At 46.0% G+C, this 115,343-nt stretch carries 83 protein-coding genes (1 of these 83 running past the window's edge); 48 read left to right on the top strand and 35 right to left on the bottom strand.

Annotated features, from left to right (window positions below; genetic code table 11):
- From D9Y29_RS03280 to D9Y29_RS03255, 6 genes are all read right to left on the bottom strand, one after another.
- A protein-coding gene (locus tag D9Y29_RS03280) for a DUF6929 family protein (RefSeq protein ID WP_127125028.1) crosses the window boundary here: on the bottom strand, positions 1-51 show its 5' portion. Its footprint begins 828 nt before the window's first position; 51 of the gene's 879 nt are visible here — the first part of the coding sequence; its start codon is at positions 49-51; the stop codon falls past the left edge of the window.
- 10 nt (positions 52-61) lie between these two features.
- Entirely contained in the window at positions 62-574 is a 513-nt protein-coding gene (gene purE / locus D9Y29_RS03275) for a 5-(carboxyamino)imidazole ribonucleotide mutase (RefSeq protein WP_127125027.1), read from the bottom strand.
- Positions 575-637: 63 nt separating this feature from the next.
- Positions 638-1,951: a TolC family protein gene (locus D9Y29_RS03270; protein WP_127125026.1), complete on the bottom strand. Its 1,314-nt coding sequence runs from the start codon at positions 1,949-1,951 to the stop codon at positions 638-640.
- A gap of 11 nt (positions 1,952-1,962) precedes the next feature.
- Complete coding sequence (locus tag D9Y29_RS03265; protein ID WP_127125025.1) at positions 1,963-5,094, bottom strand: efflux RND transporter permease subunit; 3,132 nt, start codon at positions 5,092-5,094, stop codon at positions 1,963-1,965.
- A gap of 9 nt (positions 5,095-5,103) precedes the next feature.
- On the bottom strand, positions 5,104-6,153 hold the full coding sequence (locus D9Y29_RS03260) for an efflux RND transporter periplasmic adaptor subunit (RefSeq protein ID WP_127125024.1): 1,050 nt from the start codon (positions 6,151-6,153) through the stop codon (positions 5,104-5,106).
- Between the two features lie 100 nt (positions 6,154-6,253).
- On the bottom strand, positions 6,254-7,378 hold the full coding sequence (locus tag D9Y29_RS03255) for a 5-(carboxyamino)imidazole ribonucleotide synthase (RefSeq protein ID WP_241237841.1): 1,125 nt from the start codon (positions 7,376-7,378) through the stop codon (positions 6,254-6,256).
- 57 nt (positions 7,379-7,435) lie between these two features.
- On the opposite strand from D9Y29_RS03255, the gene D9Y29_RS03250 reads away from it, so the two are divergent.
- The 4 genes from D9Y29_RS03250 to D9Y29_RS03235 all read left to right on the top strand — a co-directional run bounded on the left by D9Y29_RS03250 (position 7,436) and on the right by D9Y29_RS03235 (position 12,680).
- A complete protein-coding gene (locus D9Y29_RS03250; protein ID WP_127125023.1) occupies positions 7,436-8,035 on the top strand; it encodes a nitroreductase family protein in 600 nt (199 codons plus the stop codon).
- 307 nt (positions 8,036-8,342) lie between these two features.
- Positions 8,343-9,317, top strand: coding sequence for a sensor histidine kinase (locus tag D9Y29_RS03245; RefSeq protein ID WP_164735237.1), 975 nt, complete (start codon positions 8,343-8,345; stop codon positions 9,315-9,317).
- The gene (locus tag D9Y29_RS03240) at positions 9,310-10,143 is read left to right on the top strand and encodes a LytR/AlgR family response regulator transcription factor (RefSeq protein WP_127125021.1); all 834 of its coding nucleotides are present in this window, start codon (positions 9,310-9,312) and stop codon (positions 10,141-10,143) included. Before D9Y29_RS03245 ends, D9Y29_RS03240 begins: the two co-directional genes overlap by 8 nt.
- A gap of 155 nt (positions 10,144-10,298) precedes the next feature.
- On the top strand, positions 10,299-12,680 hold the full coding sequence (locus D9Y29_RS03235; RefSeq protein ID WP_127125020.1) for a TonB-dependent receptor: 2,382 nt from the start codon (positions 10,299-10,301) through the stop codon (positions 12,678-12,680).
- 341 nt (positions 12,681-13,021) lie between these two features.
- Here the strand turns inward: D9Y29_RS03235 and D9Y29_RS03230 are convergent, their stop codons facing one another.
- The 7 genes from D9Y29_RS03230 to gyrA all read right to left on the bottom strand — a co-directional run bounded on the left by D9Y29_RS03230 (position 13,022) and on the right by gyrA (position 23,690).
- Positions 13,022-14,161 (bottom strand): hypothetical protein, encoded by a 1,140-nt coding sequence (locus D9Y29_RS03230; RefSeq protein ID WP_127125019.1) that lies wholly within the window; start codon positions 14,159-14,161, stop codon positions 13,022-13,024.
- Between the two features lie 157 nt (positions 14,162-14,318).
- A complete protein-coding gene (locus D9Y29_RS03225) occupies positions 14,319-15,605 on the bottom strand; it encodes an OmpA family protein (protein WP_127125018.1) in 1,287 nt (428 codons plus the stop codon).
- 39 nt (positions 15,606-15,644) lie between these two features.
- Positions 15,645-16,400 carry a hypothetical protein gene (locus tag D9Y29_RS03220; RefSeq protein WP_127125017.1) on the bottom strand — a complete coding sequence of 252 codons (756 nt, stop codon included), beginning with the start codon at positions 16,398-16,400 and terminating at the stop codon, positions 15,645-15,647.
- Positions 16,401-16,476: 76 nt separating this feature from the next.
- Positions 16,477-17,118 carry a response regulator gene (locus D9Y29_RS03215; RefSeq protein WP_241237840.1) on the bottom strand — a complete coding sequence of 214 codons (642 nt, stop codon included), beginning with the start codon at positions 17,116-17,118 and terminating at the stop codon, positions 16,477-16,479.
- A gap of 43 nt (positions 17,119-17,161) precedes the next feature.
- Positions 17,162-19,189, bottom strand: a complete 2,028-nt coding sequence (locus D9Y29_RS03210; protein WP_127125015.1) for an ATP-binding protein — start codon at positions 19,187-19,189, stop codon at positions 17,162-17,164.
- A gap of 433 nt (positions 19,190-19,622) precedes the next feature.
- Positions 19,623-21,005: a tetratricopeptide repeat protein gene (locus D9Y29_RS03205; RefSeq protein ID WP_127125014.1), complete on the bottom strand. Its 1,383-nt coding sequence runs from the start codon at positions 21,003-21,005 to the stop codon at positions 19,623-19,625.
- Between the two features lie 42 nt (positions 21,006-21,047).
- Complete coding sequence (gyrA, locus tag D9Y29_RS03200; RefSeq protein WP_127125013.1) at positions 21,048-23,690, bottom strand: DNA gyrase subunit A; 2,643 nt, start codon at positions 23,688-23,690, stop codon at positions 21,048-21,050.
- A 392-nt stretch (positions 23,691-24,082) separates the two neighbouring features.
- Between gyrA and D9Y29_RS03195 the strand changes: the two genes are divergently transcribed.
- From D9Y29_RS03195 to D9Y29_RS03185, 3 genes are all read left to right on the top strand, one after another.
- A complete protein-coding gene (locus D9Y29_RS03195) occupies positions 24,083-25,573 on the top strand; it encodes a DUF4339 domain-containing protein (RefSeq protein WP_127125012.1) in 1,491 nt (496 codons plus the stop codon).
- Positions 25,574-25,739: 166 nt separating this feature from the next.
- On the top strand, positions 25,740-26,051 hold the full coding sequence (locus D9Y29_RS03190; protein ID WP_127125011.1) for a hypothetical protein: 312 nt from the start codon (positions 25,740-25,742) through the stop codon (positions 26,049-26,051).
- Positions 26,052-26,150: 99 nt separating this feature from the next.
- The gene (locus D9Y29_RS03185; protein ID WP_127125010.1) at positions 26,151-27,461 is read left to right on the top strand and encodes a saccharopine dehydrogenase C-terminal domain-containing protein; all 1,311 of its coding nucleotides are present in this window, start codon (positions 26,151-26,153) and stop codon (positions 27,459-27,461) included.
- A 225-nt stretch (positions 27,462-27,686) separates the two neighbouring features.
- On the opposite strand, the gene D9Y29_RS03180 is transcribed toward D9Y29_RS03185, so the two are convergent.
- The 7 genes from D9Y29_RS03180 to rpmB form a co-directional block, all read right to left on the bottom strand.
- Positions 27,687-28,376: an SIR2 family NAD-dependent protein deacylase gene (locus tag D9Y29_RS03180; protein ID WP_127125009.1), complete on the bottom strand. Its 690-nt coding sequence runs from the start codon at positions 28,374-28,376 to the stop codon at positions 27,687-27,689.
- A 56-nt stretch (positions 28,377-28,432) separates the two neighbouring features.
- The gene (locus D9Y29_RS03175) at positions 28,433-29,404 is read right to left on the bottom strand and encodes a DUF4349 domain-containing protein (RefSeq protein WP_127125008.1); all 972 of its coding nucleotides are present in this window, start codon (positions 29,402-29,404) and stop codon (positions 28,433-28,435) included.
- A 107-nt stretch (positions 29,405-29,511) separates the two neighbouring features.
- Positions 29,512-29,925 (bottom strand): EVE domain-containing protein, encoded by a 414-nt coding sequence (locus D9Y29_RS03170; protein ID WP_127125007.1) that lies wholly within the window; start codon positions 29,923-29,925, stop codon positions 29,512-29,514.
- A gap of 472 nt (positions 29,926-30,397) precedes the next feature.
- Entirely contained in the window at positions 30,398-31,363 is a 966-nt protein-coding gene (gene ftsY, locus D9Y29_RS03165; RefSeq protein WP_127125006.1) for a signal recognition particle-docking protein FtsY, read from the bottom strand.
- Positions 31,364-31,443: 80 nt separating this feature from the next.
- Positions 31,444-31,617 carry a DUF4295 family protein gene (locus D9Y29_RS03160; protein ID WP_127125005.1) on the bottom strand — a complete coding sequence of 58 codons (174 nt, stop codon included), beginning with the start codon at positions 31,615-31,617 and terminating at the stop codon, positions 31,444-31,446.
- 19 nt (positions 31,618-31,636) lie between these two features.
- Complete coding sequence (gene rpmG, locus D9Y29_RS03155; RefSeq protein ID WP_127125004.1) at positions 31,637-31,819, bottom strand: 50S ribosomal protein L33; 183 nt, start codon at positions 31,817-31,819, stop codon at positions 31,637-31,639.
- Positions 31,820-31,848: 29 nt separating this feature from the next.
- Positions 31,849-32,085: a 50S ribosomal protein L28 gene (rpmB, locus tag D9Y29_RS03150; RefSeq protein WP_127125003.1), complete on the bottom strand. Its 237-nt coding sequence runs from the start codon at positions 32,083-32,085 to the stop codon at positions 31,849-31,851.
- Positions 32,086-32,422: 337 nt separating this feature from the next.
- On the opposite strand from rpmB, the gene ppk1 reads away from it, so the two are divergent.
- From ppk1 to panB, 3 genes are all read left to right on the top strand, one after another.
- Positions 32,423-34,540, top strand: coding sequence for a polyphosphate kinase 1 (gene ppk1, locus D9Y29_RS03145; protein WP_127125002.1), 2,118 nt, complete (start codon positions 32,423-32,425; stop codon positions 34,538-34,540).
- A 6-nt stretch (positions 34,541-34,546) separates the two neighbouring features.
- Positions 34,547-35,455 (top strand): Ppx/GppA phosphatase family protein, encoded by a 909-nt coding sequence (locus tag D9Y29_RS03140; RefSeq protein ID WP_127125001.1) that lies wholly within the window; start codon positions 34,547-34,549, stop codon positions 35,453-35,455.
- A 132-nt stretch (positions 35,456-35,587) separates the two neighbouring features.
- Positions 35,588-36,403 (top strand): 3-methyl-2-oxobutanoate hydroxymethyltransferase, encoded by an 816-nt coding sequence (panB, locus tag D9Y29_RS03135; RefSeq protein WP_127125000.1) that lies wholly within the window; start codon positions 35,588-35,590, stop codon positions 36,401-36,403.
- Positions 36,404-36,691: 288 nt separating this feature from the next.
- On the opposite strand, the gene D9Y29_RS03130 is transcribed toward panB, so the two are convergent.
- Positions 36,692-37,066: an ASCH domain-containing protein gene (locus D9Y29_RS03130; protein ID WP_127124999.1), complete on the bottom strand. Its 375-nt coding sequence runs from the start codon at positions 37,064-37,066 to the stop codon at positions 36,692-36,694.
- The gene (locus D9Y29_RS03125; RefSeq protein WP_127124998.1) at positions 37,044-38,084 is read right to left on the bottom strand and encodes an N-acetyltransferase; all 1,041 of its coding nucleotides are present in this window, start codon (positions 38,082-38,084) and stop codon (positions 37,044-37,046) included. The genes D9Y29_RS03130 and D9Y29_RS03125 overlap by 23 nt, the downstream gene beginning before the upstream one ends.
- A gap of 614 nt (positions 38,085-38,698) precedes the next feature.
- On the opposite strand from D9Y29_RS03125, the gene amaB reads away from it, so the two are divergent.
- The 5 genes from amaB (at position 38,699) to D9Y29_RS03100 (ending at position 48,234) form a co-directional block, all read left to right on the top strand.
- Positions 38,699-40,225, top strand: a complete 1,527-nt coding sequence (gene amaB / locus D9Y29_RS03120; protein ID WP_241237839.1) for an L-piperidine-6-carboxylate dehydrogenase — start codon at positions 38,699-38,701, stop codon at positions 40,223-40,225.
- Positions 40,226-40,543: 318 nt separating this feature from the next.
- Positions 40,544-42,112 carry an OmpA family protein gene (locus D9Y29_RS03115; protein ID WP_127124997.1) on the top strand — a complete coding sequence of 523 codons (1,569 nt, stop codon included), beginning with the start codon at positions 40,544-40,546 and terminating at the stop codon, positions 42,110-42,112.
- A gap of 558 nt (positions 42,113-42,670) precedes the next feature.
- Positions 42,671-44,371: a S8 family peptidase gene (locus D9Y29_RS03110; RefSeq protein ID WP_127124996.1), complete on the top strand. Its 1,701-nt coding sequence runs from the start codon at positions 42,671-42,673 to the stop codon at positions 44,369-44,371.
- Between the two features lie 140 nt (positions 44,372-44,511).
- Complete coding sequence (locus tag D9Y29_RS03105) at positions 44,512-47,460, top strand: FG-GAP repeat domain-containing protein (RefSeq protein ID WP_127124995.1); 2,949 nt, start codon at positions 44,512-44,514, stop codon at positions 47,458-47,460.
- A gap of 30 nt (positions 47,461-47,490) precedes the next feature.
- Positions 47,491-48,234 carry a DinB family protein gene (locus D9Y29_RS03100; protein WP_127124994.1) on the top strand — a complete coding sequence of 248 codons (744 nt, stop codon included), beginning with the start codon at positions 47,491-47,493 and terminating at the stop codon, positions 48,232-48,234.
- Positions 48,235-48,365: 131 nt separating this feature from the next.
- On the opposite strand, the gene D9Y29_RS03095 is transcribed toward D9Y29_RS03100, so the two are convergent.
- The 10 genes from D9Y29_RS03095 to D9Y29_RS03050 form a co-directional block, all read right to left on the bottom strand.
- Positions 48,366-49,136, bottom strand: coding sequence for a Rossmann-like and DUF2520 domain-containing protein (locus D9Y29_RS03095; RefSeq protein WP_127124993.1), 771 nt, complete (start codon positions 49,134-49,136; stop codon positions 48,366-48,368).
- A gap of 17 nt (positions 49,137-49,153) precedes the next feature.
- Entirely contained in the window at positions 49,154-49,810 is a 657-nt protein-coding gene (locus D9Y29_RS03090; protein ID WP_127124992.1) for a protein-L-isoaspartate(D-aspartate) O-methyltransferase, read from the bottom strand.
- Positions 49,811-49,871: 61 nt separating this feature from the next.
- Positions 49,872-52,442, bottom strand: a complete 2,571-nt coding sequence (locus D9Y29_RS03085; RefSeq protein ID WP_127124991.1) for a zinc-dependent metalloprotease — start codon at positions 52,440-52,442, stop codon at positions 49,872-49,874.
- 8 nt (positions 52,443-52,450) lie between these two features.
- The gene (locus tag D9Y29_RS03080; RefSeq protein WP_127124990.1) at positions 52,451-55,075 is read right to left on the bottom strand and encodes a zinc-dependent metalloprotease; all 2,625 of its coding nucleotides are present in this window, start codon (positions 55,073-55,075) and stop codon (positions 52,451-52,453) included.
- Between the two features lie 102 nt (positions 55,076-55,177).
- Positions 55,178-56,731 (bottom strand): PKD-like family lipoprotein, encoded by a 1,554-nt coding sequence (locus D9Y29_RS03075; RefSeq protein ID WP_127124989.1) that lies wholly within the window; start codon positions 56,729-56,731, stop codon positions 55,178-55,180.
- A gap of 2 nt (positions 56,732-56,733) precedes the next feature.
- On the bottom strand, positions 56,734-57,465 hold the full coding sequence (locus tag D9Y29_RS03070) for a DUF4843 domain-containing protein (RefSeq protein ID WP_127124988.1): 732 nt from the start codon (positions 57,463-57,465) through the stop codon (positions 56,734-56,736).
- 24 nt (positions 57,466-57,489) lie between these two features.
- A complete protein-coding gene (locus D9Y29_RS03065; RefSeq protein WP_127124987.1) occupies positions 57,490-58,962 on the bottom strand; it encodes a RagB/SusD family nutrient uptake outer membrane protein in 1,473 nt (490 codons plus the stop codon).
- An 11-nt stretch (positions 58,963-58,973) separates the two neighbouring features.
- Complete coding sequence (locus D9Y29_RS03060) at positions 58,974-62,357, bottom strand: SusC/RagA family TonB-linked outer membrane protein (RefSeq protein ID WP_206513703.1); 3,384 nt, start codon at positions 62,355-62,357, stop codon at positions 58,974-58,976.
- A gap of 271 nt (positions 62,358-62,628) precedes the next feature.
- Positions 62,629-63,834, bottom strand: a complete 1,206-nt coding sequence (locus D9Y29_RS03055) for a FecR family protein (RefSeq protein ID WP_127124985.1) — start codon at positions 63,832-63,834, stop codon at positions 62,629-62,631.
- A gap of 86 nt (positions 63,835-63,920) precedes the next feature.
- Positions 63,921-64,532 (bottom strand): RNA polymerase sigma factor, encoded by a 612-nt coding sequence (locus D9Y29_RS03050; RefSeq protein ID WP_164735236.1) that lies wholly within the window; start codon positions 64,530-64,532, stop codon positions 63,921-63,923.
- A gap of 144 nt (positions 64,533-64,676) precedes the next feature.
- Between D9Y29_RS03050 and D9Y29_RS03045 the strand changes: the two genes are divergently transcribed.
- Positions 64,677-65,135 carry a hypothetical protein gene (locus D9Y29_RS03045; protein ID WP_127124983.1) on the top strand — a complete coding sequence of 153 codons (459 nt, stop codon included), beginning with the start codon at positions 64,677-64,679 and terminating at the stop codon, positions 65,133-65,135.
- Positions 65,136-65,193: 58 nt separating this feature from the next.
- Here the strand turns inward: D9Y29_RS03045 and D9Y29_RS03040 are convergent, their stop codons facing one another.
- Entirely contained in the window at positions 65,194-66,357 is a 1,164-nt protein-coding gene (locus D9Y29_RS03040; RefSeq protein WP_164735235.1) for a TlpA family protein disulfide reductase, read from the bottom strand.
- A gap of 227 nt (positions 66,358-66,584) precedes the next feature.
- Between D9Y29_RS03040 and D9Y29_RS03035 the strand changes: the two genes are divergently transcribed.
- The 3 genes from D9Y29_RS03035 to D9Y29_RS03025 all read left to right on the top strand — a co-directional run bounded on the left by D9Y29_RS03035 (position 66,585) and on the right by D9Y29_RS03025 (position 69,152).
- The gene (locus tag D9Y29_RS03035; RefSeq protein ID WP_127124981.1) at positions 66,585-67,706 is read left to right on the top strand and encodes a sensor histidine kinase; all 1,122 of its coding nucleotides are present in this window, start codon (positions 66,585-66,587) and stop codon (positions 67,704-67,706) included.
- A complete protein-coding gene (locus D9Y29_RS03030) occupies positions 67,703-68,443 on the top strand; it encodes a LytR/AlgR family response regulator transcription factor (protein ID WP_241237838.1) in 741 nt (246 codons plus the stop codon). Before D9Y29_RS03035 ends, D9Y29_RS03030 begins: the two co-directional genes overlap by 4 nt.
- A gap of 109 nt (positions 68,444-68,552) precedes the next feature.
- Positions 68,553-69,152, top strand: coding sequence for an RNA polymerase sigma factor (locus D9Y29_RS03025; protein ID WP_127124980.1), 600 nt, complete (start codon positions 68,553-68,555; stop codon positions 69,150-69,152).
- Between the two features lie 85 nt (positions 69,153-69,237).
- Here the strand turns inward: D9Y29_RS03025 and D9Y29_RS03020 are convergent, their stop codons facing one another.
- Entirely contained in the window at positions 69,238-69,921 is a 684-nt protein-coding gene (locus D9Y29_RS03020; protein WP_127124979.1) for a DUF2461 domain-containing protein, read from the bottom strand.
- 172 nt (positions 69,922-70,093) lie between these two features.
- Here D9Y29_RS03020 and D9Y29_RS03015 point away from each other — a divergent pair, with 172 nt between their 5' ends.
- The 8 genes from D9Y29_RS03015 to D9Y29_RS02980 all read left to right on the top strand — a co-directional run bounded on the left by D9Y29_RS03015 (position 70,094) and on the right by D9Y29_RS02980 (position 80,838).
- Positions 70,094-70,651 (top strand): hypothetical protein, encoded by a 558-nt coding sequence (locus D9Y29_RS03015; protein WP_127124978.1) that lies wholly within the window; start codon positions 70,094-70,096, stop codon positions 70,649-70,651.
- The gene (locus tag D9Y29_RS03010; protein ID WP_127124977.1) at positions 70,641-71,033 is read left to right on the top strand and encodes a cupin domain-containing protein; all 393 of its coding nucleotides are present in this window, start codon (positions 70,641-70,643) and stop codon (positions 71,031-71,033) included. Before D9Y29_RS03015 ends, D9Y29_RS03010 begins: the two co-directional genes overlap by 11 nt.
- 12 nt (positions 71,034-71,045) lie before the next feature.
- Positions 71,046-72,416 (top strand): class-II aminoacyl-tRNA synthetase family protein, encoded by a 1,371-nt coding sequence (locus D9Y29_RS03005; RefSeq protein ID WP_127124976.1) that lies wholly within the window; start codon positions 71,046-71,048, stop codon positions 72,414-72,416.
- Positions 72,417-72,557: 141 nt separating this feature from the next.
- Positions 72,558-73,112, top strand: a complete 555-nt coding sequence (locus tag D9Y29_RS03000; RefSeq protein WP_127124975.1) for an RNA polymerase sigma factor — start codon at positions 72,558-72,560, stop codon at positions 73,110-73,112.
- A 58-nt stretch (positions 73,113-73,170) separates the two neighbouring features.
- Positions 73,171-74,217, top strand: coding sequence for a FecR family protein (locus tag D9Y29_RS02995; RefSeq protein WP_127124974.1), 1,047 nt, complete (start codon positions 73,171-73,173; stop codon positions 74,215-74,217).
- A gap of 85 nt (positions 74,218-74,302) precedes the next feature.
- Entirely contained in the window at positions 74,303-77,578 is a 3,276-nt protein-coding gene (locus D9Y29_RS02990) for a SusC/RagA family TonB-linked outer membrane protein (RefSeq protein ID WP_127124973.1), read from the top strand.
- Positions 77,579-77,618: 40 nt separating this feature from the next.
- Entirely contained in the window at positions 77,619-79,184 is a 1,566-nt protein-coding gene (locus D9Y29_RS02985) for a SusD/RagB family nutrient-binding outer membrane lipoprotein (protein WP_127124972.1), read from the top strand.
- A 22-nt stretch (positions 79,185-79,206) separates the two neighbouring features.
- A complete protein-coding gene (locus D9Y29_RS02980; RefSeq protein ID WP_241237837.1) occupies positions 79,207-80,838 on the top strand; it encodes a DUF5689 domain-containing protein in 1,632 nt (543 codons plus the stop codon).
- An 86-nt stretch (positions 80,839-80,924) separates the two neighbouring features.
- Here D9Y29_RS02980 and msrA read toward each other — a convergent pair whose 3' ends face one another.
- Positions 80,925-81,425: a peptide-methionine (S)-S-oxide reductase MsrA gene (msrA, locus tag D9Y29_RS02975; RefSeq protein ID WP_127124970.1), complete on the bottom strand. Its 501-nt coding sequence runs from the start codon at positions 81,423-81,425 to the stop codon at positions 80,925-80,927.
- Positions 81,426-81,653: 228 nt separating this feature from the next.
- On the opposite strand from msrA, the gene D9Y29_RS02970 reads away from it, so the two are divergent.
- The 21 genes from D9Y29_RS02970 to D9Y29_RS02870 all read left to right on the top strand — a co-directional run.
- Positions 81,654-82,184, top strand: a complete 531-nt coding sequence (locus D9Y29_RS02970; protein WP_164735234.1) for an RNA polymerase sigma factor — start codon at positions 81,654-81,656, stop codon at positions 82,182-82,184.
- Between the two features lie 68 nt (positions 82,185-82,252).
- Complete coding sequence (locus D9Y29_RS02965) at positions 82,253-83,395, top strand: FecR family protein (RefSeq protein ID WP_127124968.1); 1,143 nt, start codon at positions 82,253-82,255, stop codon at positions 83,393-83,395.
- A gap of 108 nt (positions 83,396-83,503) precedes the next feature.
- Positions 83,504-87,157 carry a SusC/RagA family TonB-linked outer membrane protein gene (locus D9Y29_RS02960; protein WP_127124967.1) on the top strand — a complete coding sequence of 1,218 codons (3,654 nt, stop codon included), beginning with the start codon at positions 83,504-83,506 and terminating at the stop codon, positions 87,155-87,157.
- 9 nt (positions 87,158-87,166) lie between these two features.
- On the top strand, positions 87,167-88,651 hold the full coding sequence (locus D9Y29_RS02955) for a RagB/SusD family nutrient uptake outer membrane protein (protein WP_127124966.1): 1,485 nt from the start codon (positions 87,167-87,169) through the stop codon (positions 88,649-88,651).
- Positions 88,652-88,787: 136 nt separating this feature from the next.
- Entirely contained in the window at positions 88,788-89,624 is an 837-nt protein-coding gene (locus D9Y29_RS02950; RefSeq protein ID WP_127124965.1) for a hypothetical protein, read from the top strand.
- A gap of 124 nt (positions 89,625-89,748) precedes the next feature.
- The gene (locus D9Y29_RS02945) at positions 89,749-90,669 is read left to right on the top strand and encodes an ABC transporter ATP-binding protein (protein WP_127124964.1); all 921 of its coding nucleotides are present in this window, start codon (positions 89,749-89,751) and stop codon (positions 90,667-90,669) included.
- 10 nt (positions 90,670-90,679) lie between these two features.
- Positions 90,680-93,022, top strand: a complete 2,343-nt coding sequence (locus D9Y29_RS02940) for an ABC transporter permease subunit (RefSeq protein WP_164735233.1) — start codon at positions 90,680-90,682, stop codon at positions 93,020-93,022.
- Positions 93,023-93,031: 9 nt separating this feature from the next.
- A complete protein-coding gene (locus D9Y29_RS02935; protein WP_127124962.1) occupies positions 93,032-95,554 on the top strand; it encodes a zinc-dependent metalloprotease in 2,523 nt (840 codons plus the stop codon).
- Between the two features lie 22 nt (positions 95,555-95,576).
- A complete protein-coding gene (locus D9Y29_RS02930; RefSeq protein ID WP_164735232.1) occupies positions 95,577-96,293 on the top strand; it encodes a GLPGLI family protein in 717 nt (238 codons plus the stop codon).
- 24 nt (positions 96,294-96,317) lie between these two features.
- Positions 96,318-97,625, top strand: coding sequence for a MutS-related protein (locus D9Y29_RS02925; RefSeq protein WP_241237836.1), 1,308 nt, complete (start codon positions 96,318-96,320; stop codon positions 97,623-97,625).
- 148 nt (positions 97,626-97,773) lie between these two features.
- Positions 97,774-99,090 carry a MutS-related protein gene (locus D9Y29_RS02920; RefSeq protein ID WP_127124960.1) on the top strand — a complete coding sequence of 439 codons (1,317 nt, stop codon included), beginning with the start codon at positions 97,774-97,776 and terminating at the stop codon, positions 99,088-99,090.
- Between the two features lie 206 nt (positions 99,091-99,296).
- On the top strand, positions 99,297-99,857 hold the full coding sequence (locus D9Y29_RS02915; protein WP_164735231.1) for an RNA polymerase sigma factor: 561 nt from the start codon (positions 99,297-99,299) through the stop codon (positions 99,855-99,857).
- A gap of 58 nt (positions 99,858-99,915) precedes the next feature.
- On the top strand, positions 99,916-101,067 hold the full coding sequence (locus tag D9Y29_RS02910; protein ID WP_127124958.1) for a FecR family protein: 1,152 nt from the start codon (positions 99,916-99,918) through the stop codon (positions 101,065-101,067).
- A gap of 314 nt (positions 101,068-101,381) precedes the next feature.
- Complete coding sequence (locus D9Y29_RS02905; RefSeq protein WP_164735230.1) at positions 101,382-105,095, top strand: SusC/RagA family TonB-linked outer membrane protein; 3,714 nt, start codon at positions 101,382-101,384, stop codon at positions 105,093-105,095.
- Between the two features lie 10 nt (positions 105,096-105,105).
- Positions 105,106-106,614, top strand: coding sequence for a RagB/SusD family nutrient uptake outer membrane protein (locus D9Y29_RS02900; RefSeq protein WP_164735229.1), 1,509 nt, complete (start codon positions 105,106-105,108; stop codon positions 106,612-106,614).
- 33 nt (positions 106,615-106,647) lie between these two features.
- Positions 106,648-107,613, top strand: a complete 966-nt coding sequence (locus D9Y29_RS02895) for a hypothetical protein (protein ID WP_127124955.1) — start codon at positions 106,648-106,650, stop codon at positions 107,611-107,613.
- Positions 107,614-107,650: 37 nt separating this feature from the next.
- On the top strand, positions 107,651-108,388 hold the full coding sequence (locus D9Y29_RS02890; protein WP_127124954.1) for an RNA polymerase sigma factor: 738 nt from the start codon (positions 107,651-107,653) through the stop codon (positions 108,386-108,388).
- Between the two features lie 110 nt (positions 108,389-108,498).
- Complete coding sequence (locus D9Y29_RS02885) at positions 108,499-109,416, top strand: ABC transporter ATP-binding protein (RefSeq protein WP_241237835.1); 918 nt, start codon at positions 108,499-108,501, stop codon at positions 109,414-109,416.
- Between the two features lie 22 nt (positions 109,417-109,438).
- Positions 109,439-111,781 carry an ABC transporter permease subunit gene (locus D9Y29_RS02880; protein WP_127124953.1) on the top strand — a complete coding sequence of 781 codons (2,343 nt, stop codon included), beginning with the start codon at positions 109,439-109,441 and terminating at the stop codon, positions 111,779-111,781.
- A gap of 13 nt (positions 111,782-111,794) precedes the next feature.
- Positions 111,795-114,137, top strand: a complete 2,343-nt coding sequence (locus D9Y29_RS02875; protein ID WP_127124952.1) for a Gldg family protein — start codon at positions 111,795-111,797, stop codon at positions 114,135-114,137.
- 7 nt (positions 114,138-114,144) lie between these two features.
- A partial coding sequence (locus D9Y29_RS02870; protein ID WP_127124951.1) for a MutS-related protein occupies positions 114,145-115,343 on the top strand: 1,199 nt, incomplete at its 3' end.

Genomic DNA, 115,343 nt, shown 5'->3' with positions numbered 1-115,343 from the left:
TCCTGAAGGAAATGAAGGAACTTCCTTGTATTCGATCAATTTAATTTTCATACTTCACCTGTTAATCAAAGCTGTTGGACCAGCCTTCCGATTTTAGCTTATCTACCTTATGTAAAACTTCGCTTTCCAGTTGTTGTTTGTATATGACTACTTTTTCGCCCAGGTCTGCATCGAAGGCGCCGATGATACTGGCCGCCAGGATGCCTGCATTTTTTGCAGCATTGAGGGCTACAGTAGCAACGGGGATGCCGTTAGGCATTTGAAGGATCGACAATACAGAGTCCCATCCGTCGATCGAGTTGGAAGATTTGATCGGAACGCCAATCACAGGGAGGGGAGTGATGGAGGCAACCATTCCGGGCAAATGCGCAGCGCCACCGGCGCCGGCGATGATCACTTTCAATCCTCTCTCTTTGGCCGCAGCAGCGTATTTCACCATGCGCATGGGGGTCCGGTGTGCTGATACCACAGTCAACTCAAAGGAGATGCCAAAGCCTTTCAGCACATCCGCAGCTGCCTGCATAATGTTCAGATCACTGTCGCTTCCCATTATTATTCCTACCTGGGGACTCATGTATAGCGTGGTTTGAACCGCAAAGAAAAGGAAAAAATCGGAGGGACCGCCTTAGAAATAATTTTAATGTACCAGATCACCTTTGAGGCGGAGTAATTCTGTCTCCGCCAGCTTGGTATTGTAGCGGGCGGCGATCAGGCGGTTGTAGCTAAGCTCCAGGCTCTGCTGGGCATCCCGGAGCTCCAGCCAGGTGCTGACACCCTGACGGAACCTCTCCAATGCAATGAAAACATTTTCTTTGGCAAGGGTGATATTGTCTTCCTCCAGCGCCAGCAACTGTTTTTGTAGTTCATAATCTTTGAAAGCGTTACTGAGATCCACATCCACTTTGGTGAGTTCGTTCTCGTATACCAGTTGCTGGTATTGTACGTCCAGCTTCGCCTGTTTGATCAGGCGGTTGGTATTGAAACCATTCAGGATGGGTACATTGATGCCGAAACCGTAGTTGAAGCCCTTGTTCTGGTTGAACAGGGGAGTGAAGGTGTTGATCACGGTTGTATTGCGGAGCTGGGAAAAGTTATAGGCCGAATTGAAATTGAGGGTGGGCAGGAGCTCCGCCTTTCTTTCCTTCACGGTGAGTTGGGCAATATCGATATTCTTTTTAGCGAAGAGCAGTCCCGGATTGCTTTGCTCCAGGTTATTCTTCAGATCGCCGTATTGCAATGCTGTATTGATGGGGATACTGTCGTTCACTTCGTACACCGAGCCGGAATTGAACCCGATCAGCTGGTTGAGGTTATCCCGAAGTTGTGCAATGAGTGTTTGCTGTGTCAGTCGTTGAGCGCGTTGCGCATTGAGGTCAACCCGCGCCTGCAGCAGCTCGGGCTTACTGCCAAGGCCAACCGATAATTTCTTATCCGCCAGTTTCACTCTTTCTTCATTGATGCTGATCTGTTCCTCGATGGCTTTCAGTTGTTGCTTCTGACGAACGATATCGAAATATCCATTCACCACGGAGGCAACAGTATTCACCACCTGCGTTTTTACGCCGAGGGAACCGAGCCGTTCGAACTCTTCCAGTTTATCGCGGGTCACAAACATTTTGAGACCGTCGAACAAAGTCCATTGCAGGTTCACGGATGCCTGCAGGTTATTGCTGCGGATACCGTTGGCGGAGGGTTTGTTGCCATTCTGAAGTTCCTGTTTCTGCGAGTTGTTGTTCCACACTTTGGTGGCGGTGGCGTTGAGGCGGGGCAGGAAAGCCGCGTAAGCATAATCGTTATCCAGCGCATAGGAGGCGGAATCATTCCGGCTCATGCGTATATCATAATTATTCTTCAGCGCCAGCGCGATGGCATCCTGCAGGCTCATGATATCCTGCGCCTGAACGGCCATAACGGCGAAGAAAGAAATTATCAAACAAAGGGATCTCATCATTTTAATTTCATTTATGCATGTGTTGCATCCTGATGTGGCGCATGCTCAGTTCCGTTTTCAGCATTGCTGGTTTCTTCGGCAAGTTCCATAGCGCTCTTATGTTTATGCGCCACCATATAAGTATACATGGCGGGGATCACATAAAGGGTTAAGATCAGGGAGAACATGATACCACCAACGATCACTATCCCCAATGGGATCCGGCTGGTAGCTGCTGCGCCAAGGCTCAGTGCAATGGGCAGGGCGCCGAGCGACATGGCCAGGCTGGTCATGAGGATAGGGCGCAGCCTCGCTTTGGCGGCTTCCGTAACTGCTTCCCGCTTCGATAATCCCTGCATTTGCTTCTGGTTCGCAAACTCTACAATGAGGATACCATTCTTGGTTACCAGGCCAATCAGCATGATCATACCGATCTGTGAAAAGATATTGATGGTTTGACCAAAGATCCACAAACTGAGTACAGCGCCTGCAATGGCCAGCAGTACGGTGAACATGATCACCAGCGGATCTATGAAGCTTTCGAATTGAGCGGACAATACCAGGAAGATCAGTACCAGCGCCAATATGAACGCGAAAGAAGTGTTACCGGAACTTTCCGCAAAGTCTCTCGAGGGACCGCTCAGGGATGTATCAAAAGTATCGTCCAGCAACCTGGAAGCGATCTCTTCCATCACTTTGATGCCGTCTCCCAGCGTGCTACCCTGGGCAGTACCTGCAGTGATGGTGGCAGACTTGTACCTGTTGAAATGGTAGAGGGTGGGAGGAGTGGTCTCTTCCCGGATCGTAACCAGGTTGTCCAGCGAAATGATCTCATTCCTGTTGTTCCGGACATAAATATTTTTCAGGTCCGTTGGGTCATCTCGATCACTTCTTGCTACCTGTCCGATCACCTCGTATTGTTTGCCCGAGCGGTAGAAATAACCAAGACGCAGGTTGCTCAGCGCCAGTTGTAAGGTTTGGGAAACGTCTGCAATGCTTACGCCCAGCTGGCTGGCCTTGATCCGGTCCACTTGTATCTGCAGTTCAGGTTTATTGAATTTCAGATCTGCATCAACGTTGATCAGGGCCTTGCTTTTATGTGCTTCTTCCAGGAATTTAGGGAGTACGGCTTTGATCTTTTCAAAATTATTGTTCTGGATCACGAATTGCACGGGCTGGCCGGAACGGCGGTTAACCGAGATCGTCTGTTCCTGGGAAACGAAGGCGCGGCCTTCCGTGTATTTGCCCAGATTGCGGTTCACCATGTTCACGATATCATCCTGTGAACGGCTGCGCTCCCCGGGGTCCACAAGGGTTACCCGCACCATACCGTTATTGACGGCGCCGGCGCCACTGAAACCGGGAGCGGTGATGGAGAGGATGATCTTTTTCTCCGGAACGGAGTCGAGCATCAGTTCACTGAGGCGGTCTACATACCGGTCCATATAATCGAAGGAAGTGCCTTCCGGGGCGGTCACCTGCAGGCGGAATTGGCTGCGGTCTTCAAGAGGCGCCAGTTCAGATTGCAGGTTCCTTCCTATAAAGAAAATGATGGCCACACAACCCAGCATGATCAGGAATGCCACCCAGCGAACTTTAAGGAATCTTCTCAGCGAATTGAAATAACCGCTTTCCATTTTTACGAAGAAGGGTTCTGTTACACGGTAGAACCAGCCGTGTTGCTGATTTTTTCTGGTCAGCTTCACGTTCAGCACAGGCGTAAGCGTAAGTGATACCAATGCGGAGATCAATACGGCGCCTGCAACAACGATCCCGAATTCACGGAACAATCGTCCAACGAAACCCTGTAAAAATACGATGGGCAGGAAGATCACCGCCAGGGTGATACTGGTGGATATAACGGCGAAGTATATTTCTTTGGAACCTTCTTTGGCAGCGCGGTATTTGTCCATTCCCTGTTCCATCTTCTTGAAGATGTTTTCCGTTACCACGATACCATCGTCCACCACCAGGCCCGTTGCCAGCACAATGCCCAGCAGGGAGAGCACATTGATGGTGAATCCGCTCACATACATAATGAAGAAGGCGCCGATCAGTGCCACGGGGATATCGATCAGTGGACGGATAGCGATCAGCCAGTTCCTGAAGAAGAGATAAATGATCAGCACCACCAGTATCAGGGCGATGATGAGCGTTTCTTCCACTTCAGAGATGGATTGTTTGATGAATCGTGTCTGGTCTAATGCGATATTCAGTTTAATATCACCCGGAACTTCTTTCTGTAATTGTTCATAGCGTTTATAGAACTCATCGGAGATAGCTACATAGTTGGAGCCGGGCTGCGGCACCAGTGCCAGGGCAATCATGGGAACGCCTGATTCTTTCAGCACGGTTTCTTCGTTCTCCGGGCCCAGTACAGCTTCGGCCACGTCTTTGAGGCGGATATCGTTCCCACCCACATTCTTTACGATCACATTATTGAAATCCTCTTCGGTGAAGAGGCGCCCGAAAGTGCGGATGGAAAGCTCTGTTGCATTACCTGCGATCTTACCTGAAGGCAGTTCCACGTTCTCGCGTGCGAGGGCCGTCTGCACATCGGTAGGCGTAAGGCCATAGGCGCTGAGATTGGCCGGGTTGAACCAGATACGCATGGCATATCTTTTTTCGCCCCAAATCTGTATACCACTCACACCGGGAATGGTTTGCAATCTTTCAACGAGTACATTACTGGCATATTCAGTTACCTGCAACTGGTTGCGGGTATTGCTCTGCACGGTCATGGAGATGATGGCGTCCGAGCTGGCGTCTGCCTTGTTCACCACGGGAGGAGCGGGAAGATCATCAGGGAGTGAACGTGATGCCTGCGACACTTTATCACGTACATCATTAGCCGCAGCTTCGAGATCGATGCTGAGATCGAATTCCACATTGATGCGGCTGGTGCCCTGGCTACTGGTGCTGGTGATATTCTTTACGCCTGCGATTCCGTTGATGGCTTTTTCCAGCGGTTCGGTGATCTGTGATTCCACGATCTCTGCATTGGCGCCGGGATAAGAAGTGCTTACGCTCACGTTCGGCGGATCGATGGCGGGATAATCGCGTATACCCAGGAACGTGAAACCGATGATACCGAACAACACGATCATGATGTTCAGTACAGTTGCCAGTACCGGCCTGCGTAAACTCAGTTCAGAGATATTCATAACCGGTGATTATTGAACTTTCGCTAATTTGATTTTGCTGTTTTCGCGGATGGAGAGCAGGGCGGTGGTAACAACAGTATCACCTTTCTGCAATCCTTCTGTGATCTGTACGAATGAGGAGTCGCGAATTCCTGTTTTCACTTCCTGGAATTGTGCAACGCCGCCTTTGTACAGGACTACGCGTTTGTTGCGGGCCTGGGGGATCACGGCCTGTGTTGGGATGATGAGGGCTTCATCGTTCTCACCCAGTTGCAGGGCCACTTTGGCGAAGGCGCCGGGCACCAGCAATGCATGATTGCCGCTCACCACGGTCCTCACTTTCAGCGTACGTGTATTGGCTTCGATCAATGATTCGGTTGCGAGAATGCCGGCATTGAATTGCTGTTTGGCGCCGGCAACGGTGAAAGTAACATTCCGGCCTTTGCGCATTTCATCGCTGTATTTTTCAGGTACGGAGAATTCCATTTTCAATTGTCCAACCTGGCTGATAGTTGAGATGAGGGTAGTAGGAGTGATATAAGCGCCGAGACTGATCTGCCGCAGTCCCATGCGGCCATTGAACGGAGCGCGTATCTCGGTTTTGGCGATATTGACTTTTACGAGATCGATATCTGCACGGAGATTATTGGCATCGAGTTCACTGAGATCGTATTCCTGCTGGCTCACGCCATTGATCTTGAGCAGGGCCTTGTAACGTTCTGCGGTTTTCTCTGCGATCTGTAATTGTACCTGTAATTTCTTCAGCTGCGCCTGGAGGTCTGCATCGAACAGTTTCACCAGTAAACTTCCTTTCTGAACAAAACTGCCTTCATTGATATTGAGCTGAACAACCCTGCCTGAAATTTCCGGCCTGATCTCTGTTTGTTCGTAGGGCAGGATGGTGCCCGGCACTTCCAGGTTCTCGCTGAGGGAAGTAGTCCTTACAACGAAACCATCTGCCTGCAGATTGGCATTGCCTCTAGCAGGACCGGCAGGTTTTTCATTTTTCTTTTCTTCTTTACACGCAATAATAGAAGTACTGAGTAGTAATCCTGTTGCTATCCAGCGTAAACCTTTCATTGGGATCTATGGAATAGTAGTTTAAAAATACGGGCTGCTAAAATTAATCTTTTCAATACAGCAGCCAGTAAAAAGGTTATGAACGGCAGCAGGAACTCAGCTAAGCAATCACTTTTAATATGTTTTTAATCCTGTGAGCCTTGAAACTCAGTTCCTGCCTGTCTTTTGAGACGATGGTGATATGTCCCATCTTGCGGCCTGGCCTGGTTTCTTTTTTCCCATAGATGTGAACGAAAACATTCTCCATTTTCAAAACTTCATCGAGGCCTTCATAAATGGCGGGGCCGCTGAATCCTTCGGCGCCTACCAGGTTTACGATACTGGCGGGCAGGATATGATCTGTATTTCCGAGCGGATATCCGAGCATTACTCTCCATAACATATCGAACTGGGAACTGAAGTTGGCTTCAATGGTATGATGGCCGCTATTGTGAACGCGCGGAGCAGTTTCATTCACCAGTACATCTCCGTTCTTATCGATGAACATTTCCACAGCAAAGATGCCGGGACTCTTCAAACCTTTTACTACGGCGAGTGCAATGGCTTCGATCTTCCAGAGGGTTTGTTGCGGGATCTCGGCAGGACTGATCTGGTAGTCGAGCAAATTGAGAACGGGGTCCATCACCATATCTACGGGAGGATAGATTGCGGTTTCTCCTTTTTCATTGATGGCAACTATCTGCGCGATCTCTTTATGGATGTTCACCATCTTTTCGAGTACGCCGGGAGCGTCGAATCCTTTGTTGATATCGGCAGTTGATTGGATCACCTGCACACCCTTGCCGTCGTATCCACCCTGTCCGATTTTGTGAACGGCGGGGAGGAGGCCGGTATGCTGGTTGAGCTCAGTTAAATTTTGCGTTACTGCAAACTCAGGACTTGGGATTTGATTTTCTTTATAATATTGTTTTTGTATGATCTTGTTCTTGATGATGCGAAGGGCAGCAGGACTGGGGTATACTTTTACACCTTTTTGTTCCAGGGCTTCGAGGGCATCTTCGTTAACGGATTCTATTTCGATGGTGATGGCGTCCAGGTCTTTTCCGAAATTGAACACATCGTCATAATTCCTGATATCTCCTTTTGTAAAATGATGACAGAGATGGGCTGAAGGGCATTCGGGGTCATTTTCCATCACAAAGGTTTCAACCGGATAATTAGCTGCTGCCTGGAGCAACATTCTTCCTAACTGTCCGCCGCCCAGGATACCTACTTTTTTCATCATTGATTGGTGGTTAAGGCGCCAAAGATAATCCTATATATTTGCGGTCAAATAGAAAATATGAACGGCTCCATAGAATTGACGCCCCAGGCGCAGATGATCAACGAGGTAATCAGGCAACGCAGAAGCGTATTCACATCACAGTTTGAACCTGGCAAGACGATCCCGGATGAAATAATCATGCAATTGCTGGAGAACGCCAACCAGGCGCCCACCCATAAACTTACCGAACCCTGGCGCTTCACTGTGTACAGTGGAAACGGATTGCAAACGCTGGCGGACCGCCAGGCTGCGATCTACAAAGCGCATGCAGGACAAAAATTCAAACAGGGTAAATACGATTCACTGCTGATCACGCCGATGTTGTGCAGTCATGTTATCGCAATTGGTATGAAGCGTCATGCCGATATTCCGGAGATCGAAGAAGTAGCGGCAGTGGCCTGTGCCGTGCAGAATATCTATCTCAGCGCTACTGCATATGGGATTGGCGGATATTGGAGTACCGGTGGCATTACTTTTTTTGAACAGGCAAAAGCTATGTTTGATCTGGGTCCGGATGATAAGCTGATGGGCTTCTTCTATCTCGGCTATGTACGTGTGCCTTCTGCTCCCAGAACACCCAAACCGGTAATGGAAAAGATCACCTGGGTGAGGGAATAGAAATGTCGGAGACCCCACTCGCTCGCCTCCGGCGAGTGAGGAATATTTTGTCGCCTCCCGCGACCAATCAGGTGCTGTACCCGGTTGGTTCGCCGGAGGCGAACTGCATATAAGCCACTCGCCGGGAGGCGAGCGGCTGGCCGCAGACTGCTCTTGCATGGCATACGCTGATTTGTCGGCACATTCCGCCCGTTCGTCGCAACATATTAAAGGAGTGGGAGGAAAGACTGTTAGGGATGAAAGGGAAGCAGTAATTTTATTCCATATACATTCTGCGATGCTGTCGAATAAACGGATCAATATATTGATGCATACGATACTGTGGGTGCCAAGCATCCTGGTCCCATTGGTGCTGATGCCATTGAAAGATGGATTGAAACCCGATACCTATTCTCTTGGTAAGATGCCTTTCACATTGATGCAGATAGGGGTGTTCTATATAATGATCTACTACCTGTACCCGAAGTTTTTCCTGAAACGAAAGATCAAGACTTACTTATTGACTGTCATAGCACTTTGTCTTTTTATCGCAATATTCAGTGCATATGTACATATCTGGATCGACGGGAAGTTCGAATACCCGAATTTCATTGCAGGCATAGCCATGAAATTTCTCATATCCATGGCCGTTATGGCAACAGGCACTGCCTTTCTCTTGATCACTTATGTGATCCAGGAGCAGCGTTTGCAATCGGAAAATCTCCGGACAGAATTGGGTTTTCTCCGTTCACAGGTGAGCCCTCATTTCATGTTCAATACCCTCAATAGCCTTGTTTCACTGGCGCGAAAAAAATCCGATAAGCTGGAACCCGCACTGCTGGAGCTTTCTAATCTGCTTCATTATATGTTGTATGAATCCGATGAAGAGAAAGTGAGCATCAGTAAGGAAATAGATTATATCCAGAGTTATATCGATCTGCAGACGCTGCGGTTCGGTCATCATGTAAGGATCAGTTTCGAAGCCCTGAAGCCGGAGGATGATTTTACTATTGAACCAATGTTGCTCATTCCATTAATTGAAAACGCTTTCAAACATGGGATCGGCATGATCGATGATCCCGAGATCATAGTACAACTCAAAGTGATCAAAGACGAAGTAATGCTGATGGTGCAGAACAAATTCAATCGCGGCTCCGGAGAAACCAAAGATAAGACCTCCGGTATCGGACTCACCAACCTTGACCGTAGGCTGAAACTCTTGTATCCCAACCGTCATGCCCTGCAACTGGCTTCCAACGGAACTTATTACAATGCAAGCTTAAAAATTCAAGTGCATGCTTAGGTGCCTGGCCGTGGACGATGAAATGTTATCGCTCGATCTGCTGGAAGACAATATCCGGCGGATCCCATTTTTACAGCTGGTGGGTAAATGCTCAAATGCTTTCGAAGCGCTGAGCCTGATGCAACGCGAGCCGGTGGACCTGATCTTTCTCGATATACAGATGCCTGGTCTTACTGGTGTGCAGTTCCTGGAAAGCCTGGCTTCCCATCGTCCCATGGTCATCTTCGTTACAGCCTATAAGAAATATGCACTCGACGGTTTTGATTTGGATGTGCTGGATTATCTGGTAAAACCTGTTCCATTCGAGCGGTTCGTGAAAGCTGTGAACAAGGCCGCGGCATATCATAATATGAAAATGGGAACGCCGGTAATTGCTGCTCTCCGCGAAGCGGCACAACAATCACCATTAAACGCAATCAGCTCCCTTTCTTCAACTAAAGATCAACAACAGCCAGGAATCACCGCTGATTCCCAGCCTGTTGCCGAAACAGCAGCGGAACATTTTTTCGTGAACGTAGAGTACAACCTGGTTCGTATTTCGTTCAGGGAGATCAGTTTTATCGAAGGATTGAAAGACTATGTGAAGATCCACCTGCACCAACAACCGAAACCCGTGATCACGAGAATGAGCATGAAATCCATAACTGATAAATTACCGGTGAAGCAGTTCATGCGGGTACATAAATCCTATATCATTTCGATGGAAAAGATCAGCTCAATTAGAAAGAACCGGATCTATATCGGACAGTTTGTGATCCCGGTGAGTGATTCCTATAAAGATGAGTTCTTCAAAAGGATCACTCCTGAGCAAAGGGGAGAGCTATGATCATTCCAACTTAAAATTTAATTGGAAGTGGCGGCCATCCATTTGTCTACAAATTCGCTGAACTGGTCGCGATGTTTTCTTTACTGATATACTTCAGTTTTTCCAGTTTTCATAGCAGGTCAATTTTGGAGAACAAACCATCAAACATCTTTGCTATGAAAAGATTCCCCTTACTGTTCTGGCTCATCTGCTTCAACCTGCTGCTGCTCGCCGGGGCTTCAGCGCAAACCAATACACAAACCGTAACGGGTACCGTGATCGATAAAGCCTCCGAGCGGCCATTGTCCAATGTATCTGTGCAACTGGTGGGTAGTTCCATTGGCAGGCGCACGGATTCAACCGGCAGATTTATATTGAACAATGTTCCTCTCGGCAGGCAGCAGATTTCGTTTACCTGTATCGGCTATAAGACAATCGTTATCCCTGAAATCCTGATCACGGCTGGTAAGCAGGTAGTACTGGATATTCCACTGGAACAACAGATCAGCTCATTGGCGGAAGTAACGGTCACCAGCAGGCGCACCCGCAAAGGGATGGCTTCTAATGAATTTGCCGGCAGCAGCGCCCGTTCCTTCTCTATGGACGAAGTAACCCGCTATGCCGGTGGACGCAATGATCCGTCGCGGCTCGTCAGCAATTTTGCAGGCGTAGCAACCACCAATGATTCCCGAAATGATATTGTGGTAAGAGGCAATGCGCCCACAGCTGTACTGTGGAGGATGGAGGGGATTCCCATTCCAAACCCGAATCACTTTTCAACGCTTGGCACCACCGGTGGTCCGGTAAGCGCTCTCAATACGAATGCACTGAAAACCTCCGACTTCTATACCGGCGCTTTTTCCGCAGAGTATGGGAATGCCACGGGGGCCGTGTTTGACCTCTCGCTGAGGAATGGAAATAAAGACAAACTGGAAAAGACGATCCAGCTCAATCTGTTCTCCGGTCTTGAAGCAATGATAGAAGGTCCGATGAGCAAGAAGAAAAATGGAAGTTCATTCCTGGTTGGCTACCGGTATTCTTTTGCGCAGATCGGGCAGTCGCTCGGGTTCAATATCGGCACGGAAGCAGTTCCCAAATACCAGGACCTGATCTTTAATCTCAATTTTGCTCCTTCAAAACTCGGCAGGTTCAACCTGTTTGGAATGGGTGGGACCAGTAGTATCGATATGATCGGGAAGGACCTGGATTCTACAGATATGTTCGCCAATATGGATGAAGACACTTATTTCAAGAGTCGCCTGGGTGTGATCGGACTCAGGCATACTATCGATATCGGATCGAAATCCTATCTCCGTTCTATTATTTCATATGCTTATACCAATAATGAAGGTGAGATGTATAAATATAATGAGGATATGACAGATAGGAAGCATGTTTCCCAGCAAAGCACTACCACCGGCGACTTCAGGATCTCTTCATTTTTCAACTCCAAGATCAACGCGCGGTTCTCCTTACGGGGAGGCGTAATGGCGGAAATGCAGTCACTTAACACCGTTAGGGATAGCCGCGAAGAATACCCTGATTGGCGTCGGCTCCGGGACTATGACGGCAGCGCTATCCTGTTACAACCTTTCGTGCAGGGCAGGTACCGGTTCAATGAAAAGCTCTCTCTCAATGCAGGCGTTCACGGGATATATTACGATCTCAATGAAAGTTCCAATATCGAGCCACGCGCCTCCCTCAGTTATGCCATCGACCCAACAAAGACCCTTACTTTCAGTTACGGGATTCACAGTCAGCAGCAACCGCTTCCGGTTTATCTCTTCCAGCAACTGAAGCCCGATGGCACCTATGATCAATCCAACAGGGATCTCGATCTGACCAGGGCGCAACACTATGTACTCGGCTATGATTGGAATTTCGCAAAGGACTGGCGCCTTAAAGCAGAGATTTATCATCAATATATCTCTGACGCACCGGTTGAATCGATACCCAGCGGATTCTCGATTTTGAATGCGGGAGCGGACTTTAGTTTCCCTGACAAGGCCGGTTTGGTAAGCAAAGGAACCGGAAGCAATACCGGAATTGAGCTTACCCTGGAGAAGTTTTTTAGTGGTGGTTTTTACCTGCTTACCACAGCGTCTATATTTGATGCAAAATATAAAGGAAGTGATGGAATAGAAAGAAATTCAACATTTAATAATAAGCTGGTTGGGAATATTTTGGCTGGTAAGGAGTGGAAAATGGGGCGCGGTGGCAAGAACGCATTTACCGTAGATTTCAAACTTGCCACTGCCGGAGGGCGCTATTATACACCGGTGGACCTTCAGGCGAGTATTACAGCCGGAGTAGAAAAACTGGATGAAGAGCATTACAATTCTTTGAGGTTCGACAATTATTTCCGGGCAGATGTCCGGTTTGGATTCCGGTTGAATAATTCCAATAAAAAGGTGGCTCAAACCATTTACCTGGACCTCCAGAATGTAACGGCCAGGGATAATGTATTCATTCAGCGTTACAATAGGGCATTAGGCAAAGTGGGGATCGTGAATCAGATCGGTTTCTTTCCGGATATACTGTATAGAATTCAATTTTAAAAGAGATAAGTACTGCAATTGAATTAAATACAATTACTTATGGTGTTCATTTGAAGAATGTGGCTGAAGGTTGCCACAGTTAAGTACGGGGTTCTTAACCGTCATTGGCCTTTTGCCGGTGGCGGTTTTTGTAAATCTTGGTTTCTGAATAGTGGATTAGGTTTAATGCGAAGGAGCAATGGGTTTTAAGGGATGTGTAAGTATCTGGTTATCAAATAGAAGAGAATCAAAAGAAGGTCCTCGTTTTCATTCCAATTCTATTTAACATAACATAAATTATAGTGTAATCAAGGTATTCGCCAGGTACGTATAAAGTCTTCCGCGTTAAGATTCTTTACTGGTCACTTACATGGCTTTTGTTTTGACGACTCCCTGATGAATAAGTTCATTTTCTCATTTCGCTGCTTGTGGTATTGATTCGGATACTGATTCTCTACATTCTTAATTCGCTCTTTCAGGTTTTGCTGTTGCCGGAGATAATCTCTCTGGCATTGAAGAAGATTTTCTAGTGTACCATTGTTTGCCGCCCGGTTTTGATTGGCGATCCTGGTTTCCAAATCACAGATCTTAATTTTTGTTTTCAATATTTCCTCATCAATGGCGTCCTCAAAATTCATTTGCAGGTTGCCTTCTGCCTGGTCTCGTTGGTATTGTGTGGATCGCGGGTTTTGCTTTACCTGGTCGTACTTTTCTTTGTTTTTTTGCAGCGCCTTTTTCTTGAAATCAATTCTTTGTTGTTTAAGCCCCAGGCAGGGATTTTGTGATCGGTTTTTTAATTCATCCAGCCGGGTTTGTTCTCTTTCTATATTTTCATTTTGATTCGTGTAAGATTGTTCTTCCATGGATCTGAAAATGGTATGGTTAAAACAAGTCGGAACATTTTCCATTTCCATGATATAGGATTCGTAGCCTTCTTTTTCTATGGCCATAATGATAAATAAGCCTTCATCAGTGTATTGATAGCCTACGCCGAATAATCCCAAATATTTCAAGGGCTGCATGACCAATTTATCGGGCAGAGTTTTTCCAAATACATAGTATTGTGTTTGCCCGTTTTCATATTGATACAACCAGGCTTTTATCTTGCCTCCCAAAAACTCCCGGCTATCGTCTTTTTTATATAAAATACCTTCTTCAGCAGCACTGTGCTCGTCAACTCTTCTTGCATTTTTGTAACGAATTTTAGAATGGACCAGTCTTCCCTTTTGCAAACGGTTCGAATAGTTAAACAGATCGCCTTTCAGTCCTAAAATATTGAATTTGAAATCGGGCAATCCGGTTAGTATATCACAAATACCGGCGCTGTTCAACTTTAATTCGGAGTAACCTACCAGCCCGATTTTCGTATTGATAAACATGCAGGTTTCTACAGGGCCTTTGTTGCTGGTTACTTTTATTTTTATTTTCTTATCGAAACAAATATCATTTTCAGATGGCGGTTCGGGCAAAGGTTCATCGAGGAACTCATCAGTGTTTAACAATTCGTCGAAAAATGGTCTGTGTACGGGATTGGTATAAGATGGGTTCGGTTCTATGACTACCTGGGTTTTCGATTGCACAAATGCGATCAATAGGCCGAAAAGAATGATGCCGTTCTTTATGATCGACAATTCAATTTTATTTTGGGTTTTCATGGAGTCAGCGTTTTATAAATTCCACTCTCCTGTTTTTTGCTTTTCCTTCCGAAGTAGCATTTGAGGCTACCGCAAGTGATTCGCCCTTTCCTTCGGTTTGAATCCTGGAAGCAGCAATGTTGTATTTATTGATAATTTGATTTTTTACAGCCATTGCCCTTTTTTCAGATAGTATTTTATTGGCTTCTGCGTCTCCGTCGCTATCAGTATGACCTATGATGAGGATCTTCAATTGGGTATTTTGTTGCATGGCCTCTCCAATTTCTCCTATTACTTGATATGATGCAGGCTTTATGATATCTTTATTTACATCAAATAAGATGGCATTGGTTGTAGCGTTGCCTTTTTCCAGTAGCTCGGTTACCAATGCACTCCGCTTATCGGTTTCTGCTGCTGCGATCTGCACATTGCTGATGAGCAGCCCCAGCTCTGAAGCAGGAACGGTATAAACATTGGTTACAAAAAAGTTAGCCCGCATTGCCGGAGTTAAAGCCCGTGGCAGATCTATCAGTTTATTCCCGTCCAGGTAGATTCTTATCCGGGTACCGTTAATGGCCATGCTTATGTGCAGCATTTTGTTTACATACTTAGTCAAAGGGAAATCGTTTTTGTTGCCTATGACCTCTCTCAAACCGTATTCTACTGTTTTTGCATCAGCCTCGTTATATCTTGCAATGGTCACAAAAAATTTCTCTTTATAGTATAAATCTTCCCGAAGGATGTCCTTAACTGGCGTTAAGCCAAAATCAATTCTCGGAATGGATAATGAACCGCGTTGCTGTAAAAACAAATCAAATTCAATTGTGTAATTCTCAGGTAGCTTTCCCTTCATTTCCGGGGTTATTACACTGCTGTGTTTTACCTCCAGCCACTTCCCTTCTACCCCGCTTATCTTTACTACTTCCCCGCTTCCGTTGGTATTCCATTTTGCAGGAAAGTCACCCTCAGGATCGTTTAAAAAATCATCCTGAAACAATATGTTGGTACCTGGTACAAAGTCTGAAGCCTTTCTATTTACATTGGCCGTTTGCGCGGTCTGAGAAGTGCCGTTATTGCCATTACCCCCCTGGACTGTACCTGCATCATTTTTTTTCTTCTTACCCTTCTTTTTAAACAGCTTTCCAATACCTTCTTCCACTTTATTCAGGCCTTTATCAATTCCCTGGTCCACCCTGCCGTTTGCCCGGTTTTCTGCAGCTTGTTTAGCTTTTTCTTTGGGGTCAATTACCTGTGCTTTTGCCTGAATTTGACAAAGCACGGGGATGATCAAGAAGAAGAATAGCTTTTTCATGTCTTACTTATTTTGAGATAACTAAAGCCTTTATTTAATTTATTTCTTTGTGTATTCGTATATGATAGTGGATCCGGTATTTGTTGTTCGTTTGGTTGGATAGCCGTCTGTATCATATTCGTAGGTGTATGTACCCACACTGGGGCTTCCGGCAGTGGGTGTTACCGTTACTGTTCCATAGTTATTTACATTTCGCACAAATCCTGTTTGGGGCAACGATGCGGAAGCCGTTCTTTTATTGTCGAAATCAGAATTTTCGGTGGTAATTATTAAGTCCCCGGAAGCATCGTAAACGAGTTGTCTTTCCACGTTTCCTTTGGCATCTAAAAAGAACTCTGTATTGAGATAGGGTGTGCCGGCGCCTGCCCTGGTAAATTTATAAACACTTACTTTGCCCTGTGTGCTGTAATCCGCTTCATACTTTGCGGAAAGCGTTGAATATACGCTGGTAACATAGTACGTTTCAATTTTTGAAATCTGACCATTACCGTTGTAAAAGAAAATGTCCCTGGTATCTTCAATTGAATTTGCAGGATTATAAAGTACTTCCGTCAATTGCCCCGAGCTGTTATATGTGTAGGCTGCCGTGTAGTTATTGGCCGGGGATATATCTTCTACTACGCTATAACCCGTCGCTCTGTTATTGTCGTCATAAGTATAGGTGGTAGTTTCCCAGCCTGATACACTTTTGGTAAGCAAAGTGGTTGCCGGTTGGGGGGCATTGTCTTTTTTACAGCCTGGTGATGAAACAAGTATCAGGGCGATAAAAATCAGAAATGCTGCATTTACTTTCACAAGAAATAAGTTTAGGACCCAAAGTTATTTCTCATTTTGTGGCCCTGCAATTCCCCATTTGGGTAATGCCGCTATCTCAATCCAGGGGGATGATTTTGTGCATTATGGCTTTGGCAACAGCTTCGGTGGCACAGCTTACGTGTAGTTTATGATATGTATTTTGCAGGTGTTTCTTAACGGTATCGTTGGAAATCTGGCACTGTTTGCCTATCATTTTGTAGGAATGTCCTTTTACTAACCAGGTAAGCACTTCCAATTCCCTTTTAGTGAGGTTGAACTGTTGATTTATTTTCTTGCTTTCCCTGAAAAAATGCAATACTCTTTGAGCAATAAAGGGACTCATAGAGGCGCCCCCTTCCATCAGTTCATGAAGTGATTGAACGAGTTTCAGGGGATTTGTACTTTTCAGTAAATATCCATCGGCGCCGGCACAAAGGCTGTCAAATATTTTTTCGTCGTCTTCAAAAACAGTGTGCATCACAATTTTGATTTCGGGGTACACTTCTTTTATGAGAGTTACACCGTTGATGCCGCCAATGCCGGGCATATCAACGTCCATAATGATTAGTTCCGGGTAGTTTTCCCTGATTTGTTCAATGGCATCATTGCAGTTACTATAAGAAGCTTTTACCACAAACCCCGAGGATTCGGTCAGCAGCGCTTCCAAAGTGTGGCGCAGACGATCATTGTCGTCGTATATGATGAGATTAAAAGCCATTCTGTGAAGATAAAGCATCGTATAGTGAAAAAAACTTACCTTTTCAGGTAACAGGAAACAGTAAATCGATGCGGGTCCCTTTGCCTGGCTGACTTAGTAATCTTATTTGTCCGTTTAGAGCTGCTGCCCTGTTTTGCAGTGTGGTCATGCCATTTCCGGTGTTGTGTTTTTGGGTATCAAAGCCAATGCCGTCATCCTGAATTTCGAGTTCTACATGATTGCTGTTTATTTGTAATTGTACGGTAACATTACGGGCATTGGCATGTTTTACCAAATTGTTGATGGCTTCTTTGTAGAAAAGGTAAAAGTTTCGCCGTCTGTCCATATTCAGGGAAACCTGGTTTGCTTCTTCAGGAAAGTTGATTTGGTAATCGATATTCTTACCATCCAGCATATCGGCAGCATATCTTCTCATACGCACCAACAGGTTTTGGATATTGTCGTAACGGGGATTGATGTTCCATACAATATCACTGATACTTTCGTTTACATATTGTATCTCTTCCCCTGCTTTTTCCAAATACTCACCCAGTTTTGCCTGGTTGGCTGCATTGTTTTGCGCCAGCTGATTGAGCAGGCTGATATTGCTTAGGGAAGAGCCTATATCGTCATGCAGGTTTTCACTTATGTTGTTGCGCATGGTGATAATGGAGGCCTGTTGTTCTATTTTCTTTTTTAGCTTATACCTGTTAAATCCCAAAAGGGCTAACAGGATTATCAATGCGGTAAGTCCAAGCAGTAAATTTCGTATCAGGCTTTGGTTCTTGATTTGTTTTTGCTGAATGATTTTTTCTTTTTCAGCGATTATCAATTTTTGCTGATTATTGGCAGTCAGCAGTTTTTGCTTTTCCAATTCATTCTGTTGCCGGAGCAGGTTTTCTTCCTGCAGTTCCTTTGTTTTGAACAGCAAATTAATTTCATCCTGTTTTCGTTCTGCCTCTATTTTGTTTCCTTTGATGACGGCTTTCTGCTTTTCAATTTCCAATTGTCTTATTCTTTCCTGAATTTGTAGCCGGTTTATTTCAAAATCTTTTTTCTCCAGATCAAATCCTGCCTGTAACATTGCAATCCTGGTATTCGTTTCACTGTTAACGATGCTGTCTCTCAGCAAAATGTATTTTTTATATTGCTCGAATGCTTCTTTGTAATTATGGTGTTCGAGGTAAAAGTTGGATAAGTAATTGTACCCGTTTCTCATTACCACTTTATTTTGTAGCGAAGATGCCAGCGCAATGGATTTATTAAAATATTGAAGTGCATTGGCGGAGTCGCCCAACATATTGCTGTAAAAAGCTGCAGCAATATACCGGTTAGCGGCTATACCATAATTTTTCATTTCTTCGTAAAGGGAAATGGCTTTCCGCTCTAAATCCAGTGCTTCCTGGATCTTTTTTTCCCTGTTCAGTAATAGTGATTTGGTGATATAGACCTGCGCCAATCTTTGTTTGTCCTTACTTTTTTCGGCAGCTGCCAGGCCCAGGTCAATATATTTTATTGCCAGCGGCATGGAGTCCGTTTGCGCATACATATTGGCCAGGTTGGTATAAGAAATGGCTAAATCTCTTTGAGCTCCCGACTTTTCCCGTATTTGTAAAGCCTTAAATGCGTAGGTGAATGCTTTTTCATCTTGTTCCAATTGAAAGTAAGCTGCTGACAGATTGCTCATTGTCTGCGCCAGTCCAACGGTATGATTGAGTTGTTCATAAATTTTTATGGCCTGCAAATAATATTCAACCTGTTTATCCAATGCGCCCGTTTCCCCGCATGAAAATCCCCAGTCGTTATAGATGAGTGCAGTAGTTTCATTGTTTTGCTTTATGTAATATGCCTGTAAAGCTTTTTGATAAAACTGGTTTGCGTCAGTGAATTTTTGTACAGCCGATAAATATTTTGCATGCAAAAAATAAGCTTTGCCCAGGTATTCGGGTTGATTTATCTGTTGTGCCATATTAAGCGAGAGCAAATCATAATGACGCATTTGCTCAAACTCTTCCGCATTGAACAGTGAATCGGCTTTTTGTATATAATCTTGAATGGTACGCAGTGAGTTTGGCGATGATTGGGCTGCCAAAGGTGTATTTTTCAAGAAGAAAAATGCAATGCCTAAATATATTGTTGAATTCAATAGCTTCAAATGACCAAATTTAGGGTAGTAAATCAAAGTTTATTAAAGCAAAAAAAGCTGAGCGTGATCCTATCACGTTCAGCCTTCAATTATTTTATCAGGACTGCACCCTATTCAGGGCTTACTTGTGCATCTTCTTTTTCTTGCAGGTTCTTGTAAACCTTTAACTCACCGGATTTCTCGCCACTTCTGTAGCCCATCCAATAACAAAAACAAGGTACAGTTACCAGTACAAAAAGAATCAGCAGCAGATCGTTTGAATTCACTGACATTGGGTATGGCAAGGTTGTTGGGTAAATAAACGGGGTTACAACTCTAATATAGAAAAAACCCCTGATACTTCAGGGGTTTCCTCATTAAAATTTACCACTATGTCTTATTAGTGTTTCCGGTCTACGTTATTGAATTTTTCGGTGTAGTCGGTAGTTTTGTCGGACAGTTTTTTGATTTCAGCTTCCAGGTTTTTCACCTCGGCTGTATTCTTCTTAGCTTCAGCGGCATTCTTCTTTTGCTCCAGTTGGCTAACTTTCTCTTCGTTGATAGTGATCAGCAGATCGAGAGAGTTCTTAAGAATGTCTTTATCGTCCATTTTCAGTTTGCCTTCGGCTTCCAGTTTGTTGGCAACCTTCTCAAAGTAAGGAGCAGCTTCATCAAATTTGGTAACCACGGCTGCACGGAGCTCTTCTTTCTTTTTCAGCTGATCAGCAGTGAGTTTTACTCCGCCCTGTGGACGGATAGCTTTGTTCTCGTTGTTGATATCAACGCCCTGGTTGTAGATGATTTGTCCGAGTACCATATTGGCATTGGGATAATCAGGCTGGATCTCCAGGCATTTTTTGATCAGGTCTGTAGCTTTCGCGATCAGCTCTTTGGAATTGGCCGGACGCAGTGCAGCATCCTGGTTGTAACCTGCCTGGTACACTTCCACTGCATAATTGAAGAGGAACAGGTGATTGTTGGGATTCTCCGCCAGTACCTGGTCATATTTTTTAAAGAGCTCTTCTTTGGTGCCTTTTTCACGCATCAGTTCCAGTTCAAAGCCAGTCCAGAAAGAATCCTGGGGATATACTTCCCTTCCGAGTTGTGAATAATGTTTGGCTTTTTCTACATCATTTTTTTGACGATAGTAGTCTGCCAGCCATTTGTACAATTCCGCAAAACCTTCACCTTGTGCTTTCTGATCTGCTATCATACCATAATAAACCGCAGCTTCATCGGGCTTGCTGGCTTTTTCTGCAGAGATGCCTGCATACAGTGTTGTAGTAGTATCCAGCTTCAGAGTGGTGAGGTTCTTGCTGCTCATGAATTCGAAGATGCCGAGACATTTCTTGAAGTTTGAGAGCGCTTCATTGAAGTTACCTGCATTGTAGTAGGTAGCACCTGCAGAGGAATAACCGGAATACAGGTCCAGCAATGGTTGGCTGTTATCCAGCGTCAAGAGAACGTTCCTTTTGGCTGCATCCTTCTCACGGGTTTCTTCCATCGCCATATATTTTTTCAGTGATTCGAACGCTACTTCGCGTGCATCGGGCACTGAGCTGCGGAGTACGGAATCACCTGCAACGGCAACATATATTTTTGCTTTTGTATACCAGGCTTCAGGATTGTTCTGGTTCTTCTCTACGGTGAGTACGTTATCGATCTCCGTTTTTGCTTCGGTGATCTTCTTCTTGCCCAGATAGTCTTTCGCTTTTTCCAGCTTCTGCGCATACAAACCCAACCCTGGTGCGGCGAGCAACGCTAACAGCAATACTTTTTTCATTGTTTGCTTATTTATTTAATAGTATAAGAGGTTTTATCTGCTTTAGTTATTGTCTGGTCCTTCTTCAGATGCTTCAGCGGCTTCTCCGGTTGCAGCACCATCATCATTACCTGCTTCACCTGTTGTTTCTCCGGAAACTTCGGTACTTTCAGTTCCTTCAGCAACAACACCTTCTGCGCCTTCTGTTACAGGTGTTTCATCTTCTTCAGATTCGTCCAGGCTGGTGATGGCAGCAATTTCATCGCCATCTTCCACGCGGATAAGTTTCACACCTTGCGTTGCGCGACCCAGCTCGCTGATGCCGCCAACCGGCATACGGATAATGATACCGCTCTTACAGGTGATCATGAGGTCTTCCTTCTCAGTCACATCCAGAATTCCTACCAGGGATCCGGTCTTATCTGTCACACTGATGGTCTTCACCCCTTTACCTCCGCGGTTGGTAACGCGATATTCTTCCACCTGCGTTCTTTTTCCGTATCCTTTTTCACTCACTACCAATACAGTACGACTGGTATCTCCACTGTTGACACATATCATGCCAATTACTTCATCGTTATTATCATCTACCTCGATACCCGTTACACCGATGGCGCCACGGCCGGTTGCCCTTACTTTTTCTTCAGGGAAACGGATGGCCCTTCCACTCTTCACAGCCATCATGATCTCGCTGTTGCCGTCTGTCAGTCTTGCTTCCAGCAATTCATCGCCTTCATTGATGGTAATGGCATTCACACCTGTTTGACGTGGACGGCTGAAATCTTCCAGCGCTGTCTTTTTGATAATACCCTTCTTTGTACAAAGAACGATATTATGACCGTTCACATAATCCTTATCGGCGAAGTCCTTTACGTCGATGATGGCGCGGACCTTATCGTCCGGAGCGATCTGGATCATGTTCTGTATCGCACGTCCCTTGCTGGTTTTCTCACCATCCGGGATCTGGTAAACGTTGAGCCAGTATACCCTACCCTTTTCCGTGAAGAAAAGCATGGTATGGTGGGTGCTGGCCACGAAGAGGTGTTCGATATAATCTTCCTCGCGGGTTTTACCTCCCTGTACACCACGACCGCCACGGCGTTGTGCTCGGAATTCGGATGCGGGTGTACGTTTGATATAACCGAGATGTGAGATGGTGATCACCACATCTTCTTCTTTGATCAGGTCTTTGATACTTACTTCATCATCCAGGAAAGTGATCTCGGTTTTGCGTTCGTCACCGAATTTATCTTTTACCTCGATGAGTTCATTCTTGATTACATCGTACCTCATTCCTTCGTTGCCAAGCAGTTCTGTGAGATAGTTGATCAACTTCATCAATTCATCATATTCTTCTTTGATCTTCTCACGTTCCATGCCTGTCAAACGCTGGAGACGTAATTCGAGGATGGCTTTGGCCTGGATCTCGTCCAGTCCCCAGCCAGCATTCACGAGGCCCTCTTTCGCAATCTCCGGTGTAGCGGATGCGCGGATCAGGGCGATCACTTCGTCCAGGTGGTCCAGGGCGATGAGATAACCCTGCAGGATATGCGCTTTCTTCTGCGCTTCCTTCAGATCGTATTGGGTACGGCGGACCACCACTTCATGGCGGAACTCGATGAACTCAGCGATGAGCTCAATAACGCTCAGGGTGCGTGGGCGGCCTTTTACAAGCGCTACGTTATTGATGCCGTAGGAAGTCTGCAGCTCGGTGAATTTGTAAAGCTGGTTGATCACCACGTTGGAGATGGCATCCCTTTTCAGGTCTACCACAATACGAGTGCCTTCCTTGTTGTTGGATTCGTTATTGATATGGGCGATGCCTTCCAGTACTTTCTCGTTCACCAGTTGGCCGATGCGGTCGCAGAGCGCGTCACGGTTCACCTGGTAAGGCACTTCAGTGATGATGATCTGTTCGCGGCCGCTGGCTTTGGTGTCTACATGAACACGTCCGCGGAGTACAACCCTGCCCCTTCCGGTATGGTAACCGGATTTGATGCCTTCCATACCGTAGATGATACCACCGGTAGGGAAGTCGGGAGCCTTGATGTACTGCATCATTTCATCCACTGTGATTTCACGGTTATCTATATACGCCACACAGCCGTCAATCACCTCGGAAAGGTTATGGGGCATCATGTTGGTGGCCATACCTACCGCGATACCGCTTGATCCGTTGAGGAGCAGGTTGGGTAAGCGTGTAGGCAATACAGTTGGTTCTTCAAGCGAGTCGTCGAAGTTGAGCTGGAAGTCCACAGTGTCTTTGTCTATATCCATCAGCATGCTTTCTGCTGCACGCTGCAGGCGCACTTCGGTATAACGCATGGCAGCCGGCTGATCACCATCCTGACTACCGAAGTTACCCTGACCGTCTACCAGTGTGTAACGCATGCTCCATTCCTGGGCCATTCTCACCATGGCATCGTAAACAGAACTATCGCCGTGCGGGTGGTACTTACCCAACACTTCACCCACTATACGCGCGGACTTCTTGTGGGGTTTGTTGTAATGCACACCCAGTTCATTCATGGCAAACAGGATGCGGCGGTGTACGGGTTTGAAACCGTCGCGCGCATCAGGTAATGCACGGCCTACGATCACGCTCATGGAGTAATCGATATAAGCCGTTTTCATCTGCTCCTCGATGTTCACAGGAACGATCCGGTTCTGGTCATTCGTTTCTTGTGGTATAAGATTCTCTTCCATACTTGCTTCCTGTATTTTTGGGTCCGTGTTTTTTACCGCCGTGAAGGCGGAACGTGAAGGCGCAAATTTACCTTATTTGCATCGTAAAACCGCGGAATAAAGCCTGTTTTTGCCCTCCTATTTTATCCACTGATTTAGGCAACTTATGCAGATTTTCAATGGGTTTTGAAGGCGGAATCCCGCCCCGCTTTTTAACGTCGTTTTCATAATTTAGGTGGCCTGGTTTTTGGTTTAACCCTACTCAACTGTTAACTTGCAATTACCTTACAAATCTCCAATACCCGCCAATATCCTTTATTGATCCTACCCTGCTGTGGAATAAGCCATCAGTCAGCGTTTTGCGCCATGATCCCCCTGTGGTAAAACTATTTTTGCACGCTTATCGGTGATCTATGAACAAGTATTTATTACTGCGCGATAATAAACAGACCGGTCCTTACACTGTAGAGGAACTGGTGAAGAAGGGACTCAAGCCTTACGACCTCGTTTGGCTCGACGGCAGGAGCGCAGCCTGGCGGTATCCCAGTGAAATTGATGAACTCAAAGCCTTCGCTCCGGTGGTGGAAGAACAGCCGTACGACAGGTTCTACAAACGCAGCAGTTCTGCCCAGCAGGATGCTGTCCATTCAGTACAGCAACAACCCATCAAGCAGGAGCAACCCCTACCCGTTTCCAAACCGGTGGTGAAAACCGGTAGCGGAAAAGTATATGTAACGCTGCCTGCCGGATTCAGGCAAAAGCAAACAGCTCAGCAGGCAACTGCTGAGGAAACTGTAAAGCCTGGACCTGTTCAGGCTAAAAAAGAAACTGCCTTTCCGGTAATGAAAGCCGAAGGAAAGTTGGAATCCGGCAAACAGGAAGAAGCAGGTGTTTCCCGGGAAGCCGCCAAAGCGCTGGAAGCGCGCGCCGCCGCACTGGCTGAATCCGTCCAGGCCGCTGCTGCTGCCTCCAAAAAGCAAACAGCACAGCAAGCCATTCAGCAATGGGACCAGCAATCTAATACATCAAATACTCAACCGGCTAATTCTACTGTTGAGCAACCCGCCAACTTCTCGTCCCTCATCAATAAACATGAGCAGGCAGAGACCATTCCGGTGATCCCTATGCGCAATCAGTCAGGAAGGAAGCAGTTGCTGCTGATGCGCAGTATCGTTGCTGCCTGCCTGTTATTGGGCGGTATCGTCATCGGAATGGCGCTCACAAATAGCAAGAGCAGTATTGAGAACCAGAAAGCGCTCGACCAGCTGGTGCAGCGCCTGCAGGAAAGAGAAGCCCAACGTCAGGCTGGGATAAATCCGGAGCAAGTAGCAGGTGAATCCACTACTCCCGCTAATTCTGAAGAATATGCAGAAGAAAGCACGCCTACCGTGGTTGAGGAAAGCCATACCCAGGAAAAAGATCCCGGCCAGCAACTGGCAGTAAAAGATAAGCAGGTCCCTCCTGTCGTAAACAGTCATGATGCACCAGTTACCTTCCAGGAAAAAGACCCGCATGAAATGAAGGTCACCCAGGCAGTAGTTACACGCAAGGACGAGCCCAGGCCCGTCCGTGAAGCAGATATAACCGCCGCCCGTGAAAAGATCTTCCAGATGGTGCAGGTGGCCGCCAGTCCTTTTCGCACCGGCGTGCTGGGAGGCATTTCCAATTTATACTTCACCGTTTCCAATACCAGTTCTTTTCCGCTGGACCAGATAGAACTGGAGATAAAATACCTCGGCCCTGAAAACAGGGTGGTAAAAGTGCAGCGTCTTATCTTCAACGATGTTGGCGCCGGTGCACAAAAAACACTTGAAGCTCCACGCACTTCGCGTGGTGTATCGATCGATTATGTTGTAACGAAGATCAATTCAAGAGCGCTGGGCATCGCCCATGCAGGTTTCTGATTGCGTATACTCCTTCACGCTATACCCTGCTTCATTACGATGAAGAATACCCGAACACCCTGGTTTGAATTAAAAAGGTATTAAAATCATCCCACTACATCCTGACCTTCAGTAACTTGCTGATAAATGAATAGTTTATTCTTCACTAAATAAAAACACGTACGCCATGAAGAATACTCTCGCCACGCTTATTGCCATCATCATAGCGGTAGCCAGTTTGCATGCTTTCAGGGCCATGCAACACGCATCCGTTACCGGTAGCATTCAGCCGAGCTATGGAGCCAAGACCATCTGGGCCATTCAGGGTAATGACACTACAAGGATTTATTCAGACAATGGCGCCTTCACCTGTAATCTCAGGCCGGGTACCTGGAAGCTCTGTATCGATGCAAGACCTCCGCTGCAGGACCGGGATGTGGAGGTACTGGTACAAGACCGTCAGTCTACCGATATCGGAGTGATTACACTTCACCAATAATTGTTTAGGGCAGCACTGCAATTTCCCGCTTCAACAATAGCTGCCATTCCTGCGATTGCCTCCATTTTCCCCTATTACCGTTTTTATTATCTTGTGCCAATGAAGCATATACTCGTCTTCGGTGCAGGAAAGTCAGCAACATGCCTGATCGATTACCTCATTAAGGAAACCGGTGTGCATGGTTGGACGCTTACTGTTGTGGATGGGAACCTGGAACTGGCCAGCTCAAAAACGGCTGGTGCGCCGCATGCGAAAGCGGTTGCCATCAATGTGGAGCAGAACGAAGCAAGGCATGCACTGGTTTACTCCGCCGATATCGTGATTTCACTGCTGCCGCCATTCCTGCATTACCTCGTGGCGAAGGATTGTGTTCAGTATGGTAAGAACCTGCTCACGGCCTCTTATGTGGATGAAAAGATAGAAGCGCTGAAAGATGAGATCAATGCAAAAGGATTGTTCTTTCTCTGTGAGATGGGCCTCGATCCCGGCATCGATCATATGAGCGCGATGCAGCTGATCAGCTCCATCCGCGCCAAAGGCGGCGCCATCACTTCGTTCAGATCACATTGCGGAGGATTGGTTGCTCCCGAAAGCGATAACAATCCCTGGCATTACAAGATCAGCTGGAATCCGCGCAACGTGGTAATGGCAGGTAAGGCAGGCGCAGTATACAGAGAGAATAATGAAAAAGTGGAAATCCCTTACACGGCTTTATTCAATGTCAGCAATTCGGTATATGCGCCAGGCCTGGGAGAACTTGCCTGGTATGCGAACCGCGATTCACTAAGTTATATTCCTGTTTACGGGCTCGAAGAATCACTCACCTTTCTACGCACCACGCTCCGTTATCCTGCTTTCAATGCAGGCTGGAAGCAGATCATCTGGTTACATCTCACTGATGAAACAATGATGTACAACACAGATGGGCTCTCGCTTTCCGCCTTCTTCAGGGAACATTTCAGGAAGCAGGATACCTCAGATGTGATTGCCGCTCTCTCCAAAGAAGATCCATTCTATCAGCAACTCGATTTTCTCGGACTGAACGATGAAGCAACCATTATCAACAAAGGTCTCTGCACAGCCGCCGATGTTCTGCAGTTTGCCCTGGAACAAAAATTGGTTTTGGCCCCGCACGACAAAGACATGATAGTAATGTTGCACGAAATAGACTATCTCCTCAACGGTCAACTCCGTCATATCAAAAGTTGTCTGTTGGTAAAAGGAGAAGACCAGCTTCGCACGGCCATGGCAAAAACGGTTGGACTGCCACTCGGCATTGCAGCCAAATTAATTCTGCTGGATGAAATAAAACTCACCGGTCTTCACATCCCTATCCTGCCGGAGATCTATGAACCCGTACTGAAAGAATTGAACCAAAATGGTATCACCTTCCAGGAGGAAGAAGCCTGAAAAAAGCATAGAAATTTGCAACTTGCTAATAAACTGCAGCACATCTCCGCAGCCCATTGTTTGAGCGGGGTATAAAATGTAGGCCTTGAAAACGTAAGCGAAAAAGTTCAACAGCATTCCCCTGTCCTATCCTCCCTACTACAGTTGATCAATGCCACCCAAGCGCTGGTTCGTTTTCCAGCCGGCATTTTATACCCCGCTCAAACAAACAAATCACAGGAAGTATTATCCCCCTCGCAGTATCCGCTTCAACTCCTCTACGCCCGTTGTTGCCGGCATTTCAATTGGATGAACGCCATAGAACCCTTCCATTGCCGGGATCTTCTTATCAACGATGTATTTCGGGACCCCTGGCTGAACAAAGTCCACCAGTCCTGCTGCAGGATAAACAACCAGCGAAGTGCCTACCACTACAAAAATATCGGCAGCCTTCACTAACGGTACAGCCTCAGCGATCATCGGTACAGGCTCTTCAAACCAAACGATATGCGGGCGAAGCTGTTCGCCGTCTTCAGCCAGGTCGCCGATCCTGATATCGCCGGTAATGGGATAGATCAGCGATTCATCACCTACGCTGCGCATTTTGAGGATCTCGCCATGAAGATGGAGTATTTTTTCAGAGCCGGCACGTTCATGCAGGTCGTCAATGTTTTGGGTGATGATCTGAACATCGAAATCATGCTGCAGATCGGCCAGGCCGAAATGCGCAGCATTGGGTTTTGCATCCATCACGTTTTTGCGACGCATATTGTAGAAGTCGAGCACCAGTGATGGATTCTTTCGCCAGGCCCGGGGCGTGGCCACTTCGGTTACATCATATCCCTCCCAGAGACCATCACTGTCCCTGAAAGTTTTCAATCCGCTCTCTGCGCTGATACCGGCGCCTGTCAGCACCACCAATTTTTTCTTTGCCATGAAGCTCGAGTTATCAGGCTTCAATGTACGAAAATTCAGTGGCGTTTATTTCCCCATCAGGCTTCCGCCTGCTCTACAACCTTACTGGTAGCGGGTTTGGCCCGATTTCGTTTCACAGTCTTCTTCACAGCATACACTACCAGTCCAACTCCCAGGAGCATCGGCCATAGCGTGATCAATGCCACCATCACATCTCCGAGCCATTTGAATCCGGCTCCGAATGCATCCAGCACACGGGTCCCAAAAGAGGGTTCATGGTTGTTGTTATTTACCAGGTCAGGGTCCAGTATCTGGAAATAAACAAGCTGGATGGTGCTGTAAGCTGATGAATGATTGAGGTAGCCCATTCTGCCTGCAGCAGCTTCGATCTCTTCCTGGATCTCGTCCACTTCCTTCTGCACCTGGAAAACCTCTTCCATATTCTTTGCCTGCTTCATCAGCTCAAGGTAGCGAAGACGGGCCTGGCGCTTGGCTTCCAGCCTGGAGCGCACATCCACCACTTCGCCGGTGACGTCTTTACTGGTAATATTTTTTGTAAGGATCTTTTCTGCATTACCGGTGAATTCATTCACAGCCTGCTCAAACAAATCTACCGGCACGCGGATGCTGACCTGGGATTGCAACTTATAATCGGAGCTTTCCTGGTTCTCTTCGGCGATATAACCGGCATACTTACCCGTAATGGCGCTTACCAGGCGTTCAAATTCCCTGAAGTTCTTTATTTCCAGTTCCAGGCTGGCGTTCTTGATGATCTTCTTGTTCCAGTCGGATCGCGAAGCCGCGGGAGCTGTAGCAGGCTTTTGTTTTTGTCCGGGTTGCTGATCGCTTTGATTGCCGGACTGTTTCTCCTCAAAGCGAGCAGGCTCTGCGATGCTGTCTGATGCTGCATCAAAAAGCTCAAGGTTTGCTACTTCAGCTTTTTGCGGCGCAATGGACATTACGGTGTCAGCAGGTGCTTTTTCGGATGCGTTTCGGCAAGAAGAGGCCAGTACCAGCGCGAACGCTGATACGGTAAGAAAGGTTTTCATACTGCAATTTTTAAGGTGGTATAACTGAGATGCTTGTGTAAGTGATTTTACACAAATTGATTCCAGCTACCTGCAGCAAGTAACCCGGTAAGCTTGTTAAAATGGGTTTAACCCTTATCGCCTGCCAGTTCAAGGACCACTTTCCATTCCGCCGGGGTGACTGGACTAACGGAAAGGCGACTGAGTTTGATGAGCGCCATGTTGGCCAGCCGGGGTTCGGCCTTGATCTGTTTCAGGCTAACGGGATTCATTAAACGCTTTACTGGTTCCAGGTCAACCACTACCCATGCATCTTCATCGGTGGTGGGATCCTGGTAGGATTCTTTGGATACACGGGCAATGCCCACTATTTCCAGTCCTTCATTACTGTGGTAGAAAAATACCAGGTCCCCTTTTTTCATGTCCCTGAGAAAATTGCGGGCGGCATAGTTGCGTACTCCATCCCAGAAGGTCTTTTTGTCTTTAACAAACTGATCCCATGAGTATTTGAACGGTTCCGATTTAACCAACCAGTAAGCCATAATAAAGCAATTGCGGTAATATGAATAGAATGAGCAGCAAATGTACCGGGAAAATATTTATCCATAAAAAATCCAACCAGGGGCCGGCACCCGTAAGTATTTTTGCCAACTCCCCCCAACCAATCATTTTCCCCCGTCAAAATAATTTCAAGGTAAGAAATTACCAAACCGATCATGTGGTGTTACCCAGGAGCTAAAAAGGCTCACTATCGAAGACCGGCATTTACCGGTCTTCCTTTATTATTGCGTGTAGGCTACACTGTTAGAGTGTGGCAGTCGCTCGCCTCTGGCGAGTGACTTCTATTTGTTCGCCTCCGGCGAACACTGCGGCGCCAGAGGCGCCTAAACATAAGTCACTCGCCAGAGGCGAGCGACTGCCAACTCTCCGCCCTTTTTGGTCAGCCCCTGGCGGCAGCGAAAACAAAAAGGGCCAACCTGATAAGGCTGACCCCGCAAAAAAATTATTGAAAGATTACTTTTTATCCAGGTTGAACAGGCTGTCAACAAACTCATGTTTATCGAATACCAGCAAGTCTTCCATCTTCTCTCCCACTCCGATGAATTTCACCGGGATCTTGAACTGGTTGGCGATGGCCAGTACTACGCCGCCTTTGGCAGTGCCGTCCAGCTTGGTGATAGCGAGTGCGGTCACATCTGTGGCAGCGGTGAAATGTTTGGCCTGTTCCAGCGCATTTTGACCTGTAGATCCGTCCAGCACCAGCAGCACTTCATGTGGCGCTTCTGGAATATGTTTCTGGATTACGCGTTTGATCTTGCTGAGCTCGTCCATCAGGTGGGCCTTGTTGTGGAGGCGGCCTGCAGTATCGATGATCACCACATCTGATCCTTTGGCCACACCGCTCTGAACAGTATCAAATGCAACAGAAGCGGGATCTGATCCCATGGCCTGTTTCACGATAGGAACGCCCACGCGTTCACTCCAGATAGTGAGTTGATCAACCGCAGCGGCACGGAAGGTATCGGCAGCGCCGAGTAATACAGACTTTCCGGCCTTCTTGAAATTATAGGCGAGTTTGCCGATGGTAGTGGTCTTGCCCACCCCATTCACGCCTACCACCAGGATCACATAGGGTTTGGCAGGCATTTCCGATTCAAAGGTGTAGGAAGAAGCCTGGTCGGCATCCACCAGTACAGCTTCGATCTCCTGCTGCAGCAGCCCGTTGAGCTCACTGGTATTAAGATATTTGTCTTTTGCTACGCGTTTTTCAATGCGGCTGATGATCTGAACGGTGGTGTCGATGCCAACATCCGCGCTTACGAGCGCTTCTTCAAGGTTATCGAGCACTTCATCATCAACAGTACTTTTGCCTGCTATCGCCTTGGTGATCTTGGAAAGAAAGCCTTCCTTGGTCTTTTGGAGCCCCTGGTCGAGCGATTCTTTTTCCTTCTTACCGAATAGTTTTCCGAAAAATCCCATACTCAGAATTTGTGCAAATATAAAATACAAAAAGCCGTCCTCGCCGGAGAACAGCTTTTAATATTGTACTTACTATCCACTTATTTTTTTGCCATGAAATCCTTGATCTTGTCCTTGTGAACGATCGCCTCTTTAAAAGTATAGGCGCCGGTCTTTGGACTGCGAACAGCACGGATCACTTTGGTATAGTTCTTCGCTTCAGCAGATGCTTTGGCATCTTTCACTTTCGCGTTCTTGGAAGCTGCTTTTGCCATGATTATTTAATTGAAGATATTATTTAATCTCTTTGTGAACCGTAACCTTCTTCAGGATCGGGTTGAACTTCTTGAGCTCCATACGCTCAGGATTGTTCTTTTTATTCTTGGTAGTGATATACCGGCTGGTTCCGGGCTGACCGCTGGTCTTGTGCTCGGTACATTCCAGAATCACCTGTACCCTGTTACCTTTCTTTGCCATATATGAACATTGAAAATTTGACTAATTAATTAGATCTTCTCTCCTCTTGCTCTCAGTTCTTTCACCACACTCATCAGACCATTCTTGTTGATAGTGCGGATAGCCTCAGTAGAGAGCTTCAAAGTAATCCATTTTTCTTCTTCGGCGAGGTAATAGCGTTTCACCTGCAGGTTTGGTAAAAACCGGCGCTTTGTCTTGATATTTGAGTGTGATACACGATTTCCGGTTACCGGAACTTTACCTGTCACCTGACATACTCTTGCCATGACTTAAAAATTTTGGGACGGCAAAGGTCGGTAAATGCAATTAATTATCAAAAAGAAAATGCTGATTTTTCAAATAATGATTATCAACATTGTGGATAAACCGCTCTTTTCAATCACCTAACTCCCAATGCCAAAGGCGCAAATATACACAAAATTGACGCAGCTGCAACGTACATTTGCCGAATACTCCTGAATTCTCGCCATTTTCACCCGGATTGCCTGTCCCCTTCAGAAACTTACTTGCATGATTCTGAAGCGAATAATTAATAATTACTTAATTTAAAGTTGATTTCAGGCGCACCAACTTTGACAAAAACCGCCTGACCCAATGCTCAGCATGAAACGTAAAACAATCGCAAGAGATATCAGCTGGCTCAGCTTTAATGGCCGTGTGCTCCAGGAAGCCGCCGATCCCTCTGTGCCTCTCCGGGAGAGGATCAAATTCCTCGGCATCTTCTCCAATAATATGGACGAGTTCTTCCGGGTTCGCGTAGCTACCCTCAAAAGAATGAACGAATTCGGCCGCAAGCTCAAGAACATGCACCTGGAACAGGCGCCCGGAAAGATCCTGGACGAGATCCAGCAGGTTGTGCTGGAACAGCAACAATCTTTCAACACCATCTGGGAAAGTGTTCGCCGCGAGCTGGAAAAAGAAAAGATCTTCCTCGTGAACGAAAAACAGCTCAACAAAGAGCAGCAGAAATTTGTACAGACCTATTTCGAGGAAGAGGTTCGCTCCAATATCATCCCCATCATGGTGGAAAACGTTCCGCAGCTCCCCTACCTGCGCGAGAAATCATTGTATCTCGGTGTAGTGCTCAGTCGCCGCGACCAAAGTCTTCGCCGCAAATACTCGCTTATCGAAGTTCCTTCCAAATCTGTGGGCCGCTTCTGCAAGCTGCCTTCGCCCGAAGGAGAACAACATATCATTTTACTGGAAGATGTGATCCGTTTCAATCTCAAAAGCATCTTCTCTTATTTCGGTTACGACCGTTTCGGTTCCTGGGTATTCAAGATCACGAAGGATGCAGAGATCGATCTCGACAATGACGTGAGCACCACCATGATCCAGAAGATCGAGAAAGGGCTCCGCAACCGTCGCAAAGGCAAGCCCGTTCGCTTCGTATACGATAAGGAAATGGACGATGGACTGCTGGACTTCCTCATCCGCAAACTCAATCTCAGTCGCAAGGAAAGCATGATCCCCGGAGGGCGTATCCATAATTTCCGTCACTTCATGGACTTCCCCGATGTGTTCCAGAAAAAGAGCGCGCGGAAGAAACCCTTCCAGCACCAGCTGTTGAAGCATACCATGCGCGTGACCGATGTGGTGCTGGAGAAAGATATCATGCTTAATTTCCCTTATCATTCTTTCAATCCCGTAATCGATCTGTTGCGTGAAGCCGCCATCGATCCGGAGGTAACGGCCATCAAGATCACCGCATACCGCCTCGCCTCCAATTCCAAAGTGATCAACGCCCTCATCAATGCCGTGCGCAATGGCAAACAGGTGACCGTTATGCTGGAACTCCGCGCCCGCTTTGATGAAGAAGCCAACCTGGAATGGAAAGAAAGACTGGAAGAAGAAGGCGTGAAAGTACTGATTGGTATACCTAACATGAAAGTACACGCGAAATTGCTCATGATCAAGAAGCGCGTGAACAACCATACCATCCACTACGGCTTTGTGAGCACCGGCAACCTCAACGAGAAAACATCACATGTGTACGGCGATCACTGCCTGCTCACTTCGGACCGCTTCATCATGGCCGATGTGAACCGCATCTTCAACTACCTGGAGAACCCCAAAGAAGGCGATAAATTCCTCAAAGCCTGCAAAACCCTGATCCCCTGCCCTACCAGCCTGAGAAAGGAATTATACAAGCTCATCAATAGAGAGATCCGCAATGCGCGCTCCAAAAAACATGCCTCCATCACGCTCAAGATGAACTCCCTTTCCGATGAGGAACTGATCAATAAATTGTATGATGCCGCAAGGGCCGGTGTGGAAATCCGCCTGATCATCCGCGGCATCTTCTGTATGTATTCCGAGAGCAAGAGATTCAAGGTCCCTGTGAAGGCAATCAGCATTGTTGACGAATATCTTGAACATGCAAGAGTATTTATTTTCCACAATGGAGGCGAAGAAAAAGTATATATTTCATCAGCCGACTGGATGGTGCGCAACCTGGATCACCGTGTGGAAGCCACTTGCCCGATATTGGACGAGAAGATCAGGCGTGTGTTGAAAAATATACTGGAAATTCAGTTGCGGGATAATGTAAAAGCCAGAATTTTGGACAATGAACTGAGCAACCGGTATGTGCGCGACAGAAAGCAGAAGAAAGTCCGGAGCCAGGTTGAGACCTATCAATATTTACATCAAAAAACCATCATCCATGCAGATTCTGCGCATACATCTCCGGTGGAGTCGCTTGCTGCATCGGATGCCTAATTACCCATGAGACTGGCGGCCATCGATATTGGAAGTAATGCAGCGCGTTTATTGATCTCCGATGTATTCCATTCGGACACTGGCAAGCCTGAGTTCCAGAAGATCAACCTCGTGCGGGTACCGCTCCGGCTCGGTTTCGATGTATTTGAAAAGAAGACCATCTCCCCCGAAAAAGAATCGATGATCCTTAGCACCATCAAGGCTTACAAGTTGTTGCTGGATGCTTATGGCGTGGGCCTGCATCATCTGAAGGCTGCCGCTACTTCCGCTATGCGCGATGCCGATAACGGCACAGAGATCCTCGCCCGCGTGAAGGAAGAAACAGGGATCGATATCGAGATCATTACCGGCGATACCGAAGCCACACTCATCTATGAGAACCATGTGGCCGAGAATATGGACAAAGACCATACCTATCTCTATATCGATGTGGGGGGCGGCAGCACTGAACTGTCTTTCTTCGCCGAAGGCAAACTCAAATTCCGCAGGAGTTTCAATATCGGCACCATCCGCCTGCTCAAGCGACAAGTGGAAGAAAAGCATTGGGACGATATGAAAGACGCGCTGCGCCGCGAAACACGCGGACATATGGAAGACATCATCGGTATCGGTTCCGGTGGTAATATCAACAAGATCTTCTCCCTCTCCAAACGCAAGGAAGGCAAGCCCCTCTCCTTCGATATGTTGAAGGACTATTACAAGGAATTCAGCAGTTTCTCCGTGCAGGAAAGGCAAAGGCTTTACAAACTGCGTGAAGACCGTGCAGACGTGATCGTTCCCGCCCTTCAGATCTACGTGAACATCATGCGCTGGGCCAATATCAAAGATATCTATGTGCCCAAGATCGGTCTGGCAGATGGTTTGATCCAGCACCTCTACGAAGAGCTGGTCAAAAGCCGGCAGGCGATTTTCTGAGCGGCAGTTACATTTTTATCGTTTTCCCCTACCTTCGCCATTCTTATTAACAAACTGCGAGGAGCATTATGAATGTGTTTTATTCTAATGCAGAGCCATATTCCCTCCCGCTCAGCGCTAAAAACTCCAGTTATGTCAATCAGTAAAGAAATCAAGCGTATCACTACCAACACGCTCCAGAAAATGAAATCACAGGGCGAGAAGATCTCCATGCTCACCGCCTACGATTTCTCTTTCGCCAAAACCTTTGATGCCGCAGGAATCGACGTGATCCTTGTGGGCGACTCTGCTTCCAACGTTATGGCTGGTCATGAAACTACGCTACCTATTACGCTGGACCAGATGATCTATCACGCTTCTTCCGTGATCCGCGGTGTATCACGCGCGCTGGTAGTGGTAGACCTGCCATTCGGTTGCTACCAGGGCAATTCCAAGGAAGCCCTCATCTCTGCCGTCCGCATCATGAAAGAGACCGGCGCCCATGCCGTGAAACTCGAAGGCGGCGAAGAGATCCTGGAATCCGTAAAACGGATCGTAGCTGCCGGTATCCCTGTAATGGGACATCTCGGCCTCACGCCACAATCCATTTACAAATTCGGCACCTATACCGTACGCGCACGCGAAGAAGCCGAAGCCAACAAACTCCGTAACGACGCCAAATTGCTGGAAGAGGCAGGCGCATTCGCAATGGTACTGGAAAAGATCCCTGCGCAGCTGGCCAAAGAAGTATCTGAAAGCCTCATCATTCCCACCATCGGCATCGGCGCCGGAAAATATTGCGATGGCCAGGTGCTGGTGATGCACGATATGCTCGGCATCAATACAGAATTCAAACCAAGATTTTTACGCCAGTACCTCAACCTCAACGAACAAATCACGGGGGCGGTGCAGCATTATATCCGCGATGTAAAATCAAATGATTTCCCGAACGATCAGGAGCAGTATTAATTCCTTTTCCGGCAAAGGGGTTGGGTCAGGACGGCTGTGAAACGAACCAACGCTTTTGTGGGTTGGATGGGCCGTGGTTGGTTTGATGGAGCTGTAGTGCAGAGCCAGGCTTTTTCGCTTACGTTGCGAAGGCCGGTCTGACCCAACCACCTTTGCCTCATTTCCCTGAGAGTGCAGCAGATCAGGTTGCGATTTTGCATTTGATTACAGTCTTGTAAAAATGCTGTTGAAAAAAACAAAGGAGCTAACCTTCACATCTGTGACTGCGCATAGTTTCGGCGAGTCAGGTCAGATTATATAACGAAATGATTGGGGAGGGACGAAGGATCTGTCGCGCTTTTTGGGATCAATTGGTTTTTTATAAAGACGAGTAGTGCCTATCTTGATCGCATAGGCTGTTTGTCTTCCGTAAAAATATTGCATAAAGAAATCTTTCTGAACACCAGCATTCTCTTTTGTTTCTTTCCAAATAACCTCCGGACTGTCAAGTAATATTTCTTCAATAGAGAATTCACCAACAATTCTTCCTACAGGCATGGTGCAATAAACCACAACGCTTTTTATTGCCTTATTTGTAAAGATTGATTTACGGTATTCGAACTTCTTTTCGCCGTTGAATATTTTTTGAACATATTCAGGCTTAATTGATAATAATACTTTCATTTACCTGGCCTTTTTCTAGTATTTGAGCAAGTTGTTGATCATTGATCCTGAAGAATCCCCAGTAATCACTGTTCAATTGAATGTCTTGAATTAATGTCTTCCTGTTTAACCTTTTAGTTAATGCAATGTTATAGGTCATTTTTATTATTAACAAAGGTTTTTTCTCATTATACCAACTAATCAGTTCATCCCGGCCAAATACGCTGTGTGTTTGACAGTAGGTAATATACTCTTCGATACCGGCGAAGCTATTCCGGGACTTTATTTCTTCAACTGTACATATAGAGGTAGCCACACTTCTATACCAGGCGCTTCCCTGTCCATCACTTGTTCTGTAAACGATCAGTAGATCGCCTGGCCGAAGAGCCTTTACCCCTTCCATATAACAGATATAGACCTTGTGAATACTATTAGTATGCGAGACATCCTTTATCAGGTCGTAGGTTTCATTGAACAATTTGGAGTCTGGAAATAACTGAGTATGAAACTTTGGATGAATGGAAAGAAGGTATTTCTTGTTTTCCTGAGTATTGATTAAGGGATAGTCGAACAGGAAATTATTCCTGAATATCCTCATGTTTTTTACTAATACATCTTCAATCCCATTGGGTGTCTCTTTTTCAGCCGCTTTATTAAAGCCATATTTTTTGAGTAAACGAACCAATGATTCATGTTTGGGGAATACCGTTACATATACATTGTCGACATTCTCAATGGTTGCATGATCCAGGATTTTTTTTACAAACCTTTCTCCTAATCTGGTACCATGTGGATTCACTTTGAATGTTCCTACTTTTAGCCATCTGCTGACAGGTAAATCCGGTTTAACATCAGTTATGCCGCCTTCTTCTACTTTCAGGTATAAGAAGCCCTGAATATTACCTTCTTCATCATAACCAACATAGGCAGTTGAGTCTGCTTTTTTATTGAACCATTTCATGAATTCCTTATAATCGTTCTTTAGTGAATCGAAGAAAGGATCATTGACATTAATATCGCTAAAAAGCCTGATTTCCATTAAATACTTTTTATATAATTTGTTAATAAGAAAAATCCACCTTTGGCATATTCATGAGATCAGTTCACGCTGTAAGTTTTGAGGAAGCAGTAAAGAGCGAGTACTGAAAAAGTCAAATCCTGGAAGGCAATTGGTAGCTTTCGCTTGATCATTCCATGAAACCTCGAGATTGGAATTTCTGAAGAACATCGGATCTTCAATAAAACGAAAAAACTTTCTTCAGGTACCTGGTTTCTTTGAAAAAAATTTCAATTGCACCTGCTTACTTCCGCTGTTGCACAGAGTACCCCTCCCCAAAATCCATTGTGAAGGATGCATTGCCGGGTGATCAAAAAATGATGAACTCTCCAAGTGCCAGGGCCCGTGCGGGATATGTGAAGGTGGGCCTACGAAACGTAAGCGAAAAAGCCCGGCTCTGTACTCCAGTCCCATCAAACCAACAGAAAGCCCATCAAAGCCACAAAAGCGCCGGTTCGTTTCGTCAGCCACCCTTCACATATCCCCACGGGCCGCCAGCAATAAACAATGATTACCCTCACTTAACATCCATCAATCAACCCAGAACAACCACCCCAAAGATTTATCGTAAATTCGCCCTCTTAAATGCATTCCTCATGATGGATTTCCTCTCCTCACTCAAGATAAAAGCTGAAAATTCCGGAGCAGCAACCGGACAAAACTGGCTCAAAGCCAACGGCTCAACAATCGATTCTTTTTCACCGGTTGACGGCAAACTGATCGGTTCTGTGCTGGCTGCCGACAAAAAGAATTATGAAGATGTGATCACGAAAGCGCAGTCTGCTTTCCTGGAATGGCGCAACTGGCCGGCTCCCAGGCGCGGTGAAGTGGTCCGTCAGATCGGCGAAGCGCTCCGCGCTTACAAGGAGCCGCTGGGCAAGCTCGTTTCCTATGAAATGGGTAAGAGCCTGCAGGAAGGTTATGGCGAAGTGCAGGAAATGATCGACATATGTGATTTTGCGGTTGGACTTAGCCGTCAGTTGCATGGATTCACCATGCACAGCGAACGCCCTGGTCACAGGATGTATGAACAATACCATCCACTTGGACTGGTAGGCATCATCTCCGCTTTCAATTTCCCTGTGGCTGTATGGAGCTGGAACACGATGCTGGCCTGGGTTTGCGGCGATGTTTGTATCTGGAAGCCTTCCGAGAAAACACCGCTCTGCGCTATTGCCTGTCAGCATATCATTGCAGAAGTATTTGCAAAGAACAATGTTCCTGAAGGCGTATGCGGACTGGTAGTAGGCGGTCGTGAAGTAGGCGAATGGATGAGTAACGATACCCGTATCCCTCTCGTTTCTGCAACGGGATCTACCCGAATGGGCAAGGCTGTGGGCGCTGCATTGGGCGCGAGGCTCGGCAGGGCGCTGCTGGAACTGGGTGGTAATAATGCGATCATCATTTCCAAAGATGCCGACCTGGATATCGCTATCCGTGGAGCTGTATTCGGCGCCGTGGGAACAGCAGGACAACGTTGCACTACCACCCGGAGGCTGATTGTTCACGAATCTGTGTATGATGCCGTGAAGTCTAAACTGGTGGCAGCTTACAAGCAACTGGTGATTGGCGATCCCCTGAATGAGAAGAACCATGTAGGACCGTTGATAGATAAGGATGCCGTGAAAATGTATCTTTCGGCTATTGAAGCCTGTAAGAAAGAAGGCGGCAGCTTCATCGTGGAAGGTGGTGTGCTGGAAGGGGCAGGATTTGAAAGCGGCTGTTATGTGAAACCGGCTATCGCCGAGGCGCAACCGCAATATGCCATCGTGCAGCATGAGACCTTCGCTCCCATCCTTTACTTATTAAAATATTCAACCATAGAAGAGGCCATCGCTATTCAGAATGGCGTGCCCCAGGGATTGAGCTCCAGTATCATGACCCTCAATCTTCGCGAAGCAGAACAATTCCTTTCTGCCGCAGGAAGTGATTGTGGAATCGCCAACGTGAATATAGGAACATCGGGAGCAGAGATCGGAGGCGCTTTCGGAGGCGAAAAAGAAACAGGCGGTGGACGTGAGAGCGGAAGCGATGCCTGGAAAGCCTATATGCGCAGACAAACCAATACCATCAATTATTCTACGCAATTGCCATTGGCACAGGGTATTAAATTTGACATCTAAATAAATATACCGGGATACAAACCCTAACGCACAATCGATATACGCTTTTTATCGTTATTATGCGCCACGGACTGTATCCCGGTTCTCTTTTTTGATATATCTCAGTTTCTTCTTTTTTCCTTTCCCCTCATAAAATAAGATTGGCCTCCAAAGCGTTAGACTGCATTGGAAATCCTATATCGGTTTGAAACGGCCAAACTATAATAACTAACCCCTGCCCTGTAAGGCAAAGCGCATGCCAAACATAAACATGCCAACAGTTTATTAGTCTGGAAGTTTTCTGTCGATCCTGACCTTATACAAGACAAAATTTTACAGATGAAAAAACTGTTTACACTGTTGTGTTTTACTGTGCTTGCTTCTGTATGTTTCGGCCAGCTCCGCCTGGCCTTAGCAGGAGGCCCCCACCAATCCAGGATCCTGGAGAGTAATAATCTCCCGGGCTGGACTGACTTCACCAAACCAGGCTATTCCGGACGAAGCGGATTCCACCTTGGTGTACTGGCTGAATTCCCCATCAGCGAAAACAAGCGCTGGCATATTCAGCCCGGTATCTTTTATATGACCAAGGGAAGAAAATTCTCCCGAACGTATGATACCGCGTCTGTGCAAACAGACAGCCTCTCATACAAGCAGCAGTTCTCTCCCAATTACATCGACATCCCGGTGAATCTCACTTATAAGTTACCGTTAGGTAAAAAGACCAGCTTCTTCCTTAGTGCGGGACCTTATATCGGTTTCTTCTATACAGGGAAACAAAGAACAGAGACCCGCATTGTTGAGCAGGATGATATCGTTAAACTGAAAACGAACGAACAGCCTATCGAATCCGGCAATGAGACCTGGAAAGTGAAAACAATCGATTATGGCGTAAATGCCAGGGCCGGCCTGGAATTTGGCAAGGTATTCGTGTCCGGCTTCTTCAGCCAGGGCCTCAACAATTTTTATACAGCCCCCTACGATGGTAAATTCAATAACCAGGTTATGGGCGCCACACTTGGCATTTGGCTCGGTAAAGCCCCGATCTTCGAAGGCAAACCAAAGGATAAAGACAATGATGGCATCATCGATAAAGACGATGCCTGTCCTACCGAACCTGGCACTCTTGCCGCAGGCGGTTGTCCTGACCGCGATGGCGATGGCGTAGCCGATAAAGTAGACCAGTGCCCGGATATTGCCGGTCTCAGGAAATACGGCGGCTGTCCCCCGCCCGATCGTGATGGTGATGGTATTCCTGATGAGGAAGACAGGTGTCCGGATGTTGCCGGCACCCAGAAATACAGAGGTTGCCCAATCCCGGATAGCGATCGTGATGGTGTGAACGATGAAGAAGATAAATGTCCAACCCTCGCCGGCAGTAAAGAGAACAATGGTTGTCCGCTGCTCGATACTGATGGCGATGGTATTCCTGATAAAGAAGATAAATGCCCAACAGTCAGAGGCCCCAGATCAAACAAGGGTTGTCCTGAATTACAGAAGGAACTGATCGATAAAGTGAACTATGTGGCCAAGCAGATCTACTTCGATAATGGCAGCGAAACCCTCAGCGCCTCCAGTAAAAAAGCACTCGACCAGCTCGTGGAACTCATGGATAAGAATCCGCACCTGGTAATGGCCATTGATGGTCATACAGATAATACCGGTAATGCACAAAGGAACCTTAACCTGAGCGCCAAACGCGCGAATGCAGTGAAGGTTTACCTGATACAAAAAGGGATCAACCAGTTCCGCCTCGATGCCAGCGGCTTCGGTCAGACCAAACCGATAGCCGATAATAAAACGGAAGCAGGAAGAGCAAAGAACCGTCGTGTGGAACTCAGGCTGGCGAGCGACTGGGGATATATCCGCCCCTCTGCCAGCTGGAAGGCCAGCGCCGCATCCCGATAGTTGTTTTCCCCTTTTTCACCAACATAACTAAACCCAGGGCTGACCCGTAACAAGGTCAGCCCTTTTAGCATTAATTCAGGGGCTGGCAGTCGCTCGCCTCTGGCGAGTGACTTTTGTTTAGTCGCCTCCGGCGACGCGGTGTTCGCCGGAGGCGCACAAATACAGGTCACTCGCCAGAGGCGAGCGACTGCCAGCCCCCGACTACATTCCCTCAGCCCCCCTACCACACTCCAACAGCCCCCCTACCACACTCCCGCAGCACCCCGACCACACTCCCTCCCCCATTCTTCCCCAATAAACAGGCAACCCTTGGTGCACTCCGCATACACCCTCCGCATGGAACAAATTGAAACAGTGGCATTTCTGTGCGATCATATTGCCATTCATGTAGTTTGAAGCCAGGGTGAAGCTGAATTGCATAATTTTAGACACATTCAGGCTCTCTGCCTGTTGAAAAATAACGTTAAACTAGAGCAAAAAATAGGGATATTTGTCCCTTCGTGCAAACGGATCCGTGCTAATTTCCATCTGTTTGCATAGCTAATAAAACAATTACAAATGATGAAATTGGGAAAGACTATGGGGCTAACTTCAGCCCTCGTGATCACTGGTATGCTTGCCATGGCACAACAACAGGAAGGAACTAAACAAGGTTCCGTACCCAAGGGCTGGCATCTGCTCGACAAAGCAAAAGACGGCTATAGTGGTATCAGCCTCGATAAAGCCTATGAATTCGTAAAATCAAAAAGCATCAAAGGCAAAACCGTAGTTGTAGCAGTGATCGACTCCGGTATCGATACCCTTCATGAAGACCTGAAATCTGTTCTCTGGGTAAACCCAAAAGAGATCCCCGGGAACGGCATCGATGATGACAAGAACGGTTATGTGGATGATGTGCATGGATGGAACTTCATCGGCGGAAAAGACGGTCGCAATCTGAAACAAGACAGCTATGAAGGCGCCCGCGTTTACCACAAATACAAAAGCAAATTCGAGAACGTAGATCCCTCCACCCTCACCGGTGATGATACCGCAACCTACGAAATGTGGGCCAGGGCAAAAGCCAAGATCGACAGCGATGGCGGTAGCGGCGCAGACCTGTTTATGCTCAAAACTGCTCTCAAAAATGCTGAGAAAAGCGATAGCGTGATCCGCACTGCCATGAAGAAAGATGTTTATACCGGCAATGACCTGGACACTTTCACTGCCGTTTCACAGGCTGAGAAAAATGCCAAAGCAGGTTTCCTCTATCTCTTCCGCGCCAACAAAATGATGGAAACCACCAACAAGGAATTCATTGAAGGATTCGGTGAATACGTAAACATGGAATCCAAGAAAGCCGAAGCAAAAGATAAAGCTCCGGAAAACTACCGCGCTGCCATTGTTGGCGACAATGAAGATGATATCAACGACAAATTCTACGGCAACCCCGATGTAATGGCCAACACACCTTTCCACGGGACGCATGTGGCCGGCATCATCGGTGCTGTTCGCAACAACAACATAGGAATGGATGGCGTTGCAGATAATGTACGCATCATGGCCGTTCGCGCAGTTCCTGATGGCGATGAGCATGATAAAGATATCGCCCTCGCGATCCGCTACGCGGTAGACAACGGCGCTCAGATCATCAACATGAGCTTCGGTAAGGACTATTCTCCCCAGAAGAAATGGGTTGATGAAGCCGTTCAATATGCCGCCAGCAAAGGTGTGCTGCTGGTACATGCAGCCGGTAACGATGCCAAGAATGTGGATGTGAAGGATAATTTCCCCAGCCCGGTTTACAAGAGCGGCCAGGGTAAAGCCGACAACTGGATCACTGTTGGCGCCAGCGGCGACGAAGCTGCCGGTGGTCTCACTGCTTCTTTCTCCAACTATGGTAAAAAAGAAGTGGACGTATTTGCACCCGGCGTGAAGATCTACTCCACTATCCCCGGCGGCAACACTTACGGTGATGCTCAGGGCACAAGTATGGCTTCTCCTGTAGTGGCCGGTACAGCTGCTTTCCTGAAATCTTATTTCCCTAAACTCAGCCCGCAGCAGATCAAATATTGCATCGAAAAATCAGCGCAGGTCCCAACAGAGCAGGTAAGAAAACCAGGTACAGACGAAATGGTCCCCATGAGCGAACTGGCCGTAACCGGTGGCGTGATCAATGTGTACGAAGCAGCTAAGATCGCTTCAACCCTGCAGGGTGGTAAAGTTCCTAAGAAGAAAAAATCCTCAGTGAAGCCTACCTTGAAGAATAAGAAAGGTTAATTCTTTCAAATAAATATTTCATACCGGAAGGGTGCTCCATCTACAGGTGGGGTGCCCTTTCTTATTGTTGGGTACAGACCCTGCTGACCGGAGGTTTTCCATTGAAAGCTCCCACTCTATTTTTGATGCAATTTTTACCCATGGAAAATAAACTTGCATCACTGACAGCGCAATTCACCAATTACAGCATCACAGGAAATGGTATTCCTGAGATTAACAAACTGGAACTTTCCTTTGAAGAAGATCTTATCCCCGTACGGCACAACAGGCCGCTCGTGCTACTGTTCCTAGAATGGAGATTGATGAATAATACTACAGGTTCAGCAAAGGATAACGCCTTCCGTGAATGCCTGCAACAATACCGGAAAGACCTTGCAGCAGCAGGATTCGATGCCAGGTTCATTACTGCCAGCTTGTATGAAGGCCCCGAACAAAAAGATGGTTTGATATTGCTGGCGCTCCGCAGATTTGTACAGGCCGTTTACCGGGAATACCCTCCATTGAAAGGACTGGTGCTGATCGGACAATTCCCTGATGCAGCCATTGTGCGAAGGATCACCTGGGCCCCGGGCTTTGTTCATCCCCGCGAACTGGCCCTGCAAGCAGGCATCATGTGCGAACGTGCAGACCTGGTGCTGGGAGACATGCAGGGTAACTGGGAGGCTATCTACCGGAACGAAACATTTACTACAGAAGATATTGCCGCCCGGCCCGATGAGCAAACCAGCGGCATAGAATGGTTCAGGGGCGAAGATGTACTCACCTGTGAATTTACTTCCACCTCGTTCGTATTAAAACAGGGCGGGCCTTTCAGAGATGTTTTCTTCCTGGATGATGCGCGGTATCAAATGGAAAAAACCGCGGATCATCTCCGGATATTTTTATTCCAGGCAGAAAACAATAAAGAAACCGGTGCGCCGGATTCATTCGGAAAAAACATCATGGCCAGACCAGAACTGGCCGTATCCCGCATTAATGCATGGCATGCCGCCGTGAATCCCAACCCCTCGATGAAAGGAACCGATGGCGGCGGCTTCCTCGATCCTGAAGGAAATCCTGCTACTGTTCTCAGTCATACGCCTCTCTTTCAAGGCTTGCAGGAAGACCGTCTCTTTACACATCATAGTCCTGATCTTGAAAAAGACCTGCTGATCTCCTATTTCCAAAGGAACCATAGTTTCCGGATGGGCGCATTTGCAGGCCATCCCTGGAGAACAGCCATCATTTCCGGATCGCCGGATTTCGACCCCGACTATTATCTTCCTGTCATTAGCAATGCAGCCACCGATTTTCAGGAACCAGTGAAAGTGTACAATGCCAGCCTCCTGCAATACACCGAATTCCTCAAAGCTCCGGCTGTATTGAAATATATTCTTTCACATTCATTCAACCGTTGCTCTTGGTTCAACGCGGGAGGCTATACCCATCAACAACTGGAAGCCGCGGTCGGTGGCAAACCATTCCGGTGGACATTCGAGAACGGAAAGTATACGCCCGATTTCAAAACCAAAGACAGTGCAGCCGATATGTTCCTGTACAGACCCATGTGGCAGTACAAACAATTCGAAAATGCAGGCGCCAGCCTCCTCATTCATGGTGGTTGTAATGTGAACAGCGTAGCTGAAGTGTTCACACACCGGTATACTGAACATGCCTATGGCCATTGGCACAATGCAGAAAGCATCCTTTTCTTTACCAACTGCGTGGCGATGTTAAGCCGCGCCAAATATTTCAACGACAAACCGGAGTATTTCGCAGATACATTCAGGCAAAGTGTTACCACCACCTTCGGTGATTGCTGGCGTAGCTTCTTTGAACGGGAAAGCAATAATATGGCCCTCTCCACCAAAAATGTAAGCCGGAAAAAAGCATACTGGTGGGGAATAACAGGAGACTGGACGCTGAGGCTCAGGAACAGGAACGGACTGGGCATTTGTTCATTGCAACCTGCCCTCACACCTGCCGCCATTCTTCCCGACCATTCCATGATCGAAAGTTTTACATTCAGCAACAGCCATCAGTCCATTGCAGGTACCGGAGATATGGATGGCGATGGGATCGATGAGATCCTCTTGCGCGGTTCTGAAGGATTGGCCATCGTTAAATGGATGAATGGCAGTTTCACCTTGCTGGCAAGTCTGGCGTACGGTAGTGGAACCGGCAGCTTTACTGTTGAAGCGGGAGACAAGATCATCGGCATAGCCAATTTTACGGGACAATTGAAAACAGAAATACTCGTCTCCAACAATGCCGGCTTTGCATTGCTGGCCCTTCAGGATGGCATTATCCTGTCGGTGGCACAATTTCCCAATGGCAGTTTGATCGGCAACTGGATGGTGGATACCACTACCCAGCATTTCGCAAGTACAGGCGTTTTTCAACAGCAATCCGGCACCGATGTGGTGATGATGGGGCCCAACGGACTGGCCATACTTTCCCTGAAGAACAGGCAGCACAGGTGTATAGTACCGAATGGCAGCACAATTGGCACCTGGATACTAGATACTGCACCAGGCAAAGATCATATCAAGCTGATTGCCGACCTCAACGGTGAGGGAACCATCGAGCTGTTGATGGCCAATGCAGAGAAGACAGGTGTTTTCAGATTTACCAATGGAAAGATTCATCATCTTTCCACCTATCCCAATGGCATCATTATCGGGGGATATGCTTTTCAAAGCAGTCATCATTTTATAGCAGATCATTTTTTCGATGCCAATACCAAAGCATTGCTGGTGAATGATGGAACAGCCCTTCGTTTTTTTAACCTGATCAATGGGGAATTGCGTATTCGAACGGCTATACTACGCGGACCGGTAGATGGCTGGATGGTGGAACCTGCTATCAATACCATTCAACCGCTCGGACAGTTGCATCCGGCTCACAACAAGGCCCTGTTCATGATCCGGAGTGGTTGGGGGATCGGTTTTATCGGGTTCAATGATATGACGAAGCCGGTTTGCTACAGCGCTCATGCGTTTGGCTCCGTGTTGAACAATTGGCACCTGCACCACAACAACCAGGTAGCTGCTATCGCCCGGTTATCCGCTCACCATCCCAAACCCTGCCTGCTGCTGACCAATGGATAATTTAATTCCGTAGCTTTAAAAAAAAAGCGCATGATCAAAAAGAAAAACCTGTCTGTTCCTCCATCGATGGCAGCCTATGTGACCCGTATCCGGGAAAAAGATCCTGTAGTAGCTGTTTCCAGCAATACCAAGGCCTTCCGCAAACTGATCAAAAGCATTCCGAATAAGAAAGCAGATTATGCTTACGCTCCCGGCAAATGGACACTCAAGGAAATGCTCCAGCATATCATAGATGCCGAAAGGGTTTTTGCTTTCCGCGCTTTGCATATCGCACGAAAGGACCCTAACGCGCTTCCGGGATTCGATGAGAATGCCTGGGCAGACAATTCAAAAGCCAATGCTAGAAAATGGAAAGACCTGGTAGAAGAATTTTTCCTGCTGCGTAATGCCAATGAAAGGTTTTTTTCCACCCTGGATGAAGAGCAACTCCTCCATGCAGGCATTGCCAATAACAGCCATGTAAGCGTAGCTACACTTGCCTTTGTTGCTGCCGGCCACCTGGATCATCATATGAATATCATCCTCACCAGGTACCTGCAACCCTACCCTGCCGGGCCTGTCAGCAGCGCTACCAAAATCAGGAAAAAAGCCGGAAAGAAAAAAGCTGAAATTCAGAAAAAAGCTACAAAGAATAAACCGGTCAAACCTTCCAAAATTCAAACCGGTGGACTAAAAAAGGATGTAGGCTTTACCAAACCCGGCAAAGCAGTGAAAGAAAAATCTACCCCTGCAAAAAAGAAAAACGTTCCCGTAAAATCAGCGAAGAAGAAATAACACTCAGCGTGTGCCCAGTCGCTCGCCTCTGGCGAGTGACTTCTATTTAGTCGCCTCCGGCGACGCGGTGTTCGCCGGAGGCGAACAAATACAGGTCACTCGCCAGAGGCGAGCGACTGGCGACTGCGAAATTATTTTTTGTACATTTTTTCTATGCTGGAACTGAATACTGCGTACAATTGCTGCAGTTCAGGAAAGCCCTGCAATAATTCCAGGTGTTTTCCAATAGTACTTTGATCATTTCGGACCGCAGGCCCCGTCTGCACTTCATGCGGAGACGCATGCTGAATGCGATTGGCCACCTCGATGATCAGTGGCAATAATATCCTGAAATCCACTTTCTCTTTTTTACAATAAGCTTCCGCCAGTGCATACAGGTGATTGGTAAAATTACTTACCACCACTGCTGCAACGTGCAGGTGTAAACGCTGTTCATCTGTTGCCGTTTGCACCTGCATGGAAACCGTCATGGCAATATCTTTCAGGAAAGCTGTTTGCTCCGGCGTATTGGCATCCACCAGGAAAGGAATGTCCGTTATATGATCAAGTTCAGCGCGCAGACTTTGCAGCGGATACAGCACACCATAATGCTTACTGCTGTGCTTCAGTACTTCCCGCGATACAGAACCTGCAGTATGCACCAGGAGCTTATCACCCAGCTGTAATGAACCGGCAATAGCAGGTACTGCATTATCAGAAACGGCAATAATGTACAGGTCTGCCTCTTTACTCAGTAAAGCCAGATCATTGACCGGTGCTGCATTGCAGCGACTGGCCAATGCGGCGGCTTTTGCTGCATCACGGCCATAAACCTGTAAAATGGTATATCCTTCCTCTGCAAACAAGAGGCTCAATGCTGTGGCAACATTGCCTGTGCCGATAATCACCAGTCTGTATTGCATGTATAATTGAATATCGGTTATCCGTTCTTTCCGTCCAGCATGGGAACAAAAGAAAAGTTCTCGAATAATTCCTCTGTTACGCTGCCATCAGATTTTTTGGTCAGTCGCTTCATTTGCTGGATATCGCCCGCACCTACCGGGATCACCATCTTTCCGCCGGGCTTTAGTTGTTCTATCAGTTTCGGGGGAATGTATGGCGCCGCTGCCGTAACGATCACTTTATCGAAAGGGCCATAAGTTGGCAGTCCTTCATAGCCATCGCCATAAAAATATTTGATACCGGGATATCTTTTCCGCAGTTCAAATTTCTTGTGCACTTCAAACAGTTTCTTTTGCCTTTCGATGGTGAATACCTGCACCTGCATCTCTGCCAGCACCATGCTCTGGTAACCGCTGCCGGTGCCGATCTCCAGTACTTTTTCAAATGAGCGAAGGTCCAGGAGCTGTGTCTGGTACGCTACCGTGTAGGGTTGTGAAATGGTTTGGTCCGCTTCTATAGGAAAAGCCCTGTCTTCATACGCTACCTTATCAAATGCCGAGTCCAGAAAATAGTGCCGGGGGATATTGTTGATCGCCGCCAGCACGCGTTCATCCGTAATTCCTTTTGTCCGCAATAATTCCACCAGTTGTTTGCGTAATCCCTTGTGCCTGTATGAATCTTCGAAGGTTCTCATTGGGCGCAAGTTATTAAAAAAAGAGCAGGCTGTGTAAAGCTTGCTCTTCCCGGGGATCTCATTAGGAGGTTTTCAATGCTTTGTTGATGATTAACAGTAAATATTCATATTGCAATTTATTATCGCCGGTTTGTGCATTTACAACCCTTTGCAGGATTTCTCTGCACTGTAGCAACCATTGATAATAAATATGGCTGATATCGGTAGCCATGAATTTTACCCGGGGCATGAATTCAAAGCCGCTTACATTTCCAGGCATTCCCATTGGAGAGGAGCCATGCAGCGGGCTGAAGGAAGCGGCCATCATTTCCAGCCTGGCCATTTCTTTGATTGCAGCATCGTCATCACCGAAAGCGGTGGTGTTTCCGCCCGGAGCGTCTTTTACTTTTGAATGGGAGATCAGCAATTGTACCAGGGCTGTTTGCAGATCCAGTTTTTCCGCGCTTGCTTTCTTTCCCGCCAGCACATCAGACCACACATAATCGAACACATCCTTCACGCATTCAGCCCTCGTATAGGCTTCACTCCCGCCCTTCGCTTCGCTCAGGCCGATATTGGCTACCCAACGCATCACGTAGGGGAAGAGCACGGTGCGCATATATTCTCCGGCGTTCCCATTCATGCCGCCGATATGTTGCTCAAGCTCCGGGTTGTTCATCCATTGAAGGTTCTCCAGGGTTTCCAGGATAAAGTGAATGGACTCACGTTGAACTTCACGGGGAACAGCCTTCCAGGCAGGGAATGGATCGCCCTCGTATTTCTCATACTGGTAGATGCCGCCGATATTATTGATCACATGCATCAGGTACCAATAGAAATGTATATTGATGATAGCGAAATTCGTTTTTTTACGGAAGGCAAAATCTTTGTCTTCTTTCTCCACCCAACCGTTAAGATTCTTCATGATGTACTGAAGGTTTTGCATGGCGTACCGGGTAGCTTTCACCTGGTCATCACCGAGGTCTTCCGTTTGTGCATTGGGGTCCAGGATGCCGTATACCTGTTGTTTGCTGTAGCGGTACATAGGATCGGTGATCTTTTCGCTGATCCATTTTTCCAGTGTGGGCACCTCTGCTTCGGCGGTAGCAGCATCAGGCAATGGCGTATAGAGCCATTTAATGGCATAATAATCATATACACCAAGATCGGGCGGGGACATTCTAACACCTCGCTCGAAGTCGCCCGGCTGCGCCACAAAATTGAAACGGGCATAGTCCATGATGGAAGGCGTAGTGCCGTATTTCTGCGTGAAAGAAGGTGATCTCAATGAGTCTACCGGAAATGCTGCCGATGCGCCCATGTTGTGCATAAGACCAAGAGTGTGACCAATTTCGTGAGCGATCACATAGCGCATTCCCTGCTGAACAATCTCCTGTGGCAGGTTCATACGGCGAACACGCTTGTCCACTGCAGCCATCTGGATGAACATCCAGTCTTGCAACACTTCCGCAATACCCTGGTACACGTAAACGGATGCATTCAGGATTTCGCCGCTGCGCGGATCAACCCAGCTTGGCCCCATGGCATTCTGGGTTGCGGTTGGCGCATATTTGATGCAATTGAACCTGATATTGTTGGGGTCGAAAGCGGAATCGTTTCGTGGATACATCTTCGTTACAACTGCATTTTTGAAGCCGATCTTCTCGAATGCTTTATTCCAGTCATCCACACCCTGACGAATTGCGGGAATCCAATGGGCAGGGAATTTATCATCCACATAAAAAAGAACGGGGGTTACCGGCTCGGTAAGTTCACCCCTGTTGAAAGCAGTTTCATCTTTTGGCTCCAATCTCCAGCGATTGGCTAAATAGATCTTTCTGGCGCCATTATCTGCGGATGTGTACTGCATATGCTCCGTATAGAATACGCCAATGCGAGGGTCATTGAGCCTGGGGCGCATAGGTGTTTCCGGTAGCAGCATCATGGAGCGCTTCACCAGTACTGTACCTGGCCTGTCTTCTGCTGTTACGAAGCCGAAAAAGGTACTGGTGATACCATAAGTCATATAGCAACTTACAGTTACATTGTCTTCATATGCCATCACATCCGCCAGCATGGAAAGGTCAGACTTGAAAGCAGCCTTTCTTGTATACAGTCCTCCCACCGGCATGAAAGGGTCCATTTCATTGCTGCCATTGACAAATAGAGAGGTAGCATCGAATACTACGGATTGCGTGTCTGGCGAAAGCGCCAGGATTTTGTACGAGCCCATTACGGGGTTGAGGTTGTTCTTGTTCAGCGCGGTCTGCATAGTCAGGTCCGATGCGGATGTAGAAACATTGAAAACGGATCTTCGTACAAGGATATTGGAGTCTGCCTGCACAAAATTGATGCACAATGGGTCATGCGCCTGCTCCCCTGCTGCCGCATCATCGGAATGGCTCACGGCATCAGCTACCGAACCGAGCAACATATGTCTTCCGAGCAGCTTCACCGGAAACTCCATAAGGAGTTTGCCATCTACCTTGTGCAGGGTAATCATTCCCCTGACAGTTTTTACAGTTTTATTTTTAAAAAGACTGGAATATTTATTCTCTTTTTTTGCAACTGCGGGCGCCTGTTGCGCCAGCACGATGGAACCCGGGCAAACAAGACCCAGTGCCAATAATATGCTCTTGCTGAAACTCATCATGGGTATTGTTATTTAAGGGCTTTTTCTATCTGGTGTAAAAGCAAGCGGTAATGCATCCGGGTTTCCTGATCAGCAGTTTTGACTGCGGCAATATTGAGCAACTTTTTACATTGTACCAACTGCATGTAATATTGGCTTTCCAAAGAAGGAGCCCTGTTGAAATTCACGGTAAAGCCGCCGAAGGCACCGGCGAATTCCTGAACATTGCGGGGATGTTGCAATGCCGGTGTATGATCACACCCCAAAGTATGCGCCCCAGGTAAACCGGGAAGTTGAATGGAGATGCGTTCTTTTGCTTCACCGGAGAATCCGGTAGTTGTCGCTTTAACAGGGGCCACCAGTTTGGATTCTTTCAGCATCGACTTTACAAATGCTTTCTGGATCTCTTTCTCGGCATTGCTCAGGGTTTTGTTTTGCTGTGTTTTGTTCCAGGTATACTGGTACAATTGCTTCATCACTTCTTTTGAAGTAAGCGGATTTTTTTCGGTGGAGCGGATGGCGGAAAGATTCACTGAAATGGGTGTAAACAATAATGCTTCCATGATCTGCGCACGCAATACGGTGGTGGGCGTTCCGGTAAGCGTGAAGTTTTCCAATACCTTCCGGTCTTCCAGCCAGTCGAGCTCTTTCAATTCATTCAGCAGGAAGTTGAGTGCCTGTTGTTGTTTGGCGCGTGGTACGGATTGGAACAAAGGCATGGGATCGCCAACATGTTTTTCATTCACGCAAATGCCACCGATATTTTTGAGCACATGATTTACATAGCGGATATATTGAGAGAGTACATTGTTCCAGATGGCTTTCCTGTACGTATAGTCCTTATCCTGCGCTCCCACCCAAATGTTGAGCTCTTTCATGATGAGCTTAAGGTTATTGATGCCGTACAAAGATGCTTTTACAGCATCGTCACCAAGATCTTCCGTTTGTGAACGGGGATCAATATCCATTCCCTGCGCACCATAACGGTAACGTGGGTCCGCTACTTTCTCAGACACCAGTTTTTCGAGGTCAGCCCGTTCTTTTTCCGGGGAAACACTATTACTGAAATACCGGTAGTTGAAATCCACCAAATAATAATCATAGATACCGAATTTCGGTGGGGTGAGCTGTACGCCACGTTCTTTATCACCGGGCTGTGCTACATAATTGAACCGGGCATAATCCATGATAGAATACGTAGTGCCGTATTGTTGCGTAAAGGAAGGGGAACGCAGTGAGTCTACCGGGATGCTTGCCGATGCGCCCATATTATGCATGAAGCCCAGGCAATGCCCGATCTCATGACGCAGTACATACTGCAGGCCATCATTTCTATAATTATCAGGAAGTGTGACCTGACGAACATTTTTGTCTGCTGCGGCAGTTTGTACAAATATCCAGTTATTGAGTAGTTTCACTACATCATGGAAAACATACACGGAAGCATTGATGATCTCACCGGAACGGGGATCCACCCAGGAAGGCCCCATGGCATTAGCGACGGGTGTAGGTGAATACCGGATGCAATTGAATTTGAGATTATCCGGATCGAAAGTACTGTCGTTAACAGGATAATCCCAGGCTAATATGGCATTTTTAAATCCTATTTTCTCGAAAGTGGCCTGCCAGTCAGTTACTGCTGCTTTGATTGCGGGTTTCCAGGAAGCAGGAAAATCCGGATCGATATAAAAGATGATAGGTTTCACTGGTTCGGTTAGTTGGCCGTTTGCGTACGCCGCTGGTTCTTTGGGCTCGAGCCTGAACCTGTTGGCAAAGTAGCAATCATCCACTTTGTTGCCGGCATCGCTAATGAACTTTTTCCTGGTGGTGAAGATCCCGATGCGTTCATCGGCTATCCTTGGCCTTGCAGGCATATCTGGCAACAGCAGGAAAGTGCGCGTCACCACAGCCGTGAAGGGCCTGTCTTTCGCCACTGTCCGTTTACCATCGCTGAGAGATGTTTCGTAAGACAGGGAGCTCTTGATCATCACATTATCGCTGAATGATTTGATATCGGCCAGGTATGAGCGGTCACGCTTGAATGTTTGTGTGCTCTTGTATCCGTATGCACCATAGATACTGAAAATATTGAAGGGTGAAAGGTCTTTGGTATCACCTATGAAATAATCTGTAACATCGATCACAGCAGTGCTTTTATCTGCGTTGAAAGCCTGTACCGGAAATATTTTGATGATAGCGGCAATGCTGTTGCGGTCAAGCGCCTGCCGGATATTGTGGTCTTGTGCCGGCGCTATGGTGTTCACTTCCGTTTTTCTCAATAAAAGGGACGAGTCCTGGAGAGAGAACTGCACCTGGATGGGCGTTGGTTTGGAACCAACGATGCCGTCAAAGTTGTCGCTGATCCCGGAAATGGTGCTGGCCAGGAGGAGTTGCTTTCCCATCAGGGCCATTGGTACTTCCAGGTAGAGTTTGGATTTAATGGAATAGAGATTCATGAGGCCCTTGGCAACCTTTTGAGGATTGGCTAGCAAACGCTGGTAGGGCGTAAGTTTTGCGATGCTGTCTTTTACAGCTTTTTCCCGGGTCTCTTTTTCTTTCTGAATGCGGGCTTTTTCTTTTCTGCTTTGAGCCTGCACAGAGATGGCGCTGGTCAGGAAGAGGCAGCAGGGTAATAGAAGGTGTCTGATATTCATGGTTCATCAATCAATTTAGAGGCCAATGGCTTCCGGATGGAAGTACCGGGAAGCACCCCGGTACTTATCATTAAACTTTTATGTTTCAATAAATGGAACTGACTAAAGCTGCGTAGCGAAGGCGGTGATTTTTTTGAATCCGCCATAGCTTTTGGCATTGGCTACATCGAGTGTGCCCAAACCGATATTCTTCATAGGGAAAAAATACAATTTTCCTTCTGATGCATGTGTACCCACCATCAATAATTTGTTATTGGCAGGAAGATAGCTGGCTGAATAAGGATAGTCAGCTTGTCTGAAAACATCCATGGCAGTGATCTGCTCAGTTCCAGGGGCTGTGTATCTTTCCTCAACAATGGGTGTGGCGCCACCATACATCACAGCATAGATCTTATTGCCGCTGGCGTAATAGAACAGGCGCTGATCATCCAGCATCGTGAAAAGCGTTGCCTGTTGTATACCTGGTGCATTGCTGATGTCGAAATAAGATGTTGCCAGCGGTGGTGTAAGCGTAGATGCTTCATTGACGCCTGCATTGAATAAGTAGACCCCTACTGCATTGGTTGATTTGTCTTTCAGTACATGGATAAATCCTTTGTCTACTGTTACACCTGCAGCAAGGTTCTTCTTTCCGGGAAGGTCATTCGGATTGAATGCCTGTCCGGCCTGTTCCGGATGACGGTATGGATTTCTATCGGCGAACGAGTTCAGTGAGCCAATATAATTGAACCAGCCTTCTTCTTCATTGTACAGGTTGATCACAAATGCTGGATAGTAAGGATTGGTGGTGGCAGATGAATTGAATGGATTCAGGGCCATTACATCCGGCATCTCTACATTGTTATCCAGCGGTATACCCCATTTTTTGCTGATCGCCATCCAGGTTGGGAATAATTGACCGTTCACTACTAATACATCATTCTGATAAACGGAATAAATTCCCTGAACATTGTTGATGGTGGTGGGAGCAAAAAACAGGTCACCATTGAAGCCCGATTGTTTATAATCCAATGTACTTATTTTGGTGAGACTGTTATCCGTGAGTGCAATGATTGCATTGCCGTCAGACACTTTTACATATTTCATCTTTTTTATTTCCCCTTCTATCCTGCTTCCATTGATGGAAGAAAAAACATTGTGTTTTACGCTTTCGTCGTTGTAGTCCAGTGTGAGGTCGGGGTTCATGATATGGGTCAGGTCAGCTTTTCCATTTGCGTCCAGTTCAGCCACTACAAGTCCCATCCCTATATTGTTCCTGACCGTGAGGCGCCAGTTCATGATATACTTCAGGTCATGTTTGGTATCAGTGACCACATAGAGCAGCCTGAGTTCGCTTCCGGGGTTAGTGGGTGGAAATCGGATCTCTGCATCGAGGTTACGCTGATTTCCGAGTTCGGTGGTAGTTGTGTCGTTGTAAACCTGGGTAATTCGCCAGGAATAAGTCAGGTCTTTCTCCTCTATTCCTTCAGTGTTGATTTTTGGTTCCACTACCAGTCTTTCAAATTGGTAAACACTGAGGGTGCTTTGTCCGGTAGTATCGAAAGATACTCCAGGTATCTTGTTATTGTCCAGTGAACTGGTATCCTTCCTGCAGGCTGCATAAACTACCGTGATGGCCAGTAGCAGCAGTATGGTGATGCTTGAATATCTTTTCATCCTTAATCGTATTTAGAGCGGGAATAATAAAGAGGAATGATTGGCTGGCCGGCAAGTGAGCCGTCGTCATGTTTCAGAATATCGTTGGGGTGGTCCAGGTTCCATTGTTTCACATAATCACCAAAGACGGTTGCGAGAGCCTGTGCGGCAGGCACAGTAAGCACCCTGTGTTCCTGTGTTGTGAGTGTTTTGAGGCCGGTGGTCTGCACAATGAGCTTGTATGCCTGTGTACTGGCGGCCGTGGTGAAGTAGTAACGGAAAATACTCCAGGATGGAACTACCACCTGACCCGTCCAACGAATGATATAAGTGCTGTTCTCGATTGTTCCTGTATTGAAATCAGTGGATCCGGTCAGTTTCACTCTCAACGAAACCTTTGAGTTGGCCAGTTGCGGCGCATAGCGGAGTTTTATTTGCAGGTTGCCGCGGAACTGGCCTGCCTTCACGTAGCCGCCAAGGATCTCATACAATTCATCAGGTGCGTCGGTTGCCGTATCTTTTACAGCCACCGCGCTGAAGCTGCGGTCGTGATCAACGGGGTTCCCCACGATCCTTACCGGCATTTCAAACAGGTATTCCTGATCTGGATTACCGAGAAAAGAATATTCATAAGCAACGCCGATCGTATCTACAAAATTCACAGCATCCTTTGATTGGAAGGCTGTTATGTCCTTTTTTGTACAGCTTGCTGCTGTTATGCCCAGCAACAATGTGATGATAAAATATCTGGTCATACAAAAAGATTGAAGTTGTGTTGGTTATTGTTCACGATTGCCTGATCCTTGTTCACTGTCAGGATAAGGAAGCATGTAAATCAAATCATTTGCAGTAGTATTTGCGGGTAGTCCGAAAAAGCTGGTAAAACCTCTCCTTTTGTAATAGAAAAACAGTTGTCCTTCCTGAACAAAATCTTTCTGGTACTCTTTCGTAAGTTCACCGGAAACTGTCTGTGCATCTGCATTTGAAGGGATATCCTGCACAATCCCCCTGCTTCTTCTAACAGTATTGAGCAGCTCGATGGACTCAGCCAGATCAGTGCTCATTCGTGCTTCCGCCATGATGTAATACATTTCGGAAATCCGCATTAATGGCAGCATATTCCTGGTTTCTGTATTGCCTGCATTCTGATACAGTTTCCTCAGTACCCAGGTCTTGTCTGCTGTGCCCATATCGGTAAACCAGTTCAATTGGCGGAAATCAGACAGTCCAACTGTATTGTTCAATTCATAAACAGTATGATAATTGGTTTCGAACATATATACCCCATCATCGGTAAGAATGGGCTGCAAGGAAAAATTGATGATATCATAGAACCTGTCTATGTTCAGCGCAAACACAAATTCAGATTTCATGATCACATCTTTCACGGGATTGTCGGCAGAGATAAGCCTGGCTGCAGAACCGGTTATCACTTCATTTGCTGCAGTAGCCGCTTCGGCCATTTTTGCCGCACTTCCCTGCCAGAGCAACACCCTGGCCTGCAGGGCCTTCACTGCATAATAATTCATCCGGAGGTGGCGGTTATCGAAGAAACCGGTACGATTCACTTCTGCATAATAGCTTTCGGGGTGATTATTATTCTTGTAAATGGGATCTTCTTTCAGCAATGCCGCCGCTTCGTTGATATCTTTTTCCATCAGCTCAAAAGTTTTGGCATAGCTGAGCTGTGGGGTAACTTCTTTGGAAAAACTGGTTACATAAGGGATTGCCGGTTTTCCCGCCAGTTCCGGCCTGCCTGCAAAATTACTTCTGCCATAGAGGCGCAGGAGATCGAAGTGCAAAAAGGCTCGAAGACCAAGCAGCTCCCCTTTGATGATAGAATAGCTGATAGGGTGAACCACTCCTTTCTTTTTTTCCAGGTTATCCAGCGCACTGTTGATATTGGAGATACTATTGTAATTGCCTTTCCACATAGCTTCCACTATTTCCATAGCCCCGGGTGTATTGTACTGGTACACCTGCATTTCAAAAAATCCGGAAGTACTTCCTGCCCTCCTGTAGGGTTGGGCAAGGAAGTCGAGCGCCCCCCAACTGATGTTCTTAGCATAGGCTCCTTTATCGGTCATTGAGATGTAAATCCCCATCAGGGCATCTCTGAAGCCTGCTTCGGAAGTGAACTGGTCTTCAGCTCTCACCTGGTTACCCGGCGTTACATCCAGCCATTTTTTGCAGGAGCTGGCCGTGGTCACCAGCAGAAGAGCAATTATCAGGTAATTGAAAATTTTCTGCATGATTCAGATATTTAAAATGTGGCAGATAAGGAGAACGAAAGGGTCCTGGCAAATGGATAGCTGGTACCTCTTTCGATCCTGATGGTGGAGAATGTAGCGATCTCATTCATGTTAACGCCGATGCGTAAACGTTGCATACCCAATCGCTTCGATACAATTTCCCTGAATTGATAATAAGCATTGATGGCGCCGATGGTCCATTCATTCCTGTCTTGCACAAACCTTGTGGTAGACCTTGTCAATTCCCGGGCAATAGTGGAGCTGCCATCGGGTAAGGTTTTAGTGAATGTGCCCAGTCTCTTGAACAAGGCCTGCTGGCCGGGATACAACCAACGTCCTGTAATTACACGCTTATCCACGTTGTAGGCCATATCAACATTCTCCACCCTGTCTACCAGTGTTTGATTGTACAACTGGCTGCCTCCGAGAAATCTGCCGGTGATATTCAAACCGAAGCCTTTATATTCTCCACTGATACCGAAAGTGCCGGTAAATTCCGGAAGCGAATTTCCTGCCGCCACCATATCGGAAGGGTCCCAGTTGAAAGTGGTTGACCCATCTCTTTTCACATATATTTCCCTCCCAGTGGAAGGATCGATACCAAGTGAAGGCACCGCCCAGATGGTGTTCATGCTCATGCCATCGATATATTTCTTAACGGGCGTACTTCTGTCGAGCTTGGCTGCTTCTGCATCCATGCGATTATTGAAATCCTTCATGGCATCAGATAATTCCACGATCCTATTGCGGTTGGTTTCAATACTTCCAAAGATGCTGAAGAAATTATTTCCCTTATTCCAGAGCATCCAGTTTGCATTGAGCTCAATTCCGTTGTTCCTGACCCTTCCCAGGTTCTCGGCAACCGAAGTGAAGCCTGTGGAAGATGGAAGTGTAAGCCTGGTTACAAGGTTTTCTGTGTAGGATTCATAATAATCGAAACGAAGGTTCAGGCGATGGTGAATGGAAATATCTGCGCCTATATTATAATCCATTTTTGTTTCCCACTGCAGATCCGGGTTGGGAAGATTGGTAAGATAAGAACCGGGAAGATCCTGGTATAAGCGGTCCCTGTAATATTCGTAAGTGGCCACTGATGCATTGGTGGCAAAATTGGGGTTACCGGTAGAGCCCATGGAACCACGTAATTTGAATTGGTTCACAAATGGCAATCCAGCAACAAAGAAATCTTCATTGTGCAGGTTCCAGCCTAAGCCCACACTCCAGAACTGTGCCCATCTTTTGTCTGATCCGAACTGTGAAGAAGCGCTGGAGCGCAATGTAAGGTCAGTGAAATATCGATTGTTATAAGTATACGAGAAGGATCCGAGTACACCCAGTTCACGGTTGATCATTTCTATTCCCTGGGGTCTGGAGTCAAGCAAATACCTGTTACCGAACATCACGTTTTCCATGCGGTCGCTGGTAAAACCTTCCACCACATGGTACAGTTCTGATAAGCGTTGTTCAACGGCATTCACACCCAGGTTTGCCCAGAAGTTGTGTACCCCAAGGTTCCTGGAGTACTGCAGGTTAAGGTCGCCAGATACCCTGGTCGACTTGCCGTTATTGATCTGGTAGGATCCTTTCCGCATCTGTGCAGAGTCTGTTTTCCAGTAAATATCGAAACGTGTATGTGATGCCGGGTAGAACTCGTCAGCTTCCGTGTTCTTGATATCAAAACCAAGCCTGGTAATGGCTTTCAGGCCCGGAATGATATTCCATTCAACATAGAAATTATCGGTGAAGTTGAAATACCCTGTTGTATTCTTTGTATTGATCGTGCCGTTATACATCGGGTTAGTGTACCTGGTATCTGCGTCTACATATTCCGAATAAAAAGGAATGGTGCCATCGGCTTCCTGCGATTTCCAGTAAGGATTCATTTTTACAAAATCACTGAATTGGCCATAAGGAGATTCTGTGTTATTGTTTTTGCTGATGCTCATGATATTCCTGAACAGGAAATTCTTCACCCGATAAGAAGCATTAAGGTTGGACGAGATATTCTTTCGCTGGGAACCGATCATTACACCATTCACTTCGCGGTAGGTGAAATCAGCGAGGAGGGATAAACTGGGGCCACTCAGGTCTATCGATAGATTGTGTTTATGCCCAACCCCTTCACGTAGCGGTTTCGCCAGCCAATTGGTGTAAAGACCTTCATCCGCGAGCTTTTTCCGGGAATTGTACAACTGCTGCAATCTTACCCAGGTATCGGGTTCATATTTTGGCGCGATGTACATTCCATCTATCAATTCGGCCTGGAGCTTCTCATGGGAGTTGGCCAGGTTATAGCTGGTGAGGTCCGGAATGTCCACGTCAACACTTGCATTATAAGTCACCAGTGCTCGCCCTGTTGCGCTCTTTTTGGTTTCGATAACGATCACACCATTGGCGCCCCTTGCTCCATAGATGGCTTTGGACGCTGCATCTTTGAGGATGTCCATACGCTCGATACGGTTCATATCCAGGTCGAGGATCCTTTCGATACTGGCTTCAAATCCATCGAGAATGAAGAGTGGCTCATTGGGCGACTTGAGGTAATTGCCTTTCAGGTTAGCCTGGATATCCGATTCATCTGCCGGAAATGTGCTGGTGCCGCGCAATTGTATAGTGGGCATTGCATTCGGATTGGAGCCGGCTGTGAAATTGTCGAGCACCATGGAGGGGACCAGGTTCTTCAGGCTCTGGAAAACGTTGGCATTGCCTACTTTCCTTAGTTCTTCCCCGGTGATGGTAACCGCTGCGCCCGTAAAGCTACTGGATTTACGGCTGAAGATCCCCGTTACCACCATTTGTTTCATTTCCGTTGGCTTTAGTTTGAGGCGGACCAGCATATTGGTATTGTCTGCCATCAACTTTTCTCTATGAGCTTCATAGCCGATCGCAGAAAACTCTATTACCGATCCTTGCTGAACTGTTATCCGGAATTCTCCATCAGGATCCGAAACTGTTCCAAATTTAGAGCCTACGGGAATTACAGTAACGCCCCCCATAGGCGCACCGGTGGAAGCATCATATATTTTCCCGATCACTTTGAGCATCTGAATCCTGGGGTTGCGTTTGGGAACAGTGGTGTCACTTGCCAGTTTAGCCTGCACAGTGGCCAGCCCCACTGCAATATTCTTGTCGGAGATCATGTACCTGAAGGGCTGCTCTTTGAACACGGCTTTCAAAGCCTGCTCCAGTTGTACATTCTTCAGGATAACAGATACTGGTTGGGCCTTTTGAATTATCTGATCATTGTAGAAGAAAACATAGCCAGTCTGTTTGGTGATCTTCTTAAGAACAGACTCCAGGGAGGCTTCCCTGACAGTCAGTGTCACCTTTTGTGCATATCCTGTTGCATGTACGCGCATCAACAGACAAAGCAGGAAAATAGCAGTCAGTTTCATTGCTTTTACAATTGTTGTCCGCAGAACAGAGGACAACAATTCAGATTGCACTATCCTCTGCCGGTTGGGCATTTTGGTTATTAATGGTATCCCCTCAATGGGTTGACCATTTGAAAGCAGAATCATACCTTTGTTAGGTTTGGTGAAAAATCTTGTTATCAACAGTATTAACAGCTTACAGCCAAACGCCGCCGGAAGTGCTCGCAACACTTCCGGTTTTGTTTTTATCATTATTGTTTACGGCTATACGGAATAAGGTTATGAAAAAGGATTATTTCTTCCTGGTCACAATCACAGTTCTTCCTTCGGCCCTGCAATTCACATTACTGGTGAATTCTATCAGCTTCAGCAGTTCATAAAAATCATCAGTCCTGTACATGCTTCCGCTGAATGCGTCATCGATATTTTCTTCGTTCACAAACTGCACATCGTACCACCTGCCCAGTTGACTGAACACTTCAGAAAGTTTTGCACTTTTGAATACGAATCTGCCGTCTTTCCATGCCATGGTCTGTTCCAGGTCTGCTTTTTGCACTACCAGGTCTTTCCCGCTTTGCATGATACTTTGGAAGGAAGGTGTTAATGTTACTATCTGTTCCTTCCCTTTCGAATCCCTGAACAGGGAGCTGGATTGTACTTTGCCATCCAGCAAAGTTGTTGTGAATCTATTATCATCCGGATAAGCGCTGATATTGAACTGGGTGCCCAATACTTTCACTTCCCCTCTTTGTTCCACTTCCACGATGAATGGCCGGGAAGGGTTCTTTGCTACTTCAAAATAAGCTTCACCCTGAAGTCTTACCCTTCTTTCATCGCCATTGAAGGCTACAGGAAAACGGAGTTGCGTGGATGCGTTCAACCAAACCCTGGTGCCATCCGGCAATACCATCCTGTACATTTTTCCACGCATGGTCAGCATGGTGTTGTAAATGACTTCTTCTGAACCGGATGCTTCCTGGAGCGGCTGATAAGTAAGGCTTCCATTGTCCACTACTGCCCTGGCGGCTGCATTGCTGGCTACGAGTCCTTTTTGTGAACTGTCAAGTAAGATCACACGGCCATCGTCGAGTTTCAATATTGCGCCAGCTTCTCCGGGAACAACGGGCATTTTCTGTTTTGCCAAAGATTGAGTCTTCTCTTCCTTATCTGTCTGCGTCCAGAAATATCCTGCTGCACTGACCAACAACAGCGCTATAGCGGCGGCCCACCATTTCCGGTAGAAGGGCTTCACTATGGCAGGTTGTGTTGGGCCGGCAACTGTTCTTTCGCGAATCGCTTCCCAGGCCATCCCGGAATTGCTCCCCGCCAGCATTTGCTGCATTTCCGGAACGTTCTCAAATCTGTCGTTGATGGCATTCCATTGTGCATCGTATGCGGGGTCTGCAAGCAACTCCATCAGCTCCTGCTTTTCGGCAGCCGTGTAATTTTTGCTGATGTAGCGCTCGAACAGATACAATAATTCTTCGTTGCTCTTCATTTTCAAAGGTTAAAATAGATAAGGTGGCTGGGCCAAAGGAAAAGACACCAGCCAATACATGGATGTATTAGATAATCAGAAGAAAATCAGGAAATAATTACAAAACCCACAGCCACTGCGGGGATCAGCAGTTTTTTTTCTATGAAGAATGAGCGGATGATGCGCATGGCCTGCAGTAAATGCACTTTCACGGTATTGGGCGAGATACCCATTTCCTTTGCTGTCTCTTCCCGGCTAAGTCCTTTCAACTTAAAGAGCTCAAATGCCAGTCTTTGTGCAGGGGTAAGCAATTCCATTGCTTTTGCCACCAGTCTTTCAGCTTCGGAAGACAGCAGCCTGGCATCGGCTCCTTCTCCAGCTACTTCAGGCTGGTCTTCTTGCAGAATTTTACTATTGGACCTGGCCCGGGCCAGGTCCCGGAGCACATTGAAGCAGCGGTTACGCGTGAGTATGAACAACCAGGAAGAGAAATCGGCGATGGTTGGCAGATCTGCTCTTTTTCGCCAGACCTGAACAAAAATATCCTGAAGGATTTCCTCTGCAAGCACCCTGGACTCTGTATACAGCAAGGCCACTTCAAATACCCGGTCTTTGTGAAGAACAAACAATCTTTCGAAAGCTTTTTCGTCACCTTCAGCAGTCAGTTGCAGGTACAATGAAGTCTCCTGCCCGGTTTGGGTATGGATTGGCCGGTTCAAGTCAGGGCTTTTGATTTGCGGCTAAGTTAATTTTATTTCATAATTAAATTCAGTAATTCCTTTGAAAGGTACTGCCCTCCCCTATTCAGGTATTGATATTTAGTTTGATATTTGCTAGAACCAATCCGCTAACTTATCTCAGGAATGGACAAAAGAATAACGCATAAGCAATTATTGAAGCAATTCGGTGAACAGGTTATTACGCAGCGTATAGCCATTACCTTGAAGGCTATGAACGAAGCACAGGCTGCCGCCAATCAGGAAGAGAAAAGCTCTGCAGGCGATAAATACGAAACCTCCAGGGCCATGAGCCACCTGGAGAAAGATATGCATGCACGGCAACTGCTGGCACATCAGCAGGACCTGAACGCATTACGCGCCATCAATGTTTCCACTATTCTCGATTCACCATTGCCTGGAGCATTCATCCGCACAGCTACCGGCGCCTTTTTCATTGCTGCCGGATTGGGGCAACAATCAGTGAACGGAGAATCAATTGTATTCCTCTCTCCCATCTCCCCGTTCGCAAAATCCCTGGTACAAAAAAAATCAGGCGATGAATTTGAATTCAAAGGAAAAAACTGCATTATGGAATTGTATTAGTCTAAAAAAAATGCCGCCTGCAATTGCAGACGGCAACACCAAACACAACAAGCAATTTCTATTTCGAGAAAACTTCTTTCAACTTCGCTTCCAGATCTGTTGAATACCCCGTATAGCTTTGCACGATCTTTCCCTCCCTGTCTATCAAATACAATGTAGGAATGCCGCTGAACAGGAATGTATCCATTGTTTTGTTCTTGTCAGGGCTCAGCGTTTGGGCCCATGGCATTTGTTCATCATCCATTGCTTTGATCCAGGCTTTGCGGTCTGTATCGATGCTGATGCTGAGTACATCAAAACCTTTCTCTTTGTATTGATCATATAGTGCGCGAACTTTTGGAATGGCCTGGCGGCAGGGGCCGCACCAGCTTGCCCAGAAATCGATGAGCAGGTATTTGCCTTTGTAATCGGTAGTTCCGATATTCTTCCCATTTACATCAGGATAGCTCACTTCAGGAACCGGCATGCCGGGTTTCAGCAATTTGGCCTGCGCAATATTGTCTTCCACTTTTTTCTTGTACTCAGCAATTTCCGTGAACCAGGGATATTTTGCTTTGAGGCTGGTAAGGATGGGCATGATGAAGTCCTGGTTCTTTTCCCAGTTCAGCATCTTGATGCCGGCCAGGGCCACGGGCCTGTGCTGGTACGCGCGGATCAATACTTTCAGCCTGTCGCGGAAGTCATCCCCGAGGGTCCTGTAGGGATCGAGCCCTTTGAGGTAGGCGCTCCAGGTTGTGTCTTTGGATTGGCCGGCGTAATACATTTCCTTGCTCACGGCGATCATCGTTTGGTAATCGCGGTAAACGATATGATTGATCAGGTTGAGGAACTGGTTATCGGGGGAGCCTTCGATGAAGATATAAGGATTGTTCTTGATCTTCATTTTAGCGGTATCATAACCACGGCAGTTGATGGTAGCATCTGCATCGCCCCAAACCGTGATGCGGTCCCATTTCAGGATCTCCAGGTCATAGAACCTGGGTCTGCTGGCATCTACGGTGAACTGCCATTTGCCATCCTCCTTCACTACAACGGAGTCGATGGCTTTGTACTCCCTTCCATCCCTGAAACCGATCCAGACCTTGTTATTTGCGGCATATTTCTCGGGATTGAGGAACTGTACCTGTCCCTTTATCACGATGTTCTTCTTCTTTGCTTTGGTCTGGGCCCCTGCTGTTGCCGCAGCAGTAAGGGCTAAAGCGAATACAAAAAATTTCTTCATTGGAGTAAATGCATTTAAATTGGATCGAAAGGTAATGGTGAATAAGTCTGCATTGCAGGCCATTACACCAATTACGGTTTCCGGTTGACCAACTACTGCCGCAGGCGCTCAAAAGATGTAAAGCGTTTTCCCGGTTTCATCCTTCGTTTGCCGCAACTGGTCATACAATCGGGTAACAGAAGCATATTTTTGCAAACTTCATACATAGAGAAAAGATGAATTGACTGATGACAGTGGAATTATTCAAAAGACCTTCAGTTTCTTTCCTGGTACACCTGCTGGCCTGGGAAGCCCTCTATTTCATTATGGGACTGCCCACCATGCTGGCGGCACAGTATAAGAACTGGGACAATTTCTTTTTCAATTACGGCTTGCTGGGGATCGTGAACTTCCTGCTTTTTTATGGATGCGCGTTTTATATCATCCCGGCTCTCTTCATCAAAAGGAAGAAAACTTTGATGCTGGTGATCATTTGCATTGCACTGGCATTCCTGTTCACATTCATAAAGTACAAACTGGAAATGTGGAATTTTGAAATAAGGCTGGCTGAAGCGAAAGCCATGATGGAGGCGCAGCCGGTCACCGAAGCGGTTCCACCCGTGAAGGTCAACCGGGTGTTCCCTGCCATTCCTGTAAGCCCGATGCCACTTCCAGGTTACCTGCGCGCTTATATCTGGTTCAGTTTTCTCATTATCATCATCGCCTTCACCTACAGACTGCTGCTGGTTTGGTATGGTCATGAAAAAGTGCGCAAGGACCTGGAGAACCAGAAACTGCAGGCGGAATTGTCCTTCCTCAAAATGCAGATCAATCCTCATTTTCTTTTCAATGCGCTCAACAATATTTATAGCATGGCCGTACTGGAAAGAGCGCAGAAGACTGGCAACGGCATCATGAAACTCTCCGAAATGATCCGGTACATGCTTTATGAAAAGGAGGACGAACTTTACCGCGTAACGCTCGACAAGGAGATAACCCATATCAACAATTATATCGATCTGCAAAAACTGCGTTATGAAGGCGACCTTTATCTTCACTTCACCATCGAAGGCTCAGTTGCAGGCCGCAAAATACCGCCATTATTGCTTTTCCCTTTGATAGAGAATGCCTGCAAACACGGCATCCTGCAGGACCCTCAAAGGCCCGTCACCATTCAAATGACTGTTACAGACAGGAAACTGTCTTTTTCGATCCATAATTTCAAACACGAGTTTCTTAAAGACCAAACCGGCGGTATCGGGCTGGTGAATGTGCAGAAGCGCCTGAGCCTGCTCTATCCGCAACAGGACCTGCTGCAGATACAGAACACCAGGAAGGAATTTCATGTACAATTAGATTTACCTTTATGAGCCCAACAAATGAGATAAGGATGCTGAACTGCCTGGTGATAGACGATGAGCCGCTGGCCATCAAACTGCTGGAAGACCATATCAGCCGTGTGCCCTTCCTGAAACTGGCAGGCGTGAACACCAATCCACTGGAAGCCCTGATCCAGTTCAATCAGCAGCCCGTTGACCTTATCTTTCTCGATATCCAGATGCCCCAGCTCAATGGTGTACAGTTCATGCAACTGCTGCAGAATCGCGCACAGGTGATCATCACATCCGCCTTCCAGGAATATGCTTTCGATGGCTTCGAATACAATGTGGTGGACTACCTGCTGAAGCCTATCTCCTTTGAAAGATTCTACCGCGCTGTGGAGAAAGCCTGGAAGATCGCCAATCCTTCAGACAGGCCGCCGGCCACGCCCGACCTGTATCCCGGCACAGGCGGTTACATTTTTGTAAAAGTGGAAACAAAAATGGTAAGAGTGGAACTGGATGATATATTGTATGTGGAAGGATTGAAGAATTATCTTTCCATCCATACCCGCGCCCAGCGCATCATTACCTTACAAAGCATGAAACAATTGGAAGAGGCTTTGCCTCCCAATCGTTTCCTTCGTGTACACAAATCCTACCTGGTAGCAATGGATAAGATCAATTCTGTGGAAAGGCAGGAGATTCATATCGGCAGTACTATTATTCCTGTAGGAAGCACTTATGCTGAGAATTTTTTCAAACAGCTGAACCGGCTGAAAGCCTGATGAACAAAAGTTTTGCGTTAAACGGGTATTGATTAAGTTTACAGCCCATCATGATCTTGTCCGCCCATTAAACCACCTGTTTTCATACTCAAGTAAAATCAGATACGCATTGCAGCATGAACGTTCACATACGGTCAATGAAGCCTCCATGCCCCTGGACGAAGAACTGGTACAACAGCTCGCAGCAAGCAGCATGGCTGCTTTCCAGTTGCTGTACAAAAGATACCAGCCCCTGCTGTATCGTTATCTCCTGCCCTTCCGGATGGTGGAAGATCCGGATGAAGTGATACAGGATATCTTTCTCAAACTCTGGACGAAACGTGAATCACTTACAGCCGTTCGTTCCCTCCCTCAATATCTTTTCCGCATGGCCCGCAACCGCCTGCTGGACCTCCACAGGAGCAACCGCGCCAGGCAGGAGCGCGAAACAGCCACCAGCGCGGGTCCTGAGCCTTCCGGTATGAGCCCGCTAGAATGCAAGGAATTCTATGAGTATGCGCTCCGCGCCATTGCTCGCCTTCCTGAAAGGCAACGCATTATTTATGAAATGAGTGTATTCCAGGACAGGTCGCTGGATGAGATCGCTTCAGTGCTTGGGCTCTCCAAACCAGTTGTGATCAAGCAACTCTATCTCGCCAATAAAATGGTAAGAGGCGAAGTGAAGAAATTCAGCCATCTTTTCTTTTCACTGCTCACTGTAATTCCCTGAATGAAGTTTGTAAGGGTTACAAAGATCCATACCAGGCTGGTGATCTTAAGGAATGCAGGCTTGCTCTGTTTCCCGGAAAGGATATTTATTCCCCATTGGCGTCAGTACTCAGTAACTCGCTCATATAATCGAAGAAAGGCCGCATATGCCTGAAGGTTAGATCGGCAGCTTTCAGGAATCCTGTACCTAATACTTCTTCATCTGTAAAATGGCGGATCAGCAGGAATTGCTTGTATCGGAGCAGGTCTATGGCTTCATGATTTGCGTCAAATCCTTTCGGGGCAGTCTTTACCTGCTCTCCTTTCAATGCACCGAAACTGGACTTGAATGTTTTGCTGTTGATGATCTTTCTCAATGGTTCGTTGTCAAAAGCAATGTCTTCCCTGATCCGCTTCAGGTCTGCCGGCACAGGTCCCCAGAATCCGCCTGCAATAAAACTGTTTCCCGGTTCGATATTGTAATAATAACCGCCCCTGCGATATTTGGTTGCCCGTTTGAAACGGCCGCTCCAGTTGGACTTGTAGGGTGTTTTGTTTTGTGAGAAACGGGTATCGCGGTAAATGCGGTGCAGGCTTTCTTTGCCGGACCTGGTCTCCAGCTGATCGTGGAGGCTTAGCGCCTGTAACAGAGCTTCTGCAAAAGCGGCCATTTTTTCCTGCTCCTGTTGAAACTCCGTTTTGTGTAACTGGAACCAGTCCCTGTTATTGTTTTTACTGAGCTGGTTCAGAAACCGGAGGCTGGAAGCTGGTATTTGTGGCTGTTTTTGCATAGTGAATGGCCGGTCTTTTATGGCGGCAGGCGTGCAAAGATACATTGTTGATCAGACAGGTTACATTCATGCTAAACTGATATCCCCGTGTTTTCACGTTTTTTTTATCCCTGGATTTACTTAATTTAGTTTGATCAGCTAATCTAATTCCCTTCATCTTCAAGTTTCTTCTATGTTCGCCGATGTCAATTGGGTAGAAATCATTATTGGTTTCCTGCTGGGATTACTCCCTGCAGGGATCGGATTCATACGCAATCTCTTTAAAACGATCTTTGATAAATCGAAACTCCTGGGGCAGTACTATCTGTATCATTTAAGTGGAACTGAAGCCGGCCTTGTCAGAAAAAAGAAACTGAAAATATACAAATCGATAAAAGGCTACCTGGCAGTATCCCTTGAAAAATCCGAACATACCGGTCTTTCTTTCAAAGGAAGAGTAATGGAAAGCTCCGGCGCTTTACGTTATCTCAATATAAAAGGGGATAATAATAAAGAAAGGATTTTCATCATCATTAACGTTCCCATCAATGATAATTTCGATCGGATGTCTGGTGTGATGGCGGCCCTGAATATTCATGGCAAACCTTTATGTGGCCGTATCCTCCTGAGTAAAAGAGATGATCTCCCTGACAGTGAAGTAAAAGCGGTTACTGGTGATAGTAATTTATACGCGGAACCGCTGAAAAGCGTGGTGCCTGCACCCAATAAATCTGCAATACATGGAACTTAAGATAGCTGCCTGGGCTAACGCAGATGATCAGGGTAACCTGATTGTTGAAAGCGGCGAGCGCCCCATAAAGATGATGCACAGCGATGGAACTGGATCTCCCTTATTCTCTTTTAAGGGCTTTGGCGCCGATATTATCAGGTTCCCGCCAAACGGGAAAGTAGGTAATCATACACATGAAGGTGATCATATCCTGTTTGTGATCAGGGGAACGGGCATTGTTGAGTATGATGGCGTACAGTATGAATTGTATCCGGGCCTTGCCTACCTGGTCCCTGGCCAGGTGCCGCACGCCATTTACGCAAAAGAAGAACTCGTTTTAATTGCAGTGGGCAATGATCACCGCCCCCTGAACAGCGAAGACCGATTGAATGTGATCTCCTGATTTACGAATATTATGAATAAAGCCGCATCCGGGAATTTTCGACAATTACTGAAAGACACAGACTTCATTATTGCAGGGGAAGAGGTGAAAGGTGCGCTCTCCTATCTTCCATTTGGCCTGGAAGTGCGTAACCGTTTGTATGATCTTGCTATTACAGACCTGAAACGAATGGGCTTTCAGCAGGTACTGCTAACCGATATAGTATCTAACCATGCCATTAATAAAATGGAAAAAGTATCGGCTAACGCAGAGAACTTCTATGCCGTAAAAAATACTGACTTCTCCATGGCTGCCGGGCACGAGATCCCTTTTTATCTTTTTATCCGGCAATTGCTGAAAAATGGTTCGAAGAAAATAACCTTTCCACTTCAGTATTTTCATTTCGGTCCAGGTTACCGCTTTCCCAAAAACGGGAACTTCCCGTTTACGATGGGTGAACGCAAATCCTTTCTCGAATGCTATTCCGTTCATACAACATCACAGAACGCAGAACAGGCGCTTGATGCAGGAATACAATGGAACCGCCGGCTCATCAACGATATCCTTAAACTGCCAGCTATCGAAGTCGACAGACCGATCATTACCAACAAGAAGTTCTCCAAACGAACTATCTGCATAGACACACTCACTCCAATTGGAAGAACAGTCATCACCGGCATGACCTATTTTCACGATGATATCTTTTCTCGTCCGCTCGATGTTCAGTATACGAATGCAGTCGGAGAAAGAAGCCCTGTTCATGTTGCACATTTTGGTATAAGCGAAAACATCCTTTTCTCCTTCCTGCTGAATGCTGCAACCCCTGACCGGCTCAGATTACTGAATGTGCTTGCACCTGTACAGGTACTTGTTTTGAATGCTGTTCCGGAAAACAAAGTGGTTGAACAAGTAACTGCATTTTTGATCAATGAGCATATCCGATTCGCATGCAGGCAGGTGATTCTTTCCTCCCTGGAATATGAAATAAGAGAAAATGAGAAAAGAGGAATTCCTCTGCTGATCAGTTTCTCAGCTTCACAGGCGGAAGGAATAAAGATCCGCTATCATTTCAATGGGGAACAGAGAAAAACCAATTTGCCTGGATTGATCCATCTTATACCTGTCCTGCTCAAACAAAACGATACAATCATCTGGGAGGAATTTGTAAAACGGAAAGAAGATGGGATCATCCATTGTGACTCCATCAGGGAAATAATAGATTGTGTTGGCAGGGGAAAAATCGCCAGCGTGTTTAGCGATGACTCCAACAAGCAAATCCTTGAACTGGAAAAACTGGTCCGGGGCGCTGAAATACTTGGGTTCCAAAAAAGCCATGAAGCAGGAAAAGATATACTCAGCAATTACATCACCTGTTCTAAGGCGTTCATCTCAAAAAGACTATGATCCGATCCATAATATGATGTCTTTTCCGGAACCGGCAGAATAGCCGGCAACCAGATTTCTTAACACATAAATAATCTTCTTTTTCTCCTCATTTTTTCCAATTTTGCACCGGAAATTTCTACCTTATAAACACAAAAGGATTTGGTCCAGATAACTGAAATAAAGAAAGGCGATCAGGTGGCTTACCAGGCGGTATACGACCTGTACCACGCTAAATTGTTTCATTATTTCATGAAGCGCACCCGCATAAAGGAGCAGGCAAAAGATCTTACCCAGCAATCGTTTATCAAACTCTGGAAATCAAGGCATACTCTTTCCGATGCATATTCCTTAGATACACAACTCTTCACCATCGCCAGTTCCATTTTTGTAGATCACCTGCGTAAGCAGGCTGCTGAACGCAAATACCAGCATCGCCTGGAAGACGATCTCTGCGAACAATCTGCCCTGGTCTGTCACTCCAATACAGACTACGAATCTGCCGATTACCTCGATGCCGTTTCAGAAGACCTTCCACCCATCCGGAAGAATGTTTTCCTGCTGAAGATCGCCAAAGGCTATTCCAACAAGGAAATAGCAGAACAGCTTTCTGTAAGTATCAAAACGGTGGAAGACCACTATTCCAAAGCGTTAAAGCATGTTCGATCTCTCGTTACCATCCTGATTTTTCTGCATATCCTTTTTTTCCAGTATTAATTTAATATTATCAGCAGGGGTAAATTCTGATGCCCTTCGTATCTCCTAATGCACCACCATGAAGATCACGCATACGCTTATACAAAAATTTTTTGAGAACCAGTGTACCGCCACTGAAGCGGAGGCTGTTGCCCGCCACCTGAAGCAGCATCCTGAACTGATGGCGATGTACCTGAAGTCTTCATGGGATGCTGCCGGAAAGGAAAACGCAACACCTCCAGGTTATAAAGAAGAAATGCGCGGGGTGATCAATTCGCAGATTGAAAAACAAACACAGGTGGTCCGCTTCCGTTGGATATCCATCGCCGCTTCATTGCTGGTGGTGACAATTTCTGTCTGGTTATTGTTGCCTGATAAGAAGCCTGCCCCGGCCCTGACAAATACAGAACAGGAACCGGCTGCAAATTCCGGCTGGACAATACATACAAATAATACTAAAGAATCCAGGAAACTGGAATTGGGCGATGGCACCGTAGTGAAACTGGCTCCCAATGCGAAGATCAGGTACCAGGAACCTTTTGGAGTACTAACGCAACGCAATATCCATATGGAAGGTGTGGTTGATTTTGATGTAGCCACCAACAAGGGAAATCCGTTCACAGTACATACAAGATTGTTTTCAACTACGGTATTGGGCACTTCATTCCGGGTATCCGAATCTGCGAAGTCCTGCAACGTAAAACTATTTCAGGGCAAAGTGCTGATCAAATCACTGAAGGATTCATTGAAAGGCTGGAAGAAGGACCTCATCCTGTTGCCGGGTAATGAAATGAACTATAACCTGGAAAAGGGAACAATGTCTGTGCACCGCTTCCTGGTTGAGCCCCGGCCGCGTCCCCGGCCCGCCGGAAATGATCATCACCCTGCTGAAAATGATGGAGCCATGATCTTCGATAATACCCCTTTGCCGGTGGTGATGAAAACATTGATGTCTAAATATAATTGTCCAATTACCTATGAGGAAGAACTGTTGAAAGGAAAATTCTTTTCCGGCGAAGTGATCAAAGGAGACTCATTATCCGTATTGCTGAATCTGATTGCAAACATGAACGGTCTGCAGATCTCAAAAAAAGATGACGGCTATATAATCGCGAAATCGAAGTAAACATACAGGAAACCAACAGGTGCTTGCATGCTGCTCAACAGCGGCCTGTCCAACTTATGCGTATAAGTCAAACAATAAATAACTTATGAGATCAACAAAGAAAAAAGGGCGAAGCAACATACAGTTGATGTGGGTTTTGTTCCTTTTATTTTTCAATGTATCAGCAATTGCACAGGAAACAGTAGCCGTGAGCGGCACTGTTATCACAGAGAAAGGTGAAGTATTGCCTGCGGTAACTGTTATCGCTACCCGAAGATCGGACAATGGACGTCAAACCCTTTCCGCTGTTACCAACGAGAAAGGCATTTTTATCTTTCCTCAACTGAAGCTGGGTGAAGTGTATGATTTCACATTCTCTTCGATAGGCTATGAAACCCACGTTCATAAAGGATTTACTGCAAAGCAGCCGGGTAAATCCAATACCCTGCTGATCCGCATGAAAAGTAAATCGAAAGACCTGGGTGAAGTGGTGGTGACTGCCCTGGGTATCAAAAAATCCCAGCGTTCACTGGGGTATGCGCTTACAAAAGTAGACAGCAACCAATTGACGGATGCAGCCAGCCTCAACTGGATGGATGCTCTTTCCGGTAAAGTGGCAGGGCTCAACCTGGTGCGTTCCGGTTCGGGTCCGGCTGCTACCAGCAAGATCATACTTCGTGGAGAAAACAACCTTACCGGTGATAATGAAGCCCTGATAATAATCGATGGTGTAATTGTGAGCAGCGGAAGTGGCAGACGCTCAGCCAATAGCAGTGACCAGGTATATGCTACCAACTCCGATAACCTGCCTGCCGACTATGGCAGCGCAGTGAATGATCTCAATCCGCAGGATATTGAAAGTGTGTCTGTTCTTCTCGGCCCTGCTGCTGCTGCATTGTATGGGCAGCGTGCGGCAAACGGCGCGGTGATCATCACTACCAAATCCGCCTCACAGAAAAAAAGCGGACACTTCAATGTGCGCTACACCATGAACGGAAGTATCGAACAGGTGAATAGGTTCCCCGACCTGCAATATGAGTACGGACAAGGCCTCGATGGCGCACTGCATTATTCCTACGGCTCCAGCGAAGATGGCGCCAGCACCAGCGGCACCAGCTCTGCATACGGTCCCAAATTCGATGGACAATTATTCTATCAGTACGATCCTGTAAGGCAAACAGTAGGCCTGGAACGTACGCCCTGGAGGGCTTACGACAATATCAATGATTTCTGGGACATGGGCAGGGACCTCCGCCATAACCTCAGCATCGATGGTAAGATCGGCTCTACAGGCGTTCGCATTACCATGGGCTCCGGCAATAATAAATGGGTCATTCCCAATACCGGTTTCGTCCGCCAGAATATTGGACTTTCTACCAATACTGAGATCACCAAAAAATTAAAACTGTCTACCAAAATCAATTATGGTTTCAGAAAAAGCGATAACCTGCCCGCTGCAGGATATGGCAACCAAAGCCTCATGTACTGGTATATTTTCTGGCAACCAAATGCTGATCACAACTGGTTAAAGAACTACTGGGCAGGTGGGCCCGGCAGCGTGTACGACAGCCTTTACAAATTCATCCGCTACCCCTTCTCCTCCTACCCGGAAAACCCTTATGCCATTACCAATGAGTTCCTGAACAAAACAAGAAGGAATAACCTGACCGGCAACGTTACACTGAATTACCAGGTCACCAAAGAACTGAGCGTGATGCTGCGCGGAAACTACGACTGGATGAACGATAAAAGGGAGCAAGACAGGCCCTTCGATGCCGGCACCCGCCTGCCCAGGGGATCTGTAAGAAGGCAAAACATCTACTCCAGGGAAAAGAGCTATGATTTCATGGCCAAATATTTCAAAGAACTGAACCGTAACTGGAAGCTGGGAGTAACTTTTGGAGGCAGCCAATTGAAGAACGAGTACGATAAAACGGATGTAAGGAACGATGGGTTGCACCTCCCAGGGATCTATACAATGGAAAACAGTGAGTATGGACTTGTTTATTATCCAGACACCAGCAGGTTCCAGATAAACAGTCTGTATGGTATCATTAACCTTAGCTATAAGAACTTCCTGTTTACAGAGCTTACAGGCCGTCAGGATTGGAGTTCTATCCTGGCCTCACCCAAAAGGAAGAATGCTGTAGGCTTCTCCTATCCTTCTATCAATACAGGGCTTGTGCTGTCAGAGATACTTTCCTTGCCGGATGTTATCAGCTACCTGAAACTAAGGGGCTCTTTCGCCATGGTGGGCAGTTCCAGCACACTTGCCTATACTACTGCTTATTCCTACCCCGTTGCTAAAGGTGGCACCTATCCGGACAGCGCACTGGTGAACCCAACCATCCTGCCCAATCCAAATCTAAAGCCGCTGCTCACTACCACATACGAGTTCGGTACAGAAGTGCAGTTCCTCAACGGCAGGATAGCATTGGACGCCACTGCCTATTTCGGAAATACGAGAAGGCAGATCTTCACCAGAACAGTAGATGCCTCTTCCGGTTTCAGCGCTGCCAGGATCAATGCAGGAAGAGTAAGGAACAATGGCATCGAGATCAGTCTGAATGCAAAACCATTCGCAGGCAAGAAAGGCAGATTCAACTGGAACCTGTTCGGAACTTTTTCTTACAACCAGAACAAGATCATCTCCATGCCGGATAGCGCCATCTTGCTGAGGGCCGGCCAGGTGGCCAGCGGACAGATCGTGGCGTCTGTTGGCGGCAGCATGGGCGACCTGTATGGACTGGGATATATGCGCAGCCCGGACGGTCAGGTGATCTTCGATCCCGCTACCGGTTTCCCCAGGATCACAGACAGCATTATTTACCTCGGCAACACCACACCCAAATTCAAATTCAGCCTGGGCAATAAATTCCAGTTCAGGAATTTCACCCTGAATGTACTGTTCGATGCACAGGTTGGTGCAGTTGCCTATTCTCTTACAAATTACAAACTGGCCGAACAGGGCAAACTGAAATCCACACTGCCCGGCAGGTACAACGGCATCATCGGTAACGGCGTTATTCAAAATCCTGACGGCAGTTTTCGCAAAAATGATGTGGTGGCCACCGATATCGATCAGTATTACCAATACAGCATCGGTAGTTTCAATGCAGAAGGCAGCACTTTCAGTACCGACTTCCTGAAATTCCGCGAAGCCTCCCTCATGTACAATTTCAAACCAGGATTCCTGAAGAAGTTTGGATTGACCTCCGCAAGCCTGGGTGTGTTCGGTCGTGATCTCTTCATCTGGTCTCCCTGGCCCATTTTCGATCCCGAGTTCGGTACTTTGAGCGGATCTGATGTGGTGAGAGGTTTTGAAGTGGGACAATTCCCTTCCACGCGAACCATGGGTTTCAATTTAACCATCGGGTTCTAACCAATTCGTAAAAAAAGCTGATCAATATAAAAGCACAGAGATGAGAAAGCAAATTATCATAGCATGTTTGGTGTTGATGGCGATGCCGGCATTCTATTCATGCGACAAAGGATTTGAAGACCTGAATACAGATCCGATCAATTTCCTGGAAACAACTTCAGACAAGCTGCTGGCCCCTGCCCTGGTGAATTCCATCTGGCCCGGTATGAGCCGCAACAGAAGTTTCAATAACGAACTGATGCAAGTGACCGTATCACAGAGCGATGGCGACAATACCGTGTTCAGGTATGCATTCAGGACCAGCATGTCTGACTATTTATGGAATGCATGGTTTGTACAGCTGACCAATTTCAAACAGGTAGACAGCCTGGCGCGCACTGCCAAATCCCCCAACACTTCTTACCAGGGAATCGGGAAGATCGGCAAAGCATGGCTGTTTGCAAACCTTACGGATATCTATGGCGATATTCCTTATTCACAAGCATTGAAAGGAGATAAAGACAGCCTTACTCCTGCATTTGATAAGCAGAAAGATATTTACCTCGATCTCTTCAAACAGCTGGAAGAAGCCAATACACTGCTGGCTGCGGGCAGCGCTATCGTAGTATCGAGCGATCCGTTGTACAATGGCGATGTTGCCAAATGGAGGAAGTTCGGTAATTCACTATACCTGCGTTTGCTGATGCGTATATCCGGTAAAGCTGAGGTTCAGGATCAGTGCATTGCCAAAATCAAAGAGATTGTGGAGAACCCTTCAAATTATCCCATCTTTCAAAGTAATGCAGACTGCGCCAGGCTGCTCTGGACTGGCGGCACCAGCACAACCGAACCCTATACTTCTCCATTTGTGAATGGCATTCGGGCGCAGGATTTCCGCGGCCCGGCCCTTTGCAGTTTCTTCCTGGATAACCTGATTGCGTGGTCTGATCCCCGTTATGTTTCTTCTACTCCGTATGGTTCCGGAAGCATTGGCAGATGGGGTATTGCCCAGGCCAGCGGCGGCGGTTGGTTTGGCGTACCAAGCGGCTACATTCCCGGTAATGGAGATACTAAGGGTTGTTATTTCCAAAGCTATGACAATGCCAGCTCCGGCGGCACCTGGTCTCTCCAGCAAAATACGCTAACAGGCATCATCATGCAGTACTCAGAACTGCAGTTCATCCTTGCTGAAGCTGCTGCCAAAGGATGGATCACCGGCGATACTAAAACATTCTTTTACCAGGGCATCGCATCCGCCATCAATTACTGGGTGCCCAACTTCAATGAAAGCATCACCCACGCAAACTTTACTGCGCATCTGAATAACCTTGATAACGGCGGGATTGTCTGGGACGATAATCTTCCCCTTGAAACAAAAATGCAAATGATCCATCTGCAGAAATACTATGCATTGTTCATGACCGATCTGCAACAGTGGTTTGAATACAGGCGTACCGGACTTCCTGTTTTACCGAAAGGACCAGGTTTGATGAATGGCGGAGTAATGCCGGCCAGGCTGGTTTATCCGGTTTATGTGCAGGCAGCCAATCCTGTGAACTACAAAGCGGCGGTGGCCGCACAGGGCCCCGATCAAATATCCACCAATGTTTGGTGGCAGAGACCTTAATGAATAAAAAAATATCATGACAATGAAATGCTTTTTCTATATTCTCTCCATAGTGATCATTACTGCTGTGACCGGCAGTTGCAATAAAGAGACCTACGAGAATTACCCCGGAGGCACCCCCTACGAAATAGTATCTGTACTGGATGTTCGACCGCTTTACAAAGGGAAAGACATTGCCCTCACTAAAGAGAACGTTTATGGCGCCTCCAAATTGGCAGTGGTGGTGATATCTGAGCATGAATCCGGAAATCTCCCGGAGGGCCTGCTGATTGTACAGGATAACCGCCGCCTGTCTGCATTGCGCGGCATTTCCATTGAGCTGGGCGCTGCAGCAGCCAACTATCATCCGGGCGATTCGCTGGTGATCGATTTCAACAACGGTACCCTCACCCGCAAGAATGGTACCCTCACCATAACAGGACTAACGGAATCGAATATCCGCAAAGCAGGTAAAGGCATGGTGGAAATCAACGCCATAACTATTGCCCAGTTACAGGCGAACCCCGGCATGTATGAAAGTTCGCTTTGCCTCATCAATAAATCCAGTTTCAACCCTGCCCCCCTGCCGGGAGAAGTGATCAGTGGTTCCAAATTGATCAATGATGGATTTGGCGACCTCACGCTGTATACCGATCCATCTGTGGACTATGCGGGCAATACACCGTTCAGCCTGGCAGCCTATGTTGGAATTCCCTTCACCACTGCCGAAGGAGCATTGCAATTCAGGACCAGGAATGGGGATGATATCGTGAACATGGGCTCTTCCGTACAGGACCTGCTGATCACCGGCTTTCAAAGCGATCCCAAAGGGGGTGACGGTGGATATGAATACGTACAGTTGCTGGCAACAAAAGATATAGACTTCAACCTTACTCCCTACAGCATTGTATTCTGCGTCAATTCAGGCGGTTCCAGCTCTGCCACCCCACTCGATGCCGGATGGGCAACCGGCGGAAAACGAACCATCAAATGGGATATCAATTCCGGCAGCGTTCAGAAAGGACATTTCTTCTATTTCGGTTTCCAGGGTAAAAAGATCAATGGATCGGGTGGAACTTATGCGTTTCCTGCTTCCACAAACTGGTATCAGAAAACTTTCCTTACCAGCGGCAACAATGCGGAAACCGGTAGTAATCTTCCGAATCTTGGGGACGGTGGACTGGTACACACTACAGAATTTGGCACTTCTGGTCCATTTGCCAATAGTGGCAACGCATGTGGTGTGGCAATATTCAAAGGAACAACGGTTACCGAAGCCTCCGTACCGGAAGATGTATTGTTTGTAGCCACCGGCGGGAACGCCGCCATTTTCGATCCCTCCAAAGATCCTGTTCTCGGCTACAGGATCTGTAATAACGATTGGTACTCCATGTATTCTGTCAGCATCGATCCGGAAACATATAAGCCAGTGATTGTTCCGTACCTGCATTATCGTTCCGCAGGAAATACCAATTACATGCCCTACCCCGTTAACGAAAAATACCCAAGCGCGGCTACCGATGCAGGTTTGTTCAATATGATGGGAGGAGTGTATAATATCACGCTCGGAAGATGGACTACCGCACGTAAACAGGTGGTGGTGGAACTGGTGCAGACAACTGCCACCATCGATACTTTGGAATTGCATCCCAGTGTAACGAGACTGGAAGAATAATATAACCTGAATAAAAAGAAACAGGACAATGAGCTGATTCCCCATTGTCCTGTTTTTATTATTATACAATATTTATGTTAACGGTATCACTCCGCTGTTTTCAATTTCCATTCCGGGCGGACAAAGTGACAAGTATATCCGTGAGGATGCTTTTGCAAATAATCCTGGTGCTCTTCTTCTGCATCCCAGAAATCTGAGACTGCTGTAATTTCTGTAACGATGGGCTTTTTGTAAACATTGGCGGCGGTGAGTTCAGCAATCAGGTCTGTTGCTATTTGTTTCTGTTCATCATCGAGATAAAAGATAGCGGAACGATAGGATGTGCCGATATCATTTCCCTGGCGGTTCAATGTAGTTGGATCATGAAGTGTGAAGAAGAATTCAAGGATCTGCCGGTAACTGATCCGGTTTGGATCGAATTCTATTTTTATTGCTTCTGCATGCGTTCCATGATTGCGATAGGTTGCATTGGGAACGTCGCCTCCTGTATAACCTACCCTGGTTTTGATCACCCCAGGAAGCGCGCGGATCAGCTCTTCCACTCCCCAGAAACAACCACCAGCCAGTACTGCCATTTGATTTGTCATATTCCCTTGTTTTTATTTCTTTAGATGCATCTTTCGTGCCATTGCTGTTGGGTTGACAGTTTAACATGTTTGCTGCCAGAAAGGAATCTGTAAGGCAATAATGGATCCATTCTTTCATTAGCTTTCCATATATTTGAAATACGAAGACCTGTCCTACTACCTAAACACTATCATAACTCTTATTGAGAACTCCCCTTGCAGGTCTACCAAACATATAGCGATGAACAATTGTTAGCGCTCCTGAAAAATGGCGACCAGCCTGCATTTGAACAGATCTACTCACGTTACTGGAAGAAACTCTTCACGCTCGCTTTCCATAAATTACAATCGAAGCATGATGCGGAAGATATCGTACATGATATTTTTGCCAGCATCTGGTTGCGCAGGACTGAGCTCGATATCAAATCCCTTGAAGCCTACCTGGCTGTTGCTGTAAAGTATAAGATCCTGGAATACATCAACAAGTCTATTCAGCATGTGCCGGTTTCGGAAGACTCGCATGAAAACCTCGCCACACCTCTGCCTTCAGATCAGCTGGATGCGCGGATACTTGCTGCCCTGCTCACTCAGAAGATCCATCAGCTCCCGGAAAAATGCCGCATCGTATTTGAGCAAAGCCGCCTGGAAGGGAAGTCGAACCCGGAAATTGCGCGGGACCTCAATATTTCCCGCAAGACGGTTGAAAAGCATATCAGCACTGCATTGCGGCAGCTCCGTCTTAACCTGAAGGACTTCTTCTCCGCCTTCTTTTCTTTCTGATTTAAAAAAAAATGGAAAAATAAACGGCTTTCCGGGTAGGGAGGTAACAATTTATTCATACTATAATAATGATGACCCAGGAACAATTGAACATACTGATCAGGAAATATCTTTCCGGCACTGCCACAACAGAGGAAATGGAAGCTGTGGAACAATGGTACCAGGATTATGGCCCTAACCTGGAAGTGTTTGTAGGTAATGAGGAAGAAAGATCTGAACAGGAACTGCATGATAAGATCCTCAGCAGGCTGCGGACTACCCTGTACGCTCCGCCACAAGCAAAAGTGACGCCAATGTGGAAGAAGCTTGCTGCCGCCGCTTCCATTGTGGTCCTGGTCTCTGTTGGAGGATGGTATCTGATGCATGATCGTTCAGGTGACAATACACAGGTTGCCTCTCAAAGTGGTATCAATCCTGATTTTGAACAAGCCACCCTCACTACATCAGATGGCAGTAAGATAGAGTTGGGCAAAAAAAGTCTGCAACCCATCAATGAAAAAAATGGCGTGGTAATCAGTAATGATGGCCGCCAGTTATCCTATACTTCTTCGCAATCTGGTAATAACGTATTCTTCAACACGCTGGAGGTTCCCCGCAAAGGTGTGTACAGCCTTGTACTGGCGGACGGAACAAAGGTCTGGTTGAACTCCTTATCCTCTCTCACCTATCCTACCTCATTTCCCGGCAGGGAAAGAAGGGTTTCCATCAAGGGCGAAGCATATTTCGAGATCGCAAAGAATCCCAAACAACCATTTATCGTGGATGTGGAAGGTGGTCAGGCGATCGAAGTACTCGGAACCAGCTTTAACGTGAATGCTTATACGAATGAAGAACAGATCAGCACAACTCTCCTGGAAGGCGCGGTTCGCGTAAAAGCAGGTGATCAGCAGCAAATGCTGTTGCCCGGGCAGGAAGCGCAATATAGCTTATCACGGAAAGCCCTGAAGGTTAGAAAAATTGCTGACGCCAATGATGCGATCTCCTGGAAAAATGGATTCTTTGTCTGTAGTGGCAAAGACCTGAAGGCTATCCTCCGGCAGGTAACACGCTGGTATGATATAGAAGTGGTTTACCAGGGCAATATCAAACCGGAAGCATTTGAAGGTACAATCAGCCGTAACATGAACCTGTCCGAATTATTGAGTATGCTTGAGATCACCGGAGTAAAGTTCTCATTCCAGGGTAAGCAGTTGACAGTATTACCACAATAACACATTGATCAATCATTCAGGTACCTTTTCAAAACAAGGTACAGCGCGCAGCGCATGCTGCCGGTGGCTACCTTTTAACCTAAACTTTCAGAGAAAACTGATTTATTTATGACCCTCAGAACTGCACTATTGATCATGGCGCTGCTTATTGGCGCAACAGGTTTCTCGCAGTCCATTTCCATCAGCAAAAAGGATGTTTCACTGAGTTCCGTGCTGAAGGAAATAGAAAAGCAAACAGAATACAGATTCTTTTACAAACAGCAATTGCTGAAAAACACGGGCAAGATCAGTATCGATGTGAAGAATGCATCCATTGAATCGGTACTGGCGCATTGTTTCAGCAACCAACCGATCGACTACAAAATATTAAGCAATAAACAGATCGTGCTGTCGCCCAAACCTGCTAATGAAAAGGCTTCACCTGGAAGCAATGTTGAACCGGACAATACTAATCCCGGCCTGATCATGGTTTCAGGATTCGTATCTGGTGCCAATGGCCAGCCGCTTTCCAATGCAACCATCAAAGTGAGAGGTAAGAATATCCAAACCCTGAGTGATGAGAAAGGCGCTTTCTCTATCATGGCTAACCCTGACGGATACCTGCAGATCAGTTATGTAGGGCATAACAGCGTTCAGGAGAAAGTGAAGGCTGGCGGCGGTCTCATTATAAAGCTTGAACCCAATGCAGTGCTGGAAGATGCAGTAGTGTATAACGGCTACCAGACAATCAAACAGAAATACCTGACAGGTGCAGTTACCTCTTTAAAGATGGATTCAATTATGCAACCGGGTTTGAATACGGTTGATAAGATGCTGGAAGGACGCGTGCCCGGTATGATGTTCCTGCAAAACTCCGGACAGGCGGGCGCCGCTCCCAAGCTGCGTATCCGGGGAACCAACACATATTTGGGATCCAGGGAACCGCTTTGGGTGGTGGATGGAATCGTTCGCACCAATCCCTTCCCCATTCCGGCGGAAAGGATCAACGATCCTGATTTTGTAAATCTTCTGGGTAACGCGATTTCAGGTTTAAACCCTTACGACATCGAACAGATCGATGTATTGAAAGATGCAACAGCCGCAGCTTTGTATGGTGTTCGCGCCGCCAACGGTGTTATCGTTATCACTACAAAAAGAGGAAAACCCGGGCCACCTACTGTTAACTACAATGTTACAACTACATTCACCCAAAGACCCCGCTATTCCGACAGGTCAATGTATATGATGAACTCAGCCGAAAGAGTGGATGTATCCCGTGAAATGATTCAAAAACAATTGCAGCTCCGGGGTGGAACATTGGAAGCTTATGAAAAGGCATTGGTTGACTATTACGATGGCAAACTGGATTATGAAACTTTTAAGAAAGAAGTAGGCAAAGCTGAGTCCGTAAATACCGACTGGCTTGGAAATACGATGCGGGATGTTTTTGCTACTAATCATACGCTGAGTGTATCCGGCGGAAGCATTGCAGCTTCTTACCGCGCGTCTGTAGGGTATCGAACAGAGCCGGGTGTGATCAAAAAAGAAGGCAATGACCTCTATACCGGAATGTTGAACCTGCAGCTGAATTATAGAAAATTTAAGGCAGAATTCAATGTTCAGCTAAACAAAGAGAAACGGAAGTATACACCAGCAGAGATTGGTTTGATGAATTACGCTTATGGTACCAGCAGAGCCATCCCACTTTATAATGAAGACGGCTCGCTTTATTTTTATTCGAATATTCAGTCTAATCCGTTTTATAATGGTTTCAATGATTTCAGAACAATGAATATTGTTAATGAAATGAACCATACAGGTGAAACGATTCAAAATAATGAATACAATGCCAGTGTTGATCTCAGTTACGAGATAGCAAAGGGAATTCAGTTCAATTCCAAACTGGCTTATACCGGTGGTAACTCTGCTCATGAAACATGGTTTGAGGGGAATTCCGAATGGGCAATGCAGCTCCGAAATAGTGCATACAATAATACATTGGGGGTTTTCGAGCCGCAGGCAGATCCAATGCCTTTCGGTGGAGAGTTGCGGCAGCAATTGATCAGAAGGCAGAACTATATTATTAATGGCCGGCTGAACTTCAGCAGGTACCTGGATCAGCAGGAAAAACACCAGCTCACGGTGGAAGCTGCGATAGACTTAAATTCAAATCGTAACAATTCAGTTAACGTCACAAACAGGGGGTATTATCCAGAGCGGGGGCATAGCTTCGCAATAGTTGATCCATCTAAATACACCAGTTATGCTTATTGGTTATCCAGGGAATCGCTACCTGTTATCACAGAAGTTTTGCAAAACTCTATGCGTTCTTACCTGACCTCCACTTATATCTTTAAGGAAAGTTATGTAGTTACAGCAACTGTCAGTCAGGAATTCTCCAACTCATTTGGTTCGCGCAGCAATGAAAAGTTTCTGCCTACCTGGGCATTGTCTGGCAGATGGAATCTGGATAATAACCTTCTGTCACATGTATCATGGCTGGACCAGGCATCCCTGGTGGGCTCATTTGGCACGCGCGGAAATATGCTGCCAGGTCAAACACCTTATACCATTTTCCAAAAAGGCGCAGTCAATTCTTATTATGATGAACTCGTTTCAAATATTGTGTCATTCCCCAATCCTAATTTAGCCTGGGAGAAAACACAGGATTATAATGCATCACTTCAGTTTTCCATCCTGAAAGGAAGGATCAATGGATCGATGGGCTATTTCTATAGCAAAACCACCAATGCTTTTATGGAAAAAAAAGTGTCTGCAGTGAATGGCGCACCCTCTAATTCCTATGTTGTAAATGGCGGAACATTGCAGAACCAGGGAATTGAACTGAGTATGAATTTTAAGATCATTGATAATATAGGAACCGGAAACAAAAAAGGTTTCATGTGGCGTTTCGATCCTCAATTAGGACAGGTTTTCAATAAATTACTCAATAATAATGTCAACAGCCGGAATGTATTGGTTGATGCTGCTTCGCTTACTTTTAGAGATTTCCTGAATGGAGTTGTGCCCGTTAACGGAAAATCCGTTAACACATTTTACGCTTATCGTTTTAAAGGACTTGATCCGAATGTTGGATTTCCTGTTTTTTATGGAGCAGAACCTGAAAATAAAACTGCCTTAAAAGAAGCCTACAATAAGATGACGAGGGAAGAAGTGTTCAGCATGGTAATGGTAGAGGCAGGCAGAAGAGAACCGGTATTGCAGGGAGCGGTTAACAATTCATTTACCTATGGAAACTGGACGCTGAACGTAACCTTTTCCTACAGTTTTGGCAACAAAATAAGATTGTTACAGATCGCATCCGGTAATTACGGTACGTTCAGACCCAGTTCACAACAAAACCTGCGGAAAGAATTTATCAACAGATGGCGTTATCCCGGAGATGAAAAAAATACTAATATCCCTGCCATACAAGGCGCAGACGCACTTCAGGTTGATCAGTATGCATGGTGGTTAAATGAAATGGATGCTTCAAAATTCTTCGCTACCGACTACTATCAGATGTACGACTTTTCAGACCTGAGAGTGGTAAAAGGAGATTACCTCAAACTCCAGTATGTTTCATTGAGCTACAGGTTTCCCAATGAACTTTGCAGAAAACTGCATTGCAAAGGCGCACTTGTTCATTTTAGCGGCACCAATCTTTTTACCATTACAAACAAAGCATTGCGCGGTCAGGACCCCACTCAATCGGGCTCTGCTCCTAACATCAATCTTTCAATAAGACCGGTGTATGCTCTTAATCTTAATCTTAGCTTCTAAAACAACACTATGCAATTATCAGGAAATAAAGCATGGTTAATGCTATTTTGTTTACTCAATATCAGTACAATCTCCTGTAAAAAATTCCTTACAGCCTATTCTCAGAATAGCAGCTTTGTAGAATCAGCTACTGATCTTAATGAAATATTGTTGGGAGATGCATATTCCAATCAGCTGTCTTCAACGTATGCCATGGATGATGATGAACAGTTAGGTACAATTGACGGGACTTATAAGATTACAATGGAGTATGGTTTTCATTTCTGGCAGGCAGAACCGCGTATCAATACGGAAGGAGATCTGACTAATACAGATCAATTATTCAACAACCTGTATAATAGAATCGCACGTATTAATGCGATTATTCACAACGTTCCACTATTGAAAGAAAAAGGAGAGTCTGAAAAAGCACTGAACAGGATAGCAGGAGAAGCCCGTTTTCTAAGAGCATATTATTATTTTATACTCGTAAATATGTATGGCAAACCATATAAGCCATCTACTGCTGCCGTTGACTTCGGCGTTCCGCTGAAAATTACCCCAGACATCAAAGATCAGTTTACTGCCCGCAGCACTACCAAACAAGTGTACGATCAGATTATTTCAGATTTGCTGGAAGCTGAAAAAGAGCTGGCAGATGCCAACTTAACTGCTACAATTCGGGCCAACCAGGCAAGTGTGCAGGCCTTGCTCAGTAAAGTATACCTCTTCATGGAGAATTATGAGCAAGCGCTTCATTATGCCAATCAGGTGATGAAAATAAATCGATACAAACTGAAAGATCTGAATTTTCATACGGAAGGTGAAGATTTCCTGAATAGAACTACGCCTGAAGTAATTTTCACGATGGGGTCAAGCGGTATAAGAGGTTCGTTGCTGCAGGATGTGCCTGACAGACCTTATTACAGGGCTTCTGATGAACTCATATCAGTTTATGCTCCACAAGATTTGCGCCTGAAAGTGTTTTTTATACAGAACAGCAGAGGCGAAATGAAAGTAGCTAAAAAAAGAAAGTCTGTAGATGTAACTGATGATGATGTGTCAGATTTGTTTCTGCTTCGTCTTTCTGAAGTTTATCTGAACAAAGCGGAAGCGCTTGCAGGACTTGAGCGTTTTGAGGAAGCACGCGTTACATTGCAGGAATTAAAGAAGAATCGTTTCAAGCCACTGGAGGTTCCGCCTGTGAGTGCAGATGGCCCGGAACTGCTCAACATCATTCGGCAGGAACGCAGGCTTGAGCTTTGTTTTGAATCACATCGCTGGTTTGACCTTCGCCGCTATGGTGTTAATAGCAAATATCCATTCAGCAAAACAATTGTACATCGTGCGGTGGTTTTCACAGGATCAAAATATGAAGATATCGGATACTATGAATTGAAGCCTTATGAGCAGGATGCTGCTGCTTATATCGTTCCTATAGCCAATGACGAAATAGCGTTTAATCAGGGATTGCTTTTTAATGAACCAAGGCCCCCACGTTTACTTAAACAATAATACCATGAAACAATATACCCGCGGGATAATGAATACCACTTTGTTAATCTACTGTCTGCTGGTATCTGTGATCACAACACAGAGTTGCCGGAAAGAAAAGGCGATTGAACCCACTAACCTCGATGAGAATTATTTCGTGGTAAAGGACAATCCAAATGATCCTGTTGATCATCTGATTTATGAATTCTACAAGAATACCGGAATAGCCTGTTTCTATAACGATACGATTGCAAAAAAACAGATCAGCAAAGATGGTGAAGTACCGGCGCGCTATTCTTACACAAAACTTTCATTGGAATACGCACCTTTAGGCAAGTCCTATGTTTACTTCGATCGGCTTACATCAAGAAGCAATATTCCAGCTTTCCTGACACTGCTGCAGGAGGAGGTGATACCAAAACTTCCGCCAAACCTGATTATTCCTTCTATCTTCTTGATCGACTCATTGGGGCTCCCCTATCCATCTGCAAACATTCAGATCTCGCAGGGCTGGACGGCACAATATGGATTTAATACAATTGGAATTGCAGTAAAGGATGTAGCTGCAATGAGCAGTGAAGAAAAACGCGTATATGCCGCATCTATTCTTGCAGGAATTGCAGTGAAAAGGATCAACGAGCGCTATGCAGGTCAGTTACAAAGAGAGTTTTTCAGCGTTTCGAGAGAAGCAGTAAAAAATCTGATTCCTGTTGATGTTTATCTTGGCTATCCATATTTGTTGATGTTGCCTCCTGAGTTGATACCTGAGCCGGAGGAAATCGGTTTTCTTTTCCATGGAACATTCTTATTTGGCAACATGGCAGTGCCGAGTACGCCCCATGAATCTGATGATATCAGAGCTTTTCTCACTGCAGCTTTTTACTATACTGATCAGAGCTTTTCCGATAAATACAACCACCAAACACTTATACTGCAAAAGTTCAGTATCATCAGGGATTTCCTCAAGGAAGTTGGGTTCAGATTTCCCGGCTAAGTATTGCGTATGAAACAGATCTAATCAAAGAATAGCTGCCAAATGGCAGGCTGAATAATATAACAGACTGATATATTGTATTGGTCAGGCCAATCTATGCCAATACTTTCCTAAACATACATACATGATCTTAAGAACAGAAAACCTCTCGCACCGTTATGGTAGCAGTTGGGCCATCCGTGATATCAATATCGAAATTGCAGCGAATGGCATCATAGGTCTGCTTGGTTCCAATGGAGCAGGCAAATCTACTACCATGAATATTATTTGTGGTGCGCTCAATCAAACTGAAGGCAATGTATTCATCAATGAAGTTGATATAAGAAAGGACCCCGAACTCGCCAAAAAATTTATCGGTTTCCTGCCACAGACCCCTCCGGTTTATCTTGATTTCACAGTGGATGAATACCTCACTTATGCAGCCGAATTAAGGCTGATAGAAGGTAAGAAAGTGAGAGCCGCTGTAGAGGAAGCAAAGGAGAAAACGGGCATCACTCATTTCAGCAAACGACTGATCAAAAATCTATCGGGAGGATATCGCCAACGGGTGGGTATTTCCCAGGCTATCATCCATAAGCCTAAGCTGGTAGTAATGGATGAGCCTACTAATGGACTCGATCCGAATCAGTTGATCGAAGCCCGTAATCTGATCCGGGAAATTGCACAGGAACGAACGGTATTACTTTCTTCACATATCATGTCTGAGATCCACCTCCTCTGCAAAGACGTGATCATGATTGAGTCTGGCAGAGTTATTTTTTCTGACACAATGGATGCTTTCAACAATTACATAAAGCCCCATAGTGTACTGGTACGTTTTGCTAATCCGCCCGCAATAGAAGAATTACTGCAAGTACCAGGTATTACCAGAGCAGAATACCTTACCGATAAACAAGCAATTATTTTCTTTGATGGAGAAGAAGATATCACAGAAAGGGTCATTGCTTCCGGTGTAGAAAAAGATTGGCGCATTCGTGAAGTCAATCTGCAAAAAGGAATGCTCGATGATATTTTCAAACAATTATCTGCACAATCTCATCAATAAAAATATACGGATGAAACTAATATTCAAAATTGCGCGAACGGAACTCCGGCACCTGTTCTTCTCTCCGGTTGCCTGGTTCCTTACACTGATCTTCATGGTTATTTGTGCACTGTTCTATTGTAATCCCCTTGTTATGGTGGCAAACATGCAGGACTCACTGGAGCGCACCACTCCTGCCTTCAAAGAGTTTTCATTTGCATTGACCAATGGAATATTCATGAACATGCCCGGAAGTGCATTTATCAGCAATATATTCTCCAATTTATATCTTTTCATTCCCTTGCTTACTATGGGATTGATCAACCGCGACTTCAATGGCGGAACCGTAAAACTTCTTTACTCTTCTCCTGTAAAACTGAATCAGATCGTATGGGGAAAGTATCTGTCAGTAATGGCTTACAATATGCTGTTATTAACTATCATGCTGCTGTTTATGGTAATTGGAGGATTCAGTATCAAAAATATTGATATTGGTCATTTGACTGCAGGACTGATCGCTTTTTACCTGGTGGTTTGCGCATATACGGCAATTGGTATGTTTATGAGTAGCATCACCAATTATCCGATCGTAGCTGCGATCGGCACTTTTTTTCTGCTCTTCCTGTTGCAAAATGTGGGCGTGTTATGGCAGGAGCATGATTTTGTTCGCGATCTCACCTACTTTCTTGCTATCAATGGCAGAGCAGAAAGAATGCTGAATGGGCTCGTTACGAGTCGAGATGTTATGTATTATGCTTTGCTTACCTACATGTTCGTCACATTCAGCTACCTGAGTTTACGACATGGCAGGGAACTGGTGTCAGGAACAAAAAAAGCAGCCAGGTATCTGGCAGTATTTCTTTCCGTATTAGTAGCAGGTTATTTTACTTCCCGACCCGGATTTATTGGTTATTGGGATGGGACCAGCACACAGCGAAATACGATCACAGAAAAAACACAGAACATCCTGCAAAACATGCAGGACGAACCGCTGGAAGTTACTTTGTACACCAATCTGCTGGGGGAAGGATTCGATAGAACCAGACCCAGTGCACGTAATAGCTACATTTGGGGGTTTTGGGATAAATACGTTCGCTACAAACCTGATATCAAATTCAATTATGTGCTGTATTATGATGTGATGGATGGGGATAGCACCAATTACAGGCTTATGCCCGGAATGAGCTTAGACTCTATTGCCAGGGAGTCTGCCAAAATGAAAGAAACGAATATTGATCGATATCTTAAACCCGCAGCAATAAGAAAACAGATCGATCTGCAGCCAGAAGGTATGCAAGCGGTGATGCATCTAAAATACAAGGGGAAAAGTATTTTCCTGCGGACTTTCAATGACGGAATTTTCTGGCCGGATGAAGCGCATGTAGCTGCCGCACTGAAACGATTATCGAATGACACAATACCTAAAATATATGCCACTACCGGAAACCTCGAACGTAACATACATAAATGGGGCGACCGCGAATACTCCTCCTATTCAATCAGTAAAATAAACAGGGGCGCACTGATCAACCACGGCTTTGAATTTGATACCCTGAACTTAAGCAGGTATGATATACCGGATGATGCCAGTGCATTGGTGCTTGCCGATCCAAAAGTAAAGCTGAACGATACCGTAATTACCCGTCTGAAAAGATATATCGACAATGGCGGAAATCTGCTGATCTTAGGTGAACCCGGTAAACAAGAGGTTTTAAACCCATTGATGCAACCATTAGGGGTTCAGTTAATGCCAGGCACAATGGTTCAGATCTCCGAACACGAAACCCCGGACCGGGTAACTCCTTTCATAACATTGGATCATACCTGGCTACTGAAAGAGCAAAACACTTTCAATATACAGACCAGAAAATCCCTTCTTGCAGGTGACCCCGCCAGAATACTTCACCCCGGTGCCGCACCAATTTCTTTTGAAGAAAATGGATTTAAGGTCACAAGAATGATGGTGACCCATAAAGGGCAAAACTGGGTAAAAGCAGGACGCCTCGTAACAGATTCTGCTGCACCTGTGTTTGTAGCGCAGCAAGGCGATTATAAACTGGATTCATTCAATGTAGCCGTGGCGCTCAGCAGGAAACTGGGCAACAAAGAACAAAGGATTGCTATTGCAGGTGACGCAGACTTTCTCTCCAACAACTTCGGACGTGGTGCTCAGGGTATGATAGCCTGGAACTATCTAAGCTGGATGACATATGAAGCTTTTCCGATTCACCTGCTTTCTACACCACCAACAGATACCCTGCTCACTATCAGCCTCAATGCTGCAAAGACGCAAAAAATCATCCTTCTCTGGATATTACCCGCAGCTGTTCTGATACTTGGCGCCATAATACTGATCAGACGGAAACGACAATAATCATTACGAATGAAATACATTAAGAACTTTAGAAAAAGTTTGCTTGGAGGCTTGCTGATGGTGTCTGTATCACAGGCAATGGCACAAACAACGCCGATATACAGCTTCGTGATCTCTGACACTACCAAACCCCAACAAACATCCCAACCGCTAAACACGGGGCTTACATCATTTAGAGAAGTAATTCCGGCTACTGCTCACTCTCAGAAGGGACTATTTACCATCCATAAAGTAGACAACAGTTATTTTTTTGAAATAGCAGATGCTATCCTTGGCAGGGATATTCTTGTTATATCACGAGTATCTAAATCCGGAGCAGATCTGAGAAACCCGATGAGTATGAGCGGATATGCCGGCGACGAAGTAAATTCAAACGTAATTTCTTTCCAGAAAGGACCCAATAATAAGATATACATCATCAACAGATCTTTTACTGAGCATTCTAAAGACTCTACAAAAGAGATGTATCTGGCAGTTACGCGTTCCAATATTCAGCCTATCGCAGTTGCATTCGATGCAAAAGTGAAACCGACTGATTCCAATGGTACGGTAATAGATGTTACAGATTATATCAGTGGCGACAACGACCTCCTCCACTTCAATAATAGCGTGAGGGCTAATTGGCATATTGGCGGTTTCCAACCCGATAAATCATACATCGTCAATGTAAAATCCTTCTCCATAAATACTGAAATAAAAGCGGTCAAAACATATAGTCGTGCAACACAGGGAGCTTCAGGGAACGTTACTTTGGAATTGAATACTTCAATGGTTTTACTTCCGGAACTGCCGATGAAAAAAAGGATCGCAGATCCAAGAGTAGGCTATTTTGAAGAAAGTTATACTGATTTTGATGCTGATCCGCAGGGAGTGAAACGCATCTCTATTGCTAAACGGTGGAGACTGGAACCCAAACCAGCTGATATTGCGAAATATAAAAAAGGAGAACTGGTGGAGCCACAAAAACAAATCGTTTTTTATGTGGATCCGGCTACTCCCAAAAAATGGGTGCCCTATCTTATACAAGGGATTAACGACTGGAACAAAGCTTTCGAAAAAGCCGGCTTTAAAAATGCTATTGCCGGTAAAGTAGCTCCTTCCGAAAAGCAGGACTCAGTGTGGAGTTTAGAAGATGCAAGGCATTCGGCAATAGTATACAAGCCATCTTCTATACCCAATGCAAACGGCCCTATCATTACGGACCCGCGTTCAGGTGAAATTATAGAAAGCCATGTGAACTGGTATCACAATGTAATGCATCTTTTACGCAATTGGTATCTGATCCAAACTGCAGCAGTGGACCCGAAAGCTCGTAAGATGCAGTTTGATGACGAACTGATGGGCCAGTTGATCCGCTTCGTTTCTTCACATGAAATCGGACACGCATTAGGCTTAAGACATAATTACGGGTCCAGCTCAACTGTTCCTGTAGAAATGTTAAGAGATAAAAAGTTTGTCGAAAAAAATGGGCATACACCATCGATCATGGATTATTCCCGTTTTAACTACGTAGCACAGCCTGAAGATAAAATAGGAGAAGCTGGTTTATTTCCACGCATAGGAGAATACGATTTATGGGCAATCGAATGGGCCTATAGATGGACAGATGAAACTGTTGAAGCAGAAACCGCGATGCTCAACAAAATAACTACTGAGAAACAAAAAAACAAAAGATTGTGGTTTGGGCATGAAGCGAACCAGGATGACCCGCGTTCTCAGGACGGAGATTTAGGGGATAACGCTATGCTGGCAGGCTCCTACGGTATAAAAAACCTGCAACGCATCCTGCCAAACATTCCCATATGGACCAGTGTGCCAAATGAAAACTATAGCAACCTGAAATCTGTCTATGATGAATTGATCGAACAGTTCGTTAGGTATATCGGACATGTTTCTAAAAATATTGGTGGTATAATGGAAAGCCCAAAAACCATTGAACAAGGTGGTGGAGTATATGAATGGGTGTCCAAAAAAACGCAGCAGGAAGCTGTTAAATTTCTGCATGATCAGGTCTTTGCTACGCCCGCATGGCTGATAAACGAAGAGATCTTTTCAAAAACAGGTGATAATGCTTTAAGGGTAGTTGGTTATGTTCAGGAGAAGGCATTGAGTAAATTGATCAATCTCAACACCATGGAAAAGTTGATTAATGCGGAAGCTGCTATGGGTGATAGTGCCTTTACAATAATCGAAATGATGGATGATCTGAAAGCGGCTGTCTGGTCTGAACTGAATACAAAAGTACCCATCGATATTTATCGTCGCGCACTTCAAAGGGCTTATGTGGTTAAGTTGATAGCAGTATTATCACCTGCGCCTGCTTCCGTGATGCCGGCTCCTGGCGTTCCGGGTCTAACGGTGGGGATGAACGTCAATGATAAAGGGGAAGCAATTGCTGTTGTGAAAGCGCATTTGAAATCACTTTCTGCAATTATGAAATCAACCATGACTGGTATAACAGATGCCAGAACTAAAATTCATTTAGAAGATCTGGTGCAAAAGATAGATGGCGCATTGCCATCAGCAAAGTAAGTCAAATTTAAAAAAAAATAACATGAAAAAATTAGTATTGTCAGTTTTCGCTTTATCACTTTTCGGCGTTTTACAAGCCCAGCAAAAGCAAGGCAGAGTCCTGTATGAACAAAGAATAACCTTAGCAGGAGAAATTGACGGAAGACCTGTACCGATCAAATTTCGTCCTGGAAATTCAGAAGTGTTTTTTGCCAACGATCAGTCTTTAATAAAGCAGTTGCCTAAAAAGGAAGAATTGGATATTGATACGGAGGGAGGAGTATCCGTACGAATTGATAACCCGGCTAGTAATCAAATGACGTTTACCAATTTGAAGACAGGCATGAGCGTGTTAAGCCAGGAGGTTGCAGAAAAAAAATATCTTATCTATGATACAATCAATAAACTATCGTGGACGCTATCTGAAGAAACAAAACTAATTCTGGGTCGTAAATGCCTGAAAGCAACTACAAAAAGAAAAAGTCAGCTGGCATACGCATACGGCATCAGTAGTCAGGAAGGAGTGGAAGAAATTGTTACTGTTTGGTATGCGCCCTCTATACCCGTAGCTGCCGGTCCGGATCTCCAGGGACAGCTGCCCGGTGTAATAATGGAGATCAATATCGACAATGGAAAAGTAGTATATACTGCTGTCGAATTGGATGAAAAGATAGATCCTTCGCAAGTAAAAGAACCCGTAGCCGGTACTAAAACTACCAGGGAGGAATTTGCCAGGATTTGTGCTGCTACATGGGAGTAATCCGCCGGAAAAGAAAACAACAAAATGATGTATTTACAAACCGATGAACAAACGATAGAAGACCTCCGGATCTTCGGGAAGCGAGACAGCCAGGGATTATTCGATCTCTACAATCATTCACATACCCGTGGTGCAGAAGCTGTTTTGAAACAGATGTTCATGAGGCCATTGAGTGATCAGTTGGAGATCAACCGGAGAAGCGATATCATCAAAAATTTCTCGGTCATGGATATGCGCTTTCCTTTTGAAGGGGCCTTGTTCGATATGGCGGAAAAATATTTGCTGGCGGCGGATGAACAGAAAAAGCAGGGAACGCAGCAGGTTGTACTCAGTGAAAAAGAGATCAGCAATGGCGTAACGGCGCTGGTCAGCCTGGTGCAACAGATAAGATCTTTTGTGGAAAAGAAAGATGTTATAACCATGGAATCCTATACGAAGGAAAGGGAGGCGATTGCCTCCCTCCTCCTCGAACCAGCTTTTGAACCGGTATTGCGGGAACAACCCAGAGCCAAACTGTCGTATGCAGCCATCACGGCTTATGACCTGCTCTTCCGCCATCGAGAAAAAAATAAAATAGAACAACTGCTGGCGCAGGTCTATCTGCTGGATGTTTATCTTTCTGTAGCCAAAGTGGCGCGGGAAAGGAAGTTCATATTTCCCAAAGCGTTAGAGAAAGGGAAAGGTGAACTACGCCTCAAAGGGTTATATCATCCGGAATTGGCAAAGCCCGTGAGCAATGATTTTGCAATGGATGGTTCCAGGAATGTAGTGTTTCTCACTGGTGCGAATATGGCAGGGAAGTCTACCTTTCTGCGATCTGTTAGTACAGCTGTGTATGTGGCGCATATCGGTTTTCCTGTAGCGGCGTTGGAAATGGAGTTCTCTGTGCTGGATAGCATTTACACTACCATCAATCTGCCGGATAACCTGGGCATTGGCGCCAGCCATTTCTATGCGGAAGTATTGCGGGTGAAAAAAGTGGCGGCAGAGCTGCAGGCTAACAAATCGATCTTCATCATTTTTGATGAGATGTTCCGGGGAACAAACGTAAAAGATGCGCATGAAGCAACGGTGGAGATCACGATGGCATTTGCTGCAAAGAAGAACAGTATGTTCATTATCTCTTCACATATTGTGGAAGCAGGAGAACGTTTGCAGCAATCTCCATCAATAGGGTTCAAATTCCTGCCTACTCGTATGAATGGCAACAAGCCCGAATATACGTACACGTTAGAGAACGGAATTACTGCCGATCGTCATGGGATGATCATCATTCGAAATGAGGGCATCCTGGAAACGCTTCAGCGCGGCTGCAAACGGGCTGTCTCTTAAATCATCAAGGTGCCGCAGTCGCTCGCCTCCCGGCGAGTGACTACTATTTTGTCGCCTCCGGCGACACCGTGTTCGCCGGAGGCGAACCAACAAAAGTCACTCGCCGGGAGGCGAGCGACTGGGCACACCATGATAAAATTCAACATTAATGCAATTCAATACAGATAAACAAACAGTGGAGGAACTGAACCTGCTGGGAAAATTCAGACAGGGATCAGTATACCATCTTTTTAATGAAGTCAAAACGCGGGGCGGTGAACAATTGCTGGATACGATGTTCCGCAATCCTCTGCTCGATGCTAAAAGCATCAATCAACGCAGTAGCATTTTCCATTTTTTCCAGCAATCAAACCTGAGTTTTTCCTTCGATGTACAGCAGCTCAATATCATGCGGGAATACCTCGATGCAGGCACAGGCAAGAGCGCTTTCGCCATCATGTGCAGTATGCTCACGCAAAAACTACTCAGCAAGCTCACCCGCGATGAACGGTACAAGAAATCTGTACAGGGGCTGCAGGCCACCATCGTTACCCTGAATCGTTGCCATGGGATACTGGAAACACTGCAGCAGTTGAAAAGCCCATTGGCTGCTCGTGTCAACCAGCTGCTCCAGCTGCTTTCCGATAAACAACTGCATAAACTCCGCAACACCGATATCTATAAAGACCTGCCAGTGGCGGTTCTTGCGCAATATGATCACCTGCTGAAAAGCCGATTCCCCACTGAAATGGACAACCTGTTACAGTTTATCTATGAATTGGATTTATACATTGCCGTGAGCAATGTGGCCCGGAAGAAAGGTTTCACCTATGCGAAGGCGTTAGCCCCGGATCGGAATATATTGCTGGCGAAGGACCTGAAACACCCCTGCATCGATAAAGCCATCGGGAATGACCTCTTCATGCAGGAAGATCTGAATGTGATCTTTCTCACAGGGGCGAATATGGCAGGGAAATCAACATTGATGAAATCGATCGGCATCGGAATGTATCTCGCCCATATGGGCTTCCCCGTTGCTGCTTCTGCATTTGAATTCTCTGTACGCGAAGGCATGTATTCGAGTATCAACGTGGCTGATAATATCGGGCTTGGCTATAGTCATTTCTATGCCGAAGTGGTACGCGTAAAACAAGCTGCCGATGCAGCTGCGAGCGGTAAGAGATTATTGCTGATGTTCGATGAGCTGTTCAAAGGCACCAATGTGAAAGATGCCTATGACGGTACGCTGGCCGTTACTCAAGCTTTTGCTGAATACCAGGATTGCCTGTTCATCGTATCAACCCATATCATTGAAGTAGGAGAAGCATTGAAAGCAACCCCAAATATTCAGTTCAGGTTCATGCCTACCATAATGGATGGAGTCAAACCGCGGTACACTTATAAACTGGAAGAAGGCATTACAGAGGACCGTCAGGGTATGATGATCATTCGGAATGAAGGCATCCTCGCATTGATCGGAGAATAGTTAGTATTGCCAATAATGCTTTTGTGGAAGGCGTCTGCATGCAATGCAGGCGCCTTCTGCGTATTTCCTGCCTATGACCATAGCTAAGTTCCCGGATAATTGCATAGCGCCGAATAACTATGAAGGCAAATGCCCGGATTTTTGTAGTTTGCGCCTTAGCAGATACCACGATAATAAATACCCACCCTACATATAATGAAAAAGAATTGCTCCTGAGGCTTGCTGAAGGAGATGAACAGGCATATACCCGTATCTATTGCCATTTTCAGCAACGGCTTCTGAAATTCATCCTCCCCTTTTCTATTGATAGAACGGAAGCGGAAGAAGTTGTTCAGGATACTTTGTTCAAGATCTGGACCCGAAGAGAAACATTAGCCGGGATCAATTCCCTGGAGCATTATATTCAAAGGATCGCCAGAAATTTACTCATAGACCGCCAGAGGGAAAGAGCTGTTCAACAAAAATATTATGGCCAGATCTTAAGTACTGACCGTATCGAAGCCCAGGCTGAAGAAGACTATCTATTGAAGCAATACCATATTATCGCCAGGGATGCTATTAACAGGCTCTCAGACAAACAAAGAGAGATCTTCCTGTTGCGGCACTCCGGAGACCTGTCCCTGGCTGAAATTGCAGCGCATACGGGGAGTACCATACCTGCCGTCCAGAAGAACCTGACCCGTGCGGTACAGTTCATCAAAGCCTGTCTGATAAACAATAAGGACTGGACTTCCCTCTGGATTATTTCCATTTATTCATTTTTCTGAAAAAAAACAGGATCTAAATGTCCTTACCCATCTTCGGGAACCGTCTTAATTAAATACCATGAGTATTTCAAAAATCAGACAACTGGAATTATTGCGGGAGTTTGCAGTCAGGGGCCCTTCAGAAGAGGAACTTACGGAGTTTCGTGAATCCATTAAAGGGCTTTCGGAAGCGGAAGTTGCTGAGTTGATGAATGAATATGCTGAACTGATGGAAGCTGACAACAGCGAAGGAAAGCTGGATGAGCAACTGCTTGTTCAAATGCAGGGCAGAGTTGCTGAGTGGAATAAACATGAATTGGCAAGAAGGACCATATCAATGAGAGCGGCCTATAAATGGGTTGCTGCTGCCGCTATCATATTGGTGGCTGGAATTGGTTACTGGCGCTGGTTGGACAATAAAAAACAAGCAACAACAATAGCTGAGACAGTTACCATCCCTCCAGGAAAAAATGGAGCCATCCTGACTTTGGCAGACGGGGCTGCAGTGTTACTGGATACCATCAGCAATGCAACAGTGGCGCTTCAGGAAGGAGTAACAACTAAAGTGGTGAATGGCGCCCTGGTTTATGAAGGAACAGGGAACAAAAGCAGCTACAATACTATGTCTACCCCCAAAGGAAGGCAGTATAAGCTGACCCTGCCAGATGGTTCGGAGGTATGGCTGAATGCAGCCAGCTCCATTCGATATCCCATTGCCTTCACCGGCAGAGAAAGAAAAGTTGAATTACAGGGCGAAGCTTATTTTGAAGTCAAAAAGAATGCAAGGCAGCCCTTTGTTGTGGATGCGGGAAACAAAGCGCAGATTGAAGTGCTGGGCACCAGTTTCAATGTCAGCGCCTATTCAAATGAAAAAGATCTCAATACTACTTTGATCGATGGAAGTATAAAAGTGAACGGAACGATGGTAAAACCCGGACAACAGGCACGCATAACCGATAAACTGCACCTTATCAATAATGCCGATACTGAAAAAGTGATGGCCTGGCAGCGCGGGTTCTTCAATTTTGAAGGCGCTTCCCTGGAAGAGGTGATGCGCCAGCTGGAGCGCTGGTACGATATTGAAGTTGAATACCAGAACGGTATTCCGGCCATCGCTTTTGGTGGCGAAATGAAAATGAATACATCGCTCAACGGCATTTTGCTCGCACTCGAAAAATCAGGGATCCATTTCAGACAGGAAGGCAGAACACTGATTGTGCTTCCTGATTGATTCCTATTCTCAAAATTTGTGATTCCATAATAACCATAGCAGAACCTTTCCTTAATCTTGAAAATGACCGGTGAAATTCCGGAAGCCATTAGCCTGCCTATAATTTTACCTGGGTCCGATAAGAAAAGCCGGAAGTGTTAGAGGCACTCCCGGCAACAGTTTCGTTGGATCCTCAAAGGCGATTACTCCTTTTAATTTACCACCAAAACTTACCCAAAGGTATGCAAAAAATTGCTTCCGGGTCAGGTTCAAACCCGCTTGTGCCCGAGGATCAGCGGGGAAGCCGAAGCCCTTTCACCAAAATTCTGCTGGTTATGAAATTAACCGCCCTGCTTTTGACGATCGCTTTCTTACAGGTACATGCTGCAGGTTCCGCTCAAACTGTAACGATCTCCGGAAAAGACATCCCGTTGAAACAAGTGTTCAATGCCATCAAGCAGCAAACCGGATATGTCGTTTTCTACAACAAGGATATGCTGGACAATACGAAGCCTGTTACACTCTCGGCTTACAATATGCCATTGCAGGAGTTATTGCAATGGGTGTTCAGGGAACAACCGGTGAGTTTTACCATCAGTGAAAACAATATTATTTTATCTCTCCGTGTACAAACAAGTCTGAAGATCGAACCGGTTATCCTGCATATCCCGGATGTTAGAGGTCGCATCCTGGATGCCGACGGCCAGCCGATGTCCAATGTGAGTATACGCATCAGAGGTACCAAACTTGGCACCACTTCCGTTGCAGACGGTAGTTTTTCGCTGGATGTAAAAGAAGGCGACATACTGGATATATCTGCTGTTGGTTTCACGCCTATTGCAGTGCGGCTCAATGGCGAACAGTTCACAGTAGTACCTGTTGAGCGGTCAAGGAAACGGAGCATCGATGGAGCGATCAGCCAGCTGGTATTTCCCGGCAAACAAAATGTAATCATCAGGATGGCCCGTTCCAATGATGTACTGGAGGAAACCGTTATTTACAACGGTTATCAGAAGATCAAACAAAAATACCTGACAGGTGCAGTTACCTCTTTAAAGATGGATTCAATTATGCAACCGGGTTTGAATACGGTTGATAAGATGCTGGAAGGACGCGTGCCCGGTATGATGTTCCTGCAAAACTCCGGACAGGCGGGCGCCGCTCCCAAGCTGCGTATCCGGGGAACCAACACATATTTGGGATCCAGGGAACCGCTTTGGGTGGTGGATGGAATCGTTCGCACCAATCCCTTCCCTATCCCTGCGGAAAGGATCAATGATCCTGATTTCGTGAACCTGCTGGGCAATGCCATTTCCGGATTGAATCCTTACGACATCGATCAGATCGATATATTGAAAGATGCAACAGCCGCTGCGTTGTATGGCGTAAGAGCGGCCAATGGTGTTATCGTGATCACCACCAAGAGAGGAAAGCCCGGTCCTCCCACTGTCAATTACAATGTAACAGGAACCTACACACGAAGACCCAGGTATACAGACAGGGACGTTTACATGATGGATTCCCGCGAGCGGATCGATGTTTCCCGGGAAATGATCGAAAAGCAAATGGTACTGCGTGGTAGCGCCCTCGAAGCTTATGAAAAAGATATTGTTGACTACTATGCCGGCCGGATCGATTTTGAAACATTCAAAAAAAGTGTTGACAGGGCTGAAGCCATAAATACAGACTGGCTGGGCAATACGATGCGCGATGTATTCACCACCAAACATTCTTTAAGTGTGTCTGGAGGCTCTCAATCGATCTTCTATCGCGCATCAGTTGGATACCATTCAGACCCCGGCGTGATCAAAAAAGAAAGCAATGACCGTTACACCGGTTTGCTGAACCTGCAGATGAACTACAGAAAATTCAAAGTAGATTTCAATATCCAACTTTACAAAGAAAAAAGAAAATATACGCCCGGAGAGATTGGCGTTCTCAATTATGCTTATGGCACCAGCCGCGCTATCCCATTGTATAATGAAGATGGATCACGCTATTTCTATTCAACCGTCAGCTCCAAACCCGTCTCATATGGGGTCAAAGGTTATAAAACGATGAACATCCTGAATGAGATGGACCATACCGCGGAAAGAACAGAAAATAATGAACACACCGCCAGTATCGACCTCAGTTATGAGATCGCCAAAGGAATTCAGTTCCAATCCACGCTCAGCTATACGGGTGGCAACTCCAGCCATGACGTATGGTTTGAAGAAAATACAGAATGGGCCATCCAGCTCAGAAATATTGCAGTCGATCCCATTCTGAATACATTCATGCCAATAACAGATCCGATGCCTTTTGGAGGGGAGCTGCAAACGCTGCAGGTCAGGAAGCAGAACTATAGCATCAACGGCCGTGTCAATTTCTCCAGGTTCCTCGATCGGCAAAAAAGGCACCAACTCACTGTAGAAGTGGCTGCTGATCTGCGATCTGCGCGAGGCAATTCAATTGCAATAAGAAGCCGGGGATATTATCCGGGCAGGGGGCATAGCTTCGCACAAATAGATCCGAATAAATACACAACTTTTGCCAGCTGGCAGGCTGTCAACAGCGCCCCCGTCATCACAGAAGACATACAAAATACAGTCCGCCCTTACCTGACTTCCACCTATGTTTTCAATGAGCGCTATGTGATCACTGCCACCACCAGCCAGGACTTCTCCAATTCATTTGGTTCGAGGAGTAATGAAAAGTTCCTGCCCACCTGGGCACTGTCTGGCCGATGGAATATTCATGAAGATCTGTTGCGAAATGTATCATGGGTAGACCAGGCGGCATTGCAGTTGCGATTTGGCACAAAGGGGAATATGTTGGATGGCCAGACACCCTACACCATTATCAACAAAGGCATGATCAATACTTTCTACAATGCATTTTCCTCCAAAATCACTTCTTTTCCCAACCCGGATCTGGCTTGGGAAAAAACACAAGATTACGGTGGTGGATTGGATTTTTCCATCCTGAAAGGAGCAATCAATGGTTCACTGGCTTATTTCTACAGCAAAACCACCAATGCATTCCTGCATAAGCGGGTGTCCACTGTGAATGGAGCTCCGAATGATAATTATGTTGTGAATGGAGGAACATTGGAAAACCAGGGTGTGGAAATGAGCCTGAATTTCAAGTTCATCGACAATCTGGGGGCCGGTAAAAAAAGATTCATATGGCGTTTCGATCCTCAATTGGGACAGGTATTCAACACACTGATCAATAACAACATTAAAAGCCGTAATGTAATGGCGGATGCAGCCTCCTTTACTTACCAGAGCTACCTGGAGGGTAAGGTGCCTATCAATGGAAAATCTGTCAATACGTTTTATTCTTATCGCTTTAAAGGCCTTGACCCGGAATATGGATTTCCTGTTTTTTATGGAGCTGAACCTGAAAATAAAGAGGAACTCGTGGAAAAATATAATAAGATGACGAAAGCCGAAGTTTTCAGCATGGTAATGGTGGAGTCTGGAAGAAGGGAACCTGTTCTTCAGGGTGGTATCCTTAATTCATTCGTATATGGGAACTGGACATTCAGTTTTACTTTCACCTACAGTGTTGGCAACAAGATCAGGTTGCTTCAGATGACATCAGGAAATTACGGCACTTTCAGGCCCAGTTCACAACAAAACCTTCGCAAAGAATTTACGCAAAGATGGCGCTATCCGGGAGACGAAAAATTCACCAATATCCCGGCTATACAGGGAACTTCGGATAACTTTCAAGACGACCATTTTGGCTGGTGGGGAGCTTACAACATGCCTACCCGATTTGCTTCAGATTATTACCAGATGTATGATTTCTCGGACCTGCGGGTGGTGAAAGGAGATTATCTCAAACTCCAGTCTGTTTCGCTGATTTACATGTTTCCGGAAGCGTTATGCAGAAAACTATATTGTAAAGGCGCCACGGCAAATTTCAGTGGCAGCAACCTTTACACATTTGCCAATAAAGCGCTTCGCGGACAGGCTCCTTCCCAATCTGGTTCCGCTGATAATATCACTCTTTCCATCAGGCCGGTATATGCCCTCAACCTCAATATTAGTTTTTAAATCTACCATTATGCATTCAACTGCTAACAGGATATTGATCTTTTTGTTTTGCATACTGAGTCTCAGCACCGTCTCCTGCAAAAAATTCCTCGCCACCTATTCCCAGAATAAAAGCTTTGTTGAGTCGGCAGCAGATCTCGATGAATTGCTGGTGGGAGATGCGTACATAAATTATCTTCAACCGGGTACTCCTCAAATGCTGCATGAAATGGATGATGACCTTGCGCTGGTGATACCTGATACCTACGATCGATTTGAGATAGAGACAGGATTTCATCACTGGCAGGAACAACCGCGAATGACAGCCGGAGGGCAACTTATCACTAACGATCTGTTCTTCTCAGAAACATACAGCAGGATTGCCCGGATCAATTCTATACTTCAAAATATTCCATCATTGCAGGAGAAAGGCGAGCCTGCCGCTACATTGAAGAGAATATCCGGAGAAGCCTTTTTCCTGAGGGCCTGGTACTACTTCGTACTGGTAAACATTTATGGAAAGCCTTATAAATTGGCTACTGCGGCTACTGATTTCGGCGTTCCGCTGAAAACAGATCCCGCTATCAAAGACCAGTTCGTTGTCCGCAGCAGTACCAAACAGGTATATGATCAGATCGTTGCAGATCTGCTGGAAGCAGAGAAAGCGCTGGCAGGCGCCAATGAATCCTCCACCATCCGGGTGAACCAGGCGGCTGCGCAGGCATTCCTAAGCAGGATCTATCTCTACATGGAAAATTATGAGAAGGCTATTGAATATGCCAGCAAGGTGATCGATATCAATAAGTATAAGTTGATGGATCTGAATACTTATATCGAAGAAAAAGATTTTCTGACCAATCATGATGCTGAGGTGATATTCACCATGGGTACAAATTATGGACTAATCCATATTATGGCCTTACACCAGGATATCCCCACCCGCACCGCCTACAAGGCTTCAGACAACCTCCTCTCTGCCTATTCTCAAAATGATCTGCGCCTGAAGGTTTTCTTTCAAAGGAACAGCAGAGGAGAAATGAGAATAGCCAAAAAAAGAACAAGTCCCAGCCCTTCAGTGAACGCTGTAGGTGATCTGTTCCTTGTCCGTCTCGCCGAAATTTACCTGAATAAGGCAGAAGCGCTGGCGGCCCTCGATCGCTTCGAAGAAGCCCGCAACACCTTACAGGAATTCAGGAAAACCCGTTTCAAACCATCAGATCTTCCTCCGGTAAATGCAGAAGGCGCTACACTGATCAACTTTATCCGCGATGAACGAAGACGCGAGCTTTGCCTTGAAATACACCGCTGGTTTGATCTTCGCCGTTATGCAGTGAACAGCAAATATCCATTCAGTAAATCCATCATACATCGTTCTGTAGTATACACGGGAAACGGATACGGAGATAACGGTTATTATGAACTGGGGCCCTATGAACAGGATGCTGCAGCCTGGATTGTTCCTATCGCGAATGATGAGATAGAGTTCAACAATGGACTGCTTACAAACGAAACCAGGCCGGCACGCCCACTGAAACAATGACCCGCTTTATCATTCATCCCAATCACACTCATCATGAAACTTTACAATCACCATAAACCTGCAACGCTTACACTTACTTTCTATCTGCTGGTAAGTATGCTCATTGCTGGTTGCCGGAAAGAAAAAGACCCTGAGCCCAGCAACCAGGACAAAAACTATTTCGTTATTGAAGACAATCCTGGTGACCCCATCGATCATGCGATCTACGAATTCTATAAAAGCACTGGGATTGCCACATTCTATAATGATTCCATTTACAAAAAAAGAATCAGCAGGGAGGGGGAAATTCCGGAACGCTTTACCTATATAAAGCTAACACTAAATTATACCCCTCTGGGTAGACCGAATGTTTACTCAAAGCCACTTTCATCGAGAGCCAATATCCAGCCCCTGCTGCAATTGCTGGAAACTGAAACACTCCCTAAACTTCCAACTGATATCATTATCCCCAGCATCCTGTTGATCGACTCGTTTTCTGACCATCAGATCAAAAAAAATATGCAGATCCCGCATGGCCTTACGTCCATTTATGGATTCAATACCCTTGGCATTACAGTAGCGGATATGGCAATGATGGACAATGAAGAAAGAAAAATGTATGCAGCATCCATCCTCGCCGGAATTTCATCAAGAAGGCTCAATGATCTTTATGCAGGACAGTTGCAAAAGGATTTTTTCAGCCTGTCGAGAGATGCCACAAAAAATACAATCGCCATGGATATCTATAGCGGCATTCCATGGCTTCTGCTGCTTCCTTTAGGTGAAGAACCGTCGCCCCAAACTATTGGTCTCCTATTCTACCCAACATATGATTACCCGTTTGGAGATTATCCCAATATGCCTCGTGAGGAGGATGATATCAGGGCTTATCTCACAGCTGCATTTTATTATACCACGCAGGAATTTACAGACCTGCATCCGAACGAAACACTGATTCTGCAAAAGTTCAATATTATCAGACGCTTCGCCAAAGATGCCGGGTTCAGGATCCCGGATTAATATGAAACGTTGACATCAGGCGATTAAATGAACACTCATGACCAGTACAACCTGTTATCCATCTGTACCATTTTCATCAGCCGGATATCCGCACAAGGATATTCGGCTGCAAATGTTCCATTCACAGTTTGCAAAGATCGTGCATGACTGGACACCGCACCTGCAATACAGGGCATGGCAGATCACCAAAAACCAGCATGCAGCGGAAGATATTGTACAGGAAGCCTTTCTTGCTTTATGGCAACAGACAGCTAAGTGCGTACCGGATAACCCTGTAGGCTGGCTGATCAAAGTAGTTACCAACCTATCAGCCAGGTATATTCGAAATTTGAAAGTACAAGTCCGCATACATGAATTGCTAAGCGATGAAAAGAATACATCCGTCACTGAAACAGAAGAATACCTGATTGGGAAGGAAAAGTATGCCTTGCTCAAAAATCTCTTCAACCAGTTAACTGATCAGCAAAAGATCGTACTTCACCTCAGTAAGGAAAAAGGATGGAGAAGAGCTGAGATCGCCGCCTATTTGCAACTTTCGCCCAACACTGTGCGAATGCATTTGCACCGCGCTGTACAATTCATGAAAGAAAATTTTGTTTGCATTTCCATATTTGCCCTGCTCTTTATTTGTAACAATATTTTTCTCAAATCCGGTAGTACAAAAGAAGAACTCAGGGAACTCTTTATAAAGAAGAAAATGAGCAGCGCTATTTCTGAAACTGTTCAGGATTTACCACTACTGAAAAATTTCTCACAGGTAGTAACCATTCATTAAAACAATAATACCTGCCTTCGGGCAGCCAGACAACAGAACCGGCTGATACAGTATGCTGTAGCGGCCAGGAGATGCTATGCCCTTATCAAATATTCATAAACATACAATGTATGATCTTAAAAACTGAAAACCTGTCTCATCGCTATAGTAGTAGCTGGGCCATCCGGGATATCAATATCGAAATCAAAGATGCCGGGATCATCGGGCTGTTGGGTTCCAATGGCGCCGGAAAATCCACCACCATGAATATCATTTGTGGTACGCTCAACCAGACGGAAGGAAATGTTCATATAAACGGTATAGATAGCCGAAAAGATCCGGAAGGAGCTAAAAGGCAGATCGGCTTTTTGCCACAAACGCCGCCATTGTATACCGACCTCACCATCGATGAATACCTTACTTACTGCGCCACTCTTCGATTGATTGATAAAGCTTCAATAAGGTCCGCTGTAGAGGAAGTCAAGGAACGTTGCGGGATCGCGCATTTCAGCTCCCGACTGATCAAAAATTTATCAGGTGGTTATCGCCAGCGGGTGGGCATCGCCCAGTCCATTATCCATAAACCCAAACTGGTGGTGATGGATGAACCAACCAATGGACTGGACCCCAATCAAATGATTGAAGCCCGCAAACTGATCAGGGAAATTGCCCAGGAGCATACTGTGCTGATATCCTCGCACATCCTGTCAGAGATCAACCTGCTCTGCCGGGAGATCATTATGATTGAAAATGGCAGGGTGGTGTTCTCAGACAGCATGGAGGCATTCAATAATTATTCAAAAGCAAGTTCGATACTTGCAACACTGGAAAATCCTCCTTCGAAAGAAGACTTGTTGCAGGTAAAGGGTGTAACAGCCGTTGAGTTCCTAACCAACACACAGGCACGAATATATTTTGATGGCAATAATGATGTGAAGGAAAGACTGGTAATTGCCAGTGTAGAAAATGGATGGCGACTAAGTGATATTGGTTTCGATAAAGGCCTCCTCGATGACATTTTCAAACAGTTATCATCTCAGTCCGCATAATCATCTATCCAAAAAATAATCCATGCGCATTACATTTCAAATAGCCAAAAATGAGCTCCGGAACCTGTTCTATTCGCCAATAGCCTGGTTTGTTTCTATTGTACTGATGGTGATGTGTGCCTTTTATTTTGACGGCTTCATTTCCTTCCTTGCAAAATATATAAACCTGACTTATAAAAACCAGCCGAACGTAAAACTTTGGGCTTTCGATTCTTTTACCCATGGCCTCTACCTGAATTTGATGGATAGTTATATCATCAGAATACTGCCTCGCCTCTACCTGTTTGTACCATTATTGACAATGGGGGTCATCGGCCGGGAGTTCAGCAATGGCACCATCAGGTTATTGTATTCCTCACCTGTGAAACTCCGTACCATTGTACTGGGAAAATTCCTGGGGATGGCTATCTATAATCTCTTGCTGGTATCGATTGTAGGAATTTGTATGGTAGCCGGATTTAGTACAGTCAAATCGCTGGATGTTCCTCCATTGTTATGTGCCAGTCTGGGGATTTACCTGTTTCTTACCGCGCTGACCGCTATCGGTATCTTTATGTCTTCCCTGACCACTTACCAGGTAGTAGCCGCTATAGCCACCTTTATTGCACTGTTCATTTTAAATAGTATCGGAACCTTATGGCAGGATTACGATTTCATAAGGGACCTGACCTGGTTCCTTTCCCTGCATGGACGATTGGAAAAGATGACCCTGGGATTACTCACTACCAAAGACGTATTGTACTACCTCATCATCATGACCATGTTTGTAGGATTCACCTTGCTGAAACTAAAGGCCGGGCGGGAAGCAAAACCCTGGTATGTGAAAATGGGCAGATACCTGGCTATTATTGCCGGAGCTCTTGTAATTGGATACATCAGTTCCCGGCCCAGGTTAACGGGTTATTTAGATACTACGGCTACCAAAACCAATACCATTCATCCCCGAACACAGCAGTTATTAAAAAGATTAAACGAAGCACCATTAGAAGTAACATTGTATACTAACTTTTTTGGACATAATGCAAGCCATGGCTTCCCGAAAAATCGCAATAACTATCTGACCACACTCTGGGAGGGGTACCAGCGATTTAAGCCTGATATCGATTTTAAATATGAGTATTACTATGCACTGCCCAAAGGAAGTCAAAATATTTTTAGTCAGTACCCCGGGAAAAGCCTGGTACAAATTATGGGGTTGCAAGCGAGAATGAGCAAAGTAGATTCGGCGTTGTTCAAATCTCAGGATGAGATTCAGCAGCAGATTGATCTTGAACCAGAAGATTACCAGGTGATCATGCAGTTCAAATACAAGGAACGTACTACGCTGGTAAGACTTTATTATGATAACGCAGGTCCGTGGCCTGATCAGCAAAATATGAATGCAGCTTTCAGCCGTTTGTTGCAGGATCCTATCCCGCAGGTGTATTTTGCTACGGGAGAATTGGAGCGCAATATTTATAAAGAAGGGGAAAGGGAATATTTTACTCATGTTCTTGACAAGATGAATCGTGGTGCCCTGATCAATATTGGCTTTGATGCCGATAGCCTTAATCTCGCTACTCAGCATATACCAGATTCAACTTCCCTCCTGGTAATGGCGGACCCGAAAATGGAATTGTCTCCAACGGTATTGAAGAAGCTGCAAAATTATATCGATAACGGTGGTAACATGCTGGTGTCGGGCGAACCTGGCAAGCAGTATGTATTGAACCCGCTGCTGTCTCAAACAGGCGTTCAATTCAGCAATGGTCAGTTGGTTGAGCCGAGCAAGAACGAAACACCGGATAAGATAACCAACTATTATACGTTTGATGCCTTTCAACTTGCTGAGTACAAAAAACTGGTACAATATAAATATGTGTGGGAAAACGGCCACAAGGCAGACAGTTTAAAAGTCGGTTTTGCAGGAGCCACCGGAATGTCCTGGTCTGAAGATAGCGGCTTTACCATAAAACCCCTGTATATGACCATGCCCGGGAAGACATGGATCAAAGCAGGTAAACTGGTAACGGATTCTGCTACTCCGGTTTTCAGTCCGGCGGAAGGCGATATCCGGGAAAGGTCTTTTGCTTCTTCCATTGAATTATCGAGACGGCACAAAAACAGAGAGCAACGTATCATTATTGCCGGAGACGCGGATTATCTCAGTAATCTCCGGCAAAAGGAAAATATCATTGATCCTCTTTATAGCTGGCTTACTGACAACCGGTTCCCTGTGTATACTCCCTACCCTCGTGTTAAAGACAATGTCTTCATCCTAAGCCCTGCCGGGGCAGCTTTTCAAAAAATTCTGCTTTTATGGGTGTTACCTGCATTAGTGCTTTTGATCGGTACTGTTACATTAATCAGAAGAAAAAGAAAATAAATAAATCATTCCCATGAAGGTTATATTCGGTATAGCAAAAAACGAGTTTCGATACTTGTTTTACTCACCCATTGCCTGGTTCGTTCTCCTCGTTTTTCTGGTACAATGTGCCGTTTTCTTTAGCGGCCCGGTATACGATTATGCCAATATCCAGGAATTATCGATAAAAAATATGGTATCCTTTGGTGGGTTTGACCCACCGCTGACAAAAGGTATTTTTTATGGTAAACATTTTCTCGAAAATATCGTACGCAACCTGTATCTATTTATTCCTATTCTTACGATGGGATTGATCAGCAGGGAAGTCAATAGTGGCACAACTGCCTTGCTTTTTTCTTCCCCGGTAAATTTAAGAAGGGTGATACTTGGTAAATATCTTGGTATCATGCTGTATAACCTGTTGTTGCTACTGATCGTTGCCATATTTCTTGCAACTGGTATTTTCGATATCAAACACGCTGATTACGGAACATTGTTGTCAGCAGCGCTGGGTCTTTATCTGTTGATCTGTACTTATTCTGCCATAGGCATGTTCATGAGCTGTTTGAGCTCTTACCAGATCGTATCTGCCCTCGCTACTTTCACGGTGTTATTTATTCTGACTTATATTGGAAGCTTATGGCAACGTTACGACTTCATACGTGACCTTACTTACTTTCTCTCGATGCAAAAACGAACAGAGAAAATGCTTCACGGATTGATTGTAACAAAGGATGTGATCTATTTTGTACTGGTAACTTTCATGTTCATGGCTTTCACATTTATCAGGTTAAAGAATGACAGGGAATCCAGGCCCAGGTTAATCAAAATGGGAAGATACGTTGCGGTATTTTTGGTAGTAGTATTCATTGGCTATGCCAGTTCCCGGCCTGCAGTGACTGGCTATTGGGATACAACGGCTACCAACCGTAATACCATTCATCCGAAAACGCAAGCCACCTTACATGAATTTAATAAGGATAGTACACTCGAAGTTACACTCTACACGAATCTGTTAGGAAATGGCATTGGGGCAGGTATGCCCGAATCGCGCAATGCAGGGTATCTGTCTGGCCTCTGGGAGCCTTACCTCCGTTTTAAGCCTGATATCCGTTTTAAGTATGAGTATTATTATGACAACGATCCGGCAAAAGATGACAGTTCGTTGTACCGGGCTTTCCCCGGAAAGCCTTTGACTGAAATAGCAACAGAGATGGCGGAACTGGTGGATGCCAACCTGTCTATGTTTATGCCGCCGGAAGAAATGCGTAAGATCATTGACCTCAATCCGGAGGGTTACAACCTTGTGATGCAACTGAAGTACCAGGGACGTACCACTTTCCTTCGGACTTACGATTTTGATCCGCAATTCTGGCCGGACGAAAGTAACATGATAGCAGCGCTTAAGCGTGTGTTAGGTACCGATATGCCGTCTGTAGGATTTGTTACCGGTGGGTTTGAGCGCAGTTTTATTAAAACAGGAGAACGTGAGTATGGCGTACATGCAGCGCGCAGGGAATCCCGGGCTTCCTTGTTGAATAATGGCTTTGATGTAGATACTATCAACCTTGCCATACAGGATATTCCAGATACTTTGAATGCGCTGATACTGGCTGATCCAAAAGTAGACCTGAGCCCGGAAGCGCTGAACAAATTAAAGAACTACATCGACAAGGGAGGCAATTTGATGGTAAGCAGCGAACCAGGAAAACAATATGTAGTGAATCCCTTATTATCGCATCTTGGTGTTCAATTGATGAATGGACAAATATTGCAACCTACCTTCCACGAAACACCTGACAAGGTAATCCCCTATATGACTAAAGCCTGCTCCGGACTTTCGGAAGATATGGCCTCATGGGGAAAGCTACAAAGAGGTGATACTATAGCTATATTTATGCCTGGCGTTACAGGAATTTCCCTTACCAGTGATAAAGGGTTCAGCACTGATTCACTTACAATTACTATCCCTGACAGCACCTGGCTGAAGGCCGGCCCTATTGTTATCGATTCCATCGTGCCCCCCTTCAATCCAATGGAAGGTGATATCAAAGGACCTTCTTTTAAGACCCTGCAAAAAATGACGAGAAAGATCAATGGCAAAGAACAACGGGTGATGATTGCCGGCGATGCAGATTTTCCCAGCAACAGGATGCTGGTTGTTGATCCGTTCAATTTTCGTTTGCTGGTTTCAACCTATACCTGGTTAACCAATGATCAGTTTCCCGTTTTTATGCCAAGACCGGCCGATAAAGATATCTACATGAACATTGGTGAAAGAGCCGCTTATTACCAGAAAATAATTTTTGTATATGTACTGCCTGCTCTTTTGCTCATCGGTGGCACTGTACTCTTAATCCGTCGAAAAAGAAAATAATTAAAAGATGTACTTACAAACCGATGAACAAACGATCGAGGATTTGCGGATCTTCGGCAAGCGGGATAGCCAGGGATTGTTCGATCTTTACAATCATTCACATACCCGTGGCGCAGAAGCAGTATTAAAAGAGATGTTCACCAAACCGTTGAGTGAGCAGCAGGAGATCAACCGGAGAAGCGATATCATTAAAAATTTCGCCGGCATGAATATGCGCTTTCCATTTGAAGGAGCTTTATTCGATATGGCAGAAAAATATCTGCTGGCAGCTGATGAACAAAAGAAGCAGGGATCGCAACAGGCGGTGCTGAGCGAAAAAGAAGTGGCGAATGGAGTAACGGCACTGATCAGCCTGGTGCAACAGATCAAAACTTTCATAGATACAAAGGAGGTCATAGCCATGAAATCCTGGTCAAAGGAAAGGGAGGCGATTGCCTCCCTCCTCCTCGACCCTGCTTTTGAACCGGTGTTGCGCGAACAGCAAAAAGGGAAGCTCTCCTATGCCGCCATTACAGCTTATGATCTGTTGTTCAGGCATCGTGAGCGTAGCAAGATTGAACAACTGCTGGCGCAGATCTATCAACTGGATGTTTATCTTTCTGTAGCCAAAGTGGCAAGGGAAAGAAATTTCGTATTTCCCAAAGCGTTAGAAAAGGGGAAAAGTATACTGCGGCTCAAAGGTGTTTATCATCCTGAGCTGGCAAAGCCGGTGAGCAATGATTTTTCGATGGATGCCTCCAATAACGTGGTTTTTCTCACTGGCGCAAACATGGCAGGTAAGTCTACTTTTTTAAGATCTGTGAGTACAGCAGTATATGTGGCGCATATTGGTTTTCCGGTAGCGGCATCCGAGATGGAATTCTCTGTGCTGGATGGTATTTACACCACCATTAACCTGCCTGACAATCTCGGTATCGGCGCCAGCCATTTCTACGCGGAAGTACTAAGAGTGAAGAAAGTGGCGTCGGAGCTGCAGGCGAACAAGTCCCTCTTCATCATTTTCGATGAAATGTTCCGCGGCACCAATGTGAAAGATGCGCATGAAGCTACTGTGGAGATCACGATAGCTTTTGCGGAAAAGCGGAAAAGCATGTTTATTATCTCTTCTCATATCGTGGAAGCGGGCGAGCGGTTGGATAAAATCCCTTCCATTGGATTCCAGTACCTGCCTACACGCATGAACGGAAACATACCCGAATATACCTA

Origin of the sequence: Pseudoflavitalea rhizosphaerae, from assembly GCF_003991355.1 — a bacterium.
In the GTDB taxonomy this organism is placed as follows: domain Bacteria; phylum Bacteroidota; class Bacteroidia; order Chitinophagales; family Chitinophagaceae; genus Pseudobacter; species Pseudobacter rhizosphaerae.
Note: the sequence above shows the minus strand (reverse complement) of the source record. Positions and strands in the feature narration are given on the sequence as shown.

Coding starts and splice junctions, on each gene's coding strand:
- D9Y29_RS03090 (WP_127124992.1), bottom strand. CDS start 49,810: ATGAGAACCTTCGAAGATTCATACAGGCACAAGGGATTACGCAAACAA.
- D9Y29_RS02875 (WP_127124952.1), top strand. CDS start 111,795: ATGAAGGTTATATTCGGTATAGCAAAAAACGAGTTTCGATACTTGTTT.
- rpmG (WP_127125004.1), bottom strand. CDS start 31,819: ATGGCAAAGAAAGGTAACAGGGTACAGGTGATTCTGGAATGTACCGAG.
- D9Y29_RS03105 (WP_127124995.1), top strand. CDS start 44,512: ATGGAAAATAAACTTGCATCACTGACAGCGCAATTCACCAATTACAGC.
- D9Y29_RS03175 (WP_127125008.1), bottom strand. CDS start 29,404: ATGAAAACCTTTCTTACCGTATCAGCGTTCGCGCTGGTACTGGCCTCT.
- D9Y29_RS03140 (WP_127125001.1), top strand. CDS start 34,547: ATGAGACTGGCGGCCATCGATATTGGAAGTAATGCAGCGCGTTTATTG.
- D9Y29_RS03020 (WP_127124979.1), bottom strand. CDS start 69,921: ATGCAAAAACAGCCACAAATACCAGCTTCCAGCCTCCGGTTTCTGAAC.
- D9Y29_RS02880 (WP_127124953.1), top strand. CDS start 109,439: ATGCGCATTACATTTCAAATAGCCAAAAATGAGCTCCGGAACCTGTTC.
- D9Y29_RS02940 (WP_164735233.1), top strand. CDS start 90,680: ATGAAACTAATATTCAAAATTGCGCGAACGGAACTCCGGCACCTGTTC.
- D9Y29_RS03235 (WP_127125020.1), top strand. CDS start 10,299: ATGAAAAGATTCCCCTTACTGTTCTGGCTCATCTGCTTCAACCTGCTG.
- D9Y29_RS02995 (WP_127124974.1), top strand. CDS start 73,171: ATGAAGATCACGCATACGCTTATACAAAAATTTTTTGAGAACCAGTGT.
- D9Y29_RS03130 (WP_127124999.1), bottom strand. CDS start 37,066: ATGAAAGTATTATTATCAATTAAGCCTGAATATGTTCAAAAAATATTC.
- D9Y29_RS02900 (WP_164735229.1), top strand. CDS start 105,106: ATGCATTCAACTGCTAACAGGATATTGATCTTTTTGTTTTGCATACTG.
- D9Y29_RS02980 (WP_241237837.1), top strand. CDS start 79,207: ATGAAATGCTTTTTCTATATTCTCTCCATAGTGATCATTACTGCTGTG.
- D9Y29_RS03180 (WP_127125009.1), bottom strand. CDS start 28,376: ATGGCAAAGAAAAAATTGGTGGTGCTGACAGGCGCCGGTATCAGCGCA.
- D9Y29_RS03110 (WP_127124996.1), top strand. CDS start 42,671: ATGATGAAATTGGGAAAGACTATGGGGCTAACTTCAGCCCTCGTGATC.
- D9Y29_RS03260 (WP_127125024.1), bottom strand. CDS start 6,153: ATGAAAGGTTTACGCTGGATAGCAACAGGATTACTACTCAGTACTTCT.
- amaB (WP_241237839.1), top strand. CDS start 38,699: ATGATGGATTTCCTCTCCTCACTCAAGATAAAAGCTGAAAATTCCGGA.
- D9Y29_RS03225 (WP_127125018.1), bottom strand. CDS start 15,605: ATGAAAAAGCTATTCTTCTTCTTGATCATCCCCGTGCTTTGTCAAATT.
- D9Y29_RS03095 (WP_127124993.1), bottom strand. CDS start 49,136: ATGCAATACAGACTGGTGATTATCGGCACAGGCAATGTTGCCACAGCA.
- panB (WP_127125000.1), top strand. CDS start 35,588: ATGTCAATCAGTAAAGAAATCAAGCGTATCACTACCAACACGCTCCAG.
- D9Y29_RS02955 (WP_127124966.1), top strand. CDS start 87,167: ATGCAATTATCAGGAAATAAAGCATGGTTAATGCTATTTTGTTTACTC.
- D9Y29_RS02910 (WP_127124958.1), top strand. CDS start 99,916: ATGAGTATTTCAAAAATCAGACAACTGGAATTATTGCGGGAGTTTGCA.
- msrA (WP_127124970.1), bottom strand. CDS start 81,425: ATGACAAATCAAATGGCAGTACTGGCTGGTGGTTGTTTCTGGGGAGTG.
- D9Y29_RS03190 (WP_127125011.1), top strand. CDS start 25,740: ATGAAGAATACTCTCGCCACGCTTATTGCCATCATCATAGCGGTAGCC.
- D9Y29_RS02965 (WP_127124968.1), top strand. CDS start 82,253: ATGATGACCCAGGAACAATTGAACATACTGATCAGGAAATATCTTTCC.
- D9Y29_RS03170 (WP_127125007.1), bottom strand. CDS start 29,925: ATGGCTTACTGGTTGGTTAAATCGGAACCGTTCAAATACTCATGGGAT.
- D9Y29_RS03015 (WP_127124978.1), top strand. CDS start 70,094: ATGTTCGCCGATGTCAATTGGGTAGAAATCATTATTGGTTTCCTGCTG.
- rpmB (WP_127125003.1), bottom strand. CDS start 32,085: ATGGCAAGAGTATGTCAGGTGACAGGTAAAGTTCCGGTAACCGGAAAT.
- D9Y29_RS03100 (WP_127124994.1), top strand. CDS start 47,491: ATGATCAAAAAGAAAAACCTGTCTGTTCCTCCATCGATGGCAGCCTAT.
- D9Y29_RS03270 (WP_127125026.1), bottom strand. CDS start 1,951: ATGATGAGATCCCTTTGTTTGATAATTTCTTTCTTCGCCGTTATGGCC.
- D9Y29_RS02930 (WP_164735232.1), top strand. CDS start 95,577: ATGAAAAAATTAGTATTGTCAGTTTTCGCTTTATCACTTTTCGGCGTT.
- ftsY (WP_127125006.1), bottom strand. CDS start 31,363: ATGGGATTTTTCGGAAAACTATTCGGTAAGAAGGAAAAAGAATCGCTC.
- D9Y29_RS03075 (WP_127124989.1), bottom strand. CDS start 56,731: ATGAAAAGATATTCAAGCATCACCATACTGCTGCTACTGGCCATCACG.
- D9Y29_RS03205 (WP_127125014.1), bottom strand. CDS start 21,005: ATGAAAAAAGTATTGCTGTTAGCGTTGCTCGCCGCACCAGGGTTGGGT.
- D9Y29_RS02890 (WP_127124954.1), top strand. CDS start 107,651: ATGACCAGTACAACCTGTTATCCATCTGTACCATTTTCATCAGCCGGA.
- gyrA (WP_127125013.1), bottom strand. CDS start 23,690: ATGGAAGAGAATCTTATACCACAAGAAACGAATGACCAGAACCGGATC.
- D9Y29_RS03215 (WP_241237840.1), bottom strand. CDS start 17,118: ATGGCTTTTAATCTCATCATATACGACGACAATGATCGTCTGCGCCAC.
- D9Y29_RS03195 (WP_127125012.1), top strand. CDS start 24,083: ATGAACAAGTATTTATTACTGCGCGATAATAAACAGACCGGTCCTTAC.
- D9Y29_RS03045 (WP_127124983.1), top strand. CDS start 64,677: ATGGACAAAAGAATAACGCATAAGCAATTATTGAAGCAATTCGGTGAA.
- D9Y29_RS03065 (WP_127124987.1), bottom strand. CDS start 58,962: ATGCAGAAAATTTTCAATTACCTGATAATTGCTCTTCTGCTGGTGACC.
- D9Y29_RS03160 (WP_127125005.1), bottom strand. CDS start 31,617: ATGGCAAAAGCAGCTTCCAAGAACGCGAAAGTGAAAGATGCCAAAGCA.
- D9Y29_RS03080 (WP_127124990.1), bottom strand. CDS start 55,075: ATGAATATCAGACACCTTCTATTACCCTGCTGCCTCTTCCTGACCAGC.
- D9Y29_RS03085 (WP_127124991.1), bottom strand. CDS start 52,442: ATGATGAGTTTCAGCAAGAGCATATTATTGGCACTGGGTCTTGTTTGC.
- D9Y29_RS02885 (WP_241237835.1), top strand. CDS start 108,499: ATGATCTTAAAAACTGAAAACCTGTCTCATCGCTATAGTAGTAGCTGG.
- D9Y29_RS02895 (WP_127124955.1), top strand. CDS start 106,648: ATGAAACTTTACAATCACCATAAACCTGCAACGCTTACACTTACTTTC.
- D9Y29_RS03055 (WP_127124985.1), bottom strand. CDS start 63,834: ATGAAGAGCAACGAAGAATTATTGTATCTGTTCGAGCGCTACATCAGC.
- D9Y29_RS02925 (WP_241237836.1), top strand. CDS start 96,318: ATGATGTATTTACAAACCGATGAACAAACGATAGAAGACCTCCGGATC.
- D9Y29_RS03185 (WP_127125010.1), top strand. CDS start 26,151: ATGAAGCATATACTCGTCTTCGGTGCAGGAAAGTCAGCAACATGCCTG.
- D9Y29_RS03250 (WP_127125023.1), top strand. CDS start 7,436: ATGAACGGCTCCATAGAATTGACGCCCCAGGCGCAGATGATCAACGAG.
- D9Y29_RS02905 (WP_164735230.1), top strand. CDS start 101,382: ATGAAATTAACCGCCCTGCTTTTGACGATCGCTTTCTTACAGGTACAT.
- D9Y29_RS03240 (WP_127125021.1), top strand. CDS start 9,310: ATGCTTAGGTGCCTGGCCGTGGACGATGAAATGTTATCGCTCGATCTG.
- D9Y29_RS03265 (WP_127125025.1), bottom strand. CDS start 5,094: ATGAATATCTCTGAACTGAGTTTACGCAGGCCGGTACTGGCAACTGTA.
- D9Y29_RS03040 (WP_164735235.1), bottom strand. CDS start 66,357: ATGAAGAAATTTTTTGTATTCGCTTTAGCCCTTACTGCTGCGGCAACA.
- D9Y29_RS03005 (WP_127124976.1), top strand. CDS start 71,046: ATGAATAAAGCCGCATCCGGGAATTTTCGACAATTACTGAAAGACACA.
- D9Y29_RS03070 (WP_127124988.1), bottom strand. CDS start 57,465: ATGACCAGATATTTTATCATCACATTGTTGCTGGGCATAACAGCAGCA.
- D9Y29_RS03125 (WP_127124998.1), bottom strand. CDS start 38,084: ATGGAAATCAGGCTTTTTAGCGATATTAATGTCAATGATCCTTTCTTC.
- D9Y29_RS03060 (WP_206513703.1), bottom strand. CDS start 62,357: ATGAAACTGACTGCTATTTTCCTGCTTTGTCTGTTGATGCGCGTACAT.
- D9Y29_RS02985 (WP_127124972.1), top strand. CDS start 77,619: ATGAGAAAGCAAATTATCATAGCATGTTTGGTGTTGATGGCGATGCCG.
- D9Y29_RS02935 (WP_127124962.1), top strand. CDS start 93,032: ATGAAATACATTAAGAACTTTAGAAAAAGTTTGCTTGGAGGCTTGCTG.
- D9Y29_RS03035 (WP_127124981.1), top strand. CDS start 66,585: ATGACAGTGGAATTATTCAAAAGACCTTCAGTTTCTTTCCTGGTACAC.
- D9Y29_RS02920 (WP_127124960.1), top strand. CDS start 97,774: ATGCAATTCAATACAGATAAACAAACAGTGGAGGAACTGAACCTGCTG.
- D9Y29_RS03115 (WP_127124997.1), top strand. CDS start 40,544: ATGAAAAAACTGTTTACACTGTTGTGTTTTACTGTGCTTGCTTCTGTA.
- D9Y29_RS02990 (WP_127124973.1), top strand. CDS start 74,303: ATGAGATCAACAAAGAAAAAAGGGCGAAGCAACATACAGTTGATGTGG.
- D9Y29_RS02945 (WP_127124964.1), top strand. CDS start 89,749: ATGATCTTAAGAACAGAAAACCTCTCGCACCGTTATGGTAGCAGTTGG.
- D9Y29_RS02960 (WP_127124967.1), top strand. CDS start 83,504: ATGACCCTCAGAACTGCACTATTGATCATGGCGCTGCTTATTGGCGCA.
- D9Y29_RS03255 (WP_241237841.1), bottom strand. CDS start 7,378: ATGATGAAAAAAGTAGGTATCCTGGGCGGCGGACAGTTAGGAAGAATG.
- D9Y29_RS03010 (WP_127124977.1), top strand. CDS start 70,641: ATGGAACTTAAGATAGCTGCCTGGGCTAACGCAGATGATCAGGGTAAC.
- D9Y29_RS03245 (WP_164735237.1), top strand. CDS start 8,343: ATGCATACGATACTGTGGGTGCCAAGCATCCTGGTCCCATTGGTGCTG.
- ppk1 (WP_127125002.1), top strand. CDS start 32,423: ATGAAACGTAAAACAATCGCAAGAGATATCAGCTGGCTCAGCTTTAAT.
- purE (WP_127125027.1), bottom strand. CDS start 574: ATGAGTCCCCAGGTAGGAATAATAATGGGAAGCGACAGTGATCTGAAC.
- D9Y29_RS03030 (WP_241237838.1), top strand. CDS start 67,703: ATGAGCCCAACAAATGAGATAAGGATGCTGAACTGCCTGGTGATAGAC.